Raw genomic sequence first — 115,343 nt, forward strand, 5'->3', positions numbered from 1 at the left:
GGGATGCGGTTCGATTCCCGCCTCGCGGAAGCGCTTGATCCCGTCGAGGATGATCGCGGTAGCTTTCTCGTGCTCCTCGCGTTCAGCCCGGCGCAGATTGCGTTCTTGGACCTCGAAAATCTCCGCTTTGCGGGACTTCCACTCCTCGTCCACGTGGGGACTCCTCCTGACTATCGGCGAAGCTGGGCCGCTTTCGGCCTCTCACCATGGTCGCGCTCGGTCACGATGGTGACCTGTGAAGCGTCAAGTTTCACACTCGCTTCGCCGACCTCAAAGGCGACAATGAGTGCCGCATCGTGAGGCACGGTGCGCTTAAGAACGGCGAGTGCCACCGGGCCTTCGTCGGCATGGAGCGCACTCGAGGTAAGCGTTCCCACCTTCTTTGCCCCGAAGAATACCTTCGCACCCACGGGGGCGGGCATGTCCTGGGAGCCATCGAGGTGGAGGCGCACGAGGCGCCGAGGCGGCTGGCCGAGATTGAGTACCTTCGCGACCGTTTCTTGGCCACGATAGCAGCCCTTATTCGTGTGAACGGCGGTGCGCAGAAGGTCGAGCTCGTGGGGGATGGTCTTTTCGTCGACTTCTCTCACGAGGCGCGGCCGGTGGTTGACGATACGCACGGCCTCTGCCGCCCAGAGGCCCGCAAAAAATTCGGGCTTACGCCAGGGCGCACCGGGGGCGCGAAGCTCGGCGTCGCTCACGAGCGTGAGGTGCCATGGCTCGGGGAAATCGGGGTCGGGGCCGTAGGCAACGCCGCCCGGGGCGACCTCGGGCCACGCTTGGACCCACGTGGCAGTCGGCGTGGGGGACTCCTCACCGAACACCGTAGCGAGCGGGGCGCATGAGCCGAGCACGTGAAGGTCGTCGCGCTCGACAAGCTCGATGCGATTCGCGAACGTCATGAGGGCGAGGTAGTCATGAAGACGCTCGCGCGTGCCGGGGTCGGTGATGAGGAAGAAGGATTCGGGGCTGGTCGCCACGTGAAAGAGGGATTCGACGCGCCCCTGGGGGCTCAGCACGCACGCCTCGAAGGAGTCACCCTCGGTGCGATCCGTGAACACTTGAGAGGTGACGGTCGTGAGCCAGGCTGCGCGGTCTTCTCCCCGCACCTCGAGGACCTCGAGGTGGCCGAGGTCGACGACCGCCGTGCCAGCAACGAGGCGTCGCTGCTCGCGCAAAGGCGCACCGTAGTGCGCGGGAACCGCCGCGTCTGGGCCGGACTCCTCGTGGATCGCGCGGTGGGTGGTCAGTGGTGCGGGACTCACGACTCCTTCACGTCCTCGTCAGCGGCACGGTTGAGCTCGACCGAGAGATAGGGGCGCAGATTCGAGAGAGACGAGCCGACTTCCTGAAGCCACATGAGCCGCCCACCCACGAGTCCGAACATGCGGGCCCCGTGCGAGTCATCGCTGCCCGTAGCACCGCTTGACGCGGCAAGATCCTGGGTGGCGAGCTGGATGCGCGGACCGCGCACCTCGCCCGCCCAATGCTCGGCGGGAGTATCGCCAAACGCGCCTCGACGCTGCATCGTGAGGGTCACGCCATGAGAGAGATAGCTCTCGGGGCTACCGGGCTTCGCGTTTTTCGCGGCCTCTTCATCTTGACCGGGAAGCACGCCGGTCGTGCGCCACGTGCCTTTTTCCTCGAGAAGGAGTTCGCGCACGATGTCGGCCTCGCCGCTTTGCTGGGTGGCGTCGGACCCTTCCTCGCCCTTTTCGTAAAACGCCGACGTAGGCGGTTCAGGCGCGGGTGAATTGAGCACCCAAGTGCGCATGACCCACGTAAGCCCCTTGGCCGAATTGGGCGTCACCGTGAGGTGCTGCTCGATCGCGTGACCAACTTCTTCGCCGTTTTCGCCCTTGAGCTGCACGGCACCCGTGCCTTCCCACGCCCCTACGAGCCACGCGAGTGGGTAGAGCGACGGGTCGAGATTCTCATCGATGACGATGGGCACGAAAACTCCCTTGTGAATAGTGGTGAATGAACGTCTCGTTAACGTGGGGCATGGTACGTGTATTCCCCTTGAAGGACGGTGCTCAGGCGGCCGGGATGACCGTAAGCCCGAGGTCCGCGGGAACGTAGCTGAGGGCAACCTCGAGGAACAAAAGCGTGAGGATACCCGTGAGGGCGATCGGCGAGATCGCGACTGCGAGCGACTCGCGCGGGTCAGCTGCGCCAATCACTCGCGACAGAAGGAAGAACACGAACAGCGAGGCCGTGCACAGAACCGCGCCGGCGAGGGTCGACATCGCGATGATCAACGGCGAGTACCCGAGGGCCCAGGCGAGGAGCCCGGAAGTGGCCGCGCCAATCACGATTGCGCAGCTCACGCGCCCGGCGGAGGGGAGTGGAAGGGCAAGGCACAGGGTTCCGAGCGCAAGGCCCATGGTCATCGCAAGGAGGAATCCGACGGTTGCCGGCCCGTTCGCCGAGGCGAGTGCCCAGCCTTTCAGCCAGGTCACGGTGAGGGTAGTGATGAGGGCGCCGCTTGCCGTTCCGGAAATCGACAGCGTGAGTCGCGAGCGTTCGCGGCGCAGCATTTCGTGAGCAAAACTCAAAAACAGCGCGATGGCGATCACGATGACGAGCTTCGTGGTGAGACCGGTCGTGCCGAGTGCGAGTGCGAGGCCGAGCGAACCAAGACCGGCAAGTGCCATGATGATGCCGCTTCCCGTGCGGCTTGGAAGCTCGAGAAGGTGCGGCCAACTCACGCACAGGAGAACCACGAACATTCCCAATATTCCCGCGAGGACTTCTTCGCTGAGCGCGGGAAGGGACATGGCTGCGGCGAGCGCGAGTGCACACGCGCCCGTGAGGGGTGCCCGCTCACTCGGTGTCATACATCAACCAATCGTTTTATGGGTTATGCCTCAAGGAAGTCTACGGGGCTGCCCTCGCGAAACGCACGCGGGAGGGGCGTACTACACTTGGGGAGGCCCTGAGCTGTCGTTTCGAGGAGAGTAACCCCGTGGCACGCGAACAGTCCCCGATCCTCGCGGCAGGCGCGCTCGTCTGGCGTGAAAAACGCGGGAAACTGCAGGTTCTTCTCGTGCACCGCCCCAAATATGATGACTGGTCGATCCCGAAGGGGAAGCTCGAGCCGGGTGAATCGTTTGTTGCCGCGGCAGTGCGTGAGGTGGAAGAGGAGACCGGGTATCGGATTCGCCTCGATCGCCCCCTTCCGACGGTTGACTACCGCACGCACGGCCGACCGAAAACAGTGCGCTACTGGGCGGCGCAAGTGCGTGCCCAGACCGGGCCGGGCCCCAAAAATCCCAAAGAAATCGACAGGGTCGAATGGGTCGCAGTCTCGAAGGCTCGCGAGATTCTTACGAGAAAATCCGATCGGGACTTGCTCAAGCGCGTGCTCGATTTTGCCGATCATGGCGAGCTCAGCACGACGCCGGTCATCGTGCAGCGGCATGCGGCTGCGCAGTCTCGTGCGAAGTGGCGAAAAGGCGACGAGAAAACCCGGCCCTTGCGCCGCAAGGGTCGCAAGCAGGCCGCAGCGCTTCCGCCGCTCCTAGGGGCCTACGCTCCGAAGAGCGTTGTCACGTCGCCCTGGCGTCGCTGCCTCGAGACCATCGAGCCGTTCGCGCTCGAAGGAGGGATTGACATCGTCGAGAAGCCGGAGCTCACCGAGCATGCGCACGCGAAGCGGCCCGCGCGAGCGGCCGCGGTCATGGAACGCGCGATTGCCGAAGCCGCACGCACGGTCGTGTGTACGCATAGGCCGGTGCTGCCCACGGTCATCGCCGCGGCGAAAAATGCGTGTGCGAAAGAGGTTCGGGGAAAGTTGCCGCGGGAGAATCCTTACCTCGCTCCGGGCGAAATGCTCGTTCTGCACACGACTGAGCGTGGCCGAATAGTGGATGTCGAGAGGCACCTTCCCAATATTGGATAGAGGCCGTGAAGACAACGAAGGTTGTGAGGGTCATGAGAGTTGCGAAGTCTGGGATGTGCGGCACATCGCAATGTGACGCGAACGCCCGAATGAGTCTCTGAACTGGCAAAACGATCGTTAGATGTCTGGAATCTCAGAAATTCCGACATGAGTTCACCATTTGTTCACCTGGGAATACTCGCGGCGTCACTTCCGGCTTCTACCTTCGATGTGTCCACTTACGACCCGTATCCCAGGCTCGAAGAGCCTCGAAAGGACACTCGTGAACCTCAAGAAGAAGTTCGTTTCCGCAACCGCCCTCGGCCTCGCCGGCGCCTTCGCTCTCGCGGCGTGCGGTGGCGAATCCACCGAAAACGGCACCGATACCAAGGGTGGCGACAAGGGCGCATCGAACGCTCCCGCTGACCTCTCGGGCACCCTTAACGGTGCCGGCGCTTCCTCGATGGAGGATGCCCAGGGCGCCTTCATCGGTGGCTTCATGGCTCAGAACTCGGGCGCAACGGTGACTTACGACGGCGTTGGCTCGGGCAAGGGCCGCGAGCAGTTCCTCGCTGCCGCTACCAACTTCGCTGGCTCGGACGCCTACCTCAAGAGCGAAGAGGTCGAGGCTTCGAAGGATCGCTGCTTCGGTGGTGAGGCCTTCGACATCCCCGTTTACATCTCCCCGATCGCTGTCGTCTACAACCTCGAGGGCGTTGACGACCTTCAGCTTTCGCCCGATACCCTCGCGAAGATCTTCGCGGGCGACATCAAGAAGTGGAACGACGAGGCCATCAAGGCTGACAACCCCGATGTTGAACTCCCCGACACGGACATCGTTCCGGTCCACCGCTCGGACAAGTCGGGCACGACCGAGAACTTCACCGAGTACCTCGCCGCTGCTGCTCCCGAGTCGTGGAAGCACGGCGCCATCGAGACCTGGTTCGACAACGGCGGCCAGTCGGGCGAGAAGACCTCGGGTCTCGTCAACACCGTTCAGGGTGGCAACGGCACGATCGGCTACGCCGACGCGTCGAAGGCCGGCAACCTCGGCACCGCCAAGATCAAGGTTGGCGAAGAGTACGTCGCCTACAGCGCCGATGCTGCTGCCAAGGCCGTTGAGGTTTCGCCCAAGGCTGAGGGCCGCGGCGAAAACGACATCGCTCTCGACCTCGCTCGCGACACGACCGAGTCGGGCTCGTACCCGATCGTCCTCGTGTCCTACATGGTCATGTGCGACACCTACGAGAAGAAGGAAGATGCCGACCTCGTGAAGGCTTACGCTTCCTACGTGATCTCGGAGCAGGGCCAGAACGACGCGGCTAAGGCTGCTGGCTCGGCCCCCCTCTCGGAGAAGCTCCGTGAGGACGCGCAGAAGTCGATCGACGCGATCAAGGCTAAGTGACCTGCACTTGACGCCTGAGGCGTAACGGTGCGCCGCCGAGCCCGCCAGGTTCGGCGGCGCACTCTTGTTTGAAAACTTTTTCACCCCCTACTGTCAGGAGCGTGCGCGTGAGCACAGCGGCTGCCGAAAACAGCACTCCCGCCAAGGGCGCCCCCCAACCTCCGGGCAACGAGAAAAGCGAGAGCTTCAAGAGCTCCGGCGCGCGTCCCGGTGACGCGATCTTCTCGTCGCTCAGTGTTGGTTCTGGCCTCATTATCTTTGCCGTGCTCGCGGCAATCTTCATCTTCCTTCTTATTCAATCGCTGCCGGCGATTGAAAACTGGAATGCGATCCCCACCAATAGCGGGAAGCAGAACCTCTTCGAGTTCGTGGGACCGCTGGTCTATGGCACGGTCCTCGCTTCGCTTCTCGCGCTCTTTATTGCGGCGCCCATCGCCATCGGCATCGCCCTCTTTATTTCGCACTACGCGCCGCGCAAACTCGCGACCCCCATCGGCTATGTGATCGACCTTCTTGCAGCCGTGCCTTCGGTGGTGTTCGGTCTTTGGGGCGGTGTGTGGCTCGTGCCGCTCATGCAGCCGCTCTACACTTTCCTTAACACAAGTCCCCTTACGTCGTGGATTCCGCTCTTCCAGGGCAACCCGCATGCTCCCATGCGCAACGTCATGACCGCCGCGATCGTGCTCGCGGTCATGATCCTTCCCATCATCACCGCCGTGAGCCGCGAGGTCTTCCTCCAGGCGCCCGGTGCGCAGGAAGAAGCCGCGATCGGTCTTGGCGCCACCAAGTGGGAAATGGTGCGCATGGTCGTGCTTCCCTTTGGTCGTAGCGGTGTCGTTTCAGCCTGCATGCTCGGCCTTGGTCGTGCTCTCGGTGAAACGATGGCGGTCCTCATGGTGCTGAGCCCCGGCTACACCTACTCGTTGCACCTCCTTGAGGTGGGCAGGCACATGACAATCGCGTCGTACATCGCCTCGCAGAACGCGGAGTCGACCGGTATTGACATGTCGAAGCTCATTTTCGCGGGCCTCGTCCTGTTCCTCATCACGTTCGTCATCAACGCGCTTGCCCGCTGGATCGTGGCAGCTAGCGCACGAAAGAAGTAGGGGGATCAGCAATGAGTGAAGCATCCGCAACCCTCAACACCACCAACCCCGGCCCCCGCGGCTCGGAACCTGAGCACAACGGCATCATGAACTCTGGTGAGCGTCGCCTGCCGTGGTGGCACATGATCCTCACGGGCGTCATTGCCTTCGTCGTCGTAGCGGTTCTTCTGCTCGCGACCGGCGCGTTCACGCTGCCCGCGATCCTCGTTCTCGGCTTTTTCGCCCACCTCGTGATCGGCTATCTCTACTCCCGCGTGCGCGAAGGCGAGCGTTGGGCCAAGGATCGCCTCATGACGCTCATCCTTGTCGGTGCCTTCGCCACGGCGATGATCCCGCTCGTGTCGCTCCTGTGGGAGGTCATCTCGAAGGGCGGTCCGCGTCTGCTCACACCGGGCTTCCTTACCGGTGACATGCAGGGCTTCAACGGCGGCGCCGATGGCGGCGGCATCCTCCACGCGATCGTGGGCACGCTCATCATCACGCTCGGCGCCTCCATCATCTCGATCCCGATCGGCTTGCTCACCGCGGTGTTCCTCGTGGAGTACGCCCAGACCGGCTGGCAAAAGACTCTCGGCAAGGGCATCACGTTCCTCGTTGACGTGATGACCGGTGTCCCCTCGATCGTCGCGGGCCTGTTCACGCTCGCTCTCTTCACGACCCTTTCGGGTGAAGCCGGGCTGCGCATGGGCGCTATGGGTTCGGTTGCACTTTCCGTGCTCATGATCCCCACCGTGGTGCGCTCGAGTGAGGAAATGATTCGCCTCGTTCCCCTCGAACTGCGCGAAGCGGCCTACGCTTTGGGCGTTCCGAAGTGGCTCACGATTGTGCGAGTCGTGCTGCGTACGGCGATCGCGGGTCTTACGACCGGTGTCACCCTCGCCATCGCACGTGTGATTGGCGAGACCGCGCCGCTTATGTTCACGATCGGCGTCTTCCAGATGATGAACGCCAACCCGTTCGAGGGCCGCATGATGGCGCTCCCGACCTTCATCAACCAGCAGTACGGCTTCGGCCACGCCGTGTGTGGCGACAAGGGCGAGAAGGTCCTCAACTACTTCACGCGCGAAGAATTCGCGTGTAACCCGGATATCAACTATCAGCGCGCGTGGGCGGCAGCATTGACGCTTATCGTGATCGTCATGGTGTTGAACATCTTTGCCCGCTTCGTCTCCTACTACTTCTCGCCGAAGACCGGCCGCTGAGCCCTCCCAGGCTGATCTTTGAAAGGATTCCAGATGTCACAGAGCATCGACGTGAAGAACCTCAACGTCTATTACGGCGACTTCCTCGCCGTTGAGGACGTCAACGTCAAGATCGACGCGCGCAGCGTCACCGCCCTCATCGGCCCCTCGGGCTGCGGCAAGTCCACGTTCCTGCGCACCCTCAACCGCATGCACGAGGTCATCCCCGGCGCCTACGCCGAGGGTGAGGTCAACATCAACGGCGAGAACATCTACGGTCCGGGCATCGATCCGGTGAACGTGCGCCGCCGCGTGGGCATGGTGTTCCAGAAGGCGAACCCGTTCCCCACGATGTCGATCGCCGAGAACGTCCTCGCTGGTGCGAAGCTCAACAACAAGCGCATGTCAAAGAGCGAAGCCGACCAGCTCGTCGAGGAATCGCTGCGTGGCGCAAACCTGTGGGAAGAGGTCAAGAACCGCCTCAACAAGCCCGGCGGCGGCCTCTCCGGCGGTCAGCAGCAGCGCCTCTGCATTGCTCGCACGATCGCCGTCAAGCCCGACATCGTTCTCATGGATGAGCCCTGCTCGGCGCTCGACCCGATTTCGACCCTCGCGGTTGAGGAACTCATCCACGAGCTCAAGTCGCAGTACACGATCGTGATCGTGACGCACAACATGCAGCAGGCTTCGCGCGTGTCCGATAAGACCGGCTTCTTCAACATTGCCGGTACGGGCACCCCGGGCAAGCTCATCGAGTTTGACGAGACGACCAAGATCTTCAACAACCCCGCGAAGGAAGAAACCGAGCGTTACATCTCCGGTAAGTTCGGCTGATCGGCACGCCCACTTACGGGCACCATTCGCCACGAAAGGCGCGGTGACGGGACAACCCCGGCCGCGCCTTTCGCATGCCACGGCGCATAGCGCCGAAAGTTTGAGGCTTTATCAGTCTTCGGGTGGAATTGGCGCGACCGATCGTCGCGAAACATCCCCCCTGCGACAGGTGTGAATGGTCCCGGGGGTCGATGTGTGAGCGCCCGCCTCCACGAGAGCGTAGAGGCATGACAACACCACACAAGTTTCCGTCTTCCTTTACTGCCCAGCCGGCCGTCGGAACCGCCCCCGGCGCCTGCCCGACCGTCCTTTCGGCGCGCAACCTCGCGCTTGCCTATGACGCGCATACACACGCCCTGAGAGGCGTGGATCTTGATATCTACTCTGGTCAGAGTCTCGCCATTATGGGGCCGTCGGGCTGCGGCAAGTCGACACTGTTGCACTGCCTCGCAGGCATCCTTGCGCCGACGGGCGGCCGGGTTCTTTACGGCGAGCGCGATCTACGAGACATGCGCGATGCGGCGCGAACGAAACTGCGCCGCACCGATTTCGGTTTCGTGTTCCAGGATGGCCAGTTGCTTCCGGAGCTGAGCGCCCTCGAGAACGTCATGCTCCCGCGCATGCTTGCGGGCGTCTCGCGCAGGAAGGCCAAGGCAATGGCGAAGCATTGGCTCGCCGCTCTCGGGCTCGCGGGTCTCGAGGAGCGCCGGCCCGGTCAGCTCTCGGGCGGCCAGGCGCAACGCGTCGCTATCGCCCGTGCCCTAGCGGGGGAGCCGTCGGTTGTGTACGCCGATGAGCCCACCGGGGCGCTCGATCAGCAGACGGGCCAGGAGGTTCTCCACCTGCTCCTTCAGGCAACCGCGGATGCCGGTAGCGCGCTCGTGATGGTGACGCACGACCAGAGTGTTGCGGCGGCGTGTGCGCGCACGATCGTGATGCGCGACGGCCAGATCGAACGGGAGGTTGCCCGATGAGCGCCCTACCCATGCTTGTGCGGGGGAGGCGGTCTCTTGCGAACGCCCTCCCGGTGATCGCGTTCGCGGCGGCAACGGCGATCGTCTGTACGGTGCTCGCGGGCACGGGCGCCTTCTACGGGCGACTGGGACCGAGCGGTTTTGAGCTGACGGAGGCGTCGGCCTCGCCCGAAGCGCAGGTCATGCCGCTGCTGGTGATCTGTGCGGTCTTCGCGTGCGTGCTTCTCGTCCCGAACGCGATCGCTCTCGGTGGAGCGGCGGCTCGGCTGTCCCTCGCACGCCGCGAAAAAGACTTGGCGGCGGTTCGGCTCGTTGGGGGCACGCGCGCGCAGGTGGCGGGGGTCGCGGTGTCCGACGTCGCCTGGCAGTCCGTCGTAGGCGCGGTGATAGGCGTAGCCTGTCACATTGCACTCGCGTGGCCGCTTTCGCATCTCGATTTCGGGATCCGGAAATTTACGGCTGCAGAGCTCATCTTGCCGTGGTGGGCTCTCGCCCTTACGCCTTGTGCTCTTGCGCTGTTTGCGTCGATCTCCGCGTCGATCACCCTCACGGGGGTTGCCTTGAGTCCCCTCGGAATTGCCCGAGGTGCGCACAAGGTGCGCATGTCGGTCATACGCCTTCTCGTATGGGTGTTGAGCATCATTGTGTTCTTCGCGGTGGCGCAATTCCTTCCCCGCATCCAGGGCGTGTCGATCGGCGCCGTGATCGTGGCAGTGGTGTTGACCGTGGGAATAATGGTCTTCTCCGTGAATCTCGCTGGTCCGTTTATCGTGTGGGTCATCGCGCGCATCGTTGCGTCCCTCGCGCCGACACCGAGTCTCCTCGTGGGGGCGCGGCGTCTGTGCGCCGATCCGCGCGCCGGCTGGAGGGCGGTCTCGGGCGTGACGATCGCGCTTGTCGTTTCCGGCTTTGCTTCGATTGTGACGTCGCTGCCGAGCGTGGATGAGTCCTCGCGCCTCATGAACCAGGCGCTCTCGACGGGTGCTGTGCTGACGGTGGGGATCGCGACGGTGCTCGCGGCTGTGAGTACCGGTGTCACTCACACCGCGCGCGTGATCGATCAGGCGTCGAGGTACCGTTCGCAGCACGTGGCGGGCGCGAGCATCCGCCAGCTGCACCGTGCACGAATTGCGGAGATCGCGATTCCCGTCGGGATCTCCCTCACGGTCTCCGTGTTCATGGCGGCCCTCGTTCTTGTCACGCTCGCGGGTTCGACAGCTTCGGATCCTCGTGTTGCGGTGGTCTTCGTCGTGAGCGTCGTTGCCGCGCTCGGGCTCGTGTCGGCGTCGGCCCTCGTGAGCTCGCCGCTCGTGGCGCGGGCGGCGCGCGCCCGCGTGCGCGCAGCCGGCTGAAACCTGCCGTGGGCGAACATGAGCACCGGCACGTCGGAACTTCCCGAAGTGCCGGTGCTTGTGGCCAACCCGGAGCGAATCCCTCTAGGCTGAACGCATGGATTTCGAGACCGTTGACCCGCTGAGCGTTCCCGAGGGCGCCCTTCTTTTCGACATACGTGAGCAGAATGAGTGGGACGCGGGGCACGCGCCAAGCGCTCGCCATCTTCCCGCGAGCAGCCTCGCCGCACACCTCGATGAGCTCTTTGTGGAGGACGACGAGGGCCGTGAGAGGGACATTTACCTCGTGTGCCGCTCAGGAGGGCGCTCCTCGCAGGTCGCGCAGTGGCTCGCGATGCAAGGCATTGAGGCGATCAACGTTGGCGGCGGCATGGACGCGTGGCTCATGCAGGGTCTGCCCGTTGTCACGGACGAGGGGGAGCAGGGTCGCGTGCTGTAGCCCACGGTTTCCCCCGGGGGCAGGCTTCGTCGAGGCGAGCGTGCCACAGTGATGACATGACGACATCACAGCCTCGCATCCTCATCACCGGCGCGACCCGCGGCATCGGCCGCGCGACTGCGGTTGCCCTCAAGGACCTCGCCCACCTCGTGCTCGTGGGCCGCGACGAAAAGGCGCTCGAAGCGCTCGTAGCCGAGCTACCGTCGGCCGAGTATGTCCTTGCGGACCTTGCCGATTCGCAGAAAATTATTGACGGCATGCGCGAGGCCCGCGAGAGCGGCGCCCTCGGAACAGGCAGCGGCGGGCTTGACGGTGCCGTGCTGAGCGCGGGCGTACTCGCCGGCGACACGGTCGAGAACACCAAGCCGAGCGACTGGGAGTTCGCCCTCCACATGAACGTGACCGCGCAGGCCGTTCTCACCGCCCAGATTCTCCCGGAGCTTCGCGAGGCGCGCGGCACGATCGTGTTCGTGAATTCCGGCTCGGGCTTCACGTCGAAGCCCGGCAACGCCGTGTATTCCGCGACCAAGTTCGCCCTGCGCGCCCTCTCCGACGCGCTGCGCGAGGAAGAACGCGGAAACGGCGTGCGCGTCGTATCGCTCCACCCGGGGCGCGTCGCGACCGATATGCAGCGCGAACTGCGCGCCTACGAGGGCGGTGAGTACGTCGAGAGCGACTACATGACACCCGAAACGATCGGCGAGGCCGTGCGCTACGCGCTCACGGCCCCGCCCGAGGCGAACGTCGACGTGCTCTCCATCCGCCCGCGCTAGTGACTCATCTCGAAGTCATCCACGCTGAGCGTCGCGCGGCCTGCCTCGAGCCGTGCGACTGGCACGCGGAACGGTGAGCACGAGACGTAGTCGAGCCCGAGCCAGTTGAAGAAGTGAATCGAGCTCGGGTCTCCACCGTGTTCGCCGCACACGCCCACGTGGAGATCCGGGTTCACGGCGCGTCCGCGTTCGGTGCCGATGCGCACGAGTTCGCCGACGCCGAATTGGTCGATCGACTCGAACGGGCTCGTGAGCAGGATGCCGTGCTCCTTATAGGTGAAGAAGAACCCGGCCTCGACGTCGTCGCGCGAGAAGCCCCACGTGGTTTGCGTGAGGTCGTTCGTGCCGAAACTGAAGAACTCGGCTTCCTCAGCGATTTCGTCGGCACGAAGGGCAGCGCGCGGCAACTCGATCATCGAACCGATCACGGTCGTGAGCTTGAGGCCCGTTTCCTGCGTGACCGCATCGCGCACGGCGAAGATCTCCTTCTTGATCTCGCGCAGCTCACGAACGGAGCTTACGAGCGGGATCATGATCTCCACCTGCGGCTTCAAGCCTTCGGCGCGAGCCTTCGCTTCGGCCTCGAGGATCGCGCGGGTCTGCATGCCAAAGAGGCCGGGGATAGAGAGGCCTAGCCGCACCCCTCGAAGACCGAGCATCGGGTTCTGCTCATGCAGGCGTTTCACGGCCTCGAGCACCTTGATCTCGTGATCGTTGTGCTCGCCGCGCTCTTCAGCTTTCGCGATGCGCACCGAGAGTTCGGTGAGGTCGGGGAGGAACTCGTGGAGCGGCGGATCGAGGAGGCGCACGGTCATGGGCAGGCCGTCCATCTCGCGGATCATCTCGAGGAAGTCGCCGCGCTGGAGGGGGAGGAGCGCAGCGAGAGCCTCTTCGCGTTCCTCGGGACTTGCGGCAAGGATGAGGTCCTCGACGAGCTTGCGGCGATCGCCGAGGAACATGTGCTCGGTGCGTGTGAGGCCAATGCCCTGGGCGCCCATGCGGCGCGCCCGAGCGGCATCCTCGGGAGTATCGGCGTTCGCGCGCACAAGTAGGGCGCGCTCGCGATCGGCGACGCGCATGAGTCGATCAACGCTCGTGACGAGCTCGACTTCGCCATCGTCAAGGCCCTCGAGTGGCATATCGGTCGCGCCTTCAAGGCTTGCACCGGATTCAAAATAGGCGGCCACGGCGCTCGGCTGCACGGGAACCTCTCCGAGGAAGACTTCACCGCTCGTGCCGTCAATCGACACGAGATCCCCGTCGCGCAGCACCACTTCGCCGTCAACGCGAACTTCGCGGGCGGCCTCATCGACCGTGAATGCCTCGACGCCGCACACGCACGTGCGGCCGAGACCGCGGGCAACGACGGCCGCGTGGGAGGTCTTCCCGCCGCGCGCCGTGAGCACGCCTTCGGCGGTGATCATGCCTGCGAGGTCGTCGGGGTTGGTTTCGCGGCGCACGAGGATCGAGCGCGTGCCTGCTTTCGCACGTTCGAGCACGTCGGCGGAGGTAAAGGCGACGTGACCGGTAGCGGCGCCCGGGGAGGCATTCATGCCGCGTGCGAGGAGTACGCGCTCGGCGTGCGGATCGAACGCGGGGAACATGAGGCGCGAGAGTTGGTCTCCGCTCACGCGCATGAGAGCTTCGTTTTCGCTAATCGCTCCCTCGTCGAGGAGGGCGGTCGCGATGCGGAAGGCGGCAGCGGCGGTGCGCTTGCCCACGCGAGTTTGGAGCATCCACAGTTTGCCCGATTCGACCGTGAACTCGATGTCGCACAGGTCGCGGTAGTGCTGTTCGAGCTGCTCCATGATGCCGATGAGTTCGCGGTAGTTTTCGGGAAGCAACCTCTCCATATCGGGCAGGCTCAGCGTGTTGCGGATGCCCGCAACGACGTCTTCGCCCTGGGCGTTGAGAAGGAAGTCGCCGTACACGCCGCGTGCACCCGTCGCGGGGTCGCGCGTGAAGGCGACACCGGTCGCGCTCTGGTCATCGAGGTTCCCGAACACCATGGAGCACACGTTGACGGCTGTGCCGAGATCGTGGGGGATGCGCTCGGTGTTGCGGTACACGATCGCGCGCGGCGAATTCCACGAGTCGAACACCGCGTGGATGCTCATGGTGAGCTGCGTGAACGGATCCTGCGGGAAGGGCGCGCCGGATTCCCGCTCGATGATCTCTTTGAAACTCGCGACGACCCGCTCGAGGTCGCCTTCCGAAAGCTCGACATCGCTCGCGGCTCCCGCGGCCGACTTCGCGTCGTCGAGAACTGCCTCGAAAAGCTCGGCATCGATATCGAGCACGGTGCGGCCAAACATTTGGAGGAGCCTGCGGTAGGAATCGAGCGCGAAGCGCCGCGAGTGCGAAAGCTCGGCGAGGCCCTCGAGCGTTGCATCGTTGAGGCCGACGTTGAGCACGGTTTCCATCATCCCGGGCATCGAGACTTTTGCGCCCGAACGCACGCTCACGAGCAGGGGATTTTTCGGGTCGCGGAACGTGCGCCCCAGTTCCTTCTCGACACTCGCGAGTTCGCGCTTCACCTGGTCGTTGAGTGCACTTGGCTCGTGCCCGTAGCGCATGTAGTACCGACAGGCGTCGGTCGTGATCGTGAAGCCGGGCGGTACGGGAAGCCCGAGCTGGGTCATTTCGGCGAGATTCGCACCCTTGCCGCCGAGCAGATCGACCTGCTCGCGCGAACCGGCGCTAAAAGGGTACACGTACTGATCGCTCATGGCGGACCGTCCTCAAACACATCATTGTGGCGGGTGGGGTGGCACCATTGTGCGCCTCGCCGGCTCAGCGCGCGAGGGTTTTGGCGGGCACGGAATCCGGTCGGCCGGAATTTTGGGTCCGACGGATGCTAAGCGCCGCTCGAGACTCTCACATCAGGCGTTTGACGGCGGTGAGCACCTCGGTGAGCTTCTCATCAATCACGGCGGGGGAGCCGTCGGTGGCCGCATCCCGCACGCAGTGGCGCACGTGATCCTCGACGAGGCCGAGCGAGACCGCTTCGAGGGCGCGTTTGACGGCGCTGACCTGGGTGAGCACGTCGATGCAGTACGTGTCGTCCTCGAGCATGCGCTGGAGCCCGCGCACCTGACCCTCGATGCGCTTCAGGCGCCGCACGTAGGCGGTTTTGTCGGCGTGGTAGCCGGGTGCGGTCTCGTGCGGGGCCGAGCAGCAGTCGTTCATGCGGCGCTCAGTCCTCGAGGTAGTCCACGAGTGAGGCCGCGAGGCCCACGTAGGTCGCGGGCGTGAGGGCGAGGAGTCGCTCGCGCTCCTTTTCAGGAAGGCCGAGCGACGTGATGAACTTTCGCATCGCGTCGCCGTCGACGCGCTTGCCACGCGTCAGTTCCTTGAGGCGTTCATACGGTGAATCCATCCCCTCGACCCCCTGAATGCCGAGCGTGCGCATGACGGATTGGACGGCTTCTCCGAGGACCTCCCAGTTGGCGTCGAGATCGCGTGCCATCTGCTCGGCGTCGGTATCGAGGCCGGCGAGCCCTCGCTTGAGGTTGGAGATTGCGAGGAGCGAGTGGCCGAAGGCGGGCGCGATATTGCGCTGCGTTGTCGAATCGGTGAGGTCCCGCTGAAGGCGCGAGGTCACGAGGGTCTGGGCGAGAACATCGAAGAGTGCACCCGAGATCTCGAGGTTCGCCTCGGCGTTTTCGAAGCGAATGGGGTTGACCTTGTGCGGCATGGTCGAGCTGCCCGTTCCGCCCTGGGCGCTCAAGCGCTGGCGGAAGTAGCCGAGGGAGATGTACGTCCACATGTCGGTCGCGAGGTTGTGGAGGATGCGGCCCGCGCGCGCGATGTCCGAGTAGATCTCGGCCTGCCAGTCGTGACTCTCGATCTGGGTTGTGAGCGGGTTCCACGTGAGGCCGAGGTGCTCCACGAAGCTCTTGGCGATCGCGGGCCAGTCGGTGCCGGGCACGGAGATGGCGTGGGCGGCCCATGTGCCGGTGGCGCCGTTGATTTTGCCGAGGATCTCGTCGGCCTCGAGGCGGGCGATTTGGCGCTTGAGGCGATAGGCGAAGACCGCGATTTCCTTGCCGAGAGTCGTGGGGGTCGCGGCTTGTCCGTGGGTGCGGCTGAGCATCGGGATGCTCGCACACGTGCGCGCGAGATTCTCGAGATCGGTGGTGAGGTCTTTCAGGGCCGGAAGCCACACGTCTTCGAGGGCACCCTTGATCATGAGGGCGTAGGAAAGGTTGTTGATGTCTTCGCTCGTGCAGTAGATGTGCACGATTTCGGCGAGGGGCTCGAGGCTCGTGCCTGCGAGGCGGCGTTTGATGTAGTACTCGACGGCTTTGACGTCGTGCACGGTTTCGCGCTCGATCTCGGCGTGTTCGGCGATGCCATCGGCGCCGAAATCCTCGGGGATCTGGCGCAGAAGGGTGCGTTCTTCCTCCGTGAGAGAGCGCAAGCCGGGGATCGCGCCCTGTTCGAGGAGGTGGATCATCCACTCGGTCTCCACGACCATGCGGGTGCGGTTGAGGGCGGCCTCGCTGAGGTGATCCACGAGTGGAGCGACCTGGGCGCGGTAGCGGCCATCGAGCGGGGTGAGCGGAAGAGCGGGGTCAATTTCACTGAGGCGCATGCAGCTATTTTGGCACGGACCGCGCGCGAGTGCGCCCTGCACGTACCATTCCTGCATGGTCGAAAACATTCACGTGCGAAGCGCACTCGAGTCGATCCCCTCCTACGTTCCGGGGAAACCTGCGCCCGCCAACGCGTACAAGGTGAGTTCGAACGAGTCGCCGTTTGCGCCGCTTCCCGAGATTCGCGTCGCGCTTGAGAGGGAACTCGCGGGGCTTAACCGCTATCCCGACATGGCGGCGGTGAAGCTTCGTACTCTCCTCGCGGCCGAGCACGGGGTAGAGCCCGCGCAGATTCACGTGTCGACGGGCGCCTCGGCCGTTCTCGGTGACCTCGTGCGCGCACTCGCCGATCAGGGCGACGAGGTGATTTTTCCGTGGCGGAGCTTCGAGGCGTATCCGATTCTCGTGCAGTCCCACGGTGCGACGGCCGTCCCCGTTCCCCTCACGGAGCTTCATGAACTCGACCTCGAGGCAATCGCCGAGGCTGTCACGGAGCGTACTCGTCTCATTTTCCTGTGTTCCCCGAACAATCCCACGGGTACGGTGCTCACGACGCCCGAGCTCGTGGCGTTTCTCGAGCGCATTCCCGATACCGTGACGGTCGCGCTCGACGAGGCCTACGTTGAATTCGCCGATCCCGGTGTGTGCGCGGATTCGGCACGAGCCTTCGAGGATTTCGAGAATCTCGTGCGCGTGCGTACCTTCTCGAAGGTGCACGGCATCGCGGGTCTCCGCCTCGGTTACGCGATTGCTCATCCTCGCCTTGCCAAGGCCCTCGACAAGGTGGCGATTCCTTTCGGTGCCTCGAGCCTTGCTCAGACCGCCGCGTGCGTGGCGCTCGAGGAGCCGGCCCGGAGCGAGCTTGCCGAGCGGGTCGAGTGGATTCGCCGGGAGCGCTCGCGGGTGCAGCACGCCCTTGAAGGCTTGAACCTTGGCTGCGCGCTCGTGCCGTCGCACGGCAACTTCGTGTACCTCCCGCTCGGCGAGCGCACAGAGGAGTTCGTGCAGTTCGCGCTCGAGCGGGGTCTCGTGGTGCGGGGGTATGGGTCCGACGGTTGCCGGATCACGATTGCGGAAGAGGCCGCGAATTCGCGCCTGATCGGCATTGCGCAGGCGTGGGACGGGCAGAAAAGCTGAAACCTACGCCACCGTAGGTTAGGCTGGGTTTCGTGAGTGTTTTCCAGACCGCGATTCCCACCCCCGCTTCTAGCGAGCCGACGCTCCAGCTTCTTTCGCCCGACGGCACACGCACGCCGCATGACGAACTCGATGCCGCGCTCGCGCACCTCGACTTTGATGACCTGCGTGGTTTCTACCGCGACATGGTGATCGTGCGCGCCGCCGATCACGAGGCGACCGCCTTGCAGCGGCAGGGTCAACTAGGACTCTGGGCGAGTGCCGTTGGCCAGGAGGCCGCGCAGATCGGTGCGGGGCACGCTGCCCGCGCCCACGACTATCTCGTTCCCACCTACCGCGAGCACGGCGTCGCGTGGGCGCGCGGTATCGAGCCGTGGAAGCTCCTTGAAGTGTGGCGCGGCATCAACCACTGTGGCTGGGACCCGCGCGAACTCATGACGCATCCCTACATGATCGTGCTCGGTGCGCAGGCTCCCCAAGCTGTTGGCTACGCGATGGGGATTACGCGCGATGGCGCATGCGGTACGGGCGATGCGGAGGTCGACACGGCCGTCCTCGCGCTCTTTGGCGACGGCGCGAGCTCTGAGGGAGAAGTCTCCGAGGCCTTTACGTGGGCCGCGAGTTTCGAGGCCCCGATCGTGTTTCTTTCGCAGAACAATCAGTGGGCGATCTCGACCGCGACGAGCGTGCAGACCCGCGTCCCTCTCGCCCAGCGCAGCCGCGGCTGGGGTATCCCCTCGGTGCGCGTTGACGGCAACGATGTGCTCGCGAGTTACGCCGTGAGCCGGCTTGCGCTCGATGCGGCGCGCGGCGGGGAAGGGCCCCGCTTCATCGAAGCACTCACCTACCGCATGAACGCGCACACGACGAGCGACGAGCCCCGCATCTATCGTGGCGAAGACGAGGAGAAACACTGGGCGGCGCTCGATCCGATCGAGCGTTTTGAGGCGTATCTCAAGCGCGAGGATCAGCTGGATGCCGCCTTTGTGGAGCGTTGCAAGGAGGAGGGCCACGATCTTTCCATGAGCCTCCACCACCACATTCACGCTCTTGAGGATCCGGATCCGATCCAGATTTTCGATCACGTGTACGTTGACGAACACCCCCTCGTGGCCGAGGAGCGCGCCGAGTACATTCGCTACATCGAACAGTTTGAAGAGGAGGGCGAGGGCAAGTGAGCATCGAAAAGCTCCCGATCGCCCGCGCGATCAACCTGGGGATCCGCGAAGCAATGCGCGCGGACGAAAAGGTCATGCTCATGGGAGAGGACATCGCCCGGCTCGGCGGCGTATTCCGCGTGACGCAGGGCCTCCTCGACGAATTCGGTGATCTCCGCGTCGTCGATACGCCACTCGGTGAGGCCGGCATTGTGGGCTCGGCCGTGGGTCTTGCCTATCGCGGCTACCGCCCGATTTGCGAGATTCAGTTCGACGGCTTCGTGTTCCCCGCCTACAACCAGATCACGACCCAACTCGCGAAGACCCACTACCGCACCGAGGGGCGCGTGCGGATGCCCGTTGTCATCCGCATCCCCTATGGCGGTGGTATCGGCGCTGTTGAGCACCACTCGGAAAGCCCCGAGGCGCTCTTCGCCCACACCGCTGGTCTGCGGATTCTCACGCCCTCCAACGCGAACGACGCCTACTGGCTCACGCGCCAGGCAATCGAATCGGATGACCCCGTCATCATGCTCGAGCCGAAGCGTCGTTACTGGGTGAAGGGCGAAGTGGACACCGAAAACAGGCCCGCGCTCAAGCACTGGGAGGCGAACGTCGTGCGAGAAGGTGCGGATCTCACGCTCGTCTCATGGGGTCCGACGGTCCCCGTGGCTCTCGAGGTAGCCCAGGCCGCAGAGGACGACGGCCTCTCGCTCGAAGTGATCGACCTGCGCAGCCTCAACCCGATCGATTTCGATTGTCTCCAGGCCTCCGTCACGAAAACGGGCCGGCTCGTCATCGTTCACGAGGCTCCCGTCTTCGGTGGCCTCGGAGGCGAGATCGCGGCGCGCCTCACGGAGCGCTGCTTCTATAGCCTGGAGGCCCCCGTTATGCGCGTGGGCGGCTACCACACGCCGTATCCGCCGGCGCGCATGGAGCACGCCTACCTGCCCGACCTCGAACGCGTTCTTGACGCCGTTGACCGCTCCCTCGAGCACTGATCTATCGAGCATCGACTCACCCGAAAGGTTCCCTCATGAGTAGCATCACCCAGATTTGCCTCACCGATCCCGGCGAGGGCCTCACCGAGGCAGAGATCATCGAGATCAAGGTGAAGGAGGGCGATCGGGTCGAGATCAACGACCCCGTCGTGACCGTTGAGACGGCGAAGAGTGCGGTGGAGCTTCCTTCGCACGTCGCAGGCATCGTTGCCAAGGTCCACGTGAAGGAAGGCGATGAGCTCAACGTGGGCGAGCCCATGTTCGATATTGAGACTTCGCCGGAGGCGGAGCAGGCGTCGGAACCGGAGACTCCCACCGTTGCTGCCGCCGAGCGCACAAACGCCGCCGACACCACCGACACCGTCGGCACCACCGGAACCTCCGACACCTCCGACACCTCCGACACCGCCGACACCGCCGATGATGCCGAACCGAAGACCCTCGTGGGGTACGGCGCGCGTGAAACCCCCACCCCGCGAAGGAAAAAGCGTGCGATCGCGCAAAGCGGGTCCGAGCCTCAGGTGCCGATCGACCGCATTCTCGCAAAGCCGCCCGTGCGCAAGCTCGCGAAAGACCTTGGCGTGGCCCTTCACGAGGTACTCGCGACAGGACGCGGGGGAGTCGTGACCCGTCAAGACGTCATCGCCGCGTCGCAGCGCTCGCTCGAACAGCACCCCGCGCAGAACCCCGATCAGACCGGAAGCTTCTTCCCGAGCGAAGAGAAGCAGGCGCCGGAGAACCTTGCCGGGCACATGAAAACCCCGAAGAGCCAGCCGTTCCCGGGGGTGACGAGCGACGAGCAGACGACGCGCGTACCGATCCGCAGCGTGCGTAAACGCACCGCCGAAGCAATGGTGAGCTCGGCGTTTACAGCGCCGCACGTCACGGTGTTCAACGAGGTCGATATGACCGCAACCCTTGAACTGCTCGACACGCTCAAGAAAAGCCGCGAGTGGAAAGACGTCAAAATCTCCCCGCTCGTTGTGCTCGCGAAGGCGCTCCTCGTCGCGATTCGCCGCAATCCCGAGGTCAACGCCTCGTGGGACGAGGAAAGCCAGGAGATCGTCTACAAACACTTCGTGAACCTCGGCATCGCCGCAGCTACCCCGCGCGGCCTCATCGTGCCAAATATCAAGGATGCTCACCTTCTTACGCTGCGCGAGCTTGCCGTGAGCATCAACGACCTCGCGCAAACGGCGCGTGCGGGGCAAACGCCGCTCTCCGCAACCCGCAACGGCACGATCACGATCACGAACTTCGGTGTGTTCGGCATTGATTCGGGCACCCCGATCCTCAATCCTGGCGAGTCAGTCATCCTCGGCTTCGGCGCGATTAAGAACAAGCCGTGGGTCGTGGATGGCGAGATCGTCTCTCGCAAGGTGTGCTCACTCGCGCTGAGTTTCGATCACCGCCTCATCGACGGCGCGCTCGGTTCGGAGCTGCTTCGTGACGTTTCGGCTGTTCTCGAGAACCCGAGTCTCGGCCTCGTGTGGGGCTGATGTACGCTAGAGCGGTGATGGACGACCAGGGAGAGCGCGGGAGCCTTCGCCGTGAGGACCCGCTCATGCGTACGGCCGAATTCGCGGCCGTCACGAGCACGGACACGGCCGCGGTGCGCGTTGAGCCCAAGCCGCTGCCCTTCCGTAAGGGCGCCCCGTGGGTGGCGCTCGGCGGCGCCGCCGGTGCGGTTGTGCGCTATGCCCTTTCGGTGATCCTCCCTGCCACCACGACCCTGACGCTCGTCGATCTCCCGTGGGGCACACTCGCTGCCAACTTTCTTGGATGCTTGATCCTCGGCGTGCTCACGGGTTATTGGGACGAGCGACCACCGAAGTATGCCCAGTGCAAGCTTGTGCTCGGCACCGGATTTTGTGGCGGTTTCACGACGATGAGCACATTCACGAGCGAGATTGCCGCGATCATTGGCGCGGGCTTCCCGCTCGAAGCTTTTAAATACGTGACCGCGAGCGTCCTCGTATGCGTCCTCGCGGTCATGGTGGGCCTCGTTGCGGGTAACCGCGTGGGCGTGATGAGCACGCGCGAACACGCCGCGGAGGGGGAGGAAGCGCCTTGATCGCCCTCATCGTTGCCCTCGGAGCCGCTTTCGGTGCCGCAGCCCGATACGGGCTCACATTCGTGCCCGCCCTGAAGCCCTCAACGAGCCCCGATAAGCCCGCCTCGCCCATTCCATGGCCGACGTTCGTGGCGAACGTGATTGCCTCGTTCTTTCTTGCAATCGTGCTGCGTCGACTCGGTGGCACGACCGACCTCGTTGCGGCGAGCTTCGCGGCGCTGTTCGGAGCAGGGTTTTGCGGCGCGCTTTCGACCATGTCGACCTTCATGCTTGAAATCGTGATGCTCGTGCGCTCGCGCGCCACGGTTACGGCCCTCGGCTACTACGCGCTCAGCCTTGGTTCGGCCCTCGCAGCGTTCTGGCTTGGCATTGTGGTGACTGCGTGAGCCGTGCGCACACGCGCGCGGTGATCGCCGCGCTCCTTATCTCGTGCGTGGCCCTCGCGGGCGGCGCGGCAGCGGCCTTGGCCGGCGCGCGCTACGCGGCAGGGGACGCCGAAATCCTGCTCGTGAACGCGGGCCGAGCAACCGAGACTCTGCTCCCCGTGAGTGCAGCACTCGCCGCCGCTGCGGGAGCGCTTACGCTTGGCGGATCGATTCTCGCGGGATGGCTACTCGACCCCTCACCCGAGCCCGCCGCATGGACGGTGCGCGCACGAGAGCGCGCCATGACGATCGCGTTCGCGAGCGCGATCGCATGGACCCTCCTCCTCATCGTCCAGTTCATCCTCGCGTATTCGCTCTCCTCCGGCCAACCTCTATTTTCGGCCCACTTCGGTTCCGATATCGGCGTGTTCGCCGCGAGCGACCTTGGCGTATGGAGCATTACCGCGATCGCCGCAACCGCACTCGCGAGCGCCGTCGGGGTATCGGGAACGGGCACGCGAACCGCCAGAGCCACAACCTTCACGGCTCTCGGCGCGGTCGTTGCCAAGGGCATGACGGGGCACGCCGCGGGAAGCGTGAGCCACGAAAGTGCGACGAGCTCGATGTTCTTCCACCTCCTCGCCTTCTCGGTGTGGGTCGGGCCGCTCCTGGTGCTGCAATTCCTCCCCGCACTCCACGGTGACGATGAGCCCGAAATGCGGCGCGCGGTCGAGCGTTTCTCTTCCCTCGCGCTCCTCGCGTGGATCGGCCTTGCCCTCTCGGGTGTGCTCGCGATCCTCGCGCGCTTGAGCGCACTCAGCGAACTCTTGACGCATCCATATGGGCAGCTTGGTCTCGCGAAGGCGGCGTTGCTTCTCGTTCTCGGTGTGTTCGGTTATGTTCAGCGGCGCGTGCTCGCGCGGCGCACATCCCTTGTGCGTTCCGGCTTTCGTGAACTCGCGCTCCTCGAGATTCTCCTCATGGGCGCCGCGATCGGTCTTGCCGCCGCGATGTCGAGCTCGCCGCCGCCCGCGCAAAACATCCCACCACCAGCCACGCCCGCGGGCATTCTCACGACCTACGCGCTTCCTCCCGATCCGCGAAGTTTTGCTTCCCTCACGCAGGTGAGGCCCGATATTTTCGCGATCGGCGCGTCGATCCTCGCGCTCACGTGGCTTCTCACACGGGGGGTCGCGCGCGGAGTTGATCACCCGAACCGGCGCTGGATCGTTCTCGCTCTCGTTCTTTACCCACTCCTCGCCTCGAGCGCGCTCGCGGTCTACTCACGAGTGCTGTTCAGCGCGCACCTCGCGCTCGCGCTCGCCCTCCTTGTGCTTCCGGGAAGCGCCCTCGGGATGGGGGCAAGCGAGGCCTTTCTCGACGGGGTTCGGGGTGTGCTCGGCAAGCGTCGGGTCTTCACCTGCGCAATCGCCCTTGTGCCGGCGTTCGCTCTCGCCTGCGCCTACCTTGTGCCAGCAATCATGCGCCGACTGCTCGAATCTCACCCCGCAAATCTTGGCCTTGACCTCGCGATGATGGCGTGCGGTGCCCTGCTCGTGGTGCTCATGCGTGCGGGGAAGAAAGGCGCCTTCGCGCTCGGCGCCTTTGCTCTCGTGGCCGTACTCGCGTGGATGGCGTTCACGCCGTACGCGATCGCCCCGAGTTGGTTTGGAGCCATGGGGCGCACGTGGTTTGCCGATACCCTCCGTGACCAACACGTGGGCGCGGGCCTCGCCGCCGTGATCGTTGCGATCTACGGGGCGGCGGTGTGGGGCGCGACGCTTACTTCTCGAAAATCGCGCGCGCGGTCGCAAGGCGCGCGAGGAGACGCTCGCGATCGGTAAGTGGGAGGCGGATCGGCTGATCCTCGGGTAGGGAGTCGAGGCTACTCTGCTCGTTCCACGGCGTTTGTTCCGCGATGCGCGTGGAGTGCGTCGCGGTGCGCACGCGGGAAGCGACGCCCGAGACGGCGCCGCGGAGGCCAGCGCCGCTTTGGCGGGGAGCGGTGCGGTGAACATCGGCATCGGCGCGTGACTTGAGCTTTTCGAAGCGCGCGAGCGCGGGCGACGGCGTGCCCGTCTCGAGCTCCTCGAGGAGTTCTTTCATCGCGTATGCCGCGATGTCGGCCTGCTGAGTGAGGATCGGGGTAACGCCTCCGAGCACGCGCACCTGGCCGAGCACGGCAAGGTCGCGGCGTGAGCGCGGGAACGCCCCGAGGGAGAGATCGCTCGTGTACGCGGGGTCGAGGTAGTCGACGCCCGGTTCGTAGCCGGTCGCGAAGACAATCAAATCGAAGCGCGTGAATGGCAAGTGCCTGCCGTCCTGGAGAACTTCGATGCGGCGCTCGTCCACGAGCTTAAGGAAGGAATCCGAGACGATCGGCTCATCTTCCATGACTGAAACCTTGGGCTTTGGCAGCCCCACGGCCTCGGGGCGGCCAATCGCGCGCTCGATGAGCTTCTCGGCGACGGTGTCGTTGAAGGCGCGACCGAGGAAGGTCGGCTCGAGCCTCGCGAGCGAGTCACCGGCGAACGGGCCCCACGTGCGCGGCACAACCCAGTGCGCCTCGGTGGGATGGAGGGCCACGCGGCGGTTGGCCTTTGCGAGTTCAACGGCGACGTCGGCAGCCTCTTGGCCGCCACCGATCACGAGCACGTTCTTCTCGGTCGTTTCTTCGCCCCCGAGGAAGTTCTTCGAATGAATCGTGCGCACGCCCGATTCACGAGCCTCATGCCACAGCGGTGGAAGGAACGGACGCTGCGAGACGCCGTGCGCGGCGATAATGCCGGTGTAGGGGCGCACTTCGCCCGAGGAGAAATCTACTTCCCATTGGCCCTCGCCAAACGAGCGGGCGCTGCGCACGGCCTTGTTCGGCTCAAAACGCTCCGTGAGGCCGTGATGGGAGGCGTAGGCGCGAAGGTAGGTCGCGTATTCATCGGTGGAGGGGAATGAGGGGAAGCTCACGGGCATGCGCAGATCGTCAAACTGGGTGTGAGACTTCGAGGTGGCGAGTTTCATGCTCGGCCAGGTTGGGGCATCCTCGTTTGCGACGTTCCATACGCCACCCACGTGGTTTTGCGTATCCACCAGATCGAACTCCACGCCGAGTGAGGACAGGGCGGCTGCGGCCGCGAGGCCCGAGGGGCCGGCTCCGATCACAAGAACGGATCCGCGTGTGAGTGCAGTCATGGCGGGGGTATGCCTTCCAGAGCGACGCAAGATTAACGTTCCACATGCTAGGGCGCTCGCGTGCAAAAAAGCTGTGATGGGAACGGTCTCTTCTCAGGGCCGCTGCGTATGGTGGAGGCACTATGAGCGACTACGCAGAGCCTTTTTCGCCCAGCCTTGCGCCCTTCCACGAGACCTTCGGAACCTTCACCCCCGAAGCGATCGTTTTCGATTGTGACGGCGTTCTCCTCAACACCCAGAGCCTGTGGGAAGACACCCAAGTCGAATACCTTGAGGCACGCTCCCTCGAAATGGACGAGGAGCGCCGCCGGTGGCTTGTGGGCCGTGACGTGAAGGACGTGGTCATCGCGATCGCCGAGCTCACGGGGGAGATCCCCGAGGAAGTGGGCGAAGCCCTCAAAAAGATCTACTTCGCCAAGCTTGCCGAGGGCATCCCCGTTCTTCCGGGCGCCGCTGAGCTCCTCAAAGCTGCGAGCTCCCGCATCCCCGTTGCCGTGGCGTCGAACAGCAACCGCGCCCCGCTCGTGAGCGAGCTTGCCGACGTCGGCCTTTTGCCCTACGTCGACCACGTTGTCTCCCTCGACGACGTTCCAAACCCCAAGCCCGCCCCCGACATCTACGTGCGCGCGTGCGAACTGCTTGGCGTCGCCCCCGAACGCACCCTCGCGATTGAGGATTCGGAAACGGGCGCACAGGCGGCCTCCGCGGCTGGGTGCCGACTCATCGTCGCTCCCACGATCCCCGGTCAGAATCCCGAGGGCGAACTCGAGATCGAGGCGATCGGCGATGCCGGCCTTCGTGAATGGGCCGCGACGTGGCCCGATCGCCGCAAAGGTTATTCGCCCGTGTACAACGCGCTTGGACTCGTGCGCCACGAAATCCCCGAAGCGATCGTGACCGATTGCGACGGCCTCCTTCTCGATACCGAGGCGCTGTGGACCGAGACGCAGCTCAAGGTTCTCTACGATGCGGGCGTGAGTCCCACCGAAGAGGACCTTGGAGCGCTCATGGGCACAACCCTTGAGCAGACCGCCGATATCCTCGGCGAGATGACGGGCCAGGACCCTGCTCATGTGCAACAACTCGTGACCGACGATTTCCAGTCGCGGCTGGGAAGCAGCGTCCCCGTGATGCCGGGAGCGCGCGAATTCCTCGCACTTGCCTCGACTAAGGTGCCGATCGCGGTTGCCTCCAACTCGTGGCACGAGATTCTCGAGAAGAAACTCACGGGCGCTGGCCTCATTGAATATTGTGAGAGTCTCCAAAGCGCGAGTACCGTCGAAAACCCGAAGCCCGCCCCCGACATGTACGAGGCCGGCGCGAAAGCACTCGGGTGCGAGCCCTCCCGGTGCCTCGCGTTTGAGGATTCGCCGATCGGGGCGCGCGCCGCAAAAGCCGCTGGCATGACCCTCATCGGGATTCCCTCGACGGGGCAACCGATCGACGTCGCCGACGTGACGCTCTCCTCCTTGAGCGACCCTGATTTTCTCGCGTGGGTGAAGAGCTGGCCGAACCGAAAGCAGGACTGACATGACGAGCGAGAACTTCCGCGAAACCGCACGCCCCCGCGCCTCCGAACTGCTCGGCCGTTCCTGGCTCAACACCGGCGGGGTCGATCTGAGCCTCGAGGATCTGCGCGGCAAGATCGTGATCCTCGACTTTTGGACTTTCTGCTGCGTGAATTGCTTGCACGTCCTCGATGAACTGCGCCCTCTCGAGGAGAAATGGTCGCAAGAAGTCGTCGTGATCGGCGTGCATTCCCCGAAATTCTCGTTCGAACGCGATCACGACGCCCTTATCGCCAACATCGAACGCTACGGCGTTGAGCATCCCGTTCTCGACGATCCCGACCTGCGCACGTGGAGCGAATATGGCGCCAAGGCCTGGCCGACCCTCATGGTTCTCGACACGCACGGACGCATCGCGGCGTCAATGTCGGGGGAGGGGCACGCGGCGAACCTTGACGGGATCATCTCTCGCCTCGTGAGTGAGGCGGAGTCCGACGGTAGCCTCGTGCGCGGCGATGCCCCGACCGTTCTCGAGCAGTCCGAACTTCACACGCTGCGTTTCCCCTCGAAAGGTGGCCTTTTGCCCGATGGGCGCATCGTCGTGAGCGACGCGGGGCAAAACCGCCTCGTGGTGTTCGAAGCCGATGGCGTGAGTGTCGACGAAGTGATCGGCACGGGTGAGCGCGGCTGGAATGACGGTGACGCGGCCGAGGCGCAGTTCTCTCAGCCGAACGGTATCGCCGTGCTTCCCCCCGAGATCGCCGACCAGGTGGGCTACGACCTCGTGATTGCCGACACCGGGAATCACCGTTTGCGCGGTGTGCAGCTCGGCAGGCGTCGGCTCCTGCGCCCCCGAATCGAGAGCCACGTGTTTACCCTCGCCGGCAACGGTGAGCAGTGGATGCAGGGCCAGGCCCTGCCTACCGGCATGGGCACCCCGATCCAGTTCGCCCTCTCAACCCCGTGGGACGTGGAGTGGGATGGCGTTTCCGGGCAGATCGTGATCGCGATGGCCGGCATCCACCAGATGTGGACCTACCGGCCCGCGGCGCTCAATGATGATGGTGAGTTCGTGGACGTGGGTGCCCTTGCGGTGCTCGCGGGAACGACCCAAGAGGGGCTCGTGGATGGCGCGCTCGTGCGCTCGTGGTGGGCGCAGCCCTCGGGTGTCACCGTTGATGCGAACGGAACGGTGTTCGTTGCGGATGCGGAAACAAGCGCGGTGCGCGTGATCGCCGCGGATCGCAGTGAGGTCACGACACTCGTGGGCGAGGGCCTGTTCGATTTCGGCCACGTGGACGGGCCGCTCGAGAAGGCCAGGCTGCAGCATCCGCTCGGTATCACCGTCCTTGCCGACGGTCGCCTCGCGGTTGCCGATACCTACAACGGCGCGGTGCGCATCATCGACCCGATTCACGATTCCGTGGTGACCGTTGCGACGGGGCTCTCGGAGCCGAGCGACCTGATCGTTGTTGATCCGATCGACGGGCTCGCGCAGCTCATCGTTGTGGAATCCGGCGCGCACAAGCTCACGTGGATCTCCATTTCGCCCGCCGCTGAGCAGGTCATCGATGAAGGGGCGCAGCAGACCGAACGACCGGCAACTGCGGTCTCGAATGCGGGGCCGCTCACCGTGAAGGTCGCCTTCACCCCTCCCGAGGGGCACAAGCTCGACGACTCCTTCGGCCCGGCAGTCCAGGTGAGCGTCTCGACGACACCGCCGGCGATGCTCGTGAGCGGAGGCGGAACCTCGAGCGAACTCGAGCGCGAGATTGAGCTCGACCCGAACTACAGCGAAGGCGTCATTCACGTCAGTGCGCGCGCTGCCTCGTGCGACGCCGACCCGAGCGTAGAGTTCCCCGCGTGCCACATGCACCAGCAAGACTGGGGCGTGCCGATCACGCTGACCGAGGAGGGCACGCGCGCGCTCGTCCTCTCGCTTCTCGCATGAGTGCCTTCAGTCTCGGGGCCGACACCGGCTGGATGCTCGTTGCCGCCGGCGTTCTTTCGCTTGTGGCCCTCGCTCACCCGTGGGTGTGGCTTGCGCGTGGTGGCGACGGCTTCGATGAGCGTGCGCCGCGGATCGGCACGCTCGTGACGGCCGCATCGCATTCGGCCCTGTGGGGCGGGCTCGGCGCGGGAGTCCTCGTGGCCCTTGCCCCCGGCGATGCCGGTGATCGGGTGTTGCGCGGCGGTTCCGTGTTTCTCGGCAGCATCCTCGCCGTTGCCGTCGCGGTGCTCGGCGCGCTCGTGGTCGCACGCGTGAGCGAGGGCGCTCCTGTTTCGAACGAAGCCGAGGAGCCCGCGAGGAAGCCGCGCCTTTCGCGCGCGCGGGCCCTTTCGGGAAGCGTGCGCGGAATCGGCGTGGGCGCTGCAACGCTTATGCTCATCGCCCTCGTCGTCGTGAAACATGCCGATGCGGGGCCGCTTTTGCTTCTCGTTGCGCTCGGACTTGCCGTAGGTGGGGCGGCGCTGCGTTCCGGTGTCGCGCTCTCGCTGTTGGGAGAGACGGGAGCGCTCATCGATGTTGGCGCACTCGAGCACTCGCGTGAACGGGACGCCGTTCCCTCCGCCTCCCTCTCGCCGAGGCTCGCCCGTGGCCCTCTTCGTGCCGTCGATTCCGCTGCGCTTGCCGCCCTTCTTGGTGGCGCGATTATGACGCTGGGCGTGCCCATTGTGGGGCTCGCGGGAATAGTGTCCGCGCTGCTGCTCTTTTGTGGCGCACTCGCGGCGCTCATCGCTTCGTGTGTCATACCCGCCGGATCAACGCGTTCCTCGCGTTTTGTGAGCGCCGGACTCACGGGAATCATTCCGCTCGCTCTCGTGGGCTCGTTGCTCACCCTGTGGCTGCCCACTCGCTACGCGAATCTCCGCATGGCCGAAGTGGGGCTCGGAGAATTCAACGACCCGTTGCTCGTGTCACTCTTCGTCGACTCGGGCACTCAGCAGGCGCCCAGTTCCGTTGCGCGTGATGAGGTGGAACCTCTCATCGAGAAGATCGTCGCGCAATTCCCTGACTTCTACGCCAACGTGGGTGATGCCCCCGAAGCGCAAAGCGTGGTCGATACGCTCATGTTGCACGCGATCAACCCCTCGTTCGTGACGGGTCTCGCGCTCGTCATTGGAGGCGCACTCGCCCTCCTTGCGGGCCTCGCGATCGTGTGGCCGCATGTGCGAGCCGAGACCGCCATGGGAGAAGGCTCCTCGCGCGGGATTGTCGCGGCGCGCTTCGGGCGTATCAGCCCGTCGGCGGTGGGCCTCGGTTCCAGTCGCGCACTAGCACTGCTCGCCATTGCCGCCCTGCTCGGTATCGCCGCGGCATGGGGCCTTGCGACGGCCGCCGCTGGAATCGCCTACCTCGGTTACTATCTGCTCGCACTCGCCGCTGCCGCCGCGGCAGTGATGTGGGGCGGATTCTCGGCGATCGCGGGCGATGCGAGTATCGTCCTGGAATCCGACGGTGGCGCGGCAAGCGTCGGACGCCCTGACGCTAAGGATCCCCACGCCGCCGCCGATGGCCCCTCCCACGAGGCCCTTGCAGGCGCCCTTCTCGCGCTGTTGTCGAGCGTGGCCGCCCTTCCAACCGTGGCACCGATCGCGGGGGCGATGCGCGCGGCGCCTCAGCAGGGCGCGCTGTGGGCCGACAGGCAGCTGCGTGCATTGAGCATTGATTCGCCGACGGTTGTTCTCGGCTTTTTCTTCGGGATCGTTGCGGTTCTTGCGGTCTCGGCGTTCGTGGCGACGCCCGCGCGCGCTGTGCTCGCCAATGCGGTGACCGAGGCGCGTATTGCCCTTTCTGACCGGGCAGGCGATGGTGCGGGGGCTGAGGACTCGGGGGATTTTGACGATGACCTTGGTTTCGAGGGCCTTGAAAGCGCACTTCGCCGCACCTCCGCAATCGTGGTGATGTGCGCACTGCTGGCCCCGGTCCTGTGCGGTTTCGGGCTCGGCGCAGCCTCACTTCCGGCCTTTGCGGTGGGCGCTGTAGCGGCGTCGGGCCTTGTGGTGGCCGCAGCGCACATGCGCGTCGCCTCGAGTGAGGCCGCCCGCGCTCGGGTGGAGCAGGGCGCGGCCGGTGGCGCTGAGTCTCTCGCGTATTCGAGCGTGCTCACGGAAGTTTCGGAGGCGCGTGCGCGATTGGCGCTCACGTTCTCTCTTGCCGGCGCCTCTGGCTTCGGTGTCATCGCGGTGCTCATGACGCTCGCGGCCGCTCCCGCAGTCGTGTCTCTCACGGGAGATGAGGGGACGCATCCTCTCGTGCGGGTCATCATCGTGGTCGCGGCCCTCATGGTGCTCGTCGTCCCGATCGTGCTGTCGCGGGGCCTCGAGCAGGTCGATCTCGCCGACAATTTGCGAGAAGCGAGCGAAAGCGTTGATCGGGAGTCGCGCGCCTCGAAAACGGTGCGCGAGAAGGCCTCGAGTACGCAGGTACAGTCGAAGAAATCGGCGGCGCAGTCCACACGAGGCTCGGGTGGCCGAAAGGCGCGTAAGCCCTCGAAGAAGCGCGGTGTGAGTAAGACGGCCGAGGGTGACGATGATTCGCGCGAATCGGTCGAAACTGCTGACGGTTCCTCGGACGGCTCGACTGCGGCCGATATCGATGATCTTGGCGCTGCAATCTTCGGTGGGCCTGAGGTTCCGAACAAGAAACGCGGGCGTCAACGGAAGTAGAGCTGAATTGCGCAGGTGTGAACTTCTCGCGCCGGAAAACTACCGGTGCGGGGCGTTCTCATCCCTCGCGGATCTACATCGTGCTGAATCGCTGCGGCGGTTTCCCTTCAACAGCATCGATTCGAGCCTTGTCATGCTCCTGGTCTTCAGGTGTATGGGATTCCTGGTACTGACGAGCTATTATCCGAGACATTTGGCGTGACTGAGCTCGAGCTCGCTGCGCCTATCTTTAGCGATCCCTCATCGACGCCGACGGACGCGGTGCCTCACGGCACTTAAGTGCAGAGGCCAAACAAGGTTCACAGCTCTCCCGTCTTGTTCTCAGTAGCTGCAGAAAGTAGGTCTAGTCTAGGATTCCGGGCAATCTCGCTTGGCTTTTTCGACTTTTGGAGTTGGAGTCTCATGAGTGTCGTCGATCTTGCTTCCGCGCTTGTCAAAATTTCTAGTGTCTCCGGGGATGACTGCGGCATGAACCGTGTGCAAGACGCGGTGATTAATTTCGTGAGCGCCCAAGATAGCGCCGTCGTCGTCGACCGGTACAGAGGGAGTCGCCCTTGGACGCTGCTATCTACTCCAGCAGCATTAAAGAAGAGCGAGCCTGCGGTTGTCTTTGCTTGCCATACCGATACCGTCCCGATTACATCCCCGGACTTATGGACCACCGACCCATTGGGTGGAGCTATCGACGGTGACCGGCTGCTTGGTCGCGGTAGCGTTGACATGAAGGGCGGACTCGCTGCAGCAGTATTCGCACTGGTGGCTGCTACCAAACGTGGAACCCCCGCGCATCTTCTACTTACCGCAGACGAGGAGATCGGGTCACGTGGTGCCGCCAACGCCGTCGAGGCCGTGAAGAAATTTCCCGTCAAGGGGATCGTTATCCCCGAAGCGACTAATCTTGACGTTCATAGCTGCCATAGGGGTGCAACTTGGTACACCTTCAACGCCGCCGGAAAAGCAGCTCACGGTTCAACTCCGCATCTTGGCTCTAATGCAATCGAAACACTTACTGAAGCTCTTATCCGGTGGAAAAGTAGTCAGCCCCTCGAGATGGATCGCAGACTCGGTACCGAGTCACTAAATATCGGAACAATTCGCGGTGGTAACGCCACCAATATCGTTCCTGATTGGGCCGCGGCAACGATCGATTTTCGAACCGTCACGCAACACGCTCCTATGGAACGCCTTAGTGGTCTTCCAGATTTAATCGATGTGGGCGTAGATTTGGACCTCGCACCTCTGACGACTCCCCAGGACAATGAGTTCGTAACGGCACTACCGGCCCAGAGCGTCGCGGAGCCGGTTCCCTATTTCACTGATGGTTCCGTACTTACTACGGCTCTCCCCGGGATCCCCATTGTTGTCTGGGGGCCGGGAGAGCCCCATCAGATGCATTCGGTGGACGAATCGATTGAGCTTGATCAGCTGGAACACGCCGTCGATCTCTTTAGCGAAGTCCTCGTCTAGCTCATACAACACCGCTCTGGAGTGGCATGACAGACTCGCCCCAAGCTACGGTCATTGGTAGGTTGAAGGGCTGGGTGTCCTCCCCTCGCCACTGGCGTTCAATCTGATCTAGGGCCATATGCGCGAGCTCGCTATACGGCTGTACAACGGTGGCGAGCCGTGGAGATGTCCAAGCGCCCGTGGGGATGCCGTCAAAGCCGATAAGAGACAAATCTTCTGGGATCCGAACTCCACTGTGTTGACCGGCCGAGATTAGTCCAATGGCTGCGATGTCGCTTGCGGTAAACACTGCGGTTGGTCGATTTTTTATCCGCATGAGGCGCGGCAAGCTAGCCGCCCCAAACGCCTCAGAATAAGGCCCCGACAGAACTAGCTGTTCGTCAAATTCAATCCCTCGGTCTTGAAGCGCTTCACTATAGCCGCTTAGGCGTTCGCGCGCCGAGCGTAAGTTTTGTGGGCCTGCAAGATGTGCAATCCGACTGTGGCCTGCACTTACGAGGTACTGGGTTGCTTGGTAGGCGCCCCCGTAGTGATCTGCTCCTACATATGAAGCCTGGAGACGCTCGGCTACTTCGAGGCTTTCATCGAGAAGGACGAGGGGGAAGTGGGCTGGAACACCCCCTAACACCTTCTGATCTCCAGACATCGAAACGTACACGGCAGAGTCAACATCGGGCGAAGCAAGTACCCAGTCCAGAATTTCTTGCTCGCGCTCGCGTGAACCGTTTGAAACGGCGATTTGTGTTCGAAGTGAGCGCGACTGGGCAGCCTCCACAAAAACCTGTGCGAGGTGCGAAAAGTAGGGGTTTGAGAGTTCGGGAAGAACGAGGGCTACGGAACGCAGCTTATTGCGGTGTCGCACGTGCCCCGTGGTCTTGAGTGCCGCTTCGACGCGGCGCTCTGTTTCGGAGTTGAGACGCAGCTCGCCACGCAGGTAGCGCGACACTGTTGATGCTGAAACGCCTGCCTCGCGCGCGACAGCCCTCATCGACACGATGAATTCCTCCAAACTCCTTGCACCCAACCGAAGGTGACTGTAATATCGAACACACCAAGTATTGCGCGATGTTGCGCAACAAGTCAAGGGAGATGAAATGGCGAAGGTTCTACTTGCTGGAGAATCGTGGATCAGCGCAGTGGTCGACCACAAGGGATACGACGCGTTTCCGCACACTCAGGTGCATATTGGTTGCGCCAAATTGCTCGAAGTCCTCAAAGAGTACGGGCACGACGTCACGCATATGCGATCTCACGACGTGGCCGAGTTTTTCCCCCGCACCATCGAAGAACTCAATGAATTTGACGTTGTTCTGCTCTCAGACATCGGCTCGAATACCATGCTTCTTCCACCCGAAGTCTTTGAACAGGGCCTGCCCAGCCCAAACAGGCTTCATCTCCTTCGCGAATGGGTTAACAAAGGCGGAGGCCTCATGATGGCTGGTGGCTACCTGTCGTTCCAGGGCTTCCAGGGGATGGCAAATTACGCGGGAACGGCTGTCGAAGATGTACTCCCCGTCAACATTTCCCGCTGGGATGACCGGATCGAAACCCCTCAGGGTGTTTCAGGTCAACTTGAACAGGCTGCTGAAGGCCATCCTGTCACCGATGGGCTCGATGCGGAATGGCCGATCCTGCTTGGCTATCAAAAGCTCGCGGCAAAGGACGACGCTAAGGTGCTAGCCACCGTTGAAGGAGATCCGCTTCTCGCCGTACGCGAGGTAGGAAAGGGGCGAACGCTAGCCTTCGCCTCCGACATTTCGCCACACTGGGCACCCGAACCGTTCATGAACTGGGTTGGATACGGTCGCCTCTTCTCTCAAGCCATTGAATGGCTTGCCCACAATTAATCCCATATTTCACAAAGGAGTTGTCAACGATGCCTTCTTCTACCCTATCCCCGGATACATCTCTACATACCCGTCCGCCAGCTCGAACCACGGCGGCTGCCGGACTCTTCGCATTCCTCACCGTTCTAGCTGGAATGCTTGGGCCAGTTCAGTCGGCAGTCAATGGGCGCCTCGGTACTGATGTTGGCGATGGGCACCTCGCCGCGATCATCTCATTCGGCGGTGGTCTCATACTGATGTTCCTCATTGTGTTGCCTGTCCCGAAACTGCGCCGAGCGTTCTTTGCCCTACCTGGGCAGTTGGTCCGCCGAGAGCTGCCGTGGCCTAACTTCTTTGCAGGTCTCTGTGGTGCGGTCATCGTGCTTTCCGAGGGGATAAGTGTCGGAGCACTGGGAGTTGCAACATTCCAGACGTCACTCATTTCCGGCATGGTCATTTCCGGTGTGATGTGCGACCGTCTTGGCATTGGCGTCGAATTCAAGCAGGCCTTGAGCTTCTTTAGAATTCTTGGAGCCGTGCTCGCAATCGTCGCCACTCTCCTCGTTGTCTCCCCCAACTTCGAGGTGCCTCACATGATCGCGCTTGCGATTCTCCCGTTCGCGGGTGGCCTTCTTGCCGGCTGGCAGCCTGCAGGTAACTCCAATATCGCTCGTCTTGCTGATTCGATGCTCGTTTCCATTACATGGAACTTCGTCATCGGCTTCACGGCGCTTACTCTTGCATTCCTTATTCGCGTTGCCATGGGAAGCGGCGAGTTCGTCGCCCCTAGCGCATGGTGGATGTACCTGGGTGGACCGCTTGGTCTGGCATCCATCGCTCTGATGGCGCTTCTTGTGCGCAAGCTCGGGCTTCTCGTACTGGCGCTGTGCTCAACCGCCGGACAGCTCATTGGCTCAATCCTCATCGACAGCTTGCTCCCCGGAATGGGGACGGTCCACACGATGACGCTCATTGGTGCTGCTGTGGCTCTGGTGGCCTCGGGTGTTGCGCTCATTCCCTCCCGCCGAATTCGTGACGATGATTCATCTGCTGACATCAACAGCTCACTGGACGGAAAGGCGCTGGCATGAGTTCAGAGTTTGGTCATGTACAAACTGTTCTGGGAAAAGTTCACGCTGATGAGCTAGGCATCACCCTGCCTCATGAGCACCTATTCAACGACTTGTCGTCGGTGCTTGCTGAGCCCACATACGAGTTCAGCACGAAGATAATCCGTCAAGAGGTAACGCCAAGCTGGCAGTGGGCCCTCAAGCAAGACCCATATTGCTGCGCCGATAATGTCGCAGCAAAGCCAGTTGATGATATTGTTCGCGAAGCGGAGATCTTTCAGGCGCTCGGTGGGAAGACGATCGTTGACGCAACAGGCTCAGCAAAGATTGGTCGTAATCCCGCTCGCCTCAAGGAGGCAGCCGAGCGCACTGGCTTGCACGTCATTATGGCGACCGGTACTTATCTTGAAAAATTTGAAAGAGCGGATATCGCCGGCCCCAGTGTTGAAGAGATTCGCGATCGCTTCTTGGAGGAACTCACCAATGGTGTTGAAGGCGTGTTTCCGGGCCTAATTGGTGAGATTGGGGTGTCGCCCGCCTTTACTGACGGTGAACGCGCGGCACTAAAAGGTGCCGGGCTAGCCCAGGCTGAATTTGGGGGCGTAGCGCTCAATATTCATATGCCTGGTTGGCAACGTCGCGGCGACGAGGTTCTCGACATCGTTCTCGATGAATGCCATGTTGATCCCCGTAAAGTGTCGCTCGCGCATTCGGACCCCTCAGGTGAGGATCTGGATTACCAGATGCGACTACTTAAGCGAGGCGTATGGCTTGAGTTCGACATGATCGGCCTCGACATTACTTTCCCCGGAGAAGGTATCTCACCAACCATCTCCCAAACGGCAAGGACAGTTGCAAATCTCATCAATGAGGGTTTTGGTGACCAGATTCTGCTTAGTCATGACCTGTTTCTGAAGCAGATGTGGGCATCCAAAGGCGGTAACGGCTTTACTGTGGTTCCATCTGTATTTCGGGAGTTGCTGATTGCCCATGGGATCGATGGGTCAGTTGTTGATGGACTGATCACAACGAACCCACAGCGGTACTTAGGGGATGCTATTCGCTAACGGAGTTATCCGCCTCATATGTTGACGGCTGGCTGCAATTTCGAGCCGCAGCCAGCCGTCTCCCATTTAGCTATCCAAGGAGATCCCATGAATCGCGTTATCGTCGTAGGTTCAGTCAACCAAGATGTCACTGTCAAGGTCGAGCGCCATCCTCTGCCCGGGGAAACTCTCACCGGCAATGGGCTCTCGTACAGACTTGGCGGGAAGGGTGCGAATCAAGCGGCAGCGGCTGCCCATGCGGGGGTTGAGACCGTGTTCGTAGGTGCCGTCGGAGCCGATAGCACCGGCGATTCGCTTCGCGATGAGCTCGCCATGCACGATGTAAATATGGAGCATCTCGCCACTATCGATACCGCAAGCGGGAGTGCTTTCATCACAGTGGCTGCAAACGGCGAGAATACGATCGTACTTGACCCCGGGGCAAACGGGCAGGTGGCGTCCGGCGCACTTGACGCCATTACTGATCTTGACTCCTCTGATGTTGTGGTACTACAAGGGGAGCTTCCGCTCGAGGTAAATATCCGTAGTATCAAGATTGCCGCAAAGGTGAACGCACGAGTGGTGTGGAATCCCGCCCCGGCGATATCGCTAAGCGATATCGATCTCACCGCTGTGACAGTACTTGTAGTTAATGAGACCGAAGCTGGGATCGCCCTCGATGTCAAGGTCCCCGAGGGGATCGAAGCAGCACTTGAGGCTGCTGAACACCTGCGAGCGCTGGGCCCCACGGCCGTACTTATTACACTGGGTGAGAAGGGCGGCGTGTGGGCCGACGGCACCAGTAACGGGCATTTTCCTGCCACGAAACCCTCGCGGGTTGTAGACACCACAGGTGCAGGAGATGCCACGGTGGGGGTACTCAGCGCAGCCCTCGCGAAGGGATACTCGTTCCCAGATGCAGTCGCAGAGGGACTGAAGGCTGGATCAGCAGCCGTGGAGAACGAAGGCGCCGCGGCCAGCTACAGCGTGATCACTCCGCTGGCATAGTCGACGTCTGACGTCTTATACGTTGCCTAAGGGAGTATTCATCGCCTAATCCTCGAGGACGATGCCTACCGGGCCAAGTTCAACACCTTCCGCTCACACCGAGCGCTGGCCTGAAACCGGCTATCTGAGGTCCACCGCGGCTTGGCCGACCCCGCGACCCTAACTTTCTTAAGCCTGAAATCCTGCCAACTACTTCACGCGGGACACTTGTGAGCTAGTTGTACTGACCGGGGACGTTAGTTGACTTGCGTGGCATCGCCCGGGCTCTGTATCCTCGGCAGCATGTACTCAGGCATCGCCTCGATGAAGCTGCGTTCCGTCCGCTGACGGCGGCGGGACCCCTTATGACCTCTCGTCTGCCGTCCTGGCCATCTGCCGGGCGGCCGCTTCGTGGTGCCCGGCTCCATGACGAGCTGAAAGTACGCAATGCCAACCACAGAACCTTTACGATCATGTGCCTGGATCGGGACACCCCAAGGGCCCGCTGCACACATCCGCGCTGAATCACTCCACCTGACACTCGGCGACAGGCCGCTGCTGAGTGGGACTGACGTCACCGTCTCCACCGGGTCGCGACTGGCGATCGTCGGCGACAACGGCCGGGGCAAGACCACCTTGCTCCATATACTGGCGGGGATCTTGAAACCCGACTCGGGAGTGGTGACCCGGGTGGGTTCCCTCGTCCTGGTCAAGCAGGACATGGCCACCGAGGGCGATCGCACGGTCGGTGACCTCATTGCCGAGGCGACCGCCCCATCCAGGGCCGCTCTGCAGGCCCTCGACGTGGCTACCGCGGCGCTGGCCGCGGGCGATGACGCGGCCGACGCCTATTCCGCCGCACTCGAGGCGGCGACGCGGCTGGACGCCTGGGATGCAGACCGCCGTGTTGACATCGCCCTGGCGGGCCTGAACGCCTGTAGCGACCGCGATCGGGTCCTGTCGACCTTGTCGGTCGGCCAGCGGTACCGGGTACGGCTGGCGGTCGCCCTCGGATCGACCCCTGACCTGTTGCTGCTGGACGAGCCCACCAACCACCTGGACGCTGCAGGGCTGTCCTTCCTGACTGAGCGCCTGCAGGACCACCCCGGTGGCCTGGCCTTAGTCAGCCACGACCGCGCCCTGCTGCGCGACGTGGCGACCAGCTTCCTGGACCTCGACCCGACCCGCGATGGCCTTCCGCGCACCTACGCGGGCGGTTACGAGGGCTGGATCGAAGGGCGGCAACGAGAACGGGCCGCCTGGGAGCAAGACCATGCCGCCCAGGTCGCCCGGCATCAGGAACTGACCCGCGCCGCCGCCGACGCACGCTCCCGCCTGTCGCAAGGCGGTTGGCGACCCGACAAGGGAACGGGCAAGCACCAACGGGCCACGCGCGCTGCCGGGGTGGTACAGGCTTTCAACCGCCGCATCGTGGACCTGGAGCGTCATCAGATCGACGTGCCAGAACCACCGCTGCGGTTGGCATGGCCCACATCGTCAGCGCGGACCGGTCAGAACATCGTCAACGCCTCCATGCTCACCGTGACTGACCAGTTGGCCACCCCGGTCTCGGTGGACATCAGCGGTGGAGACCGGTTGGTGGTCACCGGGCCGAACGGTGCCGGGAAGTCCACACTGTTGGGGCTTCTCGGTCGGCGACTGGCCCCGAGTACAGGCCAGCTGCGGGTGAACCCGAGGGCGCGCGTCGCCCTGTTGTCTCAAGAGGTCCCTGACTGGGACGACGCCCTCCCCGCACACGTGGTCTACGAGACGTACCTGGCCACGCAGGGCCGCCGATCACAGGCACCCTCCCTCGGCTCACTCGGGCTGCTTGAGCCCGCGGCAACCCGCACACCCGTGGGGCACCTGTCGCAAGGGCAACAACGCCGCCTCCATCTGGCCATGTGCCTGGCGGTGGACCCGGACCTGTTGCTCCTGGACGAGCCCACCAACCATCTGTCATCGAGCCTCGTCGACGACATCACCACCGAGCTCCTGCGGACCTCCTGCGCCACGATCGTCGCCACGCACGACCGGCAGATGCTCGACGACCTCACCGACTGGCCCCACCTCAGCCTTGCCCCAAAGGACCTGCCATGAACCCCCTTCGCCCCTTGTCCGTCCCCGGCTACCGACCGCTGTATGCAGCGATGGTGCTCACCGTCTTCGCCCAGGGCGCCTGGGCCCTCTACTTAGCCATGCAGACCCTCGACCTGGGCGCCACGGCGGCCACCTTGTCGGGTGTCGTGGCGTGGAGCGGCATCGGCCTGCTCGCAGGATCCTTGCCCGCCGGGGTACTTGCGGACCGCGTCGCCAAGAAGTCCGTCATCGTCGGCGTCCTCACTGTCAACCTCGCCGCCTCGACGACGACCTCCACCGCCGCCATCTTCGACGCGGCCACTTTCTGGATGCTGGCAGTGTCCGCGTTCGTCATCGGCGTCTCGACCGCCTTCTTCTTCCCGGCCTACACCGCGCTCGTGCCCGTCCTCGTGGGAAGCGACGACCTGATGGCCGTCAACGGGCTCGAAGAGACCACCCGGCCGCTGGTAGGACAGACCCTCGCCCCCCGGCGTCGTCGGTGCCGTCATCGGCGCGAGCGTGCCCGCCGCGGGCGGGTACCTCATCGCCGGCGCGCTCGGACTCGCCCTGATCGCCGCCCTGCGGCTTCCTGCCCCTTGCTCAGCCGAGACCGACGCCAAAGCTCCGGCCACCTCTGCGCTGCGGGACCTGCTCGACGGGTTCGGCTACGTCGCCCGCACGCGCTGGGTTCGCTCCAGCGTGCTGTTGGCGGCCGCCATGGGCCTGGCCGTGACCGGTCCGCTGGAAGTTCTCCTGCCCGCGGTCATACGCTCGACCCATGACAACGGTCCGGCTGTGTACGGAGTCGTCCTCGGAGTTCTGGGCGTCGGCGGCCTGGTGGGTTCCCTCGTCGCCGGCTCATGGCCCACCCCCTCACACTTCCTGCCCGTAATGGTCGGCGCATGGGCACTCGGCTGCCTTCCACTGGCCATCCCCGCACTCACCAACAATCCGTGGATCATCAGCGCCGGACTGGCGGTCTACGGTGCGTCGATCGGAGTCGGGATGATCATCTGGGGCACGGTCCTGCAGGAACACGTACCGCTGGAGATGCTCGGCCGAGTCGCCAGCCTCGACTTCTTCATCTCCATCGCCTTCATGCCACTGTCCATCGCACTCACCGGACTCCTCAGCCGACACATCGCCGCTGCCAGCTTGTTCATCGCCGCCGGACTCGTGCCGCTCGCCACGACGATCCTCCTTGCAGTCCTGGGGCAACTCCGAACGCCGCGGACGACGCCCGTCGCAGCAGGTGAGGAGTGATGCACGCCAACGCCACCCTGACACCTCGCCACCGGCTCAAGGTGGCCCAGCTCGTCGTCGACGACGGTTGGCCCATCAGCGAAGTCGCCGCCCGCTTCCAGGTCTCCTGGCCGACCGTGAAGAGGTGGGTCGACCGCTATCGCGCCGGCGAGTCGATGCAGGATCGCTCGTCCCGGCCGAAGACCTCACCGAACAAGACGGACAAGGCGACGACGAAGCGGTGCGTCAGCCTGCGGATACGGCTGCGTGAGGGCCCCGTGCAGCTCGCCGCCCGACTCGGCATCGCGCCCTCGACCGTCCACCGCATCTTGGCCGGTGCCCGACTGAACCGGCTCTCCTACATGGACTGCGAGACTGGCGAACCGATCCGCCGGTACGAACACCCCCACCCCGGCTCCCTGGTCCACGTGGACGTGAAGAAGCTCGGGAACATCCCCGACGGTGGCGGCTGGCGCTACGTCGGCCGCCGCCAAGGCGACCACAACCGAACGGCGACACCGGGTAAGCCGAAGAGCAAGTGGCACAACCCCAGGCTCGGGTACGCGTTCGTGCACACCGTCATTGACGACCACTCCCGCGTCGCGTACACCGAGGTCCACGACGACGAGACCGCCGTCACCGCGGTCGGGGGCCTGCATCGGGCTGTGGCGTGGTTTGCCGATCGCGGCGTCTCCGTAGAGCGGGTGCTGTCCGACAACGGTGGCGCCTATCGCTCGCACCTGTGGCGGGACACCTGCGAGGCCCTCTCGATCCCCCCGATGCGGACGCGTCCGTACCGGCCGCAGACCAGCGGCAAGGTAGAGCGCTTCCACCGGACCATGGCCGACGGGTGGGCCTACGCCCGCTGCTACACCAGCGAGCAAGAACGACGCGACGCCCTGCCGGATTGGCTGCACCAGTACAACCAGCACCGCCCGCACACGGCCTGCGACAACCAGCCGCCGTTCTCACGATTGATCAACGTCCCCGAGCAGTACAGCTAGTGCACTAGTTGATTGCGGCTGAAGTCAGTGGCCCTTAGGAGCACGCGAAGCTAGAAACGACGCCCATAGTCGAGCGATTGCGGACGCAATTGCCGAGCCAAGGACCAAGGCGCAAATTGCCACGACCCAGAGAACGATCGCTGCATCCTTTAGGACGGTTTGGCTAAGAATTATGGCTGTGGCCGCGATCAGGCAACCGGCAATGATTCCGATCTGCGAGGCTTTCATCTAGGCTCCTGTCGCTCCAACTAGGCAAAGCACTTTCCAACGTAGGCTCCACCGAGAGTTGTGATCCCAGCTGCGCAAGCGATGCATCCAGTCCCAACCGTTACGGCGCATAACGGTGCGCAGATTCCTACAGTAGCAGTGGCTGCTACAACGGAAACTCCAGCAGCAGTTAAGCAATCGATTACGTTGGAGTTTTTTGTACTGTTCGTCGCTAATGAACTTGCTTCGGTGTGCTCTCACGACGTCGTCCCAGGCTCCGGAAGGGTTGGGGCCGTTCGGTCCGATCTTTGGCGGAAAGGGGCTGCGGTGAGGGCTCGTGTCCGGTTGTGGTGCCGGTGTCATTGGTGCTGTCGCGTGTCAGCGGCTAGGAACTGTACACGACCGTGGGGCGTGCACGTATGGATACTGACAAATCCGCGAGGTTAGTCGAGCAGCCCCTCTTCGCGCGCCCGCGCGAGAGCCGCCGTCCGGCTCGATACCCCGAGCTTTCCGTAGAGCCGCGCGAGGTGGGTCTTGATGGTGGTGGGGGAGAGGAACAGCTCCTCGCTGATCTCGCGATTGCTCAAACCGCGATCGAGTGCATTGAGCACGTCCCGCTCGCGCCCCGTGAGGGTGATGCGGTCCTTGCGCATCTCGCGCAGGAGCTTGCCCGCAACGATGGGTGCGAGCACCACCTCGCCGCTTGCTGCACGCTGCACCGCACTCGTGAGCTCGGCGGGCGCGGAATCTTTCAAGAGGTACCCCTGGGCGCCGGCCTCGACGGCGGCGAGAATCTCGGAATCGTCGTCGTAATTGGTGAGCACGAGGATGCGCGGGAGATCCTCACGGGAGCGAATCGCGCGAATCGCCTGCACCCCGCTCATGCCGCCGTCGGCAAAGCGCAAGTCCATGGTCACGAGGTCAACGTCGCCTTCGTGCGCCCTTTCGACTGCTTCTTCTGCACTCGGTGCCTCCGCGACGACCGTGAAGTCCTCGTGGCTTTCGAACACGGCGCGCAGCCCCGCGCGCACCACGGGGTGGTCGTCGGCGATCAGGATAGAAATCATGGGTGCGCTCCTTATGCGGTAGCGGGGTGGAGTGGGGCAGGTCAGTGAGGGGAAACGGGCGAAGCTGGAGGGTCCGACGGTGCCTGGGACACGGGGATCGTCACGCTTATGAGCGCGCCGTCCCCGGGAGCCGCGATGATCGCGGCATTCCCGCCGAGTTCACGCGAGCGTTGCACGACGAACCCCAGCCCGTATCCGCCACTATCGCCGCGCGGGCCGAGCAGCGCCTCATCAACATCGAAGCCCCGGCCATCATCTTCGATGTCGATATGCACCTCACCACCCTCGGCACAAGCCCGAACCTCGATCCGCGAGGCGTGAGCATGGTCGAGGGCGTTCGCGAGGGAGGACTGCACGATGCGCACGAGGCTCGTCGCGGTCGTCATATTGAGCTCAGGCAGGTCCGGCGCGACGCGACACTCGATCACCGGCGTGGTGCCGCGACGGTTGGACACTGCCCTCGAGCGTGCAGTTTCAGCGACGCGTACCAAGGCAGCCTCGAGGCGAGTGGGGCCCGATCCCTTCGGCGTGAGGTGGGTGATCGCGCTTCGAAGTTCGCTCAAGGCTTCCGAGGTGGCGTCGGAAGCGGACCGCACGTGCTCGAGCGCGCCCGCGCTCTCACCCGAGTCGAGTGCCTCCTCCGCGAGACCGAGCCGCAAGATCACGCTTGAGAGCGACTGCGCCGTCGTGTCGTGGAGGTCGCGCCCAAGACGTTCGCGCTCGGTGATGCGGGCTTTCTCGCGTTCGGATTCGACGAGTTGGCCCTGCGCGTTGCGGAGTTCGGCTATCACGGCGTTCTTCTGGAGGGCCTCGAACCTCATCGCGCGGTACATGTGCATGAAGGCGAGCATGAGCACGGCAATGAGGAGCGGCCCCACGATTGTGCCCGTGGAGGCGCCGTGGTGAAAAACCTGACCTGCGATCGTGAAAACGGTGAGGCCGAGCGTCACGAGAGCGCCGGTGCGTTCGGGCAGAAGCCACTGCGCAATCCCGATGAGGGCGAAAAGGAAATAGGTCGCATGCGGTGTTTCCGCGATGACCATTGCCCACGCCGAGGCGAGCATCGCGATGTACACGAGAGGGCGCCACGAGAAAACAGTTGCCGGCTCCGCACGAATATCTCCCACGCGCATGAGCCACACGCCGCCCGCGAGCATGACGAACAAAGAGACGAGGCTGAAAATCACGACGCTCGTCGTGTGCGGCGCAGCGCTGACGGCACTTTCGAGAACGGGGATCCCGAGGAGCACGCACGCGAGTGCGGCGGCCCCCGCGACGTATGGAGTGCGGGCAGAAGTGGGCATGTCTTCGATCCTAATTCCCGCGCCCAAAGAGCTGTTCCTCCAAAAGGATGAACGAAGAGGGTACCGGCGGGAGGTACCGGAGGGGAGGGCCGGATCGGCACAGTAGAAACATCATCAAACGCCGTAAGGAGTTCACCTCATGTTTCTTGCCATTCGAGACTTGCGCTTCGCGAAAGGCCGCTTCGGTCTCATCGTTGCCGTCGTCTCCCTCATGACGTTCCTCGTGACGTTCCTCGCCGGCCTCACCGGTGGCCTCGCCATGCAGAACATTTCCGCGATGCTCTCGCTCAATCCTGACAAGGTTGTTCTTTCGGTCGACGAGGGTGAGCAGGAAGAGTTCTCGAACTCGGAAATCACCAAGGAACAGTTCGATGCGTGGGCCGCGAAGGCCGGTGATAACGCGGTAACCCCGCTCGGTATCTCGAGCGCCCTGCTCGACACGGGGGAAAAGACCGAGTCGGTCGTACTCATGGCCGAGCCCAGTGGTTCTGACGAACGGATCCCCGAAGCCGGCAAACTCGTGCTCGGCGAAACAACGGCCGAATCGCTCGGAGTGCAAGCGGGCGACACCGTTGATGTTGCGGGGGAGACCCTCGCGGTGGACCGCGTGATCAAAGATGAGTTCCATTCACACCGCCCAGTCGCGTTCGCGAGCCTCGACACGTGGCACGATTTCCTCGAGCGCACGCATCAGCCCGGCGGTTATGCCACGGCCATCCTCGTGGGCGCGGAAGGGGCCGACGCCTCCTCGGCCCTCACCGATGACGACATCACGGCACTCGATCGCGACCAGTCCACGACCACGAAGTCGCTTCTCCCGTCGCTTCTCGCGATCGGCTCATTCCGCTCGGAGATCGGCTCGCTCGCGATGATGATCGCTCTCCTCGTTCTGATCTCGACGCTCGTGATCGGCGTGTTCTTCCTCGTGTGGTCGATGCAGCGCCAGCGTGATATCGCAGTTCTCAAGGCGATCGGCGCGCGCACGAGCTGGCTTGCCGGCGACTCGCTGTGGCAGGCCCTCATTGTGCTCGGCATCGGCTTGCTCATCGGCGTCGGGCTTACCGCTGGCCTCGGCGTCCTCGCCGCGAACGCGATGCCGTTCGTCATGAACGCGCTCACGCTCGTGGGCGTTCCGATCCTCATGCTTCTCGCGGGGCTCGTGGGCTCGCTCGTGTCGGTCCGCACGATCACGAAGGTGGATCCGACGAAGGCCCTGCAAGCGTCGGCGGCCTAACCCGCACGGCCCTGCCGCGCCCCGCACTCTCACACGAACCTCGATGAAAAGGACGAAAGCCATGCTGAACCTCACCGACATCACCCTCACCTACCCCGACGGCGGCTCAACCGTCACCGCGGTCAACCACGCGAACCTCACGGTGAACCCGGGCGAATTCGCCGCCGTGACCGGGCCCTCCGGGTCAGGCAAATCTAGCCTTCTGACCGTTGCGGCGACGCTCACGAGCCCCGATTCGGGAAGCGTGAAGATTGCGGGTATCGAGACGACGTCGCTCAACCAGAAGAAGAAAACCGAAGTGCGCCGCGACCACGTGGGTATCGTGTTCCAGTCGCCGAACCTCATCCCGTCGCTCACCGTCGCCGAGCAGCTCGAGATTGTGGCACGTCTCGGCGCGGGTACCTTGAAGCGGGTCTCGAAGAAGGAGCGCCAGGAACGAATCGAGTCGGCTCTCGACGCCGTGGGGATGCTCGATCGCGCGCATCACCGCCCGGGGGCGCTCTCGGGTGGTCAGCGCCAGAGGGTCAACATTGCCCGCGCGATCCTCCACCAGCCCGAGGTGCTCCTCGTGGACGAGCCCACGAGCGCCCTCGACCAGGAGCGCTCCAAAGCGATCATCGAACTGCTCGGGGAGACAACCCGCACGCGCGACCTCGCGACCGTCGTTGTGACCCACGCGCAAGAGCAGCTCGACGAGTTCGATTCCGTGTACCGCATGGTTGACGGCGTTCTTACCGCCGAGAGGGCGCGGGGCGAGGCAATCGTCGGAACCGGTTCTCACGCCCACCCGCGCGAGAAGGTTTTTGCTCGCGCCTGAGCGCCAAGCCGCATCCCCGAAGGCCGCCCGAAATCGCCCCGAAAAAGGACGAAAGGGCGGCCTTCAGTGATGTGACGGGGGTAACGTTTGGGGTAGGCACGCCGGGCGAGAACGCCCTCGCCCGACGCGAATCATTGACGTGAACGACGAAGTGACCACCGCAGTCCGTGAGGAGCAGTCATGAGCCAGGAATACCCCGAACTTTTCTCCCCAACCGTGATCGGATCGATCCCGGTCAAGAACCGCTACGCGATGGGACCGATGGGCCCGCTCGGTTTCGGCACCGCCACCGGCGGCTGGAACCAGCGCGGCATCGAATATTATGCGGCCCGCGCGAAGGGCGGCATTGGCCTGATCATTACCGGCGTGTGCCAGGTGGTGAACCCCGCCGAACATACGCCGTCCGGGCTCATGCCAAACCCCAGCCTTAATCCGGGGTCATTCCTTTCGACCTCGCGCGAGCTCGTGGAGCGCGTGCACGCCTACGACTCGAAGATTGTGCTCCAGGCTGGTGCGGGCTTCGGCCGCGTGATCGTTCCCGCCGCCGTCGCGCCGGGCGAGCTCCCCGCAGCGCCGAGCCAGATCCCCTACATGTGGGATCCGAGCGTGACGTGCCGCGAAATGAGCAAGGACGAAATCAAGCAGATCGTCAAGCAATTCGCGATCACCGCGCAAATCGCGAAGCAGGCCGGCTACGACGGCATCCAGGTCCACGCCGTTCACGAGGGCTACCTCCTCGACCAGTTCGCGATCGAGTTCTACAACCGCCGCACCGACGAGTACGGCGGCTCGCTCGAAAACCGATTGCGTTTCGCCCGTGAAATCGTCGAAACCATCCACCACGTTGCGGGCGACGACTTCCCGGTGCAGCTGCGCTACTCGGTGCGCTCGATGGTCAAGGACTTCAACGATGGTGCACTGCCGGGCGAAGAATTTGAGGAAAAGGGCCGTGACTTCGAGGAAGGTGTGGAAGCGGCGAAGCTCCTGCACTCCTACGGCTACGAGACCCTTGACGTTGATCAGGGCACGTACGATTCGTGGTTCTGGAACCACCCGCCGATGTATCAGGAAAAGGGCATGTACATGCCCGACGTGAAGCGCCTCAAGGACGCCGCGCCCGAAATCCCGATCATCATGGCCGGCCGCATGGACAACCCCGAGCTCGCGCACAAGGCGATCACGGAGGGCTACTGCGACATGATTTCGCTCGCGAGGCCGACGCTCGCCGACCCCGACATCGTGAACAAGCTCGAAGCCGGAAAGCCCGAGACGGTACGCCCGTGCATCTCCTGCCAGGAAGGCTGCATCGGCCGCATCGCGAGCTACCTGTCGATCCGCTGTGCCGTCAATCCCGAGGCGGGTCGCGAAAGCGATGCGGTGCTCCTGCCTACCCCGCGTCACCGTGCGAAGAAGGTCATGATCGTGGGCGGTGGCCTTGCCGGCCTCGAATCGGCTCGCGTGCTTGCCGAGCGCGAGCACACTCCCGTGCTGTTCGAGGCGAGCGACCGACTCGGCGGCGTCGTGATCGCGGGTGGCCAGCCCTCCTTCAAGGAAGATGACCTCGCACTCATTGCGTGGTACGAGCAGGAACTCGAGGCACTCGGCGTCGAGATTCACCTCAACACCGAGGTCACGCCCGACATGATCAAGAGCGGCGAGTGGGATCACGTTCTCGTGGCGACCGGCTCGAAGCCGCGCATGCTTGATCTTGGTGACGCAAGGGAGGTCGTCGAAGCGACCGATGCCCTCCTTGCACAGGATGACTTGGGTAAGAAGGTTGTCGTCATCGGCGGCGGTCTCACGGGCTGTGAGCTTGCCCTTTCTCTCGTCGAGAAAGGCCGTGAGGTCACGATCGTCGAGGTGGAAAAGGATCTGCTCGCGAAGAATGGCCCCCTGTGCCACGCCAACCACGACATGCTCCACAAGCTCGTGCCATACCGCGGTATCGAGGTGCTCACGGAAGCGTCGGCCATTCGCACGACCGAGAAGGGGCTGCTCGTGAAGGTTGACGGTGAGGAACGCGAGCTCGAAGCCGATTCGGTGGTGTCCGCGATCGGGTACGTGCGCGACAGCGAGATGTGGGAGGCGATCACGGAAGTGAACGTGCCGAAGAACATCCTCGGTGACGCGCGCAAGATCTCGAACATTCAGTATGCGATCTGGGACGCCTACGAGGTGGCCTCGAAGCTCTGACCTCTCCTGAATTCCATAGGGTTTGTGGGGGTTATTCCGGTCGTGATGGCTGGGATAACCCCCGCAACGTCTATGCAATTCGGTGGAAGAGTGGAGCGGGTGACGGGAATCGAACCCGCGCTGTCAGCTTGGGAGGTACCACGGGAGACCAATAAAGCCCAGGTCAAGCGTGGTTTTGGTTTTTCTTGCGTGTCTTACTGTGCACCATTTTTAGGGGTGTACTTGCCCAAGAAGGCGAGGAAAATCAAGCCCTCATAATCTCCGGCCCTCCAGGCGCCAGTAAAACCACAGGTCGAGATTCACCGCATCTTGTAGGCTACTTCACACTACTCCGGGTTGAGTAGATGTGATGGTATCCCAGCGCCGAGGTTCGCACGGGCGTGTTCGACTGCTGTTCGAGCTTGGTTGCTTGTGAACTTGTTTCGATGGTGGTTTCGTGGGCCTCTTCGGTGGTGGGGAGGTCGAGGGCTTCTTCTTGGACTGTGCGGGCGTCTTCGCTGCCTCGCTCTTGGAGGAATTGGTGTTCGAGGGTGTCGAATTCTTTTTGGGTGATGCGTAGGAGTGAGGCGTGTTTGAAGTCGGCACCATGGGCTGTGCGCATGGTTTCGAGGTCGCGGAGTGGACGGACTATTCAAGGAGATTAAGGCAAATTGTAGGGGGTGCAGGGGGTGACGAGTAAGTCGGTTGTTCTAGATGGAGTGCGGCACGTTTTGTCAACACATTGGGAGCTGAGCCCTAGCGCGGAGCTAAGCTTTGTGCAGCACGAATCTGATTGGATCGGTAAGCTTACTGAAGCCGATCACGTGTGGACGGTCAGGGTTGCGATACAAAACGGGCGGATTGCCCGCTCTGACCGAGAGTTTACTGCCGAGGTAATGGACGCCATGTTAGGCGGTCCTGGGGGCGGGCTTATAGGGCTGAAGAGAACTGCCTGCGGCGCCAGATATGTGAATGACGTGGTTGGCGATAGTCCTGTAACCGTTATGTGTAGCAGATGGATAGCTGGCCAGAATCTTGAGCGATGGGACACCGCCAGGGCGGTAGGTGCCATGCGAACCTTGGTTGAGGCGCAGAGACATTTACAGCGTAGCGTCGCTTTTGTAAAAGCCGCTAGGCCGATTGCCTATACTCCGTCAGCGGTTTTGGAGCGAGCAAAGTGTGTGTTTTCCGGGGATGCAGCCTGGAATGTTGTTTTAGAGCGTCTTTCTGCCCGATTTGATGGATGTCGCCTGCCAGAATGTGTCCCTATACATGGCGATCTGCATTTTGAAAATCTTATTTTGGTGGACAATGGGTCCTTGGCGATAATCGACTGGGGCGCGGTCGGCGTCGGCGATCCTTTGTACGATGCGGTTGCTTTTGCGGCTTCGCTAGTCCGGGCTGGTTACCAAACAGCTGCGAGGGAAGCTTTAGAAACCTACTTTCGCCTAGTAGACGGATCTAGACCGAGTGGTCAGTACCTGCAGGATCTGTTCTGTTTAAGGAAGTTGGAGATAGCGACTCATTTGGCCGAAGTTGACAGGGATGGTTTTGCTCCGTCGCTACCTTGGGTCGGAGGGCGAATTAGCGGAATCCGGGCGGATCTAGCCGGTGATGCTGAGATTCGGCGGCCGTCAGGGCCGGTGAAACGGGCGCGGTAGCGGCCGCTGGGCAAGCGGTCTACCTGACCAAACTCACGGCGGGGTTGAGCTGTCATGTGCATGAGCCTTTCGCTCGAGTCCCACGAAGTCCCACGACACGCCGCAAATTCTACGGTTCCTTGGGAATTGCTAAAGGCCCAGGTCATGAGCTTTTTAGCCTGTGACCTGGGCCTTTGAGTGGAGCGGATGACGGGAATCGAACCCGCGCTGTCAGCTTGGGAAGCTGAAGTTCTACCATTGAACTACATCCGCGAATGTGCCTCCCCAGTGTAGCCGCCGCGCGCCGCACCTCCAAACCGGCGTGAGGGAAGCGGCCTCGAGTTAAGATAGAGGCGTGCTTCTCAGTGATCGTGATATCCGCGCGGAGATGGAGGCGGGCCGCATCGGCATCGCCCCCTTCGGCGACGAGTTCATTCAGCCCGCTTCGGTGGATGTGCGCATCGACCGCTTCTTCCGCCTTTTCGACAACCACAAGTACGCGATGATCGATCCCGCGAAGGAGCAGGCCGAGCTCACGCGCCTCGTGGAGGTTGATCCCGATCAGCCCTACATGCTGCACCCGGGCGAATTCGTGCTCGCCTCGACCTATGAGACTGTGAGCCTCCCGAACGACATCGCCGCTCGCCTCGAGGGCAAGTCGAGCCTCGGCCGCCTCGGGCTGCTCACGCACTCGACCGCGGGCTTTATCGACCCGGGGTTCGAGGGGCACATCACCCTTGAGCTCTCGAACATGGCAACCCTGCCCGTGGCGCTGTGGCCCGGTATGAAGATCGGCCAGCTGTGCTTTTTCCGCCTCAGTAGCGAGGCGGAACATCCGTACGGCTCGGAGGGGAACCTCAACAGGTACAGGGGGCAAAGGGGTCCGACGGCTTCCCGCTCCTACATGAACTTTCATCGCACGCAGATCCCCGCGACACCTTTGGAGGATGCTCAATGACGCACACCCTTGTTCTCGATTCGAGCTACGGGCTCGATGATCTCTTCGCGCTCGCCCTCAACCGTTATCCGCTTGCGCGCAAGAAAAAGAAAACGATCCGCGTGAGCGACACGACCTCTCTCGTGTGGCATCCCTCGAAGAATGAGGCGAGCATCGAGGTCCCGATGCATCGCGAGAGCGAGCCTTCGGACGTCCCCGACGGTTACGGTTTCGACACGGCATTCCCGAACGGCGTGCCCGCGGGGGAGGAGCGCGAGATTCTCGAATTCGCCCTCAATGTTGTGCGCCGCCTCGGCGGGAAACTCGTGACCGACACGGGCCACGAACTCGCCCCGCATCAGTTCATGCAGCCTGGCCTCCACGTGGTCGCGGCCTACGAGCTCGCTCCGAAAGACCTGCTCGAGATCGTGCAAAAGATCGTCAAGGAAGCGGAGATCGTGGGGGAGGCCGACGCTTTCCCCTACGCACTTTCGGCTCCGATTTTTGCGCACGCCGACCTCGTGGTTGAGGCATCGACGCTCGAGGGTGAAATTCCTGCGATCGAGCATGTCGAATGGGTGAAGGAAGGTGCGGCGCTGTACACCGTGGCCTATCGCCCCGATGATCCCTCGACTCTCGTGAACGACAAGCCCGAGCCTTCGCAAGTGCGCGAGTGGCGCGAGGCCTACCTCGGCTGTAGCGCTGTGGCGCGCGCGATTTGGGACGAGACCGGTGGGTTTGTGCTCGACTACGAGAATTTCCTCGTGAACCCGAACGAGCTCTTCTAACAGCCTTCACCAAGTACTTCACGCAAGCGAGGGTCTGGTTGACGCTGGAGGCGTGCATCCCGTGACGTGGGATGAACGTATGGCGAGCCCTGCTCGGTTGATAAAGTTAAGCGTCCCCGCACCGACACTACGAGGACGGATACCTCCGCATGATTATCGCCATCGCTGCGCACTTCGCGATGGCACTTATAGCGCCCTTCCTCGTGAAGTGGTGGCGGCAAAAGGCATTTCTGCCGATCGCGGTTGTTCCCGCGGCTACAGCGGCGTACCTTCTCTCGCACTCACCGGCCGCACTCGCCGAGACTCCCCTCGTCGAGTCCCACCCGTGGATCCCGCAGTTCGGGATCACGCTGAGTTTCGCGCTCGATCCACTCGCGTGGCTGTTCGTGCTCATCGTTTCGGGTATCGGCACCGTCATCATGCTGTACTGCTCGCGGTACTTCAAAGAAACGGAGCCGTCGCTCGCGCGATTCGCGGGTGTGTTCACGGCATTCTCGGGGGCCATGCTCGGGCTAGTTCTCGCCGACGACGCGATGATGCTGTTCGTGTTCTGGGAGCTCACGACCGTGTTCTCCTACCTGCTCATCGGCCACTACGTCACGAAACAGGCCTCGCGTCGCGCCGCGATTAACGCACTCATCTCCACGACCGCGGGCGGCCTCGCCCTCATGGTGGGGCTCATCATGCTGGGCGTTGAAGCCGGCAGCATGCGAATCTCCGAGATCCTCACGTCGCCCGCCTTTGCCGCGGTCTCGCCGTACCTCGTTGTGGCCCTCGTGCTCGTGCTCATCGGTGCTGCGACGAAATCGGCGCTTGCTCCCGGGCACTTTTGGCTGCCCGGTGCGATGGCTGCACCAACACCGGTTTCGGCGTACCTTCACGCCGCGGCCATGGTGAAGGGCGGCATCTACGTTCTTTTGAGGTTCGCCCCGCTCCTGGCCACCGTCGGACCTCTCACGATCGCGGTTTCCGCCCTCGGTGCCGTGACCATGCTGCTCGGTGGCTGGCGCGCCCTCCGGCAAACCGACATCAAGCTCCTGCTCGCGTACGGAACCGTGTCGCAGCTTGGTTTTATGGCAGCGATCGCGGGAATCGCGACACCCGAAGCGGTTTTTGCCGGCGCCATGCTCACGCTCGCCCACGCGCTCTTCAAAGCGCCGCTCTTTATGAGCGTGGGCATCATCGACAAGTGTTACGGCACGCGTGACCTGCGTGAACTGCACGGCGTTTTCAAGGATCTCCCGATCGTGGGCATCGTCGCTCTCGTGAGTGCCGCATCGATGGCAGCTTTCCCGCCGCTGTTCGGGTTCGTGGCGAAGGAAGCGGTGTTCCACACCTTCGCCGAGGGGGAGCCGTGGGGTCTGGCGATTCTCGCCGCAACCGTCGCGGGATCCGTGCTCACGGTCGCGTATTCGTGCCGCTTCTTCTTCCACGTGTTCCCCGGTGCACGCGGCGTGAAGCACAAGCAGCCCACGCTTCGTTTCCAGCTCATCCCCGCGATCGTTGCGGCTGCGAGCCTCGCCGCGATCGTGCTCGCGCCGCAACTCGAGGTGCTTGCCACCCTCATCGCGGGTGGCCCGAGCGCGAAGGTGGGGGAACTCGGCCACCTCGCCGTGATCCCTGACCACGTATCGCTCCCGCTCCTCTGCTCGCTCGCGGCGCTCACGCTCGGTGCCGTGCTCGCGATCGCCCACGCACCGTTCGAGCGTGTGCAAAAGGCGGTAAGCCCTCAGCGCACGGCGCTTGGGCGCTGGTGCGACGCAGAAAGGCTTTTTCGCGCGTCCATGCGTGAAGTGGATTCGCTCGCGGTGCGCACGACGGCCTTCTTCCAGCGAGGTTCGCTTCCCGTTCACCTCGGCACGATTTTCCTCGTGTTCGTGGTGATGCTCGCGGGAGCCATCGCCTTCACGGGGAAGGCCCCCGACAACCTCGTGCTATTTGCTCACCCCGCCGAAATCGCCGTGGTGGGCTTCGCTGGACTCGCCGCGCTCGGTGCTGCGCGCGCACGGCGCCGGCTCAGGGCGGCCCTTCTTATTTCGGGCACGGGTTTTGGCGTTGCGCTTTTGTTCATGATGTACGGCGCGCCCGACGTCGCCGCGACCCAGCTTTTCGTTGAGTCGATGATGACCGTCGTGCTCATTCTTGTGCTGCGCCGCCTCCCCGCCCACTTCTCGATCCGCCCTCGCCGTTTCGACCAATTCACGCGCTGGTCGATCGCGATCCTCACGGCCGCCGTGATCGTGACCGTTTTCGCGTACGCGGCTGGTGCACGGATCGCCGCGCCGATCGGTCCCGAACTCATTGAGGCCGGCTACGAAATCGGCAAGGGCCACAACACGGTCAACGTTGCTCTCGTGGATGCGCGTGTGTGGGACACGATGGGCGAGATCGCGGTGGTCCTCGTCGTCGCCTCCGGCATCGCCTCCCTCATTTTCGTGCGAAAACGCGAGCAGCAGATCGTGCGTGTGGGGGACCTCGAAGAAGACCTGTCGATTTGGCGGCGGACTTCCGATCCTTCCATCCCCGAGAACACACTTCGATTCCACAATGAAAGCGAAGACCTCGAAGGCAACCGCGGCGCCACGTGGCTCCTCGCGAGCCGCACCCTCGCACCCGAGCGGCGCATGGTTGTGCTTGAAGTGATCACACGCCTCGCCTTCCCGATGCTTATGGTGCTCAGCATTTACTTGCTGTTCGCGGGCCACAATTTCCCCGGAGGCGGCTTCGCTGGCGGCCTGGTCGCAGGTCTCGCGATTACGCTGCGCTACCTCGCCGGAGGCCGATACGAGCTCAACGAGGCTGCACCCGTGCAGGCAGGGGCCCTCCTCGGCGTAGGCATGGTGCTCGCATTACTTACCGGCATCACGCCTCTTTTGCTAGGCGGCACCGTGTTCCAGAGCTACGTGTGGATCGGGCATCTGCCCGTGCTCGGCGAAATCGAACTCGCGAGCGCACTCATGTTCGATATTGGCGTGTACCTCATCGTCGTGGGGCTCGCCCTCGACATCTTGCGCACGCTCGGCGAACAAATCGACAGGCACCAGGAGGCGGAGCTCGATGCACGTTAGCCTCCTTGTTCTTCTCCTTGCCGCGGTGCTCATCGCGAGCGGGATCTACATGCTGCTTGAACGCACCCTTTCGCGCATCATCATGGGCGCGGTTCTCGCGGGTAATGGCATCAATCTTCTGTTCCTTCTCGCGATCGGCACCCCCGGAACTCCCCCCTTCGAAGGTTCGGGGGCGGTCGAGGGCATGAGTGACCCGCTCCCTATGGCGATGGTGCTCACCGCGATCGTGATCTCCTTGGCTCTCACGGGCTTCGGCATGGCGCTGTCGTACCGCTCGTGGCAGCTTTTTGGCCACGACGAAGTCCCCGATGACGTTGAGGATCTTCGCATTGCCGACCGCTCGCGCAGGCTCGTGGAACGCCACCGTCACGAGCACATCGAGCGTGTGGGCTTTGAAGCCGACGAGCAGCGCGAAGAGCGCGAACGGGCGCGCATGCAAGAAGAGGTCGAGAAGGCTCGCGCGAGGTCCCAGGATGACCTGAGCGACGATATTTCCGACGACTTTACTTCCGACGAGGATGTGGAATACAGCCTGACTGAAAGTGACACGGACGACGAGGAGGAGACCTCATGAGCCCCGAGATTCTCCTCGCCGCACCCGTGATGCTTCCGCTTCTCGGCGCCGCCTTCGCTCTGCTCACGCGCCATCGCACTCGACTCCAGCTCGCCGTATCGATCGGCACGCTCAGCGTGAATCTCGTGATTGCGGCGCTGCTCATGTACTGGATCAACGAGAACAACATCCTCGTGCTCCAGATCGGCAAGTGGACGCCCACGCTCGGCATCGTGCTTGTCGCCGATAGGCTCACGGGCCTCATGCTGTTCGTGTCGTCCTTCGTGACGCTCGCCGTGCTCATCTATGCGAGTGCCCAGACCATCTCCGAACATATCGAGTCGACGCCGATCGCGATCTTCCACCCTTCGTACCTTCTGCTCGTCGCGGGAGTCTCGAACGCGTTCCTCGCGGGCGACCTGTTCAACATGTACGTGGGGTTCGAGATTCTTCTCGCCGCCTCGTTCGTGCTGCTCACGCTCGGTGGGTCTGCCAGTAGGGTGCGAGCCGCGACGACATACGTGATCGTATCGATGGTGAGTTCACTGCTTTTCCTCGTGGGAATCGCGAGTTGTTACGCAGCCGTCGGAACCGTCAACCTTGCCGAAATTGCCGCACGCATGGACCACGTGGACCACCATGTGCGCCTCCTCATCGAGTTCGTGTTGCTCCTCGCGTTCGGGCTCAAGGCGGCGATCTTCCCGCTTTCCGCGTGGCTGCCCGACTCCTACCCAACCGCACCCGCGCCCGTGACCGCGGTGTTTGCCGGCCTCCTCACGAAGGTGGGGATTTACGCGATCATCCGCCTCGAAACCCTCATGTTCCCCGAATCGGAAATCTCGACCGTGTTGCTTGTTGCGGCCGGATTCAGCCTCGTGATCGGCATTTTTGGGGCGATTGCGCAAACGGACCTCAAACGCGTGCTGTCCTTTACCCTCGTGAGCCACATGGGCTACATGATGTTCGGTATTGGCATCTCCTCGCAGATCTCCATGACGGCAACCGTGTTCTACGTGGCCCACCACATTACGGTGCAGTCCACGCTGTTCCTCGCGGCGGGTCTCATCGAACACGTGGGTGGCACTACGAACCTCGCGAAGCTCGGCGGGCTCGCAAAGGCCGCGCCGTGGCTCGCGATCCTCTTCTTCGTGCCAGCGATGAACCTCGCGGGTGTGCCCCCAATGAGTGGTTTTATTGGAAAGGTGGGCCTCGTTATCGGCGGTATCCATCGCGGGAGCGTGCTCGCGTGGACCCTTGTGGCGTTGAGCGTTATTACCTCGCTTCTCACCATGTACGCCATCGCGAAAGTGTGGAACCGCGCCTTTTGGCAAGAAACCCCCGAGCAAATCGCGAAAGATAAGCCCGTGACGCCCCTGCTCATGAGTGGTTCGACAGCAACTCTTGTGGCCTTCTCCCTCGCTCTCACGGTGTTTGCCGGGCCCCTGATTGGCTATAGCGAAAGTGCGGCCTCTTCGCTCCTCGAGCGCGTCCCTTACGTGAATGCCGTACTTGGCGACGGTGCCGCCGATCGTCTCGTATTCAACATCGACGATGCCGGTGGAGGGCAGGTGGCGCCCGAATGACACGCCTCCTCAACCGCGTTCGCGTACTGCCCACGCACGCCCTTGGCATCGTAGGGGGCGCCCTCGCATGGTGCCTCCTGTGGGGAGAATTTAGCGTTCTCAGTATTCTCGGCGGGCTCCTCCTCGGCGCGGCGATCTACGTGATGTTCCCCGCGCCCCCACTGAGCCGCGAAGTCACGCTACGACCCTGGAGCGCGCTCGTCTTTTTCGCGCACTTCGCGAAGGATCTCGTGGCGGGCAGTATTCAGGTCGCACGCTTTGCCCTGAGGCCCTCCGGAAGCCCCGGCTCGAGCGTGCTCGCCGTGCAATTGCGCTCGCGAAGCGATCTGTTCCTCTCGTTCACGGGCATCCTTGCCACCCTGATTCCCGGCTCGGTCGTGGTGGAGGCGCAGCGTGCCACGGGGACCCTGTTCTTCCACGCGATCGGCGTGACCACAAAGGAACAGATTAAGGCGCAGCATGACAGCATCCTGCGCCAGGAGGAGCGCCTTTTGCGCGCGTTTGCCTCACGCGAGATTCTCAACAGTGCCGGATACAGCGTGAGAGGGGGCGAGGCTGATGTTTGACACCATCCTTCTGGGCGCCGCGATCGCGCTCGGTCTCATCTCGATCCCGATCGTGTACCGCATGATCGTGGGCCCCACCATTATTGACCGTGCCGTGGCGCTCGACATGCTCGTTGTTCAAGTGGTGATGGGACTCGCGCTCTATTCGGCGTGGACCGGCACAAGCTTCGCGGTCATTCCCGCCCTTGCCCTCACAGCGACCGCGTTCATCGGCACCCTTTCGCTCGCGAGGTTCGTCGCTCGCGCCGACGTTCCCGAACGAAAGGAGGGCGTTGAGTGAGCATCGCTGAAATTCTCGGCTCGATCCTCATCGTGATCGGCGTGCTGATTGCGGCGATCGCCATGGTGGGTCTCGTGCGGTTCAACGACGTTCTTTCGCGCATGCACGCCGCGTCGAAGCCGCAAACGCTCGGCCTCGTGCTCGTGCTTGCGGGAGCGGCGATTGCTTCGCAGTCGCTTGCGCTCGCGGGCATGCTTGCGCTCGTTCTCGTCGCACAATTCCTCACGATGACCGCCTCGAGCGCGATGCTCGGGCGTGCCGCGTTCCGCCGCGGCTTCCTCCTGGGGAGCGATTACGCGTTCGACGAGCTCACGCCGCGACTCTCCATCGGTGGTGAGGGAGATGACGACGACGATGGCTTCATCGATCCGGAAGCAGACGCTCACCCCGATAGGGAAACCGAGGATGCGCTTCCCACAAACGTTCTCACGCACACGATGGGCCTCGAGCTTGCGGAACTCAAAGAACACTTCGACGAGGATGACCTCGACGAGAGTGCGGAGGGCACCAAGGACACGTTCGCGCGCGAGCGGGAGTCCGGCGGGCACTAGGGTACGCAGGGTTCTGTGAGGGCCCGACGCTTGCGACTTAACAAAGGGGGCGGGGGCGGCTCGATGGCCGCCCCCGCCCCCTGAAGTGGAAGGCGAAGTGGTGCCTTAGAAGAGGCCGATCGCGTTGCCGTCCTCATCGACGCCCATGCGCAGTGCCGCGGGCTCCTTCGGCAGGCCGGGCATGGTCATGACTGAACCGGTGAGCGCGACCACGAACCCGGCGCCGAGGCGGGGGATGAGGTCGCGAACGTGGAGCACGTGGCCCTCGGGCGCGCCGAGCTTCGAGGGGTCGTCGCTGAACGAGTACTGGGTCTTCGCCATGCACACGGGGAGCTTGTCCCAGCCGTTCTTCTTGAGGCGGCGAAGGGCTGCGGGAGCACCGTCGACGTACTGGACTTCCGATGCGCCGTAGACCTCCTTGGCGATGGTCTCGATGGCGTTCTCAACGCCGTCCTCAGGCTCGTAGAGGTGGTGGAAGTCGCCGGCTTCCTCGATAGCGGCGAGCACCTGGTCGGCGAGGTCGAGTGCACCCTCGCCGCCCTTTGCCCACACCTCGGAGAGTGCAGCCTTGTAGCCGTTTTCCTTCGCCCAGTCGAGAACGGCCTTGAGCTCGGTCTCGGTGTCCGACGGGAAGCGGTTAAGGGCGATGACAGGCTCGAGACCGAACTTGCGAATGTTCTCGAGGTGCTTGCGGAGGTTCGCGGTGCCTTCGAGGGCCGCATCGACGTTCTCGGTTTCGAGCTCGTCCTTCTTCACGCCGCCATGCATCTTGAGGGCGCGCACGGTCGCGACGAGCACGACCGCGTCGGGCGAGAAGCCACCGAAGCGCGACTTGATGTCGAGGAACTTTTCGCCGCCGAGGTCGGAGCCGAAGCCGGCCTCCGTCACGGCGATTTCACCGAGCTCACGCGCGAGGTTGGTGGCGATGATCGAGTTGCAGCCGTGGGCGATGTTCGCGAACGGGCCGCCGTGCACGAGGGCGGGGGTGCCGCCGAGGGTCTGCACGAGGTTCGGGTTGAGGGCGTCCTTGAGGAGCATCGTGATGGCGCCCTCGACCTTGAGGTCGGCGACGGTCACGGGCTTGCGATCGAACGTGTAGCCCACGACGATGCGCGAGATGCGCTCCTGCAGATCCTTGAGGTCGGTCGCGAGGCAGAGGATCGCCATGATCTCCGAGGCGACGACGATGTCGAAGCCGTCTTCGCGGGGCATGCCCTGGGCGGGGCCGCCGAGACCCACGACGATCGAGCGGAGTTCGCGGTCGTTGACGTCGAGGACGCGCTTCCACTGAATACGGCGCGGGTCAATGTTGAGCGGGTTGCCCTGCTGGATCGAGTTATCGATGAGGGCCGCGAGGGTGTTGTTGGCGATCTGGATCGCGTGGAAGTCGCCCGTGAAGTGGAGGTTGATGTCTTCCATGGGGACGACCTGGGCGTAGCCACCGCCGGTTGCGCCGCCCTTGACGCCCATGACCGGGCCGAGCGAGGGTTCGCGGAGTGCGACGACGGTCTTCTTGCCCTTGAGGGAGAACGCGTCGGAAAGGCCAACGGTCGTCGTGGACTTGCCTTCGCCCGCGGGGGTCGGCGAGAGGGCCGAGACGAGCACGAGCTTCGCCTTCGGCTTGTCGCTGCTGCGGTCGATCTTCTTCATGTCGACCTTGGCCTTGGTCCAGCCGTAGGGGATGAGGGCGTCGCTCGGAATACCGGCGGCCTCGGCGATCTCGGTGATCGGCTTGAGGGTGTGGGCCTGGGCGATCTTGAGATCGGGGTTTTCGGATGCCATGGGCAAATCTCCTTTGATTCTTCTCGGTTTCTGCGGGGCGTTCGTCCCTCACTGTGACCTAGCAAACGGGAAATTCCCTGAGCGTGCCAGTGATTTCGCGGCTCGTGCGGCCCTTGTGGGCGCTCCCGTGACCGAAATTTCGGAAATATGGTGCGTTCAAGGGGCATACAAAAATCCCCCGCCCGGGACGACCCGGCGGGGGATTGCTGTGGCTCCGACGGGCGTCGATCCCGTGACCTCTCGATTTTCAGTCGAACGCTCTACCAACTGAGCTACAGAGCCGAATGTTCCAGAAGGAACAGCGAACAGCTTACCAGTGCCCGCGAGCGTGTGCGAAATCGGTGCGAGCGGGGGAGAGGTAAGACACGTTTGCGTGACCGAGCGGTGAGAGTGGCGTGAGGGCAGTGCGAGACACGGAAAAACCCCCTCGATTCCTCGAGGGGGTTTCGTCGCTTCTGCGACCCTGACCGGGCTTGAACCGGCGACCTCCGCCGTGACAGGGCGGCACTCTAACCAACTGAGCTACAGGGCCTTTTTTGTCGTGCTCTCGCTTCGACTCGAATTACTTTACACAGCCTTTCGCGCGAATGCCACCTGAGAGCGGAGAGGCTCGTCACATTCGTGATTCCGCTGGTCTTCGCATGCTTGGCACAATGGGTGGGGTGAGGAGCAAAGCGAAGTCCGACGGTTCCCCCGCTACCTTCGATCTGGAGGTGATCGGGGCGAATCTCGCCTTCGCGAGTGTCGCTGCCGACCTCGCCGAGGCGATCGCGTCGCCCGGTGCGAGCGCGGTCGTCCAGGCCCCGCCGGGATCGGGTAAAACGACGCTCGTTCCGCCTATCGTCGCGAATGCTCTCGCGGGCGATGCCGGCTCAGGTCGCGTGATTGTGACGCAGCCGCGCCGCGTCGCCGCTCGTGCGGGCGCCTCGAGACTTCGTGCGCTCGCCTCACAGTCCACCCCGGCGCTGGCGGATCGCGTCGCGTACACGGTTCGTGGTGAGTCGACGCTCACGCGCGACACCCTCGTGGAGTTCGTGACCCCGGGCGTTCTCGTGCGTCGCCTTCTCGCGGATCCCGAGCTCGCGGACGTCTCGGCGATCGTGCTCGACGAAGTGCACGAGCGCTCCCTCGATTCTGATCTCGCGCTCGCCTTCTCACTCGACGTGCGCGACCTGCGCGGTGACCTGAGGCTTCTCGCTCTATCGGCGACCCTCGATGCGGAGCGTTTCGCGGGCCTCATGGGAGAGGGGCTCGAGAATCCGGTCCCGGTGATCGACTCGCCCACGGCGCTGTTTCCCGTGGAAACGCGGCGCGCTCCCTTTGCCGCACGCACGAACGAGCGCGGAGTTTCGCGCGATTTCCTTACCCACGCCGCTCGCGTGGCAGTTGAGGCGCTTGAGGAGCCCGGTGAGTTCGCGGACAGCGACGTTCTCGTGTTTCTCCCGGGAGCCTGGGAGGTCGAAAACGCGGCCTCTGCGGCGCGCGGTCTGCTGGCGCAGCGTGGTATGCGCGCCGACGTATGCGAGCTTCACGGCCGCATCGATGCGCGGGAGCAGGACAGGATCGTGCGGGGCCGCGAGTCGGGTGAGCCGCGACGGGTAATCTTCTCCACGAATCTCGCCGAGTCCTCGCTCACCGTCCCTGGCGTGCGCATCGTCGTGGATTCAGGGCTGAGCCGCGAAGTGCGCCGCGATGCCGCACGAAAAATGAGCGGTCTCGTGACCGTGACTGCCTCACGCGCGAGCATGACCCAGCGCGCCGGTCGTGCCGGTCGCCTTGGCCCCGGTCTCGCCATTCGCCTTTTCGACGACCTCGCTTACGCGGGAGCGCGCAACTTCACCCTCCCCGAGATCGCGAGCGCCGACCTCACGGACACGGCACTTCTCATGGCCGCGTGGGGAACGCCTGGCGGTGCTGGCCTTCGCCTTCCCGATGCGCCACCGGCCGACGCCCTCGCAGATGCGCACGCGAGCCTCACCGCGCTTGGAGCCCTCGACACCGAGGGGGCTCTCACCTCACTCGGCCGCACACTTGCCTCGATCCCCACCGACCCGCGGCTTGCACGCGCGCTGCTCACCTCCACACGGGTCGTGGGTTCCGACGCCGCCTCGTGCACCGTCGCGGCTCTCTCCCTTGAGGCGCCTCTCCCGCTCAACGGAAAGTTCGTTGACGGCCCGCGCGTTCAGCGCGACCGACTTGCACGAGAAGCCGATCGCTTCGCGCGTATTGCTCGCCGCCACGCGAACGGCGCCCAGGCCGCTGCAAGCGGGAAGCTGCGCGAGCTCGAGGCTCCGCACGATCCGGCGCACGCCGCCGGAATCGTGGCGGCCCTCGCCTTTCCCGAGCGCCTCGCACGGCGCATCGACCCGGGCATCTACGAAACCGCGGGCGGGACCCGCGCCGGCACGAACGATGAGGGCCTCGGCAAATGGATCGCGATTGCCGAGCTGCAACGCTCGAACGCGGAGGCTGCCCGTGGCACGGGCGCGATCATCCGCTCTGCCGCGCCCCTCACCGAAGAGGAGGCCCTCGCGTGCGCGGGACCGCTCGTGCGCGAGAGAACCGAGATCCATTTTGGCGAACACGGTGCGAAAGCACGCCGCGTGAGAATGCTCGGCAGCATCGTTCTTTCCTCGACCCCAACCAAGGTCGAGGGACCCGGCGCGCGCGAGGCTGTTCTCGCGGGTATTCAACGCGCCGGACTCGGCATGTTCACATGGAGCCCGAGCGCCGCGAACCTGCGCTCTCGCCTCGTGCTCCTTCACCGCGAACTCGGCGAACCGTGGCCCGACGTGAGCGACAACGCTCTCCTTGCCCGCCTCGAAGAACTCGCGGGCCCCGAGCTCGACGCGCTCGCGGGAATCGGTCGAAAGCACCCCGTCGCCCCCTCCGCAGTCGACATGCGACCCGTTCTCGAGCGCGCCCTCCCATGGCCCGAAGCCACGCGACTCGAGGAACTCGTGCCCGAGAGAATTCAGGTACCGTCGGACTCCAAAATTTGCCTGGACTACCCGAGCGCCGACCAGATTGCGCACGCCGGTGAAGAAGGTGCGGTTGAGGCGCCCGTGAGGCTCAAAGTCAAGCTCCAGGAAATGTTCGGGCTCGAAGAGACCCCGCGCATCGTCGAGGGCAGGGTGAGCGTGCTCATCGAGCTGCTCTCGCCCGGTGGCAAACCCCTCGCGATCACGAAGGACCTGCGCTCATTTTGGGCGGGGCCGTACGCCGAGGTGCGCAAAGAAATGCGCGGCCGCTACCCGAAACACCCCTGGCCCGAGGACCCGATGGCATTCGAAGCGACCGCGAAAACGAACCGCGCACTCAGGCGCGACCCGCACTAGGGGCAGGGGCTACTTCTCGAGTGCCCGCACACCCTTCCACGCCAGAGGAATGAGCCCAGCGGCGATCGCGGCCTTCACGATCCCGCCCGGAATGAACGGGATGAGACCCGCGTTCATGACGCCCGCGAAGTCGAGGCCGAGGCCCATGACCGAGTTGAGCACCCAAGCCATGTACGGCACGCCCACGACGAACGGCAACGCGCTCGCGGCAATAAAGCCAAGCAGCGCGAGAATGAATTTGCGATCCCACGCGCGCTCCGCCATCCACCCCGCCACAAAGGCCGAGGGGATAAAACCGATGATGAAGCCGAAGCTCGGCTCGAGAACCATGCCCGGCCCACCGCCGAACTCCGCGAAAATCGGGGCGCCCGCAAGCCCCGCCACGAGGTAGGTGGCGAGCGAAGCCGCGCCGCGCTTCGAACCGAGTGCCGCACCCACGAGAATCACGCCGAGGGTCTGGCCCGTGATCGGCACATAGGGAAGCGGAATCGTGACCTGCGCGAGCAGACCCACGACTACAACGCCCGCGACGATGAGCGAGAGATCGGTGAGCAGCGTGCGGTGCTTGACGAGCGAATCGGCGAGCACGGGGCGAGTGCCGGCAAGGGGTGCGGTGGTCATGGATCTCCTTCATCTCACGAATAGGGCCGCACTCATACTAGGCCCCGCTCCCGTTCAACGTGGAGAAGAGCGCGGTCGCCTACACCTGAATCGAGGCGCATGTGGCGCTCTATAGGATGAGATCATGCCACCACGATCCCGCACCTCCGATACTCGCGCCGAGCGCGCCCGCCTCATATATGCGCGCCTGAGTGCACAAGGACTCGCCCTGCCGAGGCACCGCAACGCCGGGAATCTCGTGCACGCGATGGGCGCAATGCAGGGGCAGGATCTGCCCGGCCTGCTCTCCTCGATCGCCCTTCGGCTCGATGCGGAAAAGGCCGGTGAAGCACCAGACCAGGATCAGGTTCCGACGGTGGCCCCGCAAGCGTCGGACCCTGAAACTCTCCCGAGCGACGCGCGCATGCGGGAAGTACTGCGCGCGTTTGACGCTGGCGAGATCGTGCGCGGTTACCCGATGCGAGGGACCGTTTTCGCCATGGCCGCCCGCGATGCGCGGTGGATGACCGAGCTGTGTGCGAAGAAGGGAGAGTGGGAAGCAAGGCGCCGTCGCTCGCGCAATCTTTCCGACGCCCAGGTCGAGCACGCGCTGAACCTCGCCCTCGAATTCCTCGCGGGGAAAGTGCGAGGTGTGACACGGGCGGAACTCCTCGAGGCGTGGAAAAGTGGCGGCATCGAGACGGACGGCGGTCGCGGCTACCACCTCATCACCTACTTCATGGCATCCGGCCACCTGATCTACGGGCCGATCGACGGCGCGGAACAGCGAATCGCCGACGCCGCGACGTGGCTCCCCGACGGGACTGGACTCGAGGAGCGTTTCGGAGGAGACAAAGTGGCGGCAACCGCGGCACTGCTCGAGCGCTACCTCGCAAGTCATGGGCCCGCAACGCTGCGCGATTTCGCGTGGTGGACGAAACTCCCGCTTCGCCAGATCCGCGCGGCTGCCCTCCAGATCGGCGACGGAATCGAGGAATGGGGCAGTGACGCCGCAGGCGAGACGCTGTTCTGCCGCGCGGGGCTCGCCGATGAGCTCAGCTCTGCCGCCGCACGCGTTCGGGGCACCTTCCTGCTGCCCGGTTTCGACGAGCTCGTGCTCGGATACCCCGACCGCCTCGCCCTCATGACCGAACAAGAGCACGCGCTGCTCGTGCCCGGAAACAACGGGGTGTTCCGGCGGGGAATCGTGCGCGGTGGGCGCATGGTTGCCCTGTGGCGCACCGTCAAGCGCAAGAGGGGTCGGGCGCTCGCGGTCGATGCCTTTGGTGAACTCTCCGCTGCGGCCTCGCGCGACATCGATAATGCCTTCGCGGCATTTCCGCATCACGACCAGTAGGTGGCGCCCACGCTCGGCGTAGAGGTGCCGGAGCTCACCGCGTGGAGTGTGCGGAAGGCGCACCAAGGTCCCGTGAAAAAGGGAGTGGGCGCAGGTAATTAATTATCTAGCGTCCAACGCCGTTGGCAGAACCCCCACCGATCATTCACGGAGAAAAGCGCCATGGGAAAACTAGCGAAGAATCGCAATGGAATGAAAAAAGGCGGCATTGCCGTAGGCTCGTGCTGTGGCTGCACGGGACTCGGAGTTGTGGGCCTGCTCATTCTCGGCGTTATAGGGTCGCTCGCGGCTCCAACCGAACAATCACCGACTCCGGTCGCATCCTCTTCCGCTGCCTCCTCCGCAACGCCTGCACCTTCTTCGGCGGAAGATGCGCACGAAGCTGGTTCGGTGTCAGTAACACCGGATGCATCGCCCGCACTCAACTCAGACGTGAATGCCGCCTCCGTGCCCGGTGAGAACAATGCCACCGTCGCCCCTGCCGGCCAGCAAGCGGCCCCCACCGGTACCGCTCTCGCCCAGCTCCGCACGCTCGAGGTGAAAGGGAGGGCTCCGAAAACGGGGTATGACCGTGAATCCTTCGGTTGGCGCGACGACGTCGACCGCAACGGTTGCGATACGCGTAACGACATTCTTCGACGCGACCTGAAGAACATCACCACGAAAGCGGGCACCCAGGGCTGTGTGGTGCTGTCGGGCCGAGTCGACTCGCCGTATAGCGGCTCAAGTTACGACTTCGTGCGCAACCCCACTAACACGGACATCGACCACGTCGTCGCCCTCTCCGATGCGTGGCAAAGTGGCGCCTCTAGTTGGGATGCACAAAAGAAGATCGCCTTCGCGAATGATCCTCTCAATCTTCTCGCCGTCGAGTCGACGCTGAACCAGCAAAAAGGCGACGGCGATGCCGCGACGTGGCTACCGCCGCACAAACCCTATCGCTGCGAGTATGTGGCACGCCAAGTAGCGGTGAAAGCGAAGTATGGACTCTGGGTGAAACCGGCTGAGGCCGAGGCCATTGAGCGTGTACTGACGGCGTGCCCCGACATGAAGGCGTTTGACCGAAGCGTCGAGCCGCCCGCCACCGACTCCACCACGGAAGCAAAACCGGCGCCAACCGAAAGGCCTCGACGGGCGGAAAAGCCAAAACGGGCTGACAAGCCTCGGCAGGCTAGCAAGCCCGCGCCCCTCGTCCGGGAAGTGGAAAAGGAGGCGCCGAAGAAGGCACCTAAGAAGGAGGCACCGAAGAAGGAAGCACCGAAGAAGAGTTCTTCGAAGAAGAAATCTTCCGGTCGCGGTGGCTTCCGTAACTGCACGGAGGCTTGGAACAAAGGTGCGGCACCGCTCCACCGAGGTGAGCCAGGCTACGCGCCGAAACTTGATGGGGATGACGACGGTGTCGCGTGTGAAAAGGATCCTCGGTAGTTCGCCCGGCCTCTTTTCAGGCGTGAAGGCAGCGGTGTGAGCTGGTAGTGGGGTCCTTTCCCGCACTCCACTGCCCTTCCCCTCTCGCCCTTCGCCCTTTCCTACCCACCGCTCCGCCTTCCCGCCGCGAAAGTGGTGAAAATGGCCTCTGCGCGCCGGAATCACCGGTCTGGTGGCGATTTTTCACCACTTTCGAGGCGACAAACTGCTGGAATGTGTTAACTGCGCAGTGTGATGATGAATGACCGCTCAATCCCAGCAGTCCTGGCGTTACGTTGGTGATAATCGTGGCCCTGAGCGGCTAAACTCATGCAGTGCCTCGTTTGAACTAGTCGCTTTGGAGGATAAAGATGGAGGGGACTCCGCGGTCCAAGACTGATTGCGGGCATCCTTGCCCCGCCCTCCATGGAGCACCATGAAAACAACAAGCTGGTACATCATCGCGGCCGCCGCTATCACCATCTTGGCCGCAGTCTCCCACGCACCCGCCTATTTGACAATGACCGCCGCAGCCATGACCGTTGGGGCGGCAGTAGTTGCACTCGCGGCAGAATTGAAAAAGCGCGCATGAAGATCTAGCTTTCACGCAGCGAAGTTGCGGAACGGATCGGCGCCAAAGTCCCCACTTTGGCCCGCTATAGCCTCCCAGAACCTGATGCGCTTATCGGTTCGACCGGTCGCGGGACAAGAGGCTGGCCCCCCGAAACAATCGATCGATGGAACGCGGAGCGACCCGGCTCAGGCAACTGGATACGAGGCGGGTCGAAGGCATGGAAAGGTTCCACTCGTCTCGAAAAATGAAGGGCGAGGACCAGTCGAAAGGGGCTAGGCGGCCTGCGCGAGGACTCGCCTCACGGCTAGTTCGACCGTGGGGTCGAGGTGGGCGGTGGTTTTCGCCTCTAGCTGCTTCCACCAGTTCAAGTAGTGGACGGCGCAGGTGCGTAGTTGTCGTTTGGAGAATCGCAAGCCTTCACTGGTCGCGATGTCTCTCACGTGGCGCATGGCGGCGCTGAGCGTCATAAGGGGGGCTCCTTTCTGGGGTGTTAGGCGATGACGGTCAGGAGGGGTGTGGGGTTGAGAACTTCCCATACGGTGTCCATGAGGGGGCGGTCTGCTTCGGTGTAGGCGTTGACGTGTTTCACTTGGCCGTTGGTGAGGTTCATGGGGCGTTTTTCTGGTTCGATGCCGTGTTTTTCGATGTAGGCGGCTTTGAGGCGTTTGCCGAAGGTGGGGGACAATCGGCGCATGTTTGTGGTGGAGAGGCCTTTTTCTTTGAGGTAGTCCTGTGTGTAGAGGGGTGCGCGGCTGGGGTCGAGGGTTGCGTGTTCGCCTAGGCCTCGGGCGAGGATGATGCGGGCTTTGGCTTCGAGGTGGTCGGGGTGGATGAGGCCTTTGGCGGCTTGGCAGAGTTCCATTTGTGCTTGGGTTTGGAACATGAGGGCGCGCATTTGGTGTTCGGTGGCGTTGGGGTTGATTGCGCCGCCGTTGTGGAAGTAGTTGTCGAGGGCGTCGGCTGCTTCTCGTTGGAATGTTTCGACGAGGTTGCGGGCGCGGTCTGATTTGAGGCGGGTGGTGTCGATGGTGGCGAGCCACATTGTGAAGGTGCGACGGTCGATGGTGACCATTTCGTAGGTTTTCCCATCGGAACCAGTTGTGGTCATCATGACCACGACTGCCCAGGGGTGCGGTCGAGGCGCTTGCGTTGTGAGCTGAAGTCGAGGCCCATTGCTTCGCACGCCGGGCGGAGGGCGACACGGACCGTGTCACCGTCCTTCGCTGCGCTGATCGTGGTGCCGTGGAACGGGATCAGATCTAGAGTTGTCACGGGAGAAAACTTCCTATTCAAAATCGTTGGGAGAAAACATGGATGTCATGACAGTCGGGAGTGGGGAAAGCGCGTCACACTTCGCGCTCCACATCGACACGCTTGTTGCCCTTGAGTACGTTGTTCCACTCGTCCTCAAGGACAAACTCGGGTTCATGTTGGCGGTTCACGATGACCGAGGGGCCATGCACGCCGCGATGATTGGTCCCGGCATCCCTGTGCGATTCGTGTTTCACACCAGCCCGCGCCCTAAAGCGGACGAGGAGCGCGTGAAAACGTTCCTTGAACACGCGCGCTCGGGACGGCTTGACCTCCAAATCCCGGCTGTGGACGTGGACAACATGCCGATGCTGTGAGGGCATAACGATCTCCTTTCAAGAAGAAGTGCCGTAGAAAGCCACTGACTTACAGGGATCAAAAAGAGGGGTGCTTAGGCGGCGTGGTCGATTAGGGCGACCACCCGCCGAAACATTTCGGAGGGCTGCACATTGAGTGCGGCGCTCATGTTGGCGAACTCGTCGAGGTCAATTGCTCGTTCACCCTTGAGTTTTCTTGAGACCGATGACGGGGACAGGCCCGACTCCTTGGCCACGGTGTGCGGGTTGGCGCGCTCGCGGCCCATTTGTGCTCGCAGTTCGGTCGCTGCGGCTTCGCTCCATGCGGTTGCCATATGGCAATAAAACTACAACGGTGGAACTTTGTCAAATGGCAAGCGTGGGCGTGTTGCCGTATGGCACACTTATGGCATGGCAACTGGAAAGCGCTCAGTGGGCGAGTTCGGCACGCAAGTGGCCCGCATTCTCAGCGAGGCCTACCGTGAGCAGGGAGTTACACTCAAGACAATCGAAGCTCGTTCAGGGGTGAACTACTCGACCGTCTCGCGCATGCTTGCAGGGACAAAAGTTATCCCCCTTGATGAATTCGTAGCCCTTTGCCACGCTCTCAACCTGCACCCACTAGACGTGCTTGAACAGGCCGACAGTGCGCTAATCCGAGATTCGCTCGCCCTCGCCGCTCACGAAACCCCGAACACGGGCGCGGCGGTACGCGACAAGCTCGACCATGAAGCCGAAACCCCAGAAACCTTTTACGACGGAGATGACGCGGCGTGATGTGGGTCTACATCGATGATTCGGGGGACGGGGGGTTGAAATTTGAAACTGGGTCAACCTCCCACCTTGTGATGGCGGCGTGCATATTCAGGGAGCCTTTGGAGATTGCGAAGCTTGCTAGGCGCATCCATGAGTGCTCAGACAAGAACCGCCACGCCAGCGAGTTCAAGTACTCGAAGACGAAAGATCGAGTGCGGACATGCTTCTTCGAATGTACGAGTGATGTTGACTTTGCGGTGCGTGCCATCATCATTGACAAGCAAAAACTCTACAGTCCGAAGCTTCGATCCAGTCCGAGTGCGCTGAAGGCGTACGCGATCCGGCTCTTGCTCACCAATAACTTCGGTCAAGTACGCGACGCAAAGATTTTTATCGACGGCCAGGATGCTAAAGGGTTTGGGGTGCGCGACTCCGAATATTTGACACGAATGGTAAACCGAGAGTCGCCAGGCACCATCAAAGCTGTCCGCTTCGTAGATTCAAAGAAAAATGCCGCAGTCCAAATGGCCGACATGGTCGCCGGAGCGATTGGAAGGTCGGTGCGTACAGATAGGGTTAGAAACTCGACTCATCTACGCATGATTAGACCAAGGACATACCAACCTCGAGGGTCCTTCTGGGTCTTTACATAGGTCGACCCCCCTACCTAGCTTTTCGATTGAAAGCACGCGCACCATACGGAGACTATTCGGACAGGGGGGTCTCGGTGGTTCCAGTATTACACACTTGCCTGTCCGCGCAACCCCCCCGCGAGCTTTAAATGTCGCACCCTCCCGCCATCGTGGGAGGGTGAGTTTTTATAACCCTTGGGATCATCTGCACGCCGCGTTCCCTGCTGTGCGTGTTGAGTTCACGCGGCTTGAGGGGCGGTGCGGCGAAACGAACGGCCGGGACCTTATTCGGTTGGATGAGCGTCTGCTTCAGGTTGAGCGGCGTTGCACGCTCGCGCATGAGCTCGTACACCTCGAAGCGGGCGAGGGGCGGGCCTGTAGCGCCTCCCGCGAGCGCGAGGTGAACCCGCATAGCGGCGGCGCGCCTCGTACAGTTTGAGGCGCTCGTGAAGGCCTCTCGGTGGGCGCGTGACCCGATAGAGCTTGCGGAAGAGTTGTGGGTCACTCGGTCGATGCTTGAAGCGCGTTGCGAGACGCTCACCGCCTCGGAGCTGTTCGCCGTGGCGGGTGCCCGAAAATGAATAGGTCGTTTTGGGGTCTGTTCAAAGAAGGGCAACAAGAAGGGCAACAACCCGCCACTTCAATCCAAATAAAAAGAACCCCCACCGGGTGTTTGTCCTGGTGGGGGCCGCTTTTTTGTGGAGCCTCCTGCCGGAATCGAACCGGCGACCTATTCATTACGAGTGAATCGCTCTACCGACTGAGCTAAGGAGGCGTGTGCGTCGCTCACGCGCCGCGCACGAACCACAACTTTACGGGAGAAACGGCCCGGGTGCCAAACCGTGCAGGTGATGGACCGGTCACATCTCGCGCGGGGTGACGTGTGTAGCGCCCCGCACACCCGGGCTCAGTTTCTACTCACATTTCGCGCCGTCGTCCGGGACCTTGTCCTCGAGGAGGTAGGCGTCGACCATTTCCTCGATGCAGCCGCCCGAGCGGCCGTAGGCGGTGTGCCCGAAACCTTTCCAGGTGAGGAGCACGGAGTTCTCGAGTTGCGCGTTCATGGATTCGGCCCACTGGTACGGGGTTGCGGGGTCGCCCGTGGTGCCGATCACCACGATCGTGCTCGAGCCCTTGGCGTTGATCTTTGCGGGGTAGCGCACTGGTTTAGCGGGCCAGTTTGCGCAGCCGTCCTCATCGCTGCTGCCGAGGGAGGGGCCGAATGTGGGGTACTTCTTGGCGAGGCGATCGCCTTCCTTCTTGAGCCACTCCTTGTCGGTCACGCCCACGTGGTCGAGGCAGTTCACGGCGGGGTTCGCAAATGTGCTGTTGGACTTGAACGTGCCGTCGGCTTCGCGTTCGTTGGCGAGGTCGGCGAGCATGAGGAGAACGTCGGCGGAATTGTTGTTCTTGGCGCTCTCGATGCCGAGTGCGACGTATTCCCAGGTTTCGTTGCTGTAAAGGGCCGTGAGAATCGCGGTCGAGGCGAGGGCTTCGTTGAGCTTGCGGCCGCTTGCCGTGGGAATGGGGTTCTTTCCGGCGTCTTTCATGAAGTCGCGAAGCTGCTGGATGCCCTCGTCAACACTGCCCGTGAGGGGGCAACTGTCGCGCTCGGTCTGGCACCATGTCACGAAGTCCTTCACGGCGTTTTCGAAGCCCTCGGCTTGACCCGCCACGATTTCGTTCGTGGTGAGTGACGGGTCGAGAGCGCCGTCGAGGATGAGGTGCCCCGTGCGCTTGGGGTACATCTCGGCGTAGGTCGCGCCGAGGTACGTGCCGTAGGAGAAGCCGAGGTAGTCGAGCTTTTCGGAGTCGACGGCCGAACGGATCACGTCCATGTCGCGCGCCGCGGAGTACGTATCGACGTACTGGAGCCGGTCACTGGACTTCTCGCCGCAGGCCTTGGCGAGCTTGTCAGACCATTCTTTTGCCTTTTGTGCGCCTTCTTCGGTGTCGGGAAGGTCGGTCGAGAGCATCTCGTCGGTTTCAGCATCATCGAGGCACTGGATACCGTCGGAATCCTTCACGCCGCGCGGATCGAAACCGATCACGTTGTACTGTTCGAGAACGCCGGGGCTGATCTGCATGGAGCCGTAGGCGGCGACGTGTTCGGCGCCCGAGCCGCCGGGGCCACCGGGGTTGACGAGAAGCGAGCCCTTGGGTTTCTCGGCTTTCGCGGGCAGGCGGGTGAGGAGGAGCGAGAGGGTTGCCCCTTCCGGTTCGTTCCACTTGAGGGGAACGTCGACCGTGGCGCACTCCGCAGCCTTATACTCAGCGCGTTCGCATTCGCCCCATTCGGCGCGTTGATCGTAGAACTTCGCCCAGCGCTCGTCCTTGGCGGGGTCGGCACCGAGATCGTAGGCGGCGGATTCTGTGACGGGGGCGATCGTTCCAAGGGGTTCCATGCCGTCGGTTCCGAAGGCTTTGCTCGTGGTCCCCTCGAGGTCCTTGAGCGCTGCTTCGGCGTCCTTTTCGAAGGTGCTGCTGCCCGTGGCGGCGGTGCCGTTTGAGCCAGATGACGTTTGTTGGCCCGCTTGTATGAGGGCCCCGCATCCACTGAGGGAGAGCGCGGCAAGGGTGAGGGCACTAACGGCGGCGGCAGCACGCGCACGCACACTGAAGCGGGAGGGGCGGATAGGTGTCACGAAGGGACCTCGCGGATTGTTGAGAGGGCAAAATGGCTCCCCTCATTCAACCACGCGGTGCCGTGCATCACCGTCAGACTCTCCCAGTTGGCGTTTGGCCGCCGAGGTGGGTAGAGTATTTCCGCCCGCCCCGTTCGTCTAGCGGCCTAGGACACCTGCCTTTCACGCCGGCAACACGGGTTCGAATCCCGTACGGGGTACAGCAAAAACCGCCCGCCATAATGGCGGGCGGTTTTCTTTTTTGCGGTGGTGCTGTGAGGGCATACGTGCGGGGTTGGCGCAACCGTGAGGGCGCGGGCGAAGGGTCCGACGCCTGCCCGCCGCCATCGTGCGGACTTTGCGAGTGTGCTCAAGGAGCGCAGGTAGTGTTGACAAGAGTGATCCCTCCACGACGAAGCGGGGGAGATCGCCCCTTGATTCCTCCCCCCACGAGATAAGGACAGGAAGAAGAATGAGCACTTTTGATCCGAACCTTCCGAGCACGAATGAAGCCGGTGCCGTGCGTGAATCCGATGCTCACTCGCTGAGCGTTGGTGCGAACGGCCCCCTCCTTCTCCATGACGTCAACCTCGTAGAGAAGCTCGCGCGTTTTGACCGCGAGCGCATTCCCGAGCGCAGCCCTCACGCGAAGGGTTCGGGCGCGTTCGGTGAGCTCCGCGTGACCGAGGATGTCTCGAAGTACACGAAGGCGAAGCTTTTCCAGAAGGGTCAGAAGACTCCGATGCTCGCCCGCTTCTCGACCGTGGCCGGTGAGCTCGGCTCGCCCGACACGTGGCGCGACGTGCGCGGGTTCGCGCTCAAGTTCTACACGGAGGAGGGCAACTACGACATCGTTGGCAACAACACGCCGATCTTCTTCCTCCGTGACCCCATGAAGTTCCCCGACTTCATTCACTCGCAGAAGCGCCTTCCCGATTCGGGCCTGCGCGATGCGACGATGCAGTGGGATTTCTGGACCCTCTCGCCGGAGAGCGCCCACCAGGTCGCGTACCTCATGGGGCCGCGTGGTCTTCCGAAGACCTGGCGCCACATGAACGGCTACAGCTCGCACACCTACATGTGGGTGAACGAGGCTGGCGAGAAGTCGTGGGTCAAGTACCACTTCCACACTCAGCAGGGCGTGGAGTACCTCTCGAATGAGGAGGCGACGCGCATTGCGGGCGAGGATGCCGATGCTCACCGCAAGGACCTCTTCGACGCGATCAAGAACGGCGAGTTCCCGAAGTGGGATGTCTCGGTGCAGATCATGCCGTACGAGGATGCGAAGACCTACCGCTTCAACCCGTTCGACCTCACGAAGACCTGGTCGAAGAAGGACTACCCGCTCATCAAGGTGGGCGAGTTTGAGCTCAACCAGAACCCCGTGAATCACTTCGCGCAGATTGAGCAGGCGGCATTCAGCCCCTCGAACCTTGTTCCGGGCATCGGCTTCTCGCCCGACAAGATGCTGCTTGGCCGCGTGTTCTCCTACCCGGATGCGCAGCGTAACCGCCTCGGCACGAACTACAACCAGCTGCCCGTGAACCGCCCGGTGAACGACCAGAACACCTACTCGAAGGAAGGGGCGATGGAGTTCTTCCACTCGGGCGATGCTCCCGTGTACGCCCCGAACTCGTTCGGTCGTGCGTACCAGGATGAGCAGGGCCCGGTCGACAACGGCTGGGAGAGCGACGGCGACATGGTGCGCGCCGCGTACACCCTCCACGCCGAGGACGATGACTTCGGCCAGGCCGGCACCCTCGTGCGCGAGGTGTTTAGCGACGAGGAGCGCGAGGAGTTCGTGAACACCGTCGCGGGTGCCCTCGACGGCGTGATCGAGCCCGTGCTCTCGCGCGCGTTCGAGTACTGGAAGAACGTTGATCAGGAGATCGGCGAGCGCATCGAGAAGGCCGTGAAGGCAAACGCGGGCGACGCCGAGGTTCCCGGCAGCGTCCAGTAACGCATAGCGGAAACGCTCGGCCCCGTTCCTGCCACGCTCGGTGGGGGCGGGGCCGACGCTTGCCTCCACGTAGGCGTTTTGGAATTCTTGGGGCATGGACGCCATGAGCCGCGAAGACTTCGAAGCTTCGGTCGACGACGCGCTCGACTCCCTCCCTCTTGAGGTCGCGGCGCAGGTCGCCGACTCGAACACGGTAATCCTCGTAGAGGAGGAACCGGAGGGCGGCGAGGAGATACTGGGGGTGTTCGATGGCGTACCCCTCACGGAACGCGGCCACTACGACGGCCTCCTCGAGCCGGGCCGCATCGTGATTTTCCGCGGGCCACTCACGCGTATGGCCTCAAGTCGCGAGCAGCTCGAGGAGCAGATCCGCGTGACGGTGCTCCACGAGATCGGCCACCTCTTCGGCATCGAAGAGGATCGCCTCCACGAACTCGGCTGGGGCTAGACGATCAACACATCCGCGGGGGAGTCCGCGATGACCGTTTGAATGGTGTTGCCGAGGTAGCGAGGGTCGTCCGTGCCGCCGAAGCGGGCCCCGAGCACCAGGGTGTCCGCGCCCGTTTCCTCGATCTCGCTCATGATCGCGTGGGCAACCTCGTCGCCGTCGTCAATGTGCCTGGTGCGAGAATTAACGTCGCGCACGCCCGCGCGGCGGGCCGTCTGCTCCGCGAAGGAGAGCTGTTCGGCGCTCGCGTGGCGCGGATCCGATTCGACCGAGTCGCGCACGACATTGACGAGGCGCAGCGCGGTGCCGAACTGCATGGCGCGCTCGATCGCGGCTTCGAGGGCCGCTTCGCCTTTCGGAGTGGGAATGTAGGCCACGAGGATGCTCACCGTTGATCTCCTTCAGTGTTCGGTTTTCGGCTGGGGCGTTTCGCGTTCTTGCCCGCTGAGTTTCTGGATTTCCTCCATCACCCGATCCGTGATGGCGCGGCGCCTGCGGTTTTCGGGCAGCGAGCGATCGATGTCGCTGAAGTCGATGGGCGTGCCGATGCGCACCTCGAGCTTCGCGCGCCGCGGGCGGGGGAGGGTCTTGCCAGGTACGAAAAGTTTTTCGGTACCCACGAGCCCCACGGGGATGATGGGCGCGCCCGTTTTTTCTTCCAGCCACGCGATACCGGTGCGGCCGCGGCCGAGCTTGCCAGTCTTCGAGCGGGTGCCTTCGGGGTAAATCGCGAACAGGCCACCCTCCTGAAGTACCTGGCGGGCCTTCTCGAGGGAACCGTGCGCGGACTTCAGGGTGCCGCGCTCCACGGGAATCGAGCCCACCGCCTCAAAGAAGCGCTGCTTGATGCGGGCGGTGAGGCCGGTCTTGTGCCAAAAATCGGCCTTGATGATGTAGCGCACCTTGCGATTGAACACGACGGGCACGAGAAAGGAATCCACATTTGCACGGTGGTTCGCCGCAATAATCACGGGGCCGGTTTCGGGAACGTTCTCAAGTCCCGTGACCTTCGGCCGCCACCACGCTTTGATGATCGGCGCGACGAGTCTGTGGGCGGTTTTGTAAAACACCGGCCTGCTCCTTCGGCTAGCTCTCTCGCACGTGCGCATCGCACACATTTCTCAGCGTAATCGCTTGCTGGTGCAGTTCCTAATGCGGGCCCGCGTGTTTAATGGATGGGGGTCCGACGGTTGCCCGGCAGGCGTCGGAACCCTTTTCGCACGGTGCACCCCGCCACGACCGGAAGGATTTCGCTCATGCCCTCGAAAATTAACGTTGCCGTTGTGGGGCTCGGGACGTGCGCGCAAACGGTGCACCTGCCGATGCTGCAGCGCCGCCACGATCGCTTCCACCTCAGCGCCGTCGTGGATATTTCGCCGCGCAGGCTCCGCGAGGCGGCCGAAAAATGGGGCATGGACGAAAAGCGACGCTACGGGAGCGTCAAGGATCTCATGGCAGCCGTGCGCAGCAAGGACGTTGAGCTTGATGCGGTTGTCTTTAGTGCCGATGGCGTGAAGGGTGAGGACATCCTCCAGATCATCAAGCGTGGCATTCCCGTTCTCGTTGAGCCACCCGTCGCGTATGGAACGGAAGAGCTCCAGGCGATTGCTGAGTTCGAGCGGATGGCTGGCCGCCCTCTCGTGATGCTTGCCTACGGTGCGCTTTATGACTCGTCGGTGCGGCTCCTTGTGGACGAGAACCAGGCACGCGACCTGCGCAGCCTCGAGTTTGAGACGCTGATGCCGGCGAGCTCCGTGATGCACGGGAAACACCACGTGACCTCCGCGGCCTACGACCTGCCCTCGGAGCAGCGCATTGCGCGCCGCGAAAGCCTCAAAGAGGCAGTGGAGAAAGGCGCGGGACCCGGCGCGAATCAGCGCGACCGCGATATCTACGTCAAGGGCCTGCTTACGGGCCTGCTCGCTCAACTCGCGCTCTTGCGCTCGACCTACGGTCCGCTCGTGGAACTGCACGGCGTGCGGCACTGGCCCGAGCAGGTGATCCCCGGTTCGATTGAGGTGCTCGGTGCGCTCGAGAAGGGCGTGCACGTGCGTCTCGTGTGGCACTACCTGCCGTTCGCGCCGGAGTTCCACGACGCGATTCGTTTCGTCACGAATCGCCGGCAGGGGCGCGTGGAACTTCCCCATGCCGCCGATCTCGATACGCGAGGATCCTTCACGTTCACGCAGAAGTCTGACGGCGCGATTGTCACGAGCGAACGCCTTTCGGAATTTTCGCCCGCCTACGGCCTCCACGAAGCGTTCTACGCGTTTGCGGCGAAGGGGAAGGAGCCTGCGTACGGACTCACCGAGGCGCTCGAGGATCTCGAGGTGGCGAGAGCTGTTCTTGGCGAGCTCGCCCTTGTGGAGGGGCGCGATATTAACGCCGAGCCCGAGCCCGAGCCCGAGAGCGAGGGTGCGGGAGCCGAGCAGGAGAGCCGCGGCCACGGGGCTGAGGCGCGCGAGGGGAGCACCGTCGTTGCCGAGAACCCGCTCACGGAGACCCCGATCGTGAGTGCGCCCGAGCCGACCGAGGGCGAGTTCGAGGCCGTGAGCTCGAAAGGTGCCGAGGAGGGCGAGGTCGAGATCTCCGAGCAGAGCGCGCCCGTGCAGGCGGAGCGCAGCGAGGCGAAGAACGCAAGCGGGAACGAGCCCAGCGAGGCGTAGCCTTCGGTTGCGGTGCGACACGCCGAAGGGTGTGAATCACACAAGGATTTTTTGGGGACGGTGGCGCGAGCTTCCGTCCCCAAGTCGTCGTGGAAAACTTCGAAAATTCACCGTCGAACACAACTTGTCCACAACTCCATCCACCGCGCCTCGCGCCTGCGACGTGCATGGTTCGTGGATAACGCCATCGCTGTTCACTGTGCGTTCACATGAGGTCACAGCGTGTCCACACGCCATCCACATCACATTCGTGTAATTCAGTACATCTTGTGGTGTTCCTATCGATCTGCCACTAGGTGTAGTGTTGAGTCCGTTGGTTCGCGCAGCCTTGCATCGAGGTTTTGCGTCCCCCGCGAACACGAAGCACACCACGAAGTTTGAAAGGCCTCTCATGGAGATCACCGTCTACACCAAGCCCATGTGCGTCCAGTGCGACGCCACCAAGCGCGCCCTCAACAAGGCTGGTCTCGAGTACACGCTCGTGGACATCACCGAGGACGCCGCGGCTCTCTCGCACCTCAAGTCGCTCGGCTTCATGCAGGCACCCGTGGTGACCACCGCGAACGACTCCTGGTCGGGCTTCCGCCCCGACAAGATCAAGGCTCTCACCGCGCAGGCGAGCGAACTTCGCCAGGCGGCAAGCCTCTAAGCGTTTAAGGGTCGTGACCGTGCGCCATGAGCAAGCTCGTCTACTTTTCGTCCGTTTCGGAGAACACCAAGCGTTTCATCGAGAAGCTTGAGCTTCCCGAGTCAAGCGTCGCGCGAATCCCGCTGCGACGCACCGAAGAACCGCTCGTGATGGACGAAGACTTCGTGCTCATGGTGCCCACCTATGGTGGCGGCAATACCGGGGGAGCGGTCCCCAAGCAGGTCATTCACTTCCTCAACGACAAGCGCAACCGCGCACACATCAAAGGCGTGATCTCGGGAGGGAACACGAACTTTGGCGAGGCATACTGCATCGCCGGCGACATCATCGCCCGCAAATGCAACGTGCCGCACCTCTACAAGTTTGAGCTCCTTGGGACATCGAGGGATGTCACCAAAGTCAAAGAAGGGTTGGAACGGTTTTGGCAGAGCTAACCGAGATGCCGGGCTACGAGCACAACAAGGCGATGGATTATCACGCGCTCAACGCCATGTTGAACCTGTACGACGCGGACGGCAAGATCCAGTTCGACAAGGACCGCGAGGCGGCCCGCGAATACTTCCTCCAGCACGTCAACCAGAACACGGTCTTCTTCCACACGCTGCAGGAGAAGCTCGACTATCTCGTGGAGAAGGAGTACTACGAGAAGCACGTTCTCGACCAGTACAGCTTCGACTTTATCAAGTCGCTCTATAAGCGCGCGTACGCGAAGAAATTCCGCTTCCCCACCTTCCTCGGCGCGTTCAAGTACTACACGTCGTACACGCTCAAGACCTTCGACGGTAAGCGCTACCTCGAGCGTTTCGAAGATCGCGTGTGCATGGTTGCTCTGACCCTCGCCGCAGGCGATCAGGCGCTCGCGGAGCGCATCGTCGACGAGGTCCTCGATGGTCGCTTCCAGCCTGCGACGCCAACCTTCCTCAACGCCGGCAAGGCGCAGCGTGGCGAGCTCGTGTCGTGCTTCCTCCTGCGTATCGAGGACAACATGGAGTCGATCGGTCGCTCGATCAACTCCGCGCTTCAGCTTTCCAAGCGCGGTGGCGGCGTGGCCCTTTTACTCTCGAACCTCCGCGAGCACGGCGCACCCATCAAGCAGATCGAGAACCAATCTTCGGGCGTCATCCCCGTGATGAAGCTTCTCGAGGATTCGTTCAGCTACGCGAACCAGCTCGGTGCACGCCAGGGTGCCGGTGCCGTGTACCTCCACGCGCACCACCCCGATATCCTCCGCTTCCTTGACACGAAGCGCGAGAATGCCGATGAGAAGATCCGCATCAAGACCCTCTCCCTCGGCGTTGTCATCCCTGACATCACGTTCGAGCTCGCGAAGAACAACGAGCCCATGTACCTGTTCTCGCCGTACGACGTCGAGCGCGTGTACGGCAAGCCGTTTGCCGACATCAACGTGAGCGAAAAGTACCGCGAAATGGTGGACGACCATCGCATCGCGAAGAAGAAGATCCGCGCACGCGACTTCTTCCAGGTGCTCGCGGAGATCCAGTTTGAATCGGGCTACCCGTACATCATGTTCGAGGACACCGTGAACCGCGCGAACCCCATCGGCGGCGCGAAGGTGACCCACTCGAACCTGTGCTCGGAAATCCTCCAGATCTCGACCCCGTCGACGATGAACGCCGACCTCTCCTACGAGACGCTCGGCCGCGACATCTCGTGCAACCTCGGCTCGCTCAACATTGCGAAGGCCGTGGACTCGCCCGACTTCGAAAAGACGATCGAGACGGCGATCCGTGCCCTCACGGCGGTCTCGGATTCCTCCGACATCTCCTCGGTGCCGACCATCGCGAACGGGAACAAGGCCTCCCACGCGATCGGCCTCGGGCAGATGAACCTCCACGGATTCCTCGCGCGCGAGTCGATCCACTACGGAAGCGAGGAGGGCCTCGACTTCACGAACATGTACTTCTACTCGGTTGTGTACCAGTGCATTAAGGCCTCCACGAAGATCGCGCAGGAGCGCGGCGAAACCTTCCTGGGCTTCGAGGATTCGAAGTACGCGAGCGGCGAATACTTCGAGAAGTACATCAACGGCGTGTGGGAACCGAAGACCGAGCGCGTGCGTGAGATCTTCGAGAACTCGAGCATTCACCTGCCCACGCAGGAGGACTGGAAGGCCCTCGCTGCCGAGGTGAAGGAACACGGCATGTACAACGCGTACCTGCAGGCCGTTCCGCCCACCGGTTCGATCTCCTACATCAACCACTCGACGAGCTCGATCCACCCGATCGTCTCCAAGATCGAGATCCGTAAGGAAGGCAAGATCGGCCGCGTCTACTACCCGGCGCCGTACATGACGAACGACAACCTTGAGTACTACCAGGATGCGTACGAGATCGGCTACGAGAAGATCATCGACACGTACGCCGAGGCGACGAAGCACGTTGATCAGGGACTCTCGCTCACGCTGTTCTTCCCGGACACGGCGACGACCCGCGACGTGAACAAGGCGCAGATCTACGCGTGGCGTAAGGGCATCAAGACCCTCTACTACATCCGTTTGCGCCAGATGGCCCTTCAGGGCACCGAGGTCGAGGGCTGCGTGAGCTGCATGCTCTAGCAGAGGACTTCTAGGAGGCGCCCCGCTCACCGTGATGGTGGGCGGGGCGCTTTCTTGTGTGGCAATCGGGGCCGGTGGCCGTCGGATTCCAGTTGCAGCCTTTCCTGGCCCCCACCTTCTTCTCTTCCCACCTTCTTTCCTCCCTCTCTACCTTCCCTTTTTCCGCTCACCTTCTCTTGCCCCTTCGGCATCTCACGAAAGTGGTGAATAGCCGCGTCAAAGGGTCGATTTTCGACATGAGCCGGCCGTTTTTCACCACTTTGCTGCGGTGAGAGAGTGGGAGAGAGGAGGTGGGGAGTCGAGTGGGAGAGAGGAGGTGGGGAGTCGAATGGGAGCGGGGAGAGGGGCGGGGACCGACCTGGGGAGCTAGCAAAGAGGTAAGGGGATCAGGCCAGGGGAAATTTGGCCGGTGGTGTGAGCCAGGGCCCAACCTCAAAAGAGGGCCCCTGCCGCGGCAGGGGCCCTCAGCTAGTGGGCGGTTACACCTCGAAGGTGAGCGACCAGGAACCCGAGCGCGGGCGCAGCTGGTACTCGGGCCTCACGTCCGGGCCGCACGAGCGCGACCCGAGGCCGTGCTGCGCCACATCGAAAATGAGGTGCGTGCGCTCCGCTTCGCCCAGCTCATGCGGGTGGCGGGCCTTCGTGATCTGCTCGATCGAGTGCTCACGCACCTGGAAGCCAGGGCGTTCGCGGTGGGGTCCGACGGCATCCGTGCGCACGGTGAGGCCAAGACCCGACAGCTGAAGCTCGCGCAAACCGGGGCGGTAGCCAGATTCCTGCGGAACCGCGTACTCGACATTCAGATCCGAGACGGGCATCGAGAAGCGGCCGATGCGCGCCGCGCGGCACGAATCGGCGTAGTTCTCGAGGGGGCCCGAGCCGAACCACGAGGCGTCGCCGGCGCCGAGCGGCGCCGTGAATTCGAGGCCGAGGCGCCCCCACACGTACTCCCAGTTCGCGGAAGGTGCGGCGTCGGCATACAACCGAAGAGCGCGCGAGGTGCCGCCCTTCGCCTTGCCGGAGGAGTCCTCGAGGCGCCACGTGAGGTCGAGATCGACGTAAGCGCGGCCGGCGGGCGTGCTGTAGCGGTGCACGGCGCGGACCTCATGCTCGTCGAGCCACACGCCAATGACGCGGCGCTCGAGTTTATCGATGCCGATCTCACGCCACAGTGCCGCGGTGGGCGGAGCCTCGGTTCCCGAGCCGGTCGTTTCGGCCGGGTCGGCGAGGATGTATGAGCCGAAGTCACCGAGCGAATCGTTTTCGGTGGGGGCGCGGAACAGGCGGAGCTGGGGGCCAGCGAGCTCGAGGCTTCCAAGCTTCACGAGATCGCCCGTGCGCGGATCGAACTGGGCCTCGCCGAGGGCGAAGGAACCGTCGGAACCCTGCACCTGATCGGCCTGCGCACCTGTCTCGCCGCTCGCCGTTGTGCGAAGAGCAGCCGGATGCGACGGCGCCACAATCCTGGTCGTATCCTCGACCGGGACCTGCGTGAACGCTACTTCGTGGCCGGCGTCGGCCCAAGCGGTGCTCTCGCGCAGAACCGCGCGGATCGTGCGGAACTTTTCGCCCGAAAGTTCGCCCTCGTGGCCCTCGGCGAAGGGTGGCAGAGCCAACTCCCCGGCGTAGCCGTTCCAGCCGTTCGCGGAAACTTCCTCGACCGTGCACTCGCGGCGAAGCACTTCGCGGCCGTCGACCTCATCGATGACCTCAAACACGAAGTCGTCGAGATCGCCGGCATGGCGGAGGTCCTGGACGTACGCCGCGGTGATGACGACGTCCTCGACATCGTTATCGAGGGCCCGCTCGGTATCGCCCTCAATAGCGAGGTCGAACTCGAGCTTGATCGGGCTCACGATTGCGCCGAACTCGACGAGCCCCGGAGTTGCCTCACCCGAGGAAAGCACGAGGCCGTCGCATACGAACGACGAGTCGTGGACCTGCTCGCCGAAGTCGCCGCCGTAGCCGTAGAACTCGGTGCCATCCTCGGTGCGGGCGGCGATGCCGTGATCGCGCCACTCCCACACGAAGCCGCCGTGCCACTGGGGGTAGGTGTCGAAGATTTCTTCGTATTCCGTGATGCCGCCCGGGCCGTTGCCCATCGCGTGCACGTACTCGCAAAGGATCATGGGGCGTTTCGCGAGCTCCGCGTTGCGGCCCGGAATGGTGCCGCCGAACGTCCCGCGCCCTAGGGCCATTTCGTGCATCGCTTCGATCGGCGGATACATGCGCGAGACCAGATCGGTGTACTGCCCGTCGTAGTCCTGCTCGTAATGCACGGGGCGCTCCGGGTCGCGGCGGCGCAGCCAGTTCGCCATCTGCGCCATGTTCGCGCCGGTGTGGCCCTCGTTGCCGAGCGACCACGAGATGATCGACGGGTGGTTCTTGTCTCGCTCGAAGAACCGCTCGACGCGGTCAAGAAGCGCGTCCCGCCAGCGCGGATCGTTCGCGGGAACATCTCGCCGGTTTTCGCCAAGGAAGCCGTGCGCTTCATAATCGCACTCGTCCATGACCCAAAAGCCCAGCTCATCGGCAAGATCGAACAGCTCGGGATGCGGCGGGTAGTGGGAGGTACGGATCGCGTTCACGTTGTGGCGCTTCATGAGCAGCAGCCCCTCCTGGGCCTTCTCGCGATCCCACACGCGGCCAAGCTTCGGGTCGTACTCGTGCCGGTTCACGCCGCGAATGCGCAGCTTCTTGCCGTTGACGCGCCACTCGTGCCCCACGATTTCGACGCGCCTAAACCCCGTGCGGATCGTGAGCGTCTCCGCGGCGTTCGACACGGTCGCGGTGTACAGGCGCGGCACGTCCGCACTCCACGGCTCCACTTCCGGAACGGGGATGGGGCCGACGGCTGCCGGGCTCTCGAACGTTTCGGAGATCCCAAGTTCGTCGATGGCGACCGTGACGGGGAAGGCGGCCTCTTCAGCACGGATTTCCGGAATGAGCGTGCCGGGGCCGGGGGCCGAGGGGCCGTTGGTCGGGTCGAAATCGGCGCGCAGCCACGCATCCTCGATGCCGGCGGCCGGGCGGAACAGGAGCTCAACGTCGCGGTAGATTCCGGGCAGCCACCACTGGTCCTGGTCCTCGAGATACGTGTTCGAGGACCACTGATGCACGCGCACGTGCAGCACGTTGTCGCCCTCTTTGACCAAGTCGGTCACGTCGAGTTCCTGCGTGAGGCGCGAGCCGCGCACGACGCCCGCCTGTTCACCGTTGAGGCTGATGATCGCGAGGGACTCGATGCCGAGGGTGCGCAGGTACACGCGCGTGCCCTTCTCGAGCTCCTCGACCTTCTCGGCGCTCAGCGTGAAGCGGGTGCGGTAGTCGCCCGTCGGGTTGTCGTCGGGAACATTCGGGGCGTCGACGGGGAACGGGAACTGCACGTTCTGGTAGGCCGGGGCGCCATACTTCCCGAAGTCACCGTAGTCGCCGCCGCCGGTGAGAACCCAGTGCGAGGGCACGGTGATGTCGTCCCAGCTCGAGTCGTCGAAGTCCACCGTCGGAGCTGATTCTCCCGCGCCCTCGGCGCTACGGGAGTATGCGAACTTCCACGTGCCCGCGAGGCTCATGGCCTGCGCGGTCGTCGTGAGGTGGCTGCGCGGCGAGATCCGCGCGCCCGAGCCGGGGGAGTAGGAGGTGATCTCGGAAAGGGTGCTCATGGAAAACTCCTTTGTCGTGGCGGTCGAGAATCTTAGCCCTTGGTCGAGCCCATCGTGAGGCCCGAGACGAACTGACGCTGCAGCACGAAGAACAGGATCAAGATGGGCAGGGCCGCGATAATCGAGCCCGCCGAGAGCAGGTTGTAGTCGGTGAAGAACGAACCCTTGAGGTTATTCAGGGAGCTCGTGACGGGGAATTTATCGCCCTTTTGCAGCAACACCGTAGCCCAGAAGAATTCGTTGTAAATCCAGGCAGTTTGCAGTGTTGCGAGGGCAGCGAGAGGGGTGCGGCACAGCGGGATGGTGAGAGTCCAGAACTGCGACCACACCGAGGCGCCGTCGACGTCGGCCGCTTCGTAAATTTCCGCCGGGATGGCCTTCATGTAGTTCGCGAGCACGAACGTGCAAAAGCCGGTTTGGAAGGCCGTGTTCACGATGATGACGCCGAGGTGGGTGTCGAGGAGCGAACCGGAGGCCGAGAGGAACTCGGGGATCGGGATCCACATGAACATGCGGTAGATCGGCACGAGAAGCGACTGCGGGGGCAGCAGGTTCGCGGCCACGAAGAACGCGAGCATCGCGAGATTGAACTTGAACGAGAAACGGGCGAGCACGAACGCCATGCACGAGCTCAACGCGAGGGTGAACACGACCGCGAAGAACGTGATGATGAGGGAGTTGAGGAACGACTGGGTGAAGCCGCCCTGCTCCCACGCATTCACGAAATTGTCGAGCGTGAAGCCGCCGAAGCTGAAATAGCCGTGCTGGCTCGTGTACCCGTAGTCGCGGAACGAGTTGAACAGCGCCCACAGGAGCGGGAACAGCCAGGCGAGAGCAACGATCAAAAGGAAGACGTTGAGGAACGCCCTCGAGACGGTGAGGTTCTTGTTCTTCGGGGTCATGTCAGTTCTCTCCCTTGAGCATGATGCGCAACTGAATCACGATGAAGATCGAGCTCATGATGAGCATGATCGTGGCGAGCGCACTACCGAAGCCGATGCGGCTTGCCTCGCCCACGACGTTTGACGTCACGAGGGTCGAGATGAGCTCGAGGCCGTTGCGGCCCTTGTTGATGATCCACACGATGTCGAACGCGCGAAGACCCTCGATGAACGTGATGACGAGCAAGAGGATGTTCACGGGGCGCAGCACCGGGAAGATGATCTGGAAGAAGGTGCGGGTGGGGCTCGCGCCATCGAGGGCGGCTGCTTCCTTGAGGGCGGGGTCAACGCCCTTGAGGCCCGCTAAGTAGAGCAGCATGATGTAGCCAACGTGGCGCCACCCGTTGGCGATGATCGCGGCATACAGGTTGATGTTCGGGTCGCCGTACCAGTCGATCTGCGTGCCAAAAACGGCGTTGATGAAGCCCTGGTCGCGGCTGTACATGAGCTGCCAAATGAAGCCGATGAGGGCCGCCGAAAGCACGACCGGCAGATAGAGGGAGGTTTGGTAGAACTTCGTGAGCTTCAGTTCCTTATCGAGCAGCACCGCGAGGAACATCCCGAGCGGAGTGAAGATGAAGAACAGCACGAGGAGCCACACGACGTTGTGCCACAGCGCCGGCCAGAACGGCGGGTAGATCGTGAACATGTCGATGTAGTTCTGGATGCCAACGAAATGAATGTCGCCGAGGCCGCCGATGCCGTCCCAGTTGCTGAAGGACAGGATCACGGTGCATAGGGCGGGAATCCACACGAAAACGCCGACGATCACGAGCGGGATGACGCTCATCGCGATCACGGTGAATTTATCTTTACCGTGCAGCTTGGCTAGCGGTCCGATCTTTTTGGACACGACTCGCTCCTTGGATAGAGGTCGAAATAGGGGTTAGGACTCGGCAGGGAAGATGGACTTCTTCTGCTTCTCGATGTCGCGAAGGATCGAGTCGATCGAGTCGGGGTTCTTCAGGAAGTTCTGCAGCGACGGGCTGATGACCGTCGAGGCAAAATCGGGGCGCGTATCGCGGTCGAGGAACTGGGAAATCGCGCTCGCGTTGGTGATGAGCTCGACGGCTTTCTTCTGGAGCTTCGAGTAGTTGCTTTGATCCTGGTCCGTGCGCGGTGAGATCACGGAAGGATCGGCATCGAGCTTGTACTGGATGGCGTCGGCCGTCGCGAGGTACGTGAGGAGTTCCTTCGCCTTCTTTTCGTTGTGGGGCTTCGCCGCCATCATCCAGCCGTCGATCGGGGCTTCGACGACATCCGCGCCGATCGACGGATCGAACTCGGGGAAGGTGAAGAAGTCGAGGTCTTCTGGGTCGTCGCTCTCTGCCCACTGCTGGTCGATGAACATGCCCATCGTGTACATCGCGGTTTCCTCCTTGAGCATCGACTGCGCGGCTTCCTGCCACGTGCGCCCGAGAGGATCAGCCTGCTGGTAGGGGAGGAGTTCGCGCCAGGCCGCGAAGATGTTCTTGACCTCTTCGCTTTCCCACGACTCCTTGCCCGCCATGAGCGAGACGTGGAAGTCGTAGCCGTTGACGCGCAGGTCGAGCATGTCGAATGTGCCCATCGCTTCCCAGCCGTCCTTATCGCTGAACGCGATCGGAGTCATTCCCGCGGTCTTGATGTCCTCGTTGAGGGCGAGCCATTCGTCGAAGGTTTCGGGAACGCTCCAGCCGTGCTTGTCGAACACACTCGGCTTGTAGAACACGGCCCACGGGTAGTAGTTCCACGGGATGAACACGAGGCGGCCGTCATTGGCGGAGGAGGCGACCTTCATCGACTCGGGCATCCCGTCGATGTTTTCCCACACATCGCTCAGGTCGCTTACGAGGCCCCGCTCGGCGAAGAAGCGTGCGCGGTAGCCCGCGAACCACGTGAACACGTCGTCGGGGTTGCCCTGGAGATAGTTGTTGATGCTTTCCTTGAACGTTTCGTGGTCGACGGTGTTGATGTCGACCTTGCCGCCCTTCCACGAATTCAGCATGTCCAGCACGGCCTTTTTCGGGATCGCATCGCTCTGGTGGGATCCGACGGTGACCGTGTTCGGGTCGTTGTTCGCGCCGCAACCTGCAAGCAGGGCGAGCGCACTCACGCCGGCTCCCGCACCGAGGACGGCGCGACGGCTCGCGGTGGCCTCGCGGATCGCGCGAACCGACGCGGGGATCTCGTGGATCCAACTGTCGTTCATGAGGTTCTCCTTTGAATCTTGTGTTCGTGGAAGTTTTAGGTCGTTTCGCGCACCACGAGGGATGTGGGGAGCGTGAGCGATTCGATGGGCTGGGCATTGCCGAGGGCGTTGAGGAGGCGTGCCCCGCTCGCACCGACGTCGACGATGGGTTGCGCGATGGTGGTGAGCGCCGGGGTCGTTTCGGCGGCGAAGGCATGGTCGTCGAAGCCCACGACCTTGACGTCGCCAGGGATGCTTCGGCCGGCTTCGCGGAGCACGGCGAGAACGCCGAGGGCCTGGCGATCCGAGCCGCACAGAATTCCGTCGAGGTCGGGGTGTCGCGCGAGGAGCTCTCGCGTGGCCGAGGCCCCTCCGCCCGTCGAGTAGGGCGCGTGGATGACCTCGAGCGGGGCAGTGCCGAGTGCTGAGAGCTGGCCCTCGACGCGATCGTGGGCGCCCTGCGCCGTGTCGGGGCCGGCGATGATTGCGATGCGACGGGCGCCGCGCTCAACCAGGTGGCGCGCACCGAGCTCGCCGCCCTGGCGGTCATCGATCGTTACGGTCCACGTGTTCTCTCGCCCCTCAACGAGGGGGCCGAGAACGATCGTGGGAATCGCGGTGCTCATTGCTTCGAGCAGCGGATCGTCGATGTGGGGCGAGAGCACGAGCGCGCCGTCGACCCGGTTCGGGGCAAGCTGACGCAGTGTGCGTTCGCGCTCCTCGTCGGTGGTGGCGAAGAGTAGGTTGAGGGCAATGTCGGTGCCCACGAGTGCGGAGTTGATGCCCTGGAGCATCCGCCCGAAGGTGGGGTCCTCGAACAACTCGCCGTAGGGCTCGGTGAGGATCGCCGCGTAGACGTTGCTTTTGCCCGAGGCGAGGGAGCGTGCGTGGGCGTTGGCGCGGTAGCCGGTTTCGGCGATCGCTTTTTCAACCTTGGCGCGGGCTTCGGGGGAGGAGATCTGTCCGTTGAGTACGCGTGAGACGGTGCTGCGGGAGACGCCCGCGGCGCGAGCGACATCGTTGATCGTGGCCACGTGTGTCCTCCTCCTCGCTGAGTTTCGCGCCCCCATGCGTTGCGGAGTTTTGCGCGCCTCGCGACTTCGTAGCCGCGTGACGCACACCCGTTGGGAGCGCTCCCAGTCACTGTAACGTGTGCCACCAGAAGGATGTCAAATTGCACCACTCAGCGGGCTAGACAGCGCGTTTTACGCGCTTGCGGTGTAAGCGGGGGTGATGGTCACGCTTCCGGGAAGTGGACCACCGTTTGGACCTGTAGCTGCTGGCCTTCGAGTTGCTTCCTCCGCTCGTACTCCTTTGCCTGGCCATCGAGCGCGAGGGCGATGATCACGATGATGCCAATAACCGCGAGGATTGACCCCACGATGCCGCCGACGCGCTGGAGAAAGTACGTCGTCTCGCTCGGCTCGTTCGCCTCCCGGTCCCGGTAGCGCCACGAGTAAAAGGTGCGCCACAGATGCTGCGGCGAAATCGCGTACCACAGCGCGAAAACGAGGCACAGCGCAAGTACGATCACTGCCAAGAACATCATGATTGAGCTCCCATCTGCTTGTATCCCTCACCGTTCGTGACCGCGTTCGTGACCATCGCCCACACGACTGCGAGCGGGATACCCACCACGCCCATGAGCGCCGCGACGATTCCCACGATCCGCATCCGCATAAAGACGGCGCTGCTCGGTTCAGCACCGCGTCGGTGCCAATAGACCCGGCCGTTGAGTGCTCGCCACAGGCCGCGTGGTGCAATCGCCGCCCACAGGCACACGAGAATGTAGGCGGCGAAGAAAATGAACGCGAGGACCATGGACGGCAGCGACACGAGACCCACCCCTACCCCGTGGCCTGAAGGTAATAGCCAAACATGGCGATCGCCCCCATGACGATGATGGCGCCGCCCACCCTCATGATTGCCAGGCCTGCCGGGCTGGGCTCGTTCGCCTCGCGATCCTTATAGGCCCACGCCATGGTGATCTCCCACGTTTGGAAGGGGAAAACAGCCATCGCTGCGCCGTAGAGGATGAACAGGACAAACACGAGCGAAACGAACGGCATGAGGGATCCTGACTACTGCGGGCGTGATCTACAGCTCACCCTAAAACGCCCCGCTGAGAGCAAGTCACGCGCCCCTCATCCAGTCGTCGGTTCGGCTCGCTAGGATGGGCGAGAATGCCGCGTGGGCAAGCGTCGGAACCCCCGAGCTTACGCTGGCAGGGATGGGGCGGCCGGCTAAGCCGGCCTGGAGTCCGACGCCTGCTGAGAACCATCGTTGCGAAAGGATGAGCGTGAACACCGACCACATCAAGCACAGCGTGCAGGCCATCAACTGGAACCGCATCCAAGATCCCAAAGACCAGGAAGTGTGGGATCGCCTCACAGGCAACTTCTGGCTTCCCGAAAAGGTGCCGCTCTCGAACGACATCCAGAGCTGGTCGAAGCTGAACGAGCAGGAGCAGGAACTCGTGATGCGCGTGTTCACCGGGCTCACGCTGCTCGATACGGTGCAGGGAACCGTCGGCGCTATTTCGTTGATCCCCGACGCTGTGACCCCCCACGAAGAAGCCGTGTACACCAACATCGCGTTCATGGAATCCGTGCACGCAAAGAGCTACTCGCAGATCTTCTCGACGCTCTCCAACACCAAGCAGATCGACGAGGCCTTCCGCTGGAGCGAGCACAACGAGGCCCTCCAGAAGAAGGCGAAGATCGTTCTCGAGTACTACACCGGCGACGACCCCGAAAAGCGCAAGGTCGCCTCGACCCTCCTCGAGAGCTTCCTGTTCTACTCGGGCTTCTACCTGCCGATGTACTACTCGAGCCGCGGCGAACTCACGAACACCGCCGACATCATTCGCCTCATCATTCGCGACGAGGCTGTTCACGGCTACTACATCGGCTACAAGTACCAGCAGGCCGTTCAGAAGCAGTCGCCCGAGCGCCAGGCGGAGCTCAAGGACTACACGATGAGCCTGCTCATGGACCTCTACGACAACGAAGAGGAATACACCGAAGACCTCTACGACCCGGTCGGCTGGACCGAGGACGTCAAGATGTTCCTTCGCTACAACGCCAACAAGGCCCTCATGAACCTTGGCTACGAGGCGCTGTTCCCGCAGGAGGCGACCGAGGTGAACCCCGCCATCCTCGCCTCGCTCTCCCCGAACGCTGACGAGAACCACGACTTCTTCTCCGGCTCCGGTTCGAGCTACGTCATGGGCAAGGCCGTCGAGACTGAGGACGACGACTGGGACTTCTGATTCGAATAGTTCTTCGCGACTGTTAAAAGAGTGGGCGGCACGTGTGTGGACGTGCCGCCCACTCTTTGTGAGGCGCCGCCGTGGCGAGAGGCGCAGTTGTGGTGCTCCAGCAAAGGTGTACTGCGTGTTCGGTAAAGAGGTGTGAAATTTCAGATGACGTGCAGTTTTGCGGATGTGTCTCCCAGGTAGGATTGATGATGGTTGACGACTTTTCAACCGCCCGGGCACTGTTCGCTAACCCAGGTTCGCTAACACCGCCCGGGACACTTGTGGACCTGGTTCACTTCAACAGAAAGTAGTCACTCCATGTCTCTTATTTGGGGAATCATTTCGTGGATTATCATCGGCGGCCTCATTGGCCTCCTCGCCCGTGCAGTCATGCCGGGCAAGCAGTCGATGGGTATGGGGATGACCATCATCCTCGGTGTCATCGGCGCCATCGTCGGTGGCCTCATCGGTGGTCTCTTCGGCGACGGTGGCTGGAGCTCGCTCCTTGACAACCCGTGGTCGCTGTGGACGATCCTCCTTTCGGTGATCGGCGCTCTCGTGGTCATGTTCGTTTACGGACTGCTCACGAAGTCCGACAACTGATCGTGACGAATCAATAGAGACGCGCCTCGAGCGCAAGTGCCCGCCCCACAACAAGGGGGCGGGCACTTTTTATGTCGGGGTCGATGCCTTCCGGTGGTGGCCGTGCTCTTCCAGCGCCACATCGTGCGCGGCTTCGCCACGACGGGCATGGGCGGCCAGTAGACTGGCCTGACTGAGGGGCGCCGGGGCCGCCCGGCGCCTCGACTCGAGCATCAACGAGGAGCACCATGAGTCACGAAACGATGTCCCAGCAGTCAACGGCCGCCGAGGCCTCGGCAGATCGCCACCTCGACCCGCGGCTTGCGGCAAAGGCGCGTGAGCTTGCCGCGCAGGGCACGGTGCTTCTTCGCAATGATGGCGTGCTGCCGCTTGCGTCCGAGAGCCGCGTTGCGCTGTTTGGTCGCACGGCGAAGGACTGGCTGGCCGTCGGCTATGGCTCGGGTGGCGATGTGAACCCGCCGTACATCTCGAACCTCACGGATGCGCTTCGCGAATCGGGCGCCGTGAAGGTCGATGAGGAGCTCGCCTCGGCCTACGACTGCTTCAGCGAGGAGCAGCCCGCGGATCCGGGCACGGTGTGGGGCAAGTGGCCCACCCATTACCCCGAGCTCGAGCTCGAGGACGAGCAGATCAACGCCGCCGCCAGGCGCAACGATGTGGCCATTGTGGTGATCGGCCGCGCGGCGGGGGAGGACCGCGACGCGGAGCTCGCGCCCGGCTCATACTTCCTCACCGAGCAGGAAGAATCCCTGATCGCACGGGTTAGTGCCGCGTTTGAGCGCACGGTCGTGGTGATCGATGCCGGCAACGTCATGGACCTGTCGTGGGCGGAGCGCTACCCGCTTTCGGCGCTTGTGATCGCGTGGGCGGGCGGCATGGAATCGGGGCACGCGCTCGCGGATGTTCTGACCGGCGTCACGGAGCCCGGTGGTCGCCTCACCGCCTCGATCGCGCGCCGCTACGAGGACGCCCCGAGCGCGCAGAACTTCGGCGACCCGGACGTCACGAACTACGTCGAGGACGTGTTCGTGGGCTACCGCTACTACGAAACTTTCGCACCGGGCACCGCGCAGTTCCACTTCGGGGAGGGCCTCGGCTACACGTCGTTCTCGCTCGGCCTCGAGAGTTTTGGGTCCGACGCCACCCGCGCCCACCTCGAGCTCACGGCGAAGAACACCGGCGAGCGAAGCGGCAGCACTGTCGTGCAGGCCTACCTCGAAACCCCGGATGGGAAGCTTTCCCAGCCCGCGCGCCGCCTCGCGGCCTTCGCCCGCACCGGTAGCGTTGCCGCTGGCCAGAGCACCACGGTGAGCCTCGACGTTGATCTTCGCGACTTCGCCTCCTATGACGATTCGGGCGCAACGGGCCACCGGAGCGCCTACGTGCTCGAGCCCGGCACGTATCGCCTGCACGTGGGCCAAAACGTGAAGGACACCGAGCTTGCCGGCGAGATCGAGATCGAGAACCTGATCGTTGTGCAGCAGCTCGAAGAAGCCTCCTCGATCCAGAAGGGCTGCGGGTTTGACCGCATGATTCTCACTCGGGGCGACGATGGCGAGGCGACCGTCGGATACGAAAAAGCCCCCGAGGAGCAGCGTGACCTTGCCCGCCGCATCCTTGACCGGTTGCCCAAGGCGCTGCCCGAGCCCGAAGCCGGCAGCAAACCCTCGTTTGAGGAGGTGCGCTCCGGGAAGGTGAGCCTCGAGGAGTTCGTGGCAACCGTCGGAACTGAGGATCTCGTTGCCCTCGCCTACGGTGACACGACTATGGACAGCCCCCTTGGCGTGCGCGGCAATGCCGGTGCGCTTGGCGGCGTGACCGAGTCCTTGCGCGAGCGGGGTGTGGCGCCCGCGATTACGACCGATGGCCCCTCTGGCCTGCGTGTTTCCGCGTTCGCGTCTCTTCTGCCGTGCGGCACCGCGCTCGCCTCCACGTGGAACCCCGAGGGGGTGCGCGAGCTTGCCGAGCTTCACGCCGAGGAAATGCTCGCCAAGGGCTCCGACATTCTGCTCAGCCCCGGCATGAATATTCAGCGCGATCCGCTGTGTGGCCGAAACTTCGAGTATTTCTCCGAGGATCCGCTGCTCACGGGCCTCATGGGCGCCGCGATCGTGAACGGCGTGCAGTCCAAGGGCGTCGCGGCGTGCCCGAAGCACTACGCGGCCAATAACCAGGAGCACAACCGCATCTTCTCCAATTCGCGCGTCAGCGAGCGTGCACTGCGCGAGGTCTATCTGCGCGGGTTCCAGATCATGGTGAAGGAATCGCAGCCGCAGACCATCATGACCTCGTACAACAAGATCAACGGCGTGTGGGGTCACTACAGCTACGACCTCGTGACCACGATTCTGCGCGGCGAGTTCGGCTTCGACGGCCTCGTGATGACCGACTGGTGGATGCGCATGGTGGAGGATCCGAACTTCCCGGCCCTTCGCGACAGCGCCTACCGCGTGCGCGGCGGCATCGACGTGCTCATGCCCGGCAGCAAGGAGCACGGCGGCGATACGTGCGATACGGGCGTGAAGGATTCGCTTGGTTCCGACGGTGGCCTCACCCTCGGCGAGCTTCAGCGCACGGCGCTGCACGTGCTTCGGTTCGTGCTCGAGGCCAACCCGCAGGGGCATGCGACGAGTGCCGAAAAGGGCCGCCGCAACCTCATGTAAGGCTCCGGCGGTGGTTGTCGCCAGAGGCTTCGGTGACGCAGGTGCCGATGACGCCGGTGGCACGCTCCTAGCGTCACTCTCGATGAAAATTCTGGGGCTGCAGCGCCTATTTCGGGGCTGCACGCTCTGGTTTTTTCATGACTCGCGTGGGATGAGCGCGTTGTGTCCATTTTGGCCGTTACGACGCCGATGAGAGTGCATCCCACATTGGGATGCATTTTGCTAGGCTGAGGGCATGACGGTGCAAATTTCGTTGCGTCTTCCAGACGACCTCGTGGAGTTCCTTGACCGGAGTGTATCGACAGGAGCCGCAGGTAGCCGAGCTGACCTCGTGAGCGTCGCGCTCGAACGAGAGAAGAGGCGGCAAGCGGCTCTTGTGGACGCTGCAATCGTGAATGCGGAAGGCCCGCAGGATGATCTCGACTCCCTCGTGGAGTGGACCGCGCACCACGCCTCATTCGAGGACTGACGTGCGCGAAATCTGCCTTGCGAAGCTCGACAAGACTCGGCCGGTTCTTGTGCTGACGCGAGAGGTCGCTCGAAGTGCGATGACCAAGGTGACGGTCGCGCCCATCACCTCGACGGTCAAAGGGCTCTCGAGCGAAGTGGAGCTAGGGAAGCGTAACGGCCTTGACCACCGTTGCGCTGCCTCTCTTGATAACACGGTCACGATTCCTGCCTCACTTCTCGGCCGAACTATTGGTTTTCTTCAGCCCGATCAGGAGCGTGCGTTAGCGATTGCCGTGATCATGGCTTTCGACCTCGACGCGAGGCCCCTCGAGAGCTAAGCAGAGGCGCCGGTGGCACACTCCGTGCGTCACTCTCGATGAAAAATCCAGGGCTGCGGCCCCCCTCTTAGGGGCTGCACGCTCTGGTTTTTTTCATAAAGTCGCACGGCATCGGCCCAGATCCCGCACGTAGGCTGAGAGGGTGAGTCCATGCGGGGCTCGCGCGAGATGAGGAGACTTCATGCCTGATATTGCCCTTCCCGCTGAACTCGTCGGCGAGCACTTTCGGATCACGCCGGTCACGCCGCGCGTGGTGCGCCTCGAGTATTCGCCGAGCGGCGCTTTCGAGGATCGCCCGTCGACTTTCGCGATCAATCGCGACGTGGTGCTTGACCCTTCCGAGTACTCGATTGGCGAGTACCAGGGCCGCCTCACGGTCGAGACGGAGAATTTTTACCTCGAATACGATCGCGGCCCGTTCACGGCGAACGGCCTCAAGGTTGAGGTCAAGGGCGGGGTTTCGGCGTATCACTCGGTGTGGCGGTACGGGCAGGATCTGTCACTGCCGGCGGATCGCCAGCTCGCCCTGAACGGGGAGACCCAGCGCGCGCTCGATGGGAACCTCGGTGGCGCGGCCCGCACGCTTGATGTTGCCGACGGCAAGATCCCGCTCGAGCCGGGCGTGAACTCTACGGTGGGGTATGCGGAGATCGATGATTCGAGCTCGATGGTGTTTGATTCCGACGGCCGCCTGCGCGCCCGCGCTGCCGAGGACGGCAGCATTGATCTTTTCGTGTTCGCTGCGGGTCGCGACCACGTGGCTGCGGTGAGGGACTATTTCGCGATTAGTGGCCCTCAGCCGATCGTGCCGAAGTTCGCGCTTGGCAACTGGTGGTCGCGCTACCACCGCTACAGCGAGGAGAGCTACCTCGAGCTCATGGATGCGTTCCGCGCGGAGGACATTCCGTTCTCGGTGTCGGTGATCGACATGGATTGGCACCTTACCGACGTGGACCCGAAGTACGGTTCGGGCTGGACGGGGTACACGTGGAATCGTGACCTGTTTCCTGATCCGGAGCGTTTCCTCGAGGAGCTGCACAAGCGCGGCCTTCGCGTGACACTCAACATTCACCCGGCCGATGGTGTGCGCGCATTCGAGGAAGCGTATGAGGCGATGTGCGAGGCGCTCGGCAAGCCCGCCGACGGCACCGCCATCCCGTTCGACGTGAACAACGACGAGTTCATGGACGCCTATTTCGATGTGCTGCACAAGCGCCTCGAGGATGAGGGCACGGATTTTTGGTGGATCGACTGGCAGTCGGGCCCGTATTCGAGCGTCGAGGGCGTGGACCCGCTGTGGGTGCTCAATCACGAACACTTCACGCGCAGCAAGCGCTCGATCGAGCGCCCGCTCACGTTCTCGCGGTTCGCAGGCCCCGGCTCCCACCGTTACCCCGTGGGCTTCTCGGGCGATGCGATCGTGACGTGGGAGTCGCTCGCGTTCCAGCCTGGCTTCACGGCGGCCGCGGCGAACATCGGCTACGGCTGGTGGAGCCACGACATTGGCGGGCACATGGAGGGCTTTCGCGATAACGAGCTCGCGACCCGCTGGGTGCAGTTCGGTGTGTTCTCGCCGATCAACCGCCTGCATTCGTCGAACTCGCCGTTCGCGGTGAAGGAGCCATGGAACTTCCCGGCCCCGCACGGCGAGATTCAGGCGGCACACCTACGCCTTCGTCACCGCCTCGTGCCGTACCTGCATTCGATGAATTATCGCGCCCACCACGAGGGTCGCTCGATCGTGGAGCCCGTGTATTTCGAGGCGCCGCAATACCCCACGTATCGAAACGATCAGGGTTACCTGTTCGGCTCCGAGCTTCTCGTCGCGCCGATTACGCGCCCCGCCGCGAAGGATGTGGGCCGCGGCAGTGTTGAGCCGATCCTGCCCGGCGGCATGTGGTTCGACCTATTCACCGAGCAGCGCTACGGCAGCCCCGATTCGGGAGCGTTCACGCAGGAAATGTTCCGCCCGCTCGGCTCGATTCCCGTTCTCGTGCGCGCCGGCGGCATCCTTCCGCTCACACCGGCAGGTGAGGTCCCCGAGAAAATCGAGGACAACCCCGAGGTGCTCGAACTGATCGTTGCCGCGGGAGGTGACGGCGAATTCACGCTCCACGAAGAATGGAAGGCGGGCGATGACCTCGTGTGGAGCCACGTGCGCGTGGCCGTGCAGGCGTCGGAAAACTCCCTCAGCATTACTATCCCCGCCGACACCCCCGAGGTGGCGCGCGAGGCGCTTGAGCGGCGCGAGTGGCGCGTGCGGCTGCTCGGGCATGACCCGGCTGGGTTTGGGGATCTGGGGGCGCAAGGGTCCGACGCTACCTTCGCCCCCGGCGCTGAAAAACTTGCCGATGAGCTCCGCGTTCGCAAGCTCAGCCCGGCTGACCGGCCCGCGCCGCACGCCTCGACGATCACCGTTACCGGCCTCAAGGTCGGCGAAGAGGCAACGCTCACGAGCGCCGGATTCGGCACCGTTCTCGACGACACCGAGAAGGGTCGCGAGGTGCGTTACGCGCGCTTACGTTCCCTCGTGAACGACGCCGAGATTGGCTTCACGCTCAAGCAGGCCATCGCCGGTGTTGCCGCGAAGCGCCCCGATTCGCTCATGCGTGAGATTTCGGCGTTCGGCAAGGCACCGTCGGGCCACCTGCCGAAAACGAATGACTACGAGCAGGCGAGCCCCTCGCTCATCGCAGCCGTCGCGGAGATCTGGGGCTAAACCGCACCCGGTTGCCCTTCAGCAAGCACATCGAGCCCTCCCTTTCGCGCCGCCACGAGGTGGCGCGGGGGAGGGCTCCTACGCGCGTGCCAAGGTTGAGACATGGGTTAAAGCTAGAGTCGCATTGCTTGTCTCCAGCATGCCCCCGGGGTATCGTTGAGGCAACATGACCGGTTCCGCTGCCCACCTCGGTGGGAGTCCAGGGCCGGTCTTTGCTTACGGGGGATCGGGGGATGCATGGTCCATGCGAAGCAATTTAAGACCTACGCGGAACAAGTCGATCTGCTCCGCAAGCGAGGCCTGCAGATCGACGACCGGGCCTGGGCCGAAAGCTTCCTGCAGCGATTCAACTATTACCGCTTGTCGGGGTACTGGTACCCACTACTGAAGTTCAATCCGAAAAATGGAGTAGCTACTGAGAAATTTATTGACGGTGCATCATTGGAACTCGCCGCTGCTCTGTACGAATTCGATGAGAGGCTTCGATACGGGATCTTCCGCGAGTTGGATCGGGTGGAAATGGCCGTTCGTGCCATGCTCGGCTATGAGCCCGGCAGAATTGACCCGCTCATCCACCTCGTCCCCGAACAGTTAGGTCCGCAGGCTCGGCAACGTCGGCGAGACCGTAAGAGTAGGTATGAAGTGTGGCGGGAGAAGTATGACTCCGCGTTGCGCGGATCAAAAGAGGATTTCGTAGGCCACCATCGGCGAAAGTATCAGGGCGAGATGCCAATTTGGGCGGCCGTGGAGATCATGGACTGGGGGATGATTTCCCACCTCTATGGAATGTCTCCGGGCCTTGCCCGGAACCGGGTGGCTGAACGTTGTGATCTGAGCGCGCCTCAGCTCGAGTCGTGGCTCAAATCGCTCAATGTCTTGCGGAACTTAGCGGCGCACCATGCTCGAATGTTTAATCGGGTGTACGACATCAAACCTAAGTTGAAAAAAGATGTTCGACTGACTCCACTCGCGGGCACGATGAATAGAGTTTTCGGACAGCTCTCCCTGATCCAGTACTTGCATCGCCAACTCGGTTTGTCGCAAGCCGAGCGTTTGCCGTCTCTGATGGCTACTTATCCCGTGAATGCTTTGGTTCCTCTTAGCCGTACTGGCGCCCCTGCACAGTGGGAGGAGCTAGCACTGTGGGCGAGGTAGGCCTTCCAGTATTCGCCGAGTAGTTGAACTAATTCAGAGTTGCCCGCCGAGTTGGTTCTGCCGGTGCAGCTCAAGCAACTGGGGGAGGACAACCGCGGGGTTGTTGTCGGGGCCAACGAGGCGGGAGCCTTCGGGGGTGAGCTTCGCGCTGAACCTCACGCTCGACGTGCCCCATTTGTAGTACACGGGGACCTTTACGCTCTCGCCGCGCGCCGTGTGCGCGACGAGGGTGCGAAGACGTTTGCCGATGAGCTGGCCCGGCTCCAAAGAGTTGATCTCGCTCCAGGGGAGGAACTTTCCCGTGCCCGGCAAAGAGCGCATGAGAATCCCTTCTCGCGTGGCCCACACGCCCTGCTTGGTGAAGAGCAAAAATCCGAAGACGAAAAACAGTATGAAGCCGCCAAATACGACCGCTTGAACTGCGCGCTCGGCGCTCGAAGTCTGGTCCTCTGAAAAGCTGAGAATCGCGAGCGCCACCGCAAAAAGCACGGCGAAAAACGCGCATGCTCCTCCGTAGCCCCACCGGAACATACTGCCGGGCCCAGAGGAGAGCAGAACGTCACCGCGCTCGTTCTTGGGCGGGATAGGCCAGCGTGATGCCATTGGCGTGCTCCTTTGTGGCAGAGGTTTCAGCAGCCAGTATCACATGTCACGGGCAATGGCGTGACGCCGTCACAGGCGAACCCTGGAGCACAACAGGACTACACCCGAGCCCTCCGTGCCGATTGAGCTCAACCAGCCGCGGCAGCACCACGGCGGGGTTCACCTCAGGGCCCACGAGGCGGGCGCCTTCGGGCGTGAGTTTCGAGGAGAGAAAGTTCTTCTTTCTGTCGGTTCGATAGAGAACGGGCACCATGTGGCTGGCACCGTCAACCGTTTGTGCATTGAGGGAGCGCAATTCCCTACCGTCGTGCACGCCGGGTGCAAACGACACGATCGCCTCCCACGGGAGGAACTTCGTGCGACCGGGGATGTAGCGCACGAGCACGCCTCGACGTGTGGCCTTCACGCCGAACCATAGGCACCACACGAACCCCATAAAGAGGCCAAGGGCAAGGCCTCCGAGCAACACCGCCCCGATGATGAGCATAGTGAGCGTGGCTTTTCCAGGGTTGATCAGAAGCGCCACAGCCAACCCGCCAAGAAAGACCGCGCAAAGGGCCATGGGGACGGTGTAGGCGCAATGAAAGATCATGCTCGGCCCGCTCGCGAGCAGAACCTCGCCGCGCTCATTGGCGGGTGGGATGGGCCAACGAGATGCCATGGGCGGGCTCCTTTGTAATTGGTGCGGCCTGGCAGTTGGTGTCGCACTTACTGGACAACAGTCCTGATCCTAGTCGCCGGAAGACGAGCCAAAGCCGTAACGGGGATCCAATAACAAAAATCTTCAGATTCGTCGTTGCGTCAACCGTTTGACGTCTCTAACGTCACGGGTAAATCGATTGACTCACGGCAACGGTGCGAAGGAGTGGCGGCAATGGTGCGGATGCGAGACATCGCCGGAAAGCTCGGTGTATCAGTCTCGACGGTCTCGCTTGCCCTCAATCGCAAGGATCAGGGGAGAGTGAATCCTGAGCTTGCCGAGCGTATTCGCACAACGGCAATGGACATGGGGTACACGCCCAACCTCCATGCGATCGGGCTCAAACTCAACAAGAGTCACGCGATTGCCCTTATCAGTCACACGAGCGCTGATGACCTCTTCCTTCCCGGTCTTGTGCTAGGTGCGCAATCGGCAGCGACAAAGGCCGGGTACATCCTCGTGACGATCCCCGTTCTCGCGGGCCCAAACGCCGAGCAGGAAGCGATTCGCACGGCACTTCAACGCGACGTCGACGGCATCATCTTTGCCGCGGACTACTTTCGCAGGCGCCAGATTCCCGAGGTTCCGCAAGGTGTGCCCTTTGTCTTCCTCGACTGTGTCAGTTCTGGACTCTCACCCCTCGTGACAGAGGTCATCGCCGACGAAATTCAGGGCGCATTTGACGCGACAAAGCACCTCATCGAAGCGGGTCACTCTCGCATCGGCTACATCGGAATCGACGAGGAGAAATATATCGCTCGTCATTTGCGTGAAGAGGGCTACCGCAAAGCGATGCAGGAATTCTTCGGGGATGAAAGTTCAGTCCTTGTTGTCAACGCGCACGATCCTTCGATTTCCGCTGGTGAAAAGGCCGCTAAGGATCTTCTCGATGCAAGCGCCGAGGAGCGCCCGACAGCCCTGTTCTGCTTTTCCGACCGAACAGCTTTTGGCGTTGCTCGCGCAGCCCAATCCATCGGTCTTTCGATCCCGAATGATCTCAGCATCGTGGGATTCGACAACGTGCAATATACATCCGAATTTTTTGAGCCACGCCTGACGACCGTCGAGCTTCCCCATCCGCGAATGAGCGCCGAAGCGGTTCGCCAGCTCGTTCAATTGATCGACAACGGACCGACGGACCCGTCTCGCATTAAAGTTTCCTGCCCTCTGATTCCTCGAAACTCCGTTTCAACAACCGCGGAATGAACCGCATTAAGTGAAAGGTAAGAAAATGAAAATCACACGACGTCAGACCCTTGGTGCCCTCGGCATCGCCGCCGCAGCGCCGATGCTCGCCACTGGCCTCACCGCATGTGGATCGTCGGGAGAAGGCGACGGCAAATCGCTCAAGATTCTCCAGTACGAGGACCCGACCTCCGCTCAAGGCCAAGGGTGGAAGAAGGCTCTCGAAATCTTCAAGGATAAGCACCCTGACGTGAATGTGAGCTTCGAGCAAACGAGCTTCGATGCCGTGCGCCAGAACGCAAAAATTACGCTCTCGGGCAATGATGTTCCCGATGTCATCGAGTTCAATAAGGGCAATGCCGACGGTGGCCAGCTCGCCATGCAAGGCCTGCTCACCAACCTCACTGGCGAAGTCAGCAAGCGCGGTTGGGACGAAAAGGTCGGTCCCGCCATGCGTTCGTTCGCACTTTATGAGAACGGCATGGCTGGCTCGGGTGACTGGTACGGGATTCCGAATATCGGTGAGTACGTCACGCTGTTCTACAACGAAGATCTGCTCAAGGAGCACGGTGTAGAACCAGACTTCAGTGATCTCGACGCGCTCGAAGCCGGCATGGACAAGCTCATGGCGGCTGGTATCACCCCGATCGCAAGTTCGGCCGCTACAAGTCAGGGCTTTAATCAAATGTGGGTGTGGTATTCGCTCGTGTCGGCAATCGCGACACGCGACGAAATCGATGACTTCATGTTTGTGAAGAATCCCGTGGACTTCACCTCCGGCCCGTGGGCAGAGGGTACCAAGCGGTTCCAGTCATGGATCGAGCGAGGATACGTCGGCAAAGACATCGCGGGCCTCAACTTCGAGCAAGCGACGGTGAACTTCCTCAGCGGCAAGGCTGCGATGGTTGTGTGGAACCACGGCGTCTTCCACCGCGCTGTAAGTGAAGCAGATTTCAACTGGGGCTACACAACCTTCCCCGAAGCGAACCTCGTGATGGGCTCGTCAGGCCACCTGTGGGGTGTCCCTGACCGTGCGAAGAATAAGGAGCTCGCGTACGAGTGGATCGACATCACGCTCTCGGACGAAGTACAAAATGTTATCGGCGAACTTGGCGGCCTGCCGATTGCAGGTGACCCCTCCACGATCAGTGATGAACGCACACGCGAGTACACCGAGCGCTTCGTTGAGCTCATGGACGGCGATGTGCTGTCGTACTACCCCGATTACCCGGTGATTGGGTTCCTCGACTTCATCCAGGAACACATGCAGGCGATGTCGAACGGGAACGAGACCGCGGACGGTTTTATCAAGGCTCTGCAGGATTTCTATGACGCAGGCACTGGGAAGTGACCGCGATGAGTGCAATCAGCGTGGAGGGTCGCGCCCGACCTAGAGAGCGGGATCGAAACAACGCTCGGCACAAGGAACGGTATTGGCCGTACTTGTTGCCGATGACGATCGGCTTTTCGGTGATCGTCTTAATCCCACTGTTCGGAAACCTCTTCATCAGTCTCTTTGACTGGCGAGGCGGAGCCGCGCAGATGAATTGGGTAGGGCTCGAGAACTACACCACCTTGTTCCAGGACGACGCCTTTTGGATGTCGTTCAAGAACTCGCTCTTGATGATCGTGGCGATCGTCGTCGTTCCCACAATTCTGGGCCTTCTCCTCGCCGCGGTTCTCTTCAACCTTGTGGCCCCGCGATACGGAGCTCGCATCGCAAGCTTCTTGCGCGGATGCTACTACCTGCCGCAGATCCTCCCCATTGCCGTTGCCGGCTTTATTTGGAGCTGGGTGATGAATACGGATGCGGGTGCGGTAAACGCGGTACTTCGCAGTGTGGGGATCTCCAATCCGCCGGATTGGCTCGGTGATCCGAAGGCCGCGATCGTCACGGTCATGCTCATGCTCGTGTGGTTGCAGCTTGGATATCCACTCGTCATCTTTATGGCAGCACTCGGGCGAGTCGATCCGTCTCTCTATGAGGCGGCAGACCTCGATGGCGCCTCGTGGTTTCAGCAACTTCGGAAAATCACCATCCCGGAGATCCGGCCCGAAATCTTCATCGTGACCCTGACGGCGACGGTCGCCGCTCTCAAGGTCTTTGCGCCGATCCTCATCCTGACCGGAGGCGGGCCCGAGGGATCGACGGTAGTGCCGAGTTACTACGCCTACCGCAACTTCTTCGAGCTCTCTCGTGTGGGATACGGCGCGACAATCGCCACGGTGATGGCGGCGGTGATCCTCGTGGTCGCACTCGTCATGCTGTGGATTCAAAGGAGGAGCGAAGATGCGTGATTCGGTGACTAAAGACCCGTTGAGCGGCGTCAAGGTCCAGAAGCGAGAGCGAGGGACGCTGTGGGAGCGCGTGAAGCCCGGATCCCTGCTCATGCTTATCGCGACATGCGCCGGCGCCCTGCTCGTTCTTTCGCCGTTCCTCTTGGTCGTGCTCAATGCTTTCAAGAGCCCGGCGGATTACTCCACGAGAGGCCCCTTGGCACTGCCGGCAAAGTTTGATCTAGGACCGCTTCAGAGCTACCTCGATATCATCGATTTTCCGAAAGCACTCACGAATTCAATCGTGATCTCGGTCGTCGTTGCGGTCGTTGGCGTTCTGATCTCGGTGCTCGCCGCCTATGCGATTGGTATCGGCAGAATCAAAATGCGCACCGGTGTTCTCGCGGTTCTTCTCCTCGGGACCATGATTCCGCAAGAGGCACTCATTTACCCGCTGTTCTACATCGCGCAGGCAACGGGGACTCTCAACACGATTTGGTCAGTCATCATCATCTTCATCGTGCTGCAGGGAGCATTTGGCACCTATTTGCTCGCAGGGGTGCTCGGAACGTTTCCGCGTGAGCTTCTCGAAGCCGCGCGTGTTGATGGTGCGAGCCGCTGGAGGATCCTGTGGACGGTTGTCGTTCCGGTGATTCGTCCAACGCTTGCTGTCTTGATGGTGTTCTTCTTCATTTGGACGTGGAACGAGTTCTATATCCCGGTTGTGCTTTTGAATAGCCAGGATGCGCAAACCATTCCGATCGCACTGGCGACGCTGCGTGGTCAGTACACCGTGGACATGACCGTCGTTAATGCCGGCTCATTCTTGTCCTTATTGCCCACCATCGTGTTCTTCCTTATTTTCCAAAAAACCTTGAGTAACGGCGTGACAGCCGGTGCAGTTAAGTAGAAGGAGCAAAAATGCTGAATATCTTTGACCCCACCAAAATGAAAGCGGGCGTTGTGACTCGAACTTTCAACGCAGAGAATCCGCGAGGGGAGAAGGGGAAGGCGGCCCAGGCAGCTTCACACCTTGGTGTAGCACGCAAAGGGTCCCCTTGCGTGGACCTTCACCCTGGCGAGGAACTCGTGCTCGTTGACGTGGACGGCCCCGGTGTGGTTCGGCACATCTGGATTACGTGTAACGCGGTGACGAAGGCGAATCCCTTCGTGTACCGGAACCTTCTCGTGAAGATGTACTGGGATGGCGAGGAATCGCCTTCGGTAGTGGCGCCCCTCGGAGACTTCTTCTGCTGCGGGGGAGCTATTTCCAGTCGCGTAGACTCCCTCCCAATTGTTGTGGCGCCCAATTCCGGGTTCAACTCATTTATCGCGATGCCGTTCCGTTCGCACGCCCGGATTGTCATCGAAAGCCAGCATCCGGATGTCATCGAAGGCTTCTTCTACCAGGTGGATTGCACGCTCGGCGATGAGCTCGATGAATCGTCCGGCTACTTCCACGCACAGTGGCGCCGAAGTAATGGCGACCTCGGTAAGGGAAACGATCACGTCGTTCTCGAAAACATTAAGGGCAGCGGCGTTTACCTCGGCTCCTTCTTCACCCTGACTTCGCTGGAGCGTTACTGGTGGGGCGAGGGCGAGCTTAAGTTCTTCATCGATGGAGATGATAAATGGCCCACCCTCACGAGCACGGGCCTTGAAGATTATGTGGGTGGCTCCTGGGCATTCCAGGATGCTTTGCGGAAGGATCCAGAACCGATCCCTCAGACCTACTCGAGTCACTCATTCGGTTTCACGCGCGTCGACGTCAAGGACCGCTCGAAGTTCTCGAACTACGAGCACCGCATGCCTCCGCACTTCGATATGTACCGCTGGCACCTTCTTGATCCGATTTACTTCGCTGAGGATTTGCGCGTCACGCAGCAGATGATTGGCGACTGGGACAACAGCCTGTTCGAGCGCAATGACGACATCGCGAGCGTTGCCTACTGGTACCTCGACCATCCGACGGATGTGAGCGGCACAGTGGGCTCTGCCGAGGACCGCCGACCGCGCTAAGCCCCTTCCGCTCACCACTCCCGTGGAGCCGCCCCAAAGGTGCCCGTACGGGAAGGTACACCAAATGAGGTGCTGAGCCCGCTTGGGTTCGGCACCTCTTTCACGCCCACTCCGTGCCACAATGGTTTCGCCCCCTTCGCACCCCTCGAGGAAGGACCCCCGTGATCGCGACCCCGATTGACGCCACGCCTAATGTGAGCGGCGTTGCCGCGATGACTCCGCCGGGTTCGCTCGTGCGTGTGCGCGATGAGACGTGGCTCGTGACGTCGGTTGAGGAGACGTCGGACGGCGCGCTTTTCACGGTGCGCGGCGTGAGCGACTTCGTGGAGGGTATCGAGGCGCAGTTTTACGAGAGTCTCGACCGGATTGTCCCGGTGAATCCGCGTGAGGCGACGCTTGTGGGTGACGCGTCGCCGCACTATCGAAAGACTCGCCTGTGGCTCGAGTCGACTTTGCGGAAAACGCCCGTACCGATCGCGCATCCCGGCCTTACGGTGGCTCCGCGGATGCTCGCGGATGATCTCCCGTATCAGCGCGAGGCTGTCGAGGCGGCGCTCGACCCGGAGCGGCTGAGGCCGCGACTTCTGATCGCGGATGCGGTGGGTCTCGGGAAGACTCTCGAGATCGGCATGATTTTGACTGAGCTTATGCGCCGTGGCCGCGGTCGCCGCGTGCTGATCGTGTGCCCGAAACACGTGCTCGAACAGATGCAGCACGAAATGTGGGTGCGGTTCGCGCTGCCATTTGTGCGTCTTGATTCGCAAGGTGTGCAGGCGGTGAAGCAGAAGCTTCCGGCAACGAGTAATCCTTTTTCGTATTTCGAGAAGGTCATCATTTCGATCGACACGCTCAAGCAGGAGCGCTTCGTTCACGATCTTCGCTCGCACACGTGGGATGCGGTCGTCATTGACGAGTCGCATAACGTCACGAATCAGAGCACGCAGAACAATCAGCTCGCGCGCATTCTCGCGCCGAACACGGATGCGTTGATCCTTGCCTCGGCAACGCCGCACAACGGCAAGAATGAGTCGTTTGCGCAGCTCATGAGCCTTTTGGAGCCTACGAGCGTGAGCCCTCAGGGTGAGGTGGAAAAGGACACGGCGCAAAAGCTCATGATTCGCCGCCACCGGTATTCGGATTCGGTGAAGGACGTGGTGGGGGAGCGTTGGCAGCCGCGCAAGGACCCGGTGCTGACCCTCGCGGAGCCGTCGGAGGCGGAACGTGAGGTGGCGCTCGAGATTGCCCGCACGTGGACTCACCCAGGCGCGGCATGGGAGGAAGGCGAGAGGCCCGACGCTTCCATTGCGCTCCCTGAATCCTTCAGGGCTCCGTCGGCGACTGGCCGAAAGAACGCGCTGTTCCCGTGGGTGCTCATGGAAGCTTTTCTTTCGTCGCCGAGCGCGCTCGCGGAAAGCGTGAGCACGCGCCTTGCGAAGATCGAGGGGATCGATTCGGAGCCTGCGAAGGAGGAGTGCGAGGCACTCACGCGGTTGAAGAATCTTAATGATCGCTGCCTCGCGGGCAATCCGCTGCGATCGTCGGGGAAGTTCCAGAAGCTTATTGAGCTGCTCAAGGAGAAGGGCGTGGGCCCTGGCAGCGATGAGCGGATCGTCATTTTCGCGGAACGCGTGAAAACTCTCGAGTGGCTCAAGGATTCGATCGAGAAGGCGCTGAAGTTCAAGAAGGCCGCGAAGGGGCAGCCGTTTGGTCCGGTCACGATCATGCACGGCGGCCTGCAGGATTCGACCCAGCAGGCGATCGTGGAGAGCTTCAAGCAAAAGTCCTCACCGATTCGCGTGCTTGTGACGGGCGATGTCGCCTCGGAGGGCGTGAATCTCCACAGCCAGTGCCATGAGCTTGTGCACTACGACATTCCGTGGTCGCTTATTCGCCTTGAGCAGCGTAACGGCCGCATTGATCGCTATGGACAGCGCGTCTCGCCACAGATCACGGCGCTCCTTTTGGACCTCACGAGCGTTCCGGGTTCGGATGGCGACGTACGAATTTTGAAGCGTCTACTCGAGCGCGAGAACGAGGCCCACACGCTTCTCGGTGATGCGGCGAGTCTCATGGATAAGTACAGCGTGAGCGAGGAAAAGACTTCGGTGATCGATGCGCTGCGCGGCGCGAAGGACATCGACGAGGTGCTTCCCGAACCCGCACAAGCGTCAACCATGATCGAGAACCCGTTCTTGAGTCTCATCCTCTCGGGCAACGGTGCGGGCGGGCACGAGGAAGCGCATGGCCACCGCGCTGAGCGCGGGGCCGAGTTCGACACGGGTCTGTTCGATTCGGAGGAGGATTTCGTGCGCACGGGCCTCGCGGAGGTTTTCGGCGGAAACGAGCAGCGTGATCCATCGGCGGGCGGCGTGGGCCTTACGTATGATTCGCGCGAGTCGCTGCTTGAGTTCACGCCGCCGAGCGATTTGGTGCGTCGCCTCGAATTTTTGCCGCAGAGCTACGTGCGCGAGCGGGGCATCACCCACAGGATCGCGCTGACCTCGGATGCGAACGTTGCCAATGGTTCGCTCGCCCGAGCGCGCGAAGGGTCCGACGGCACCTTGTGGCCGGCCGTGCACTACCTTAGCCCGTTGCACCCCGTTGTGGAGTGGGTCGCGGATCGCGCGCTTGCGCGCCACGATCAGGGCACGATCCCGGTGATTAAGGCGAGCGTGGGCGAACCGTGGGTGTTCGCGCAGGCGCTGCTCACAGCGGAGAACGGGCAAGCGGTGCACACGGAACTTCTCGCCGTTGCCATGGATGGCGCAACTCCACGCGTGATGCGAGATGTGGATCCCGCGGAGCTATTTGAAGAGATTGGCCTCCGCCCAGATATTCCCGGCACCGAGGTGCGCGAGCCCGAACAGTACGCGGAGCTTCTCGCTGCCGCGCTCACGGAGGCTGAGCGCGAGGTGCGCGAGAGCATCATGCCGGCGATCGAACGCGCCGCCCGCGACCGCGCGGAGAAGCAGCGCAGGCGCCTTATGACGTGGGATGACAATGCAAAGCTCCACCCGAAGCAAACCCAGCTGTTTAGGCAAACAAGCTCCGCGGTGAAGAGCGAGAAAAGCAGCGTCGACAAACGCGTTCCGAAGCGTGAGTTCGTGAGGCCGCTGCTCGTCGCGGTTCCGCGCGCGTAGAAAAAACCGCCAGCCCACGCCGCAATCAGCAGCATTCGCGACCGTAGACATTTACCACTACCAGCATTCATCACGGGAAGTACCGAAGGAGCGAGGTCATGGCCGCATCAGATGCGCTCATCATCGTCGAAGATTGGATCTCCGAGCACTACTTCACGAGCGACGAGAAGTCAGGCTCGTACCTCGCGCGCGTGAGCGAGGTTGTGAAGCAGTGGAAGGCCGATGGCGACCCGTCGCCTCTCACGCGTTTCACGTCACGCCGCACGGAGCTCCTCGAGCTGTTCTTGCGCGCGCAGTCTCTCGCGTCGAGCGGCACGAACTCTCGCCGCGAGGACGACGAGCTCGCGGAGGCCTCGCTTGCGGTTGCGCGCTTCGTGCTGTTCATCGCGGGCTTTATAACCGAGGCGGGCGAGCCGATCGGCCGAGCCTTTAAGCGCCAGGGAACGGTGCACGCGCACCACGTGCTTGGCGACGGATCCCCGCTCATCCGCGTGGGGGATCGCAGCCTCGAGGAGCGTCCGCTGCTCATCGCGCTCGCGAAGGCTGCGACCTCGCACGAGGATGTCGTGAGCAAGAACGAATCGTCGCTCCTCGCACCCGTGACCCTCCACGAAGGCACGAGTGAGGAGGTGAAGATTGAGAGCGTCGCCGCGGCGTTCAGCCACGCTGCCATCCAGGAGAATGCTCCCGAGCTCATGCTCGCTCTTGCGGGCCGCTACGCGATTCTCACCTCGTCGGATCTGTGGCCCCAGGGCCGCTACCTCGTGATCGATCTTCAAACGGTCGCGGAGCGCAACGACACGAAAAATGGCGGCGAGGTGCAGCGAGCGCTCGTCGGCCTTGCCGCCGAATGCCTCGCTCCTGATTCCTCTGGCGAGCTGTGGTGGCGCGACACGCGTGAGAAGGCCGTCGAGAACGCGGTGGGCGTTTCAGCGGATCTGCGCGATGGCGTGCGCGCCTCGATCGAAGTCATCGCGAACGAGGTCGTGAAGCGCCGGCGAGAAGCCGGTCTGCCGCCTCTCGAGCAGAAGGACGCGCAGCCTCTCGCACTCGAGGCGCTGCGCTACCTGTATCGCATTCTCTTCGTGCTGCACGCCGAAGCGAACTCTGAGCTGGGCATACTCCCGGCGGGGCAAGCGGAGTACGCGGGCGGCTATTCGATCGATCGATTGCGCGAGATGACCCTGCGCCGGCTCGGCGGCGCGTCGGAAAACGGCACCTACCTCTTCGAGAGCCTCGAGCGACTCTTCACGCTTGTGAACAAGGGGCACATGCCCCGTGGCCCCGTGATCAAGCACGATGAGCAGGGTAATGAATATACGGCGCTCGCGGGCAGCACCCTGAGGTTCGAGAACCTTGAGGCGGATCTGTTCAGCGAGGATCGCACGGCGCGCATTTCGGAAGTGAAGCTTGGCAACGCCGCCCTCCAGAATGTGCTGCGGAACCTCATGCTCTCGAAGGAAACGAAGGGACGCGAGCGTGGCTTCATCTCGTATGTCGCGCTCGGCATTAACCAGCTCGGCGCGGTGTACGAGTCGCTCATGAGCTACCGCGGTTCGTTTGCCACGGAAGATCTCGTGGAAGTCGCGAAGGATGGCGACCCGAGCAAAGGCTCGTGGGTGGTGCCCGCGGCGAGCCTCGATGAGAGCCTCACCGAGCACCGCGTCATGGTGCGCGACGAATCGGGCGAGGAGCACGTGCGCCGCTATGCGCACGGCGAGTTCGTGTTCCGCCTTTCGGGTCGCGAGCGCCAGCAGAGCGCTTCGTACTATTCGCCCGAGGTGCTCACGCGCTTCACGGTGCGGCAGGGTCTCGAGGAACTCCTTGACCCGATCATTCCCGAGGGTGAAGGGGTCCCTGAGGGCGCCGCAACCCGAGAAGACACGACCTTTGACGGTACACGCGTGACTCGTCGCGTGACGAGCGCCGAGGAGATCCTGAGGCTGAGTGTGTGCGAGCCCGCGCTTGGCTCGGGCGCGTTCGCGATCGAGGCGGTGCGCCAGCTCGCGGAAGAATACTTGCAGCGGCGCCAGGCGGAGCTCGGCGAGCGGATCGACCCGGAGGAGTACCCGCGCGAGCTTCAAAAGGTCAAGGCCTACATTGCCCTGCACAACGTGTATGGCGTGGACCTCAACCCCACGGCGGTTGAGCTTGCTGAAGTGTCGCTGTGGCTCGATTCGATGTCGAGCGGTCTCAAAGCCCCGTGGTTTGGCCTTCGGCTCCGCGCGGGTAACTCTCTCATCGGCGCGAGGCGTGCGACGTATACGGCAGAGAACGTGCTGAAGGCGGGGGAGAAGGCGAAGAAGGACAAGGCCGAGCAGTCGGCCAAGAAGTCCCTCAAGGATCTCGTGGAGGGCGCGCCCGACCCGATTGCACGCGGTGCGCTTTCGAAGGGGGCGAATTCCGACGGTTCCTTCGGTTCCGTGAGCGGCCAAATCTTCCATTTCTTGCTCCCCGGTGAGGGCTGGGGCGCTGCCGGCGAAAGTAAAACCGTAAAACAACTTGCGCCCGAGGGTGCCAAAAACTTGCGAAAATGGGCGAGGAGCGTCAAGAGAAATCCCACGAAGGAGCAGGTCGCGAGGCTCGAGCGGCTCACGCAGCGCGTCGAGGAGCTCTTCTTGATCGCGTTTCGGCGCCTCGAGGTCGCCGAGGAGAACACGCGCCGCTCGATCGACGTGTGGGGCTTCGACGCCCCCGAGGGTGGAGCGATCACGCGCGCTGAGGTCGAGGCCTCGCTCGCGGATCGTAACTCCGCGTATCAGCGCGTGCGCCTCGTGATGGATGCGTGGTGCGCGCTGTGGTTTTGGCCCGTGGAACCCGAGGTGGGGGGCACGAGGCACGAGGGGGCGCGAGAGATCCCGGCGCTGCCCACGTTCGAGGAGTGGCTCTCTACGATCGAGAAGATCGTGGGCACGAGCTATCACGAAAAAATGGAAGCGGGTCGCAGCAACGCGAAGGAGAAGGCGCGTGTGCGCAGCGGCGGGTACCTTGGCGATTCGCGCGCAGCGTGGAACGCCCTTGACGCCGCCGAGGTGTTTTTCTCAGCGGACGGCGCCGCGAATCTCGACGCGCTCGAGGAGGAGACCCCGTGGCTCGCGCAAGCCCGCGAGATCGCGTGCGAACAGCGATTCTTCCACTGGGAACTCGAATTTGCCTCTGCATTTGAGCGCGGAGGGTTCGACTTTCAGGTGGGCAACCCTCCGTGGGTGCAGCCGAAGTTTGATGAAGAGGGAATCCTTTCTGACTTTGACCCATGGTGGGCGCTTGCTGGCAATCCTTCCGAGGCCGCCAAAAAAGACCGCCGAGAAAAGACGCTCGCAAAGCTCGGCGCTTTACCAGAGTTCCTCGCGGGAGCCGAGTCTGTCGCCGGTACAGGCAGTTTCGTAGGTAGTCAGTCCATGTATCCTGAGCTCAAGGGTGCCCATTCTGATCTTTACCGTACGTTCATGAGCCGGGCCTGGGCAAGTAGTGCCTCGAGCGGGGTCGTCACGCTCCTCCACCCTCCCACTCACTTTACGGACGAAGGGGCATATCTACTTCGCGGAGCAACATATCCTCGCCTTAGGCGACATTGGAGGATTCGAAATGAAATCGAACTCTTCCATGAAGTCGGTCATCCTGTTGAGTATTCGATGAACGTTTACGTTGCGCCAAAGAGGTATGAGTCGCTCGGGTTCCTTATGGCGATGGGTATTTTCCACCCTTCAACGATTGAGGGCTCGCTGCGGCACGACGGGAGCGGCCCTCTGCCGGGAAGCAAAGACGAGAACGGGAAGTGGAGCCTCGCGCCTCACCAGGGGCGTATTCTTACGATCGACATGGAGACTTTGCGTAGGTGGCACGAGGTTATGGAAAACGGCGATGATGAGATTCCCGTGCTTGAGAGCCGCATGCTCGCTGCTTCCAACGCGACGAGTATAGGGGTGCTCACCAAACTTGCACGCGGCCCAATAATCGGGAACCTAAACCCAATCTCCCATCATGGATGGCAAGAAACCAGTGCGAGACGTAAAGGATACTATGAACGAAAGTGGGGTTCGGGAGACTCCTGGAAAGATGCAATTCTCAAAGGGCCAAATCTTCACATCGCTAATCCGCTGTATCAATCGATTAACCGCACGATGGCAGGAAAAGGTGATTATACCAAAGTTGACCTCGAAGAGTTAGCATGTGGAAAACTTCCCGTGACCGAGTACAAGCCGGTCTACGTTATGGAAGAAAACGGACAGAGAGATGAGCGACGCTACGACGCTGCTTATGGCGACTGGGTTCTTGAGTGCGACGATAACGGCAAGCCCACGAAAACAACGCGTGTGCGCGACCACTACCGAATTATGTGGCGGCGTAGAGCGGGCAACCGACAATCCGTGCGTACCCTCATTTCCTCAATCATGCCACCGGGCTCGGCACACGTACATCCGATCGTTTCTATGGGGTTCGTGGATGATGAAGGAAATGACATTTTGCGAAGTCTTGGGCTAGCGCAAGCAGCGATGAGCTCACTTCTTAGCGATTTATTCATTCGATCAACCGTTTCGAACGATATCTACCTTACCTCGGTTGAACGCACCCCCGCGATTCCCGGTAATCATCCACTTGCTCCTCCGGCGCTCCTGCGCGTGCTACGGCTCAATTGCCTCACGAGCGCCTATGCGCAGTTGTGGAACGAGATTGCCGAAACGGAATACGACGCATTTCGCGGCGATGCGTGGGCGGGCGGGCAGAGCCGCCCGGACCGTCCCGCGCTCGGCGACGTGCCGCGCGAGTGGGACGAGACCGTGCCGCTGCGCCGAGACGAGGACCGACGCCAGGCGCTCGTGGAGCTCGACGCGATCATGGCGCACGTGACGGGCGTGAGCATCGATGAACTCGCGACGATCTACCGCACGCAATTCGATGTGCTGAGGAACTTTGATCATGGCGAGGTCAAGGACGCTTACATCTTCGACGCACACGGCCGGCAGATCCCCTCCGCGCTTCGCGGCGCATGGAAAAAGGCCGGGAGGCCCGAAACCGAAGCCGAGCAAGGGGCCTTGGATGCTCAGGCACGCACCGTGGCTCACCCCGGAAGCGGCGTGGAATACACGTATGAACTGCCGTTCCGTATCCTTGATCGCGAGGCCGATATGCGAGAGGCCTACGCCGCCTTCGCGCGCCGCTACCACCTGTAGCGCGCGGCGGCACGCGCACAACCGAGACGACGAGGCACGAGATGAGCGAGCTCCTTCCCGCGCTCCAGGCAAACGACCTGCGCAGGGCGATCACCGACTATGTCACGACGGCGATCGCCCTCACGGAGCCTTCCGTCGAACAAGCCCTCGCTGCCTTCCTCGAACATGACACCGCGGGCAT

At 62.8% G+C, this 115,343-nt stretch carries 99 protein-coding genes, 5 tRNA genes and 1 pseudogene (2 of these 105 cut by a window edge); 70 read left to right on the plus strand and 35 right to left on the minus strand.

What is annotated here, in order from left to right:
• The 4 genes from D8M36_RS04620 to D8M36_RS04635 form a co-directional block, all read right to left on the minus strand.
• Nucleotides 1-153 carry the start of a hypothetical protein gene (locus tag D8M36_RS04620; protein ID WP_126847100.1) on the minus strand. It extends 285 nt beyond the left edge of the window, so 153 of the gene's 438 nt are visible here — the first part of the coding sequence; it begins with the start codon at nt 151-153; its stop codon lies off the left edge, out of view.
• Between the two features lie 17 nt (nt 154-170).
• A complete protein-coding gene (ygfZ, locus tag D8M36_RS04625; RefSeq protein WP_126847102.1) occupies nt 171-1,265 on the minus strand; it encodes a CAF17-like 4Fe-4S cluster assembly/insertion protein YgfZ in 1,095 nt (364 codons plus the stop codon).
• Nucleotides 1,262-1,954: an FABP family protein gene (locus tag D8M36_RS04630; protein ID WP_126847104.1), complete on the minus strand. Its 693-nt coding sequence runs from the start codon at nt 1,952-1,954 to the stop codon at nt 1,262-1,264. Before D8M36_RS04630 ends, ygfZ begins: the two co-directional genes overlap by 4 nt.
• An 82-nt stretch (nt 1,955-2,036) precedes the next feature.
• Nucleotides 2,037-2,840 carry a hypothetical protein gene (locus D8M36_RS04635; RefSeq protein ID WP_126847106.1) on the minus strand — a complete coding sequence of 268 codons (804 nt, stop codon included), beginning with the start codon at nt 2,838-2,840 and terminating at the stop codon, nt 2,037-2,039.
• A 128-nt stretch (nt 2,841-2,968) separates the two neighbouring features.
• Between D8M36_RS04635 and D8M36_RS04640 the strand changes: the two genes are divergently transcribed.
• From D8M36_RS04640 to D8M36_RS04680, 9 genes are all read left to right on the plus strand, one after another.
• Nucleotides 2,969-3,904: an NUDIX hydrolase gene (locus D8M36_RS04640; protein ID WP_126847108.1), complete on the plus strand. Its 936-nt coding sequence runs from the start codon at nt 2,969-2,971 to the stop codon at nt 3,902-3,904.
• Nucleotides 3,905-4,166: 262 nt separating this feature from the next.
• Nucleotides 4,167-5,288: a phosphate ABC transporter substrate-binding protein PstS gene (pstS, locus tag D8M36_RS04645; protein ID WP_126847110.1), complete on the plus strand. Its 1,122-nt coding sequence runs from the start codon at nt 4,167-4,169 to the stop codon at nt 5,286-5,288.
• Between the two features lie 107 nt (nt 5,289-5,395).
• A complete protein-coding gene (pstC, locus tag D8M36_RS04650) occupies nt 5,396-6,394 on the plus strand; it encodes a phosphate ABC transporter permease subunit PstC (RefSeq protein WP_065248395.1) in 999 nt (332 codons plus the stop codon).
• A gap of 11 nt (nt 6,395-6,405) precedes the next feature.
• Nucleotides 6,406-7,596, plus strand: a complete 1,191-nt coding sequence (gene pstA / locus D8M36_RS04655) for a phosphate ABC transporter permease PstA (RefSeq protein WP_126847112.1) — start codon at nt 6,406-6,408, stop codon at nt 7,594-7,596.
• Nucleotides 7,597-7,629: 33 nt separating this feature from the next.
• The gene (gene pstB / locus D8M36_RS04660; protein WP_065248394.1) at nt 7,630-8,409 is read left to right on the plus strand and encodes a phosphate ABC transporter ATP-binding protein PstB; all 780 of its coding nucleotides are present in this window, start codon (nt 7,630-7,632) and stop codon (nt 8,407-8,409) included.
• A gap of 227 nt (nt 8,410-8,636) precedes the next feature.
• On the plus strand, nt 8,637-9,383 hold the full coding sequence (locus tag D8M36_RS04665; protein WP_126847113.1) for an ABC transporter ATP-binding protein: 747 nt from the start codon (nt 8,637-8,639) through the stop codon (nt 9,381-9,383).
• Nucleotides 9,380-10,735 carry an FtsX-like permease family protein gene (locus tag D8M36_RS04670; protein WP_126847115.1) on the plus strand — a complete coding sequence of 452 codons (1,356 nt, stop codon included), beginning with the start codon at nt 9,380-9,382 and terminating at the stop codon, nt 10,733-10,735. The genes D8M36_RS04665 and D8M36_RS04670 overlap by 4 nt, the downstream gene beginning before the upstream one ends.
• 97 nt (nt 10,736-10,832) lie before the next feature.
• Nucleotides 10,833-11,174 (plus strand): rhodanese-like domain-containing protein, encoded by a 342-nt coding sequence (locus D8M36_RS04675; protein ID WP_126847117.1) that lies wholly within the window; start codon nt 10,833-10,835, stop codon nt 11,172-11,174.
• A gap of 56 nt (nt 11,175-11,230) precedes the next feature.
• Nucleotides 11,231-11,947, plus strand: a complete 717-nt coding sequence (locus D8M36_RS04680) for an SDR family oxidoreductase (protein ID WP_126847119.1) — start codon at nt 11,231-11,233, stop codon at nt 11,945-11,947.
• Here D8M36_RS04680 and ppdK read toward each other — a convergent pair.
• The 3 genes from ppdK to purB all read right to left on the minus strand — a co-directional run bounded on the left by ppdK (nt 11,944) and on the right by purB (nt 16,544).
• Nucleotides 11,944-14,676, minus strand: coding sequence for a pyruvate, phosphate dikinase (gene ppdK / locus D8M36_RS04685; protein ID WP_126847121.1), 2,733 nt, complete (start codon nt 14,674-14,676; stop codon nt 11,944-11,946). The two genes, D8M36_RS04680 and ppdK, sit on opposite strands and share 4 nt — an antisense overlap.
• A 148-nt stretch (nt 14,677-14,824) precedes the next feature.
• The gene (locus tag D8M36_RS04690) at nt 14,825-15,136 is read right to left on the minus strand and encodes a metal-sensitive transcriptional regulator (protein WP_065248388.1); all 312 of its coding nucleotides are present in this window, start codon (nt 15,134-15,136) and stop codon (nt 14,825-14,827) included.
• 7 nt (nt 15,137-15,143) lie between these two features.
• Nucleotides 15,144-16,544 carry an adenylosuccinate lyase gene (purB, locus tag D8M36_RS04695; protein WP_126847123.1) on the minus strand — a complete coding sequence of 467 codons (1,401 nt, stop codon included), beginning with the start codon at nt 16,542-16,544 and terminating at the stop codon, nt 15,144-15,146.
• A gap of 55 nt (nt 16,545-16,599) precedes the next feature.
• Here purB and D8M36_RS04700 point away from each other — a divergent pair, with 55 nt between their 5' ends.
• From D8M36_RS04700 to D8M36_RS04730, 7 genes are read left to right on the plus strand one after another with little or no spacing between them, the layout of a single operon-like run.
• Complete coding sequence (locus D8M36_RS04700) at nt 16,600-17,682, plus strand: histidinol-phosphate transaminase (protein ID WP_126847125.1); 1,083 nt, start codon at nt 16,600-16,602, stop codon at nt 17,680-17,682.
• 32 nt (nt 17,683-17,714) lie between these two features.
• Nucleotides 17,715-18,860 carry a thiamine pyrophosphate-dependent enzyme gene (locus D8M36_RS04705; RefSeq protein WP_126847127.1) on the plus strand — a complete coding sequence of 382 codons (1,146 nt, stop codon included), beginning with the start codon at nt 17,715-17,717 and terminating at the stop codon, nt 18,858-18,860.
• Nucleotides 18,857-19,840 carry an alpha-ketoacid dehydrogenase subunit beta gene (locus D8M36_RS04710; protein WP_126847129.1) on the plus strand — a complete coding sequence of 328 codons (984 nt, stop codon included), beginning with the start codon at nt 18,857-18,859 and terminating at the stop codon, nt 19,838-19,840. Before D8M36_RS04705 ends, D8M36_RS04710 begins: the two co-directional genes overlap by 4 nt.
• A gap of 35 nt (nt 19,841-19,875) precedes the next feature.
• Entirely contained in the window at nt 19,876-21,339 is a 1,464-nt protein-coding gene (locus D8M36_RS04715) for a dihydrolipoamide acetyltransferase family protein (RefSeq protein ID WP_126847131.1), read from the plus strand.
• Nucleotides 21,340-21,356: 17 nt separating this feature from the next.
• The gene (gene crcB, locus D8M36_RS04720; RefSeq protein WP_238638397.1) at nt 21,357-21,914 is read left to right on the plus strand and encodes a fluoride efflux transporter CrcB; all 558 of its coding nucleotides are present in this window, start codon (nt 21,357-21,359) and stop codon (nt 21,912-21,914) included.
• Nucleotides 21,911-22,300, plus strand: a complete 390-nt coding sequence (locus tag D8M36_RS04725) for a fluoride efflux transporter FluC (RefSeq protein WP_065248383.1) — start codon at nt 21,911-21,913, stop codon at nt 22,298-22,300. The genes crcB and D8M36_RS04725 overlap by 4 nt, the downstream gene beginning before the upstream one ends.
• Nucleotides 22,297-24,123: a copper resistance D family protein gene (locus D8M36_RS04730; RefSeq protein WP_126847134.1), complete on the plus strand. Its 1,827-nt coding sequence runs from the start codon at nt 22,297-22,299 to the stop codon at nt 24,121-24,123. The genes D8M36_RS04725 and D8M36_RS04730 overlap by 4 nt, the downstream gene beginning before the upstream one ends.
• Here D8M36_RS04730 and D8M36_RS04735 read toward each other — a convergent pair.
• Nucleotides 24,062-25,468 carry an NAD(P)-binding domain-containing protein gene (locus D8M36_RS04735; protein ID WP_126847136.1) on the minus strand — a complete coding sequence of 469 codons (1,407 nt, stop codon included), beginning with the start codon at nt 25,466-25,468 and terminating at the stop codon, nt 24,062-24,064. The two genes, D8M36_RS04730 and D8M36_RS04735, sit on opposite strands and share 62 nt — an antisense overlap.
• Before the next feature lie 122 nt (nt 25,469-25,590).
• Here D8M36_RS04735 and D8M36_RS04740 point away from each other — a divergent pair, with 122 nt between their 5' ends.
• The 4 genes from D8M36_RS04740 (at nt 25,591) to D8M36_RS04755 (ending at nt 33,114) form a co-directional block, all read left to right on the plus strand.
• A complete protein-coding gene (locus D8M36_RS04740; RefSeq protein WP_126847138.1) occupies nt 25,591-26,997 on the plus strand; it encodes an HAD family hydrolase in 1,407 nt (468 codons plus the stop codon).
• A gap of 1 nt (nt 26,998) precedes the next feature.
• A complete protein-coding gene (locus tag D8M36_RS04745; protein ID WP_126847140.1) occupies nt 26,999-28,927 on the plus strand; it encodes a thioredoxin-like domain-containing protein in 1,929 nt (642 codons plus the stop codon).
• Nucleotides 28,924-31,647 (plus strand): hypothetical protein, encoded by a 2,724-nt coding sequence (locus D8M36_RS04750; RefSeq protein WP_126847142.1) that lies wholly within the window; start codon nt 28,924-28,926, stop codon nt 31,645-31,647. The genes D8M36_RS04745 and D8M36_RS04750 overlap by 4 nt, the downstream gene beginning before the upstream one ends.
• Before the next feature lie 402 nt (nt 31,648-32,049).
• A complete protein-coding gene (locus D8M36_RS04755; protein ID WP_065248378.1) occupies nt 32,050-33,114 on the plus strand; it encodes a M20 family metallopeptidase in 1,065 nt (354 codons plus the stop codon).
• A gap of 1 nt (nt 33,115) precedes the next feature.
• Here the strand turns inward: D8M36_RS04755 and D8M36_RS04760 are convergent, their stop codons facing one another.
• Nucleotides 33,116-34,102 carry a LacI family DNA-binding transcriptional regulator gene (locus D8M36_RS04760; RefSeq protein WP_065248824.1) on the minus strand — a complete coding sequence of 329 codons (987 nt, stop codon included), beginning with the start codon at nt 34,100-34,102 and terminating at the stop codon, nt 33,116-33,118.
• Nucleotides 34,103-34,172: 70 nt separating this feature from the next.
• On the opposite strand from D8M36_RS04760, the gene D8M36_RS04765 reads away from it, so the two are divergent.
• From D8M36_RS04765 to D8M36_RS04795, 8 genes and pseudogenes are all read left to right on the plus strand, one after another.
• Nucleotides 34,173-34,961 (plus strand): glutamine amidotransferase, encoded by a 789-nt coding sequence (locus D8M36_RS04765; RefSeq protein ID WP_223845748.1) that lies wholly within the window; start codon nt 34,173-34,175, stop codon nt 34,959-34,961.
• 29 nt (nt 34,962-34,990) lie between these two features.
• Entirely contained in the window at nt 34,991-36,031 is a 1,041-nt protein-coding gene (locus tag D8M36_RS04770; RefSeq protein ID WP_074298235.1) for a DMT family transporter, read from the plus strand.
• Nucleotides 36,028-37,077, plus strand: coding sequence for a phosphotriesterase family protein (locus D8M36_RS04775; RefSeq protein WP_065248375.1), 1,050 nt, complete (start codon nt 36,028-36,030; stop codon nt 37,075-37,077). The genes D8M36_RS04770 and D8M36_RS04775 overlap by 4 nt, the downstream gene beginning before the upstream one ends.
• An 87-nt stretch (nt 37,078-37,164) precedes the next feature.
• Nucleotides 37,165-38,064 carry a ribokinase gene (locus tag D8M36_RS04780; protein ID WP_065248374.1) on the plus strand — a complete coding sequence of 300 codons (900 nt, stop codon included), beginning with the start codon at nt 37,165-37,167 and terminating at the stop codon, nt 38,062-38,064.
• Between the two features lie 426 nt (nt 38,065-38,490).
• Nucleotides 38,491-40,143: an ABC-F family ATP-binding cassette domain-containing protein gene (locus D8M36_RS04785; RefSeq protein WP_065248372.1), complete on the plus strand. Its 1,653-nt coding sequence runs from the start codon at nt 38,491-38,493 to the stop codon at nt 40,141-40,143.
• Nucleotides 40,144-40,193: 50 nt separating this feature from the next.
• Nucleotides 40,194-40,508: pseudogene (locus D8M36_RS10400) on the plus strand (MFS transporter); the annotation flags it as partial.
• Nucleotides 40,509-40,641: 133 nt separating this feature from the next.
• Nucleotides 40,642-41,385, plus strand: coding sequence for an MFS transporter (locus tag D8M36_RS10405; RefSeq protein ID WP_250647502.1), 744 nt, complete (start codon nt 40,642-40,644; stop codon nt 41,383-41,385).
• A complete protein-coding gene (locus D8M36_RS04795) occupies nt 41,382-42,368 on the plus strand; it encodes an IS481 family transposase (RefSeq protein WP_126847146.1) in 987 nt (328 codons plus the stop codon). Before D8M36_RS10405 ends, D8M36_RS04795 begins: the two co-directional genes overlap by 4 nt.
• Before the next feature lie 650 nt (nt 42,369-43,018).
• Here the strand turns inward: D8M36_RS04795 and D8M36_RS04800 are convergent.
• The gene (locus D8M36_RS04800) at nt 43,019-43,642 is read right to left on the minus strand and encodes a response regulator (RefSeq protein ID WP_126847148.1); all 624 of its coding nucleotides are present in this window, start codon (nt 43,640-43,642) and stop codon (nt 43,019-43,021) included.
• Between the two features lie 41 nt (nt 43,643-43,683).
• Nucleotides 43,684-44,946: a sensor histidine kinase gene (locus D8M36_RS04805; protein ID WP_126847150.1), complete on the minus strand. Its 1,263-nt coding sequence runs from the start codon at nt 44,944-44,946 to the stop codon at nt 43,684-43,686.
• A 139-nt stretch (nt 44,947-45,085) separates the two neighbouring features.
• Between D8M36_RS04805 and D8M36_RS04810 the strand changes: the two genes are divergently transcribed.
• From D8M36_RS04810 to D8M36_RS04820, 3 genes are all read left to right on the plus strand, one after another.
• Nucleotides 45,086-46,180: an ABC transporter permease gene (locus D8M36_RS04810; RefSeq protein WP_126847151.1), complete on the plus strand. Its 1,095-nt coding sequence runs from the start codon at nt 45,086-45,088 to the stop codon at nt 46,178-46,180.
• Nucleotides 46,181-46,241: 61 nt separating this feature from the next.
• The gene (locus tag D8M36_RS04815; RefSeq protein ID WP_202974870.1) at nt 46,242-46,997 is read left to right on the plus strand and encodes an ABC transporter ATP-binding protein; all 756 of its coding nucleotides are present in this window, start codon (nt 46,242-46,244) and stop codon (nt 46,995-46,997) included.
• 180 nt (nt 46,998-47,177) lie between these two features.
• Nucleotides 47,178-49,190, plus strand: coding sequence for an oxidoreductase (locus tag D8M36_RS04820; RefSeq protein ID WP_126847153.1), 2,013 nt, complete (start codon nt 47,178-47,180; stop codon nt 49,188-49,190).
• Nucleotides 49,191-49,506: 316 nt separating this feature from the next.
• On the opposite strand, the gene D8M36_RS04825 is transcribed toward D8M36_RS04820, so the two are convergent.
• Nucleotides 49,507-49,791 carry a hypothetical protein gene (locus D8M36_RS04825; protein ID WP_126847155.1) on the minus strand — a complete coding sequence of 95 codons (285 nt, stop codon included), beginning with the start codon at nt 49,789-49,791 and terminating at the stop codon, nt 49,507-49,509.
• A 382-nt stretch (nt 49,792-50,173) separates the two neighbouring features.
• On the opposite strand from D8M36_RS04825, the gene D8M36_RS04830 reads away from it, so the two are divergent.
• Nucleotides 50,174-50,830 (plus strand): phosphotransferase family protein, encoded by a 657-nt coding sequence (locus D8M36_RS04830; protein WP_342342899.1) that lies wholly within the window; start codon nt 50,174-50,176, stop codon nt 50,828-50,830.
• Between the two features lie 178 nt (nt 50,831-51,008).
• On the opposite strand, the gene D8M36_RS04835 is transcribed toward D8M36_RS04830, so the two are convergent.
• A tRNA-Gly gene (locus D8M36_RS04835) sits at nt 51,009-51,082 on the minus strand.
• A gap of 82 nt (nt 51,083-51,164) precedes the next feature.
• Between D8M36_RS04835 and dcd the strand changes: the two genes are divergently transcribed.
• The 8 genes from dcd to mnhG all read left to right on the plus strand — a co-directional run bounded on the left by dcd (nt 51,165) and on the right by mnhG (nt 59,135).
• Nucleotides 51,165-51,767 carry a dCTP deaminase gene (dcd, locus tag D8M36_RS04840; protein ID WP_126847158.1) on the plus strand — a complete coding sequence of 201 codons (603 nt, stop codon included), beginning with the start codon at nt 51,165-51,167 and terminating at the stop codon, nt 51,765-51,767.
• Nucleotides 51,764-52,534 carry a hypothetical protein gene (locus tag D8M36_RS04845; RefSeq protein ID WP_126847159.1) on the plus strand — a complete coding sequence of 257 codons (771 nt, stop codon included), beginning with the start codon at nt 51,764-51,766 and terminating at the stop codon, nt 52,532-52,534. The genes dcd and D8M36_RS04845 overlap by 4 nt, the downstream gene beginning before the upstream one ends.
• A gap of 149 nt (nt 52,535-52,683) precedes the next feature.
• Nucleotides 52,684-55,602: a Na+/H+ antiporter subunit A gene (locus D8M36_RS04850; RefSeq protein WP_126847160.1), complete on the plus strand. Its 2,919-nt coding sequence runs from the start codon at nt 52,684-52,686 to the stop codon at nt 55,600-55,602.
• Complete coding sequence (locus D8M36_RS04855; protein ID WP_126847161.1) at nt 55,592-56,176, plus strand: Na(+)/H(+) antiporter subunit C; 585 nt, start codon at nt 55,592-55,594, stop codon at nt 56,174-56,176. The genes D8M36_RS04850 and D8M36_RS04855 overlap by 11 nt, the downstream gene beginning before the upstream one ends.
• A complete protein-coding gene (locus D8M36_RS04860; protein ID WP_126847162.1) occupies nt 56,173-57,738 on the plus strand; it encodes a Na+/H+ antiporter subunit D in 1,566 nt (521 codons plus the stop codon). The genes D8M36_RS04855 and D8M36_RS04860 overlap by 4 nt, the downstream gene beginning before the upstream one ends.
• On the plus strand, nt 57,735-58,304 hold the full coding sequence (locus D8M36_RS04865; RefSeq protein WP_126847163.1) for a Na+/H+ antiporter subunit E: 570 nt from the start codon (nt 57,735-57,737) through the stop codon (nt 58,302-58,304). The genes D8M36_RS04860 and D8M36_RS04865 overlap by 4 nt, the downstream gene beginning before the upstream one ends.
• Nucleotides 58,297-58,584 carry a monovalent cation/H+ antiporter complex subunit F gene (locus tag D8M36_RS04870; protein ID WP_065248358.1) on the plus strand — a complete coding sequence of 96 codons (288 nt, stop codon included), beginning with the start codon at nt 58,297-58,299 and terminating at the stop codon, nt 58,582-58,584. The genes D8M36_RS04865 and D8M36_RS04870 overlap by 8 nt, the downstream gene beginning before the upstream one ends.
• Complete coding sequence (gene mnhG, locus D8M36_RS04875; RefSeq protein WP_238638383.1) at nt 58,581-59,135, plus strand: monovalent cation/H(+) antiporter subunit G; 555 nt, start codon at nt 58,581-58,583, stop codon at nt 59,133-59,135. The genes D8M36_RS04870 and mnhG overlap by 4 nt, the downstream gene beginning before the upstream one ends.
• Before the next feature lie 105 nt (nt 59,136-59,240).
• Here mnhG and D8M36_RS04880 read toward each other — a convergent pair whose 3' ends face one another.
• From D8M36_RS04880 to D8M36_RS04890, 3 genes are all read right to left on the minus strand, one after another.
• Nucleotides 59,241-60,917, minus strand: a complete 1,677-nt coding sequence (locus D8M36_RS04880) for a formate--tetrahydrofolate ligase (RefSeq protein ID WP_126847164.1) — start codon at nt 60,915-60,917, stop codon at nt 59,241-59,243.
• A gap of 209 nt (nt 60,918-61,126) precedes the next feature.
• Nucleotides 61,127-61,199 (minus strand) — tRNA-Phe (locus D8M36_RS04885).
• A gap of 176 nt (nt 61,200-61,375) precedes the next feature.
• Nucleotides 61,376-61,449: transfer RNA gene (locus D8M36_RS04890), tRNA-Asp, on the minus strand.
• A 130-nt stretch (nt 61,450-61,579) separates the two neighbouring features.
• On the opposite strand from D8M36_RS04890, the gene hrpB reads away from it, so the two are divergent.
• Entirely contained in the window at nt 61,580-64,255 is a 2,676-nt protein-coding gene (hrpB, locus tag D8M36_RS04895) for an ATP-dependent helicase HrpB (RefSeq protein ID WP_238638384.1), read from the plus strand.
• Nucleotides 64,256-64,264: 9 nt separating this feature from the next.
• On the opposite strand, the gene D8M36_RS04900 is transcribed toward hrpB, so the two are convergent.
• Nucleotides 64,265-64,876 carry a biotin transporter BioY gene (locus D8M36_RS04900; RefSeq protein ID WP_126847165.1) on the minus strand — a complete coding sequence of 204 codons (612 nt, stop codon included), beginning with the start codon at nt 64,874-64,876 and terminating at the stop codon, nt 64,265-64,267.
• 124 nt (nt 64,877-65,000) lie between these two features.
• Between D8M36_RS04900 and D8M36_RS04905 the strand changes: the two genes are divergently transcribed.
• From D8M36_RS04905 to D8M36_RS10060, 3 genes are all read left to right on the plus strand, one after another.
• Entirely contained in the window at nt 65,001-66,212 is a 1,212-nt protein-coding gene (locus D8M36_RS04905; RefSeq protein ID WP_126847166.1) for a winged helix DNA-binding domain-containing protein, read from the plus strand.
• A gap of 192 nt (nt 66,213-66,404) precedes the next feature.
• Nucleotides 66,405-67,637: a GmrSD restriction endonuclease domain-containing protein gene (locus D8M36_RS10320; protein ID WP_126847409.1), complete on the plus strand. Its 1,233-nt coding sequence runs from the start codon at nt 66,405-66,407 to the stop codon at nt 67,635-67,637.
• A gap of 415 nt (nt 67,638-68,052) precedes the next feature.
• Nucleotides 68,053-68,208 carry a hypothetical protein gene (locus tag D8M36_RS10060; protein WP_153246502.1) on the plus strand — a complete coding sequence of 52 codons (156 nt, stop codon included), beginning with the start codon at nt 68,053-68,055 and terminating at the stop codon, nt 68,206-68,208.
• A 254-nt stretch (nt 68,209-68,462) separates the two neighbouring features.
• Here the strand turns inward: D8M36_RS10060 and D8M36_RS04920 are convergent, their stop codons facing one another.
• The 3 genes from D8M36_RS04920 to D8M36_RS10410 are packed head-to-tail and all read right to left on the minus strand — an operon-like array spanning nt 68,463 to nt 69,462.
• A complete protein-coding gene (locus tag D8M36_RS04920) occupies nt 68,463-68,657 on the minus strand; it encodes a hypothetical protein (RefSeq protein ID WP_126847168.1) in 195 nt (64 codons plus the stop codon).
• Between the two features lie 23 nt (nt 68,658-68,680).
• Complete coding sequence (locus D8M36_RS04925; protein WP_274542641.1) at nt 68,681-69,301, minus strand: phage antirepressor N-terminal domain-containing protein; 621 nt, start codon at nt 69,299-69,301, stop codon at nt 68,681-68,683.
• Nucleotides 69,298-69,462 (minus strand): phage antirepressor N-terminal domain-containing protein, encoded by a 165-nt coding sequence (locus D8M36_RS10410; protein WP_274542642.1) that lies wholly within the window; start codon nt 69,460-69,462, stop codon nt 69,298-69,300. Before D8M36_RS10410 ends, D8M36_RS04925 begins: the two co-directional genes overlap by 4 nt.
• Before the next feature lie 47 nt (nt 69,463-69,509).
• On the opposite strand from D8M36_RS10410, the gene D8M36_RS04930 reads away from it, so the two are divergent.
• Entirely contained in the window at nt 69,510-69,818 is a 309-nt protein-coding gene (locus tag D8M36_RS04930) for a hypothetical protein (protein WP_126847170.1), read from the plus strand.
• A gap of 74 nt (nt 69,819-69,892) precedes the next feature.
• On the opposite strand, the gene D8M36_RS04935 is transcribed toward D8M36_RS04930, so the two are convergent.
• Nucleotides 69,893-70,132 carry a helix-turn-helix domain-containing protein gene (locus D8M36_RS04935; protein WP_126847171.1) on the minus strand — a complete coding sequence of 80 codons (240 nt, stop codon included), beginning with the start codon at nt 70,130-70,132 and terminating at the stop codon, nt 69,893-69,895.
• Between the two features lie 76 nt (nt 70,133-70,208).
• Here D8M36_RS04935 and D8M36_RS04940 point away from each other — a divergent pair, with 76 nt between their 5' ends.
• The 3 genes from D8M36_RS04940 to D8M36_RS10475 all read left to right on the plus strand — a co-directional run bounded on the left by D8M36_RS04940 (nt 70,209) and on the right by D8M36_RS10475 (nt 71,624).
• Nucleotides 70,209-70,574, plus strand: a complete 366-nt coding sequence (locus D8M36_RS04940) for a helix-turn-helix domain-containing protein (protein WP_126847173.1) — start codon at nt 70,209-70,211, stop codon at nt 70,572-70,574.
• The gene (locus D8M36_RS10470; protein ID WP_126847175.1) at nt 70,574-71,206 is read left to right on the plus strand and encodes a DUF3800 domain-containing protein; all 633 of its coding nucleotides are present in this window, start codon (nt 70,574-70,576) and stop codon (nt 71,204-71,206) included. Before D8M36_RS04940 ends, D8M36_RS10470 begins: the two co-directional genes overlap by 1 nt.
• A 205-nt stretch (nt 71,207-71,411) precedes the next feature.
• The gene (locus D8M36_RS10475) at nt 71,412-71,624 is read left to right on the plus strand and encodes an ImmA/IrrE family metallo-endopeptidase (RefSeq protein ID WP_446717764.1); all 213 of its coding nucleotides are present in this window, start codon (nt 71,412-71,414) and stop codon (nt 71,622-71,624) included.
• 260 nt (nt 71,625-71,884) lie between these two features.
• Here the strand turns inward: D8M36_RS10475 and D8M36_RS04955 are convergent.
• Together D8M36_RS04955 and D8M36_RS04960 are read right to left on the minus strand one after the other, a co-directional pair.
• Nucleotides 71,885-71,960 (minus strand) — tRNA-Thr (locus D8M36_RS04955).
• A gap of 139 nt (nt 71,961-72,099) precedes the next feature.
• Entirely contained in the window at nt 72,100-73,830 is a 1,731-nt protein-coding gene (locus tag D8M36_RS04960; RefSeq protein ID WP_126847177.1) for an alpha/beta hydrolase, read from the minus strand.
• 127 nt (nt 73,831-73,957) lie between these two features.
• Here D8M36_RS04960 and D8M36_RS04965 point away from each other — a divergent pair.
• The 3 genes from D8M36_RS04965 to D8M36_RS04975 all read left to right on the plus strand — a co-directional run bounded on the left by D8M36_RS04965 (nt 73,958) and on the right by D8M36_RS04975 (nt 76,217).
• Nucleotides 73,958-74,030 (plus strand) — tRNA-Glu (locus D8M36_RS04965).
• A gap of 251 nt (nt 74,031-74,281) precedes the next feature.
• Nucleotides 74,282-75,769: a catalase gene (locus D8M36_RS04970; RefSeq protein ID WP_126847179.1), complete on the plus strand. Its 1,488-nt coding sequence runs from the start codon at nt 74,282-74,284 to the stop codon at nt 75,767-75,769.
• Between the two features lie 94 nt (nt 75,770-75,863).
• Nucleotides 75,864-76,217: a metallopeptidase family protein gene (locus D8M36_RS04975; RefSeq protein ID WP_126847181.1), complete on the plus strand. Its 354-nt coding sequence runs from the start codon at nt 75,864-75,866 to the stop codon at nt 76,215-76,217.
• Here D8M36_RS04975 and D8M36_RS04980 read toward each other — a convergent pair.
• Together D8M36_RS04980 and D8M36_RS04985 are read right to left on the minus strand one after the other, a co-directional pair.
• Nucleotides 76,214-76,606, minus strand: coding sequence for a universal stress protein (locus tag D8M36_RS04980; RefSeq protein WP_126847183.1), 393 nt, complete (start codon nt 76,604-76,606; stop codon nt 76,214-76,216). The two genes, D8M36_RS04975 and D8M36_RS04980, sit on opposite strands and share 4 nt — an antisense overlap.
• A gap of 12 nt (nt 76,607-76,618) precedes the next feature.
• Nucleotides 76,619-77,287: a lysophospholipid acyltransferase family protein gene (locus tag D8M36_RS04985; protein WP_126847185.1), complete on the minus strand. Its 669-nt coding sequence runs from the start codon at nt 77,285-77,287 to the stop codon at nt 76,619-76,621.
• A 186-nt stretch (nt 77,288-77,473) separates the two neighbouring features.
• Here D8M36_RS04985 and D8M36_RS04990 point away from each other — a divergent pair, with 186 nt between their 5' ends.
• The 4 genes from D8M36_RS04990 to nrdE all read left to right on the plus strand — a co-directional run bounded on the left by D8M36_RS04990 (nt 77,474) and on the right by nrdE (nt 82,107).
• Nucleotides 77,474-78,883 carry a Gfo/Idh/MocA family protein gene (locus tag D8M36_RS04990; RefSeq protein ID WP_161970207.1) on the plus strand — a complete coding sequence of 470 codons (1,410 nt, stop codon included), beginning with the start codon at nt 77,474-77,476 and terminating at the stop codon, nt 78,881-78,883.
• A 391-nt stretch (nt 78,884-79,274) separates the two neighbouring features.
• Nucleotides 79,275-79,532: a glutaredoxin-like protein NrdH gene (nrdH, locus tag D8M36_RS04995; protein WP_126847188.1), complete on the plus strand. Its 258-nt coding sequence runs from the start codon at nt 79,275-79,277 to the stop codon at nt 79,530-79,532.
• A 26-nt stretch (nt 79,533-79,558) separates the two neighbouring features.
• Entirely contained in the window at nt 79,559-79,966 is a 408-nt protein-coding gene (gene nrdI, locus D8M36_RS05000) for a class Ib ribonucleoside-diphosphate reductase assembly flavoprotein NrdI (RefSeq protein WP_126847190.1), read from the plus strand.
• A 5-nt stretch (nt 79,967-79,971) separates the two neighbouring features.
• Nucleotides 79,972-82,107 carry a class 1b ribonucleoside-diphosphate reductase subunit alpha gene (nrdE, locus tag D8M36_RS05005; RefSeq protein ID WP_126847411.1) on the plus strand — a complete coding sequence of 712 codons (2,136 nt, stop codon included), beginning with the start codon at nt 79,972-79,974 and terminating at the stop codon, nt 82,105-82,107.
• A 479-nt stretch (nt 82,108-82,586) separates the two neighbouring features.
• Here the strand turns inward: nrdE and D8M36_RS05010 are convergent, their stop codons facing one another.
• From D8M36_RS05010 to D8M36_RS05045, 8 genes are all read right to left on the minus strand, one after another.
• Nucleotides 82,587-85,769: a glycoside hydrolase family 2 TIM barrel-domain containing protein gene (locus D8M36_RS05010; RefSeq protein ID WP_126847192.1), complete on the minus strand. Its 3,183-nt coding sequence runs from the start codon at nt 85,767-85,769 to the stop codon at nt 82,587-82,589.
• A gap of 32 nt (nt 85,770-85,801) precedes the next feature.
• Entirely contained in the window at nt 85,802-86,671 is an 870-nt protein-coding gene (locus tag D8M36_RS05015) for a carbohydrate ABC transporter permease (protein WP_126847194.1), read from the minus strand.
• A 1-nt stretch (nt 86,672) separates the two neighbouring features.
• Entirely contained in the window at nt 86,673-87,563 is an 891-nt protein-coding gene (locus tag D8M36_RS05020) for a carbohydrate ABC transporter permease (protein WP_238638386.1), read from the minus strand.
• 33 nt (nt 87,564-87,596) lie between these two features.
• Nucleotides 87,597-88,901: an ABC transporter substrate-binding protein gene (locus tag D8M36_RS05025; RefSeq protein WP_126847196.1), complete on the minus strand. Its 1,305-nt coding sequence runs from the start codon at nt 88,899-88,901 to the stop codon at nt 87,597-87,599.
• Nucleotides 88,902-88,936: 35 nt separating this feature from the next.
• Nucleotides 88,937-89,914: a LacI family DNA-binding transcriptional regulator gene (locus tag D8M36_RS05030; protein ID WP_161970208.1), complete on the minus strand. Its 978-nt coding sequence runs from the start codon at nt 89,912-89,914 to the stop codon at nt 88,937-88,939.
• Nucleotides 89,915-90,117: 203 nt separating this feature from the next.
• Nucleotides 90,118-90,429: a DUF6199 family natural product biosynthesis protein gene (locus D8M36_RS05035; protein ID WP_126847200.1), complete on the minus strand. Its 312-nt coding sequence runs from the start codon at nt 90,427-90,429 to the stop codon at nt 90,118-90,120.
• On the minus strand, nt 90,426-90,716 hold the full coding sequence (locus D8M36_RS05040) for a hypothetical protein (protein ID WP_126847202.1): 291 nt from the start codon (nt 90,714-90,716) through the stop codon (nt 90,426-90,428). Before D8M36_RS05040 ends, D8M36_RS05035 begins: the two co-directional genes overlap by 4 nt.
• 11 nt (nt 90,717-90,727) lie before the next feature.
• Complete coding sequence (locus D8M36_RS05045; RefSeq protein WP_126847204.1) at nt 90,728-90,949, minus strand: DUF6199 family natural product biosynthesis protein; 222 nt, start codon at nt 90,947-90,949, stop codon at nt 90,728-90,730.
• A gap of 224 nt (nt 90,950-91,173) precedes the next feature.
• On the opposite strand from D8M36_RS05045, the gene nrdF reads away from it, so the two are divergent.
• From nrdF to D8M36_RS05080, 7 genes are all read left to right on the plus strand, one after another.
• Entirely contained in the window at nt 91,174-92,151 is a 978-nt protein-coding gene (gene nrdF, locus D8M36_RS05050) for a class 1b ribonucleoside-diphosphate reductase subunit beta (RefSeq protein WP_126847206.1), read from the plus strand.
• A gap of 306 nt (nt 92,152-92,457) precedes the next feature.
• Nucleotides 92,458-92,742 (plus strand): GlsB/YeaQ/YmgE family stress response membrane protein, encoded by a 285-nt coding sequence (locus D8M36_RS05055; RefSeq protein ID WP_126847208.1) that lies wholly within the window; start codon nt 92,458-92,460, stop codon nt 92,740-92,742.
• A gap of 227 nt (nt 92,743-92,969) precedes the next feature.
• Nucleotides 92,970-95,405 carry a glycoside hydrolase family 3 protein gene (locus D8M36_RS05060; RefSeq protein ID WP_126847210.1) on the plus strand — a complete coding sequence of 812 codons (2,436 nt, stop codon included), beginning with the start codon at nt 92,970-92,972 and terminating at the stop codon, nt 95,403-95,405.
• Between the two features lie 235 nt (nt 95,406-95,640).
• Nucleotides 95,641-95,874, plus strand: a complete 234-nt coding sequence (locus D8M36_RS05065) for a ribbon-helix-helix domain-containing protein (RefSeq protein WP_065248334.1) — start codon at nt 95,641-95,643, stop codon at nt 95,872-95,874.
• 1 nt (nt 95,875) lies between these two features.
• A complete protein-coding gene (locus D8M36_RS05070) occupies nt 95,876-96,193 on the plus strand; it encodes a type II toxin-antitoxin system PemK/MazF family toxin (RefSeq protein WP_126847212.1) in 318 nt (105 codons plus the stop codon).
• Between the two features lie 181 nt (nt 96,194-96,374).
• Complete coding sequence (locus D8M36_RS05075) at nt 96,375-98,912, plus strand: glycoside hydrolase family 31 protein (protein WP_126847214.1); 2,538 nt, start codon at nt 96,375-96,377, stop codon at nt 98,910-98,912.
• Between the two features lie 237 nt (nt 98,913-99,149).
• Nucleotides 99,150-100,067 carry an Abi family protein gene (locus tag D8M36_RS05080; RefSeq protein WP_126847216.1) on the plus strand — a complete coding sequence of 306 codons (918 nt, stop codon included), beginning with the start codon at nt 99,150-99,152 and terminating at the stop codon, nt 100,065-100,067.
• Nucleotides 100,068-100,100: 33 nt separating this feature from the next.
• Here D8M36_RS05080 and D8M36_RS05085 read toward each other — a convergent pair whose 3' ends face one another.
• On the minus strand, nt 100,101-100,670 hold the full coding sequence (locus D8M36_RS05085) for a hypothetical protein (RefSeq protein ID WP_126847218.1): 570 nt from the start codon (nt 100,668-100,670) through the stop codon (nt 100,101-100,103).
• Between the two features lie 46 nt (nt 100,671-100,716).
• The gene (locus tag D8M36_RS05090; RefSeq protein WP_126847220.1) at nt 100,717-101,331 is read right to left on the minus strand and encodes a hypothetical protein; all 615 of its coding nucleotides are present in this window, start codon (nt 101,329-101,331) and stop codon (nt 100,717-100,719) included.
• A 213-nt stretch (nt 101,332-101,544) separates the two neighbouring features.
• Here D8M36_RS05090 and D8M36_RS05095 point away from each other — a divergent pair, with 213 nt between their 5' ends.
• The 8 genes from D8M36_RS05095 to D8M36_RS05130 form a co-directional block, all read left to right on the plus strand.
• Nucleotides 101,545-102,576 carry a LacI family DNA-binding transcriptional regulator gene (locus D8M36_RS05095; protein ID WP_126847222.1) on the plus strand — a complete coding sequence of 344 codons (1,032 nt, stop codon included), beginning with the start codon at nt 101,545-101,547 and terminating at the stop codon, nt 102,574-102,576.
• Nucleotides 102,577-102,601: 25 nt separating this feature from the next.
• Nucleotides 102,602-103,906: an ABC transporter substrate-binding protein gene (locus D8M36_RS05100; protein WP_126847223.1), complete on the plus strand. Its 1,305-nt coding sequence runs from the start codon at nt 102,602-102,604 to the stop codon at nt 103,904-103,906.
• 101 nt (nt 103,907-104,007) lie between these two features.
• Nucleotides 104,008-104,853 (plus strand): carbohydrate ABC transporter permease, encoded by an 846-nt coding sequence (locus tag D8M36_RS05105; protein ID WP_126847225.1) that lies wholly within the window; start codon nt 104,008-104,010, stop codon nt 104,851-104,853.
• Entirely contained in the window at nt 104,846-105,742 is an 897-nt protein-coding gene (locus D8M36_RS05110) for a carbohydrate ABC transporter permease (protein WP_126847227.1), read from the plus strand. The genes D8M36_RS05105 and D8M36_RS05110 overlap by 8 nt, the downstream gene beginning before the upstream one ends.
• A gap of 152 nt (nt 105,743-105,894) precedes the next feature.
• Nucleotides 105,895-106,851: a glycoside hydrolase family 172 protein gene (locus D8M36_RS05115; protein WP_238638387.1), complete on the plus strand. Its 957-nt coding sequence runs from the start codon at nt 105,895-105,897 to the stop codon at nt 106,849-106,851.
• A gap of 161 nt (nt 106,852-107,012) precedes the next feature.
• Nucleotides 107,013-109,991: an SNF2-related protein gene (locus tag D8M36_RS05120; RefSeq protein WP_238638388.1), complete on the plus strand. Its 2,979-nt coding sequence runs from the start codon at nt 107,013-107,015 to the stop codon at nt 109,989-109,991.
• 98 nt (nt 109,992-110,089) lie between these two features.
• Entirely contained in the window at nt 110,090-115,162 is a 5,073-nt protein-coding gene (locus D8M36_RS05125; protein ID WP_126847231.1) for a DNA methyltransferase, read from the plus strand.
• A gap of 41 nt (nt 115,163-115,203) precedes the next feature.
• Nucleotides 115,204-115,343 carry the beginning of a DEAD/DEAH box helicase gene (locus tag D8M36_RS05130; RefSeq protein ID WP_126847232.1) on the plus strand. The gene runs 6,604 nt beyond the window's last position, so 140 of the gene's 6,744 nt are visible here — the first part of the coding sequence; its start codon is at nt 115,204-115,206; its stop codon lies off the right edge, out of view.

The sequence above is a fragment of the Dermabacter sp. HSID17554 genome (assembly GCF_003989295.1).
Classification (GTDB): domain Bacteria; phylum Actinomycetota; class Actinomycetes; order Actinomycetales; family Dermabacteraceae; genus Dermabacter; species Dermabacter vaginalis.

Coding starts and splice junctions, on each gene's coding strand:
- D8M36_RS04780 (WP_065248374.1), top strand. CDS start 37,165: ATGAATCGCGTTATCGTCGTAGGTTCAGTCAACCAAGATGTCACTGTC.
- D8M36_RS04865 (WP_126847163.1), top strand. CDS start 57,735: ATGACACGCCTCCTCAACCGCGTTCGCGTACTGCCCACGCACGCCCTT.
- D8M36_RS05125 (WP_126847231.1), top strand. CDS start 110,090: ATGGCCGCATCAGATGCGCTCATCATCGTCGAAGATTGGATCTCCGAG.
- nrdI (WP_126847190.1), top strand. CDS start 79,559: ATGAGCAAGCTCGTCTACTTTTCGTCCGTTTCGGAGAACACCAAGCGT.
- D8M36_RS04740 (WP_126847138.1), top strand. CDS start 25,591: ATGAGCGACTACGCAGAGCCTTTTTCGCCCAGCCTTGCGCCCTTCCAC.
- pstA (WP_126847112.1), top strand. CDS start 6,406: ATGAGTGAAGCATCCGCAACCCTCAACACCACCAACCCCGGCCCCCGC.
- D8M36_RS04815 (WP_202974870.1), top strand. CDS start 46,242: ATGCTGAACCTCACCGACATCACCCTCACCTACCCCGACGGCGGCTCA.
- D8M36_RS04830 (WP_342342899.1), top strand. CDS start 50,174: ATGTGTAGCAGATGGATAGCTGGCCAGAATCTTGAGCGATGGGACACC.
- D8M36_RS05035 (WP_126847200.1), bottom strand. CDS start 90,429: ATGATGTTCTTGGCAGTGATCGTACTTGCGCTGTGCCTCGTTTTCGCG.
- D8M36_RS04760 (WP_065248824.1), bottom strand. CDS start 34,102: ATGAGGGCTGTCGCGCGCGAGGCAGGCGTTTCAGCATCAACAGTGTCG.
- D8M36_RS04870 (WP_065248358.1), top strand. CDS start 58,297: ATGTTTGACACCATCCTTCTGGGCGCCGCGATCGCGCTCGGTCTCATC.
- D8M36_RS04680 (WP_126847119.1), top strand. CDS start 11,231: ATGACGACATCACAGCCTCGCATCCTCATCACCGGCGCGACCCGCGGC.
- D8M36_RS04920 (WP_126847168.1), bottom strand. CDS start 68,657: ATGACGCTCAGCGCCGCCATGCGCCACGTGAGAGACATCGCGACCAGT.
- D8M36_RS04775 (WP_065248375.1), top strand. CDS start 36,028: ATGAGTTCAGAGTTTGGTCATGTACAAACTGTTCTGGGAAAAGTTCAC.
- D8M36_RS04805 (WP_126847150.1), bottom strand. CDS start 44,946: ATGCCCACTTCTGCCCGCACTCCATACGTCGCGGGGGCCGCCGCACTC.
- D8M36_RS04745 (WP_126847140.1), top strand. CDS start 26,999: ATGACGAGCGAGAACTTCCGCGAAACCGCACGCCCCCGCGCCTCCGAA.
- D8M36_RS04900 (WP_126847165.1), bottom strand. CDS start 64,876: ATGACCACCGCACCCCTTGCCGGCACTCGCCCCGTGCTCGCCGATTCG.
- D8M36_RS05025 (WP_126847196.1), bottom strand. CDS start 88,901: ATGAACGACAGTTGGATCCACGAGATCCCCGCGTCGGTTCGCGCGATC.
- D8M36_RS04930 (WP_126847170.1), top strand. CDS start 69,510: ATGACAGTCGGGAGTGGGGAAAGCGCGTCACACTTCGCGCTCCACATC.
- D8M36_RS05090 (WP_126847220.1), bottom strand. CDS start 101,331: ATGGCATCTCGTTGGCCCATCCCACCCGCCAATGAGCGCGGCGAGGTT.
- D8M36_RS04975 (WP_126847181.1), top strand. CDS start 75,864: ATGGACGCCATGAGCCGCGAAGACTTCGAAGCTTCGGTCGACGACGCG.
- pstB (WP_065248394.1), top strand. CDS start 7,630: ATGTCACAGAGCATCGACGTGAAGAACCTCAACGTCTATTACGGCGAC.
- D8M36_RS05095 (WP_126847222.1), top strand. CDS start 101,545: ATGGTGCGGATGCGAGACATCGCCGGAAAGCTCGGTGTATCAGTCTCG.
- D8M36_RS04750 (WP_126847142.1), top strand. CDS start 28,924: ATGAGTGCCTTCAGTCTCGGGGCCGACACCGGCTGGATGCTCGTTGCC.
- D8M36_RS04700 (WP_126847125.1), top strand. CDS start 16,600: ATGGTCGAAAACATTCACGTGCGAAGCGCACTCGAGTCGATCCCCTCC.
- D8M36_RS04850 (WP_126847160.1), top strand. CDS start 52,684: ATGATTATCGCCATCGCTGCGCACTTCGCGATGGCACTTATAGCGCCC.
- D8M36_RS04990 (WP_161970207.1), top strand. CDS start 77,474: ATGCCCTCGAAAATTAACGTTGCCGTTGTGGGGCTCGGGACGTGCGCG.
- D8M36_RS04940 (WP_126847173.1), top strand. CDS start 70,209: ATGGCAACTGGAAAGCGCTCAGTGGGCGAGTTCGGCACGCAAGTGGCC.
- D8M36_RS05085 (WP_126847218.1), bottom strand. CDS start 100,670: ATGGCATCACGCTGGCCTATCCCGCCCAAGAACGAGCGCGGTGACGTT.
- D8M36_RS04825 (WP_126847155.1), bottom strand. CDS start 49,791: ATGCGCACAGCCCATGGTGCCGACTTCAAACACGCCTCACTCCTACGC.
- purB (WP_126847123.1), bottom strand. CDS start 16,544: ATGCGCCTCAGTGAAATTGACCCCGCTCTTCCGCTCACCCCGCTCGAT.
- D8M36_RS05065 (WP_065248334.1), top strand. CDS start 95,641: ATGACGGTGCAAATTTCGTTGCGTCTTCCAGACGACCTCGTGGAGTTC.
- D8M36_RS05075 (WP_126847214.1), top strand. CDS start 96,375: ATGCCTGATATTGCCCTTCCCGCTGAACTCGTCGGCGAGCACTTTCGG.
- D8M36_RS05060 (WP_126847210.1), top strand. CDS start 92,970: ATGAGTCACGAAACGATGTCCCAGCAGTCAACGGCCGCCGAGGCCTCG.
- D8M36_RS04935 (WP_126847171.1), bottom strand. CDS start 70,132: ATGGCAACCGCATGGAGCGAAGCCGCAGCGACCGAACTGCGAGCACAA.
- D8M36_RS05055 (WP_126847208.1), top strand. CDS start 92,458: ATGTCTCTTATTTGGGGAATCATTTCGTGGATTATCATCGGCGGCCTC.
- D8M36_RS04785 (WP_065248372.1), top strand. CDS start 38,491: ATGCCAACCACAGAACCTTTACGATCATGTGCCTGGATCGGGACACCC.
- ppdK (WP_126847121.1), bottom strand. CDS start 14,676: ATGAGCGATCAGTACGTGTACCCTTTTAGCGCCGGTTCGCGCGAGCAG.
- D8M36_RS04800 (WP_126847148.1), bottom strand. CDS start 43,642: ATGATTTCTATCCTGATCGCCGACGACCACCCCGTGGTGCGCGCGGGG.
- D8M36_RS05100 (WP_126847223.1), top strand. CDS start 102,602: ATGAAAATCACACGACGTCAGACCCTTGGTGCCCTCGGCATCGCCGCC.
- nrdH (WP_126847188.1), top strand. CDS start 79,275: ATGGAGATCACCGTCTACACCAAGCCCATGTGCGTCCAGTGCGACGCC.
- D8M36_RS04670 (WP_126847115.1), top strand. CDS start 9,380: ATGAGCGCCCTACCCATGCTTGTGCGGGGGAGGCGGTCTCTTGCGAAC.
- D8M36_RS04675 (WP_126847117.1), top strand. CDS start 10,833: ATGGATTTCGAGACCGTTGACCCGCTGAGCGTTCCCGAGGGCGCCCTT.
- D8M36_RS04735 (WP_126847136.1), bottom strand. CDS start 25,468: ATGACTGCACTCACACGCGGATCCGTTCTTGTGATCGGAGCCGGCCCC.
- nrdE (WP_126847411.1), top strand. CDS start 79,972: ATGCCGGGCTACGAGCACAACAAGGCGATGGATTATCACGCGCTCAAC.
- crcB (WP_238638397.1), top strand. CDS start 21,357: ATGGACGACCAGGGAGAGCGCGGGAGCCTTCGCCGTGAGGACCCGCTC.
- D8M36_RS04880 (WP_126847164.1), bottom strand. CDS start 60,917: ATGGCATCCGAAAACCCCGATCTCAAGATCGCCCAGGCCCACACCCTC.
- D8M36_RS04905 (WP_126847166.1), top strand. CDS start 65,001: ATGCCACCACGATCCCGCACCTCCGATACTCGCGCCGAGCGCGCCCGC.
- D8M36_RS05105 (WP_126847225.1), top strand. CDS start 104,008: ATGACGATCGGCTTTTCGGTGATCGTCTTAATCCCACTGTTCGGAAAC.
- D8M36_RS04855 (WP_126847161.1), top strand. CDS start 55,592: ATGCACGTTAGCCTCCTTGTTCTTCTCCTTGCCGCGGTGCTCATCGCG.
- D8M36_RS04810 (WP_126847151.1), top strand. CDS start 45,086: ATGTTTCTTGCCATTCGAGACTTGCGCTTCGCGAAAGGCCGCTTCGGT.
- D8M36_RS05080 (WP_126847216.1), top strand. CDS start 99,150: ATGGTCCATGCGAAGCAATTTAAGACCTACGCGGAACAAGTCGATCTG.
- nrdF (WP_126847206.1), top strand. CDS start 91,174: ATGAGCGTGAACACCGACCACATCAAGCACAGCGTGCAGGCCATCAAC.
- D8M36_RS04925 (WP_274542641.1), bottom strand. CDS start 69,301: ATGATGACCACAACTGGTTCCGATGGGAAAACCTACGAAATGGTCACC.
- D8M36_RS04820 (WP_126847153.1), top strand. CDS start 47,178: ATGAGCCAGGAATACCCCGAACTTTTCTCCCCAACCGTGATCGGATCG.
- D8M36_RS04635 (WP_126847106.1), bottom strand. CDS start 2,840: ATGACACCGAGTGAGCGGGCACCCCTCACGGGCGCGTGTGCACTCGCG.
- D8M36_RS10060 (WP_153246502.1), top strand. CDS start 68,053: ATGAAAACAACAAGCTGGTACATCATCGCGGCCGCCGCTATCACCATC.
- D8M36_RS05110 (WP_126847227.1), top strand. CDS start 104,846: ATGCGTGATTCGGTGACTAAAGACCCGTTGAGCGGCGTCAAGGTCCAG.
- D8M36_RS04715 (WP_126847131.1), top strand. CDS start 19,876: ATGAGTAGCATCACCCAGATTTGCCTCACCGATCCCGGCGAGGGCCTC.
- D8M36_RS04665 (WP_126847113.1), top strand. CDS start 8,637: ATGACAACACCACACAAGTTTCCGTCTTCCTTTACTGCCCAGCCGGCC.
- D8M36_RS05015 (WP_126847194.1), bottom strand. CDS start 86,671: ATGACCCCGAAGAACAAGAACCTCACCGTCTCGAGGGCGTTCCTCAAC.
- D8M36_RS04690 (WP_065248388.1), bottom strand. CDS start 15,136: ATGAACGACTGCTGCTCGGCCCCGCACGAGACCGCACCCGGCTACCAC.
- D8M36_RS10320 (WP_126847409.1), top strand. CDS start 66,405: ATGAAAAAAGGCGGCATTGCCGTAGGCTCGTGCTGTGGCTGCACGGGA.
- D8M36_RS10470 (WP_126847175.1), top strand. CDS start 70,574: ATGTGGGTCTACATCGATGATTCGGGGGACGGGGGGTTGAAATTTGAA.
- D8M36_RS04970 (WP_126847179.1), top strand. CDS start 74,282: ATGAGCACTTTTGATCCGAACCTTCCGAGCACGAATGAAGCCGGTGCC.
- D8M36_RS05010 (WP_126847192.1), bottom strand. CDS start 85,769: ATGAGCACCCTTTCCGAGATCACCTCCTACTCCCCCGGCTCGGGCGCG.
- D8M36_RS04860 (WP_126847162.1), top strand. CDS start 56,173: ATGAGCCCCGAGATTCTCCTCGCCGCACCCGTGATGCTTCCGCTTCTC.
- D8M36_RS04845 (WP_126847159.1), top strand. CDS start 51,764: ATGACGCACACCCTTGTTCTCGATTCGAGCTACGGGCTCGATGATCTC.
- D8M36_RS04755 (WP_065248378.1), top strand. CDS start 32,050: ATGAGTGTCGTCGATCTTGCTTCCGCGCTTGTCAAAATTTCTAGTGTC.
- D8M36_RS05045 (WP_126847204.1), bottom strand. CDS start 90,949: ATGCCGTTCGTTTCGCTCGTGTTTGTCCTGTTCATCCTCTACGGCGCA.
- D8M36_RS04770 (WP_074298235.1), top strand. CDS start 34,991: ATGCCTTCTTCTACCCTATCCCCGGATACATCTCTACATACCCGTCCG.